Genomic DNA, 115,343 nt, shown 5'->3' with positions numbered 1-115,343 from the left:
CAGCTGGCGGCTTTGTCGGCCAGGTAAGCCACGGGGCTGTGCGGCTCCGTGCGCCGGAAGAAATCCGCGACCACGCGCAGCTGCGCCAGCGCCTGGCGGCGATCCTGCAGCGGCCCGGCGGTTGCGGCGGTGGTCGGGCCGACCGCGACATCGCGGCCGGCGCCCACTACCGGCGCAGAGCTCACCGGCGCCACACACCGGATGACGGCTTGCAGGCTGTCCTTGGCGGCGCTGAAGCCTGGGCCGTCCACACCGAGCCGCTGGTCGACGATGCGTTCCAGGTCGGTCAGCGCGGCGAGGCAGTACTCGGCATCCGGCAGCAGTGTGGCGCCATCCGTCAACGGCACCTCCTTGACCAGCGCCGGCGTGCGGCTCAGGAGCCAGAACAGGTTGCCGATGCGTTGTTCGTATTCGCCCTCCTCGGCGACCGGGTACATGCCGTCCCAAAAGCGCTCGCACAGGCCGGCCAGCAGCGCGTAACCTTCGCCCAGGCCGCGCAGGCCGCGCGTCTTGGCCTGCGCCTCCGCCAGCCACACGGCCAGCCGCATGTCCTTGCTGCGGGTCGCGATCATGCCGGCGCTGCGGCTGGCGACGAGGGGCCAATCGGCCTCCTTCAGCGCGGCGATCCATTCGCCCTGGTCCAGCGTGGGATCGTCGTACACGCGCGCCTGCGCGATCTTGTCCACTTCCGCGCTGAAGGCGACGTCCTCGCCACAAGGTTGGGCTTCGCTGATGGGCTGCAGCAGTTGAGCGATGTCGAACATGGTCGGCCTCCGTGCTATTTGATGATGTACTTGAACTGCCCCTGCTTGCTGGCGCCGACCTTGATCTTGCCGATGGCGGCGCCTTCCGACATCCGCTGCAGCACCGCCTCGGCGATCTCCGGCAGCAGGCTGCCGTTGAGGATATGGTCGACGTTGCGGGCGCCGGAATCGACCTCGGTGCAGCGCGCCAGCACCGCTTCGACCAGCGCCTGGTCGTAGCTGAATTCCGCGTGGTGGTGGTCGCGGATGCGCTGGCCGATGCGGTCCAGTTTGAGCGCGATGATCTGCGCCAGCACCGCGTCCGGTATCGGGTAGTACGGCACCACTTTCAGGCGCCCCAGGAAGGCGGGCTTGAAATGCTTGACCAAGTGGGGCCGCAGCAGTTCTTCAAGCTCCGCCTGGGCCGGCGGCGTTTCCTTGTTCAGGCAGGCCTGCATGATGGCGGCCGAACCGGCGTTGGAGGTGGCGATGATGATGGTGTTGCGGAAGTCGATTTCGCGTCCTTCGGCGTCGTCCATCACGCCCTTGTCGAAGACCTGGAAAAACAGCTCGGTGACGTCGGGGTGGGCTTTCTCGATCTCGTCCAGCAGCACCACGCTGTAGGGATTGCGCCGCACCGCTTCGGTCAGCACGCCGCCCTGCCCGTAGCCGACGTAGCCCGGCGGCGAGCCTTTCAGGCCGGAGACGCTGTGCGCTTCCTGGTACTCGCTCATGTTGATGGTCAGGAGCTTGCGTTCGCCGCCATACAGCAGGTCGGCCAGCGCCAGCGCCGTTTCGGTCTTGCCCACGCCGGACGGGCCGACGAACAGGAACACGCCCTTCGGTTTGTTCGGATCATCCAAGTTGGCGCGGGCGGTGCGCACGCGCTGCGCCACGGCGGCGATGGCGTGGGACTGGCCGAGGATGCGGGTCTGCAGCGCGTCCTGCAGCTTGAGCACTGTGCGGATTTCGTCCTTGACCATTTTGCCCAGCGGGATGCCGGTCCAGCCGGAGACGATTGCGGCGACAGTGGAGGCATCGACGTCCACCGGCACCATCGGCGTCTCGCCTTGCAGCGCCGAGAGCTCCTCGCGCAGCGCGTGGATTTTAGCCGCGCCGTCTTGCGTTGCACGCTCGCGGGCAATCGCGGCGACGATGGATTGCTCGCGCTGCCAATGTTCGCTGTGCCGCGCATGTTCGGCCTGCAGCATGGCGTGCGCTTCCCGCCTCAATCGCAGGCGCTGCGCGTGCGCGGGCAGATCGTCCTCGCGCTGCAGGGCCGCGATTTCGACGTTCAGACGCTCCATCGCCTTGGCGGCGTTCTCCAGCAGCGCCGGCGTTCCGCTCTGCGCCAGCGCGACCCTGGCGCAGGCGGTATCGAGCACGCTGACCGCCTTGTCCGGCAACTGCCGTCCGCTGATGTAGCGATGCGAGAGCCGCACCGCTTCCGTCACCGCTTCGTCGCGGATGCGGATGCCGAAGTGGCGTTCCATCAGCGGCGTCATGGCGCGCAGCATGGCGCTGGCGATCTCCTCGCTCGGCTCATCGACCTTGACGACCTGGAAGCGCCGCGCCAGCGCAGCATCCTTTTCGAAGTACTTTTTGTACTCGCTCCAGGTGGTGGCGGCGATGGTGCGCAGCTCGCCCCGCGCCAGCGCGGGCTTGAGCAGATTGGCAGCGTCGTTCTGGCCGGCCGGGCCGCCCGCACCGATCATCGTGTGCGCCTCATCGATGAACAGGATGATGGCGTGCGGACTTTGCTTGACTTCGTCGATGACGTTCTTCAGCCGGTTCTCGAACTCGCCCTTGACGCTGGCGCCGGCCTGCAACAGGCCCATGTCCAGCGTGCGTATCTCCACTCCCTTCAGCACGTCCGGCACGTCGCCGGCGGCGATGCGCAGCGCGAGCCCCTCCACCACGGCGGTCTTGCCGACGCCCGCCTCCCCGGTCAGGATGGGATTGTTCTGGCGGCGGCGCATCAGGATGTCGATCGCCTGGCGTATCTCAGCCTCGCGGCCGATCACGGGATCGAGCTTGCCGTCGCGCGCCAGCTTTGTCAGGCTGGTGGTGTACTGATCGAGCGCCGGCGTACGCGGGCCGCCCTGCGGCGCCATGTCGGCAAGCGGGGCGACGGTGGCCGCGTCGGCTGCGGCCGTTTCTTCCTGCGAGCCATGGGTATATTTCTCCAGCTTGTGCTTGACCTCATCGATGGGAATCTGCGCGAACATTGGCGAGGCGCGTTGCGCCAGCTGCGACAGGTCCGGCTCCGTCAGCAGCGCAACCAGCAGGTGCGCGCTGCGGATGCGGTCTGGCTGCGGCGTCGCCAGCGAGGCGATCAGCCACGCATGCTCCAACAACAACGGCAACTGGCGCGAGAATACGGGGGTGCGGGTGCTGCCGGTCTTGAACTGGCTGACTTCATGGTGCAGGTCCGCTTCCAGCGCCTCGGTGCTGACGCCACATTGCCGGGCGATCAGCACGACATCGCAGCGCTCCTGTTCCAGCAGGGCCAGGAACAGATGCTCCACTTCCACTTCGTACTGGCCCAGCGCCACGCAAATGCTGGCGGCGCGCGTGGCGGCCAGGCGGGTGGTGTCATTCAGCTTGCCGATCAGGGTTTTCAGATTGAGGTTCATGCTCAGGCTCCGCGGGTGCTGCGGTTGATCGAATAGTGCAGCGATGAGGGTTGAAGGACGGCGTCGAAGTTGACCGCTTCGCGCATCGGCAGTCCGGCCAGCGTCGCGCTAATGGCGAAGCTGACGCGGTTGATCGACCCGACCTCGCGCTCCAGGCGCGCCTGTACATTGCTCAGACGCGGTTCATGGCGCTCGATGGCGGCCTTCAGGCAGGCGCAGATGCGGGCCCGGTCTTCGCTGCTGCTCAGGCACATGCCGGCAAAGTCGAGCAGGCCGTAGTTGACGATGGAACTGGAACACTCGGGATAGGCGCCCAGCAGCTCCTCCGATAAGGCGCAGCGGGTGTTGAGCAAGTCCTCAAGGTCGTGCGCTACGGCGTCCTTCCACTGTTCCAGCGACAGGCCGCTGCCGTTGCGGGCATGACCGCCCTGAGTGTCCAGCAAACGGTCGAACAGGCCGGGAGTAAAGCCATTCATCGCGTGCTCTCAAAAAGATGGCCAGGCCAGGCCGGCCTGGCCAGAAAAGCGCACCGCGACGTTTGGCCGCACTATCCGCAGCGGGCGCGGGGGAAACAAGGTTCAGACGATGCGGTTGCTGGCCAGATCCCAGCCGCCGGAGGTATTGCCGCCGGCGCCGCCGCTGATTTTCTGCTGGGTGTACTTCCACTTAACCTTCGAGAATTTCAGCGCGACGTCCTCGGTCAGGATGTCGCCTTCCTCGACGGCCGGCGAGACCGCGCCGATCAGGACATTCTCGATTTCGATCTCGAAGTACTTCACGCGCTCGCCCTGGGCGTCGGCGCGCATGAATTCGAACCTGGCCTTGGGAATGGTGCGGCCGGCGGAACAGGTCTGCAGCAGGATCGGCGAGGACAAATCGGCCAGCTTGGAGAGCACGATGTCGCGATGCTCGCAGCGTTCCGCCGTGTGGCCGCCGCCGGTGGAGGCGGTGGCCGATTTCGGCTGCTCCACGCCGAAGCTGACCGATTTGCATTCGATCCAGTCCTTGTGCTTGTCGTCGTTGGACTCGCCCTTGATACCATCAATGTACAGATAGACGTCGATTGCCATTGCATGCTCCTGTCTCAGGTTATAGTGGACTTCAGTTGTTGGTCGATTGCGGCAGCTCCGCGACCAGACGGAGGGAAACGGACAATTCGTCCAACTGGAAGTGCGGCCGCAGGAAGGAGACGGCGCGGAACACGCCAGGCCGCCCCGCCACTTCGTGCACCTGCACCGATGCCTCGCGCAGCGGGAACTGGGCCTTCTGCTCCTGGCTCGCGTTATCGTCGAGCAGAACGTATTTCATCAGCCAGCGGTTGAGGAAATCCTCGACATTGGAAGCCGCCGCGAAGCTGCCGATTTTGTCGCGCATCATGGCTTTCATGTAGTGCGCGATGCGCGAGACGGCGAAGATGTACTGCAGCTGCGACGACAACACCGCGTTGGCGTTGGCCGCCTCCGAGTTGTACTTCTTGGCCTTCTGCGCCGATTGGGCGCCGAAGAAGGCGGCGTAGGCGGTGTTCTTGCAATGGACCAGCGAGATGAATCCAAGGTCGCTCAGTTCCTTCTCGCGGCGGTCGGTGATGGCGACTTCGGTGGGACACTTGAGCGCGACCTCCCCCTCGTCGGTCTTGAAGGTGTGCGTGGGCAGGTCGTCCACCAGGCCACCGCCTTCGACGCCGCGTATCGCGGCGCACCAGCCGAAATCGTCGAAGGCCTTGGTCAGCTTGGCGCCGAAGGCGTAGGCTGCGTTACACCACAGGTACTTCTGGTGGTCTGTGCCGTCCACTTCCTCGACGAAGTTGAAGCCTTCGACCGTGGTGCCGTCCACCGGATTGAAAGGCAGGCGGCCCAGGAAGCGCGGCAAGGCCAGGCCGACGTAGCGCGAGTCTTCCGATTCGCGGAATGCCTTCCACTTCGCGTATTCCACGGTGTCGAACACCTTGGACAGGTCGCGCGGTTTGCCGAGGTCGCCGTAGCTCTCCAGGCCAAACAGCTCGGGCGATGCCGACGCGATGAAAGGCGCGTGCGAGGCGGCGGCGACGTGCGACATCTGCTCAATGAAATACATGTCTTCCGGCTGGCGGGAGACTTCAAAGTCGCCCAGCAGCGCGGCGTATGGCGCGCCGCCGAAGGTGCCGAATTCCTCCTCGTAGACTTTCTTGAACATCGAGCTCTGGTCGAACTCCAGGGCCGACTGGAAGTCCTTCACCAGTTCGCGCTTGGTGGCGTTGAGCATGCGGATCTTCAGTCCCTGGCCGGTGGCGGAGTTCTTGACCAGGTAATGCAGCCCGGTCCAGCTTTGCTCCAGCTTCTGGAAGGCCGGCGCGTGCATGATGGCGCTCAGCTGACTGGAGATCAGGCGGTCCAGTTCCGCCACGCGCGCGTCCAGCGTAGCGGACAGATTGTTCGACATCACCACAGTCCCGTCCAACACCTGGCTGACCAGCTCCGAGATGATGTCCTTGGCGCGTTCGTGCTCCACGTTGGACTTGGCGACCTTGCTTTGTTCGACGATCTGGTCCAGCAGGCCGGCGCCTTCCGCAGCCGGCGCGGCTTCCCGCATCAAATTCGCTTGTGCCGACATGTCAGCCTCCCTTGTTGGATTTCAAGCTGGCCAGCTTGTCGGTGTTGCTCAGGACTTCGCTCAGGATGTCCTCCAGTTTGTCGTTACCTGCCAGCTTGTTGCGCAGGTCGGCGAGTTTGCTGCGCGCCTCCAGCAGCTTGCTGAGCGGTTCGACCTGCTGCACCACGGACTCGGGACGAAAATCCGACATCGCCTTGAAGCGCAGCTCCACATTGAAGCTGGTATCGTCGCCGCTGAGCTGATTGGGGACCTGGAAGCGCGCCACCGGTTCCACGCCGCCCAGCACTTCGTCGAAGTTGTCGCTGTCGATACTGACGAATTTTCGGTCCTTCAGGCGCTTCTTCTCGACGTCCTGGTTCCCGCCGAAATCGCCGACCACGCCGACGACAAAAGGCAGCTCCTTGTTTTCCATCGCATCGCCGATCTCCACGTCATACGTCATCTGGACGCGCGGCGGGCGCACTTTGGTCAGGCGCTTTTGTACACTGTCTCCGTTAGCCATACACACTCCATCGAAAGAGAAAACGCGGGCGGCGGACTTACTTCAAGCCGCCGAAAGGATCACTGCTGTTGGACTGGTTGTTAGCTTTGGCATGGGGCGGCGCCGGTGCGGCGGCGGTCTTCTTCGGCGCGGCCGCAGGTGCAGGTCGGTGTCCAGCGGGGTTCGAGGTGGGCACCAGAACGTCCTCGCCCAGGCTGTTGCGCAGCAGCTTGGCCAGGTCTTGGGCTTCCGAGCGCAGCGACCCGTTCAGATTATTTTGCTGGCTCAGGTCCGACAGCGCCTTGGTCGACAAACGCAGGCCGCTGACGGCGACGATGCTGTTTCCGAGTTTGTCGTTGGGATCGCGCTGCAAGGCCTCCAGCGCGTTCATGATCGCTTCACCGTAGCTGGCGCGGTCGAATTTGATCTGCGCCATATGCAGCCAGGGAGTCTTGTCGGCCGGGTAGCTGGTTGCAGCTCCCTTCAGGATGCTCTGCGCCTTGTCGCTCTGGCCCGAGGCAAGGGCGGTGTCGGCATCGGCCAGCGCACGCTCCAGCGTTGATGCCTGCGGCTTGTCGCTGCGGACAGAGTCGCCGTCCGTCGCGCAAGCGGTCAGTAACAGCAAGCTCGCCATGCAGGGCAACCACGTTCTTGAAGTGATCATCAAAATCTCCTTTTGCATATGCGGACAGGAAGGGACCCATTATTCACGAATGCCCAAGCTCGCCATTGCGCTTACTCAAGCGCCGCCTCGTTTCCGCTTTGCTTGCGCCGCCTCAAATTTCCAACGCGCGCCTTTCGCTCTAATGGCGGAATCGCTTGGAGAAAATATGAACGCGCAGAAGACTATCGTGATCGCAGGACTGCTGGCGTTACAGGGCTGCGCCGCAGGCTCCATCGCCAGCGCGGCGATGGAAATGGCAGGCATCCGCAAACCGCCCGAACTGCCGGATGCGCAAAAGCCGCCGCGCAATGTGGCGATCCGTTTGCACGCGAGCCAGAACCTCAATGCGGGCGCGGGTTCCCAGCCTTTGGCGCTTGCGGCGCGCATCTACAAACTGCGCCAGACGGCCGCGTTTCAGCAGATGCCATTCGACGGTTTCCTCAGCGCGCATGGCGAGCGCGAACTGCTCGGCAACGATCTGTTGGAAGTCAAAGAAGTGATGCTGATCCCCGGCCAACGCTACGAGATCGTCGAGAAGGTCACGCGGGAGGCCTACTTCATCGGCGTGGTGGCGCTGTTCCGCTCACCGGCAGAACAGCGCTGGCGACTGGCCTTCGCCGCCGGCGACGCGGAAAAATCTGGTATCACAGTCGGCCTGCACGCCTGCGCGATGAGCGTGGGCGCCGGCGCGGCGGCCTCCAGCGAGGCATCCAAACCGTTGGCCACCGTCCGTTGTCAATAAAATTGGAGGCAGCATGAGTATTCCGTCCAAAATTCTTTGGGGTGAGGGTTTGTTCCTGCGGCCGCAGCACTTTCAGCAGCAGGACCAGTACCATGAAGCACGATTGCAGCAAACCGCTCAGGCGCTGCATCCCTATCTGTGGGGTGTTCGAAAAGTCGAATGGGACATGGATGCGTTGAAGACCGACCGCCTGCGTTTGCTGTCGTTGTCGGCGATATTCCATGACGGCGAAATCGTCGATGCGCCGGCCAGCGATCCGCTGCCTGTGGCCATCGACCTGTCCGCCCTGCCGCCAGCCTTGCAGGAGCTGACCTTCTATGCCGCCCTGCCGACCATGTCGCCCGGCGGCGGCAACGCCGCGACGGCAGACCAGCAAAACGGCGCGCGCTACAGCCAGATCACGCGCGAGACGGCGGACCTGTACACGCAGGCGGTCGGCGCGGATGTCAGCTATCTCAAAAAAACGGCGCGGCTGGTATCGGACCAGGAGCCGTTGGGCGCCTTCGACTGCATCCCGGTGGTCCGGTTGCGGCGTGTGGTCACGGGCGGCTTCGAGCCGGACCCGCAGTTCATCCCGCCGGCGCTGTCGATCGCCAGCGCGCCAGGCCTGAAGGCTTTGCTGGATCGGCTGATGGACGCCTTGCAGGCCAAGGTGCAATCGCTGCAGGGACACATGCGTGAGCCCAGCCGCAACGTGATCGAGTTCCGTTCGGGCGATGTGTCGTCCTTCTGGCTGCTGCACACGGTCAGCACGTCCGCGGCGGCGCTGATGCACTACGTCCGCAATCCCGACCTGCATCCCGAACGGCTGTTCGAAGCGCTGCTTTCCCTGGCCGGCGCCATGATGACCTACTCCAAGCAGTACACCTTGACGCAGCTGCCCGGCTACCGTCACGACGACCTGGCGCAGTGCTTCTCCGGCCTGGACCACATCATCCGCGATTTGCTCGATACCGTCATCTCGACCAAATACTTCTCGATCGCGCTGTCCGAGGACAAACCCAGCTACCACCTGGGCAAACTCGATTCCGGAAAAATCGACCAGCGCACCACGCTGTACCTAGCGGTCAGCGCCGCGCTGCCGGCGCTGGAGCTGGTGGAGATCGTGCCGTTGCGCGTCAAGGTTGGCGCGCCGGACGACGTGGAGAAATGCGTGCTGTCCGCCATGCCCGGCGTGAAGATCACCCACGCGCCGCAAGTGCCGGCGGCGATACCGGTGCAGCCGGACACCTATTACTTCGCGCTGGAAGGCAAAGGCGTGCTGTATGAGCAGATGCTGAAGGCGCAATCGATATCGATCTACGTCCCGGCAGGCATACGTGACCTGCGCCTCGGCCTGATCGCGGTGACAGCATGACGCCCCCCGTCGAACGCCGCGCCATTCCGACGCTGATGGGCGGCCAGCGCCGCCAGCAGCAGCCAGGCTACGGCCATGTGCAAACGCTGGTGGACCTGCTGCAGGAAGGCTTCTACCTGTTGTTCATGCTGAAAAACGGCAGCGAGCCCCCGGGCGAGGTTCCTTTCCTCGACACCGTCACCGCCTACCTCGCGGAATTCGACCGCGAGGCCCGCAAGCTGCGCGCCCAAGGCGAGGATATCGACGCCGCCAAGTATGCATTCTGCGCGGCGCTGGACGAGATCATCCTGTCGTCGTCCTTTCCGATGCGCTTCGCCTGGGAACGCCGTCCGCTGCAACTGGTGATCTTCGGCGACCAGCTGGCCGGCGAACACTTTTTCGACCGGCTCGAGGCCTTGCGCAGCGGAGGCGGCGCGCGTCTGCCGGCGCTGCAGGTGTTTCATATGTGTTTGCTGATCGGCTTTCGCGGCAAGTACGCGCTGGACGCCGGCGACAAGCTGGCCTACCTGACGGCGCGGGTAGGCGACGAGATCGCGCACATCCAGGGCAAGAGCAAAGGCTTCGCGCCGCAGGCCGAGCGGCCGGACCAGATCGTCCATAAACTGCGCAGCAACACGCCGTTGTGGGCCATGTCGGCGGTATTCGCATTGATCGGATTGAGCGCCTACATCGGGCTGTCGTCGTCGCTGTCGCATTCGACACAGAATACGCTGGCCGGCTACAACGACCTGGTGAAACTGGCGCCGCGCCCGGCCTACGTGACCATCACCCTGCCCTGAAACTCACTGGGCGACGCGGAACTCGATGCGCCGGTTGCGCGCACGCCCTTCCGCGTTGCTGTTCTCGGCCACCGGCCGGTCTGGCCCCTGGCCCGATACCATGACCATGTCCGGCGCAATCCCCTTCTCCGCAAGATAGGTGCGCACCGCCTCGGCGCGGGCCTGGCTCAACGCCAGGTTGCTTTCCCGCAGACCGACATTGTCCGTGTGGCCTATCACCTCGACCTTCTTGCCTTTGACTTTCTGCAGCGCGGCCGCCATCTCGTCCAGAATGCCCTTGCCTGACGCGGTCAGCGTCGCCTTGCCGCTCTCGAATTCGATAATGCGCCTGGCCAGCGTCTCGTCCAGCAGGTTTTGCTCCGCCGCGCTGACGCGCAAGCCGTTGTTGACGGTGTAGCTGGGATTGAGGCTGGTGGCGATATCGCTGGCGATCTGCTGGCGTTGCGCCTCGTTGGCCACCTCCCCGCGCAGGGTGACATTGGTGCCGTCGATTTTCAGTTCGCCCTTGCTGATCAGTTTCAGGTTCGGCTGGATCAGTCTTTGCACGTAGCCGTTCCAGTTGGGGGGCAGCGATACCGGAGATATCGCCAGCTGGTCGACCACGCGGTCGGCGCCGTACAGGTCACGCAGGCGCTGAAGCATGGCGGCCTTGCTTGCCTCGTCGGGCACGGCGCCGCTGACCAGTATCTGCCCCGGCTTGGGTGTCGCCGGCTGCGGCGTCTGCGCGGCGCAATAGAATGACGTAGACAGCAAGGCCGGCATCACCGCCGGCCAGAAGGTCCGCTGGCGCATCGCATAGCTCCTTATCAGGCAAAGGTTTCGTGGAACAGCGCGTGCGCGGAGCGCAGCGACAACTGGCCTTGTTCCAGGTATGCAGACAGCTTCTGCACGCTGGAATCCCCAGCGACGAGTTCATCGATCCAGTCTGCGTTTTCAAACGTTATCTGCTGGTCGGTCGCGCAAAGCGGATCAATAAACGCCTGCAGTGTCTCAGGCGCCGCGCCGCTGAAGCCGACCACCAGGACCGGTTGCTCGCGTTGCTCGCCAAAGAACAGGCTCAATTCAAAGTCAGCCTGCTGCAGGAACGGCATGATCAGGTCAAGCCAGAACGACGCCACCAGATAGCGCAGGCGCGGCGCCGAAGGCAGCGGCAACACCAGGCTCCTGTCCAGCCGCGCGGCGCCGCTACGGCGCACCGGCTGCAACAGCAGGCCAACCGCAAGAATCATCCGGCGCACCGACGCGCTGCCGAGTATCGCCTCCAGGCCGGCGATGCTGTGGCGGTCGAGGAAATCGGTGAACAACTGCTGGTGCTCTGCGGCGGAGGGGTCGATGTCGACCGTGGTGGCGGCCAGCGTCTGCAGGCACTCTTCGGGTTCGGCCGCGTTGAGCACATCGCTCGCCAACGGTTCCAGCACGTCCCACAACGGCGCCAGCACCAGCGGGCTAAGCGCGACAAAGCTGCGCGGCTCGTCGATCTCGATGGCGCTCATGCCGAGGAATGGATAGCGCCGCTGCGACAGGTCGTTGCTGGCCCGCAGATGGCCGGCGATAGCCCGCTTGCTGCGGGTGCCGACGAAGGCGAAATCCAGCGGCTGCATGGCGTCGTAATTGAGCTTCCAACGGGGATCGACGCTGAGCAGATTCATGACCTCGGCCAGCCAGCCGTCCAGCAGATTGGCCAAGGGGAGATTGTCGGCAGCCTTGATAAAGTCGCCGCGCGTGGGCAGCTTGCCGAAGTAGCCGATGCGCACACTCTGCGCCGCCCGCTTCATGGCGCGGCTCCGACTATCGTCTCGGGCAGCTTCATGCCGCGGAAGCCCTGGTCCTGAGGCGCCGCGCCGCTGCTCTCCGGGCTGCTGATGATTTTCAGGCCCATCGTCACCGTGATCGCGCCGCTGGTCCAGCGCAGTTCAAAGACGCCGCCCTCGCGCTTCTGCTTGGCCGCCGCATCGATCATGCGTTTCAGCCCGAACTGGCCAGCCTCGTTAAACACTTCCACGCTGCGGCCGTCGAACGCCACCGCCGTGATGCGCGCGCCCGGCGCCCCCTGCGGACTCGGATGAACCATGCTGGCCCACTGCGCCGGCGTGTTCCGGTAACGTAGCTGCTGGCCGTCGATATCGACGGTGTATTCCAGCGTGCCGGGAGCAGGCATTGGCTGGATCTGGAAGATGGTCTGCGCGGCGGCCGTGGACGAGGCGACGCCGCCGGCGCCTATCGGTGCTATCCAGCCGGGGAAGCGCGCCACGGTTTGCGGCGACAGTGTAATGCCCATGTCGGCCCAGGTGCGCGGCGCCAGCACATCCCCGCGCCGCAGCACCAACGGCCCCAGGGCGCCGGTGGCGAATTTGGCGATCAGGCCATCGGGGCCGAAGAACTGCGCGATCTCCGCGTTGCCGGCTTCGATGTTGGCGTTGGGTGCGAACGGATACTTGTTGGCCAGCGATTGCTGGAACGGCTCGTAGACCTGCGCCAGCCAGGTCTTGTTGATCTCCGCCTCGGCCGGGCCGACCAGCACGGCGAAGGTCTGCATCAGGGGCCGCACCAGGATGGGACGGATGGACTGCTTCTGCGAGTCGCTCATCCCGGTCAGCATCTGCTCGTCGACGTAGCGCAGCGCGTCCGCCAGTTCGGAACCGCTGCCTTCGAGCGTCTGCTGCATGAACTGGCGCGCGCCGGGGCCGGGATCGCCCTGGTTCTTCAGCTGATTCAGGCGGCTGCGCAGCTTGGACAGCGTTTCCATGTAGGACCGCATCAGCGATGCATCCTTGTCCTTGGGCGCCACCAGCTTGCCGACGCCGGCGAACTCGCGGCCGATGGGCCCCATCGGCTTTTCGGCCCGCGCCTGGTCCAACTGCAGGTTGACGTTGACCTGCGAAGGCCCGCGCCGCAGCACGCTGTTCTTGACCCAGTTGACGAAACCCGATTGCGCCTCCTTCAGCTCCGCGCTCATGATGGAAGGGTTGTCCCAGGAGGTCTGTTGGTGGATGGTGGTGAGCAGCTTGGCGATGGGCGAGGACTGCGGGTCGCCCAGCCGGTTCATCGCCGTCACCGCCGCATCGAAGCCATTCAGGTTGGCGATGGTGACACCCTGGACGAACTTCTGCCATTCGCGCGCGTAGTCGGCCTTGTACAAATCGGTCAGGCCCTTCTGGATCTGTTCGGGGCTGCCTTCCAGCGTCAGGTCGTCGCGCGCGGCGGTCTTCAGTACCCAGTCGGCGCTTTGCAGTTCGTGCGTGGCGGCTTCGCGGAAGGCGTCCTGCACGAACTTCTCCCATGCTTCGCGGGTGTAGGCGCCGGCGATGGCATAGCTGCCGGTGACCAGCGCCTGATCCTGTTCGCCAACCATGCGCGCCACCGTCATCGCCGGGAAGCGCGTGTTGGCGCGGGCGCGGATGTCGGCGTAGACGCGCTCCCTGGCCGGCATGCCGCGCACCACGCGGCGCAGGTTCTCGCGCGCCTGGTCGACCAGCGCCAGCTTCTGCTCGATGCGCGGCCAGGACGGGTCGGCGATCTGCGCGAGGTAGAAGGTCATCAGCCGCTCGGCGCTGTGTATCATCTGCTCGCGCGGCATGGCGCCGCGATTGTTCTCCAGCCACCCGCGCCAATAACGGGTCAACTGGTCGTTCAGGTGGCTCGCTTCGGCGCGCGAGGTATCGGCCAGCATCAAGTAACTCTTCAAGGCGTTGTAGGCGTCTTCGACGTTGACGGCGGAGGCTTCCTGGAACTGGCGTCCCGACGCGGCAGCAGGCGCCGCAGGCGTGGCGGCCGTGCCAGCCGGTGTGCCGGGCGCCTGCAGCTGGTCGGCGTGGGCGTTCATCTCCGACAGCAGCGTCTCCAGGTTGGCGACGACCGGCTTGAGCATCACTTCGCGCACACCGGCGAAGTATTCCTCGCGCAGCTTGCGCTCCAACAGCTCGCCCTGATACAAGCCCATACGCAGCGACCAGGGACGGTCGTCGCGATATTTATCCAGCTGCTCGATGCGGTCCTGCAGTATCTCCAGCGCCTCCAGGCGCGATTGCAAATCCAGCCGTTTGGCCTGAAGCTTGATCACCTTGTCCAGGTCCTGCTGCACATTGCTGACCAGCTGGCGGTTGCCCAGATACGACCAGCTCCAGCCACCCAGCGACACGCCCAGCAAAACCGCCGCCGCAAAGAACGCCGCGTAGGTCAGCTTGACTTTATGTTTGCTGGCGTACTGCGAGACCAGGTCCTTGTCGGCGAAGATCACGTTGCGGAATAAATTCAGCAGGAAGAATCCCGACTGGCCGCTGGCGGCGGCAAGCGGCGCATCCGGCAGCGACAGGTCGAAGCGCTTGGCCAGCCGCTGCGACTGTTCGCTCACCGCAGCGCCCTCCTGCAGGGCGCTGGTGAAGTAGTAGCCGCGGAATACAGGCTTGAACTGGAAGGGGTTCTCCTCGAACAGCGTGACCAGGAAGCTGCGCAGCGGCGCGCGTATCGTCGCGAACTCCAGTGGGAAGGTGAATACGCCCGGCTCCATGCGGTCGCGCCGCTGCTGGCTCATGTTGGCCACGCTCAGTTCCTTCAGGCCCGCGCACAGTTCATCGAAGCTGTGATCGAAGAAGGCCATCATCTGCTGACTTCCGGCCTTGCGCTTGTAGGGCATGGTCGCGCCCCACACGCGTTCGCGCTCGGTGCGTTCGGCGCGCGCGAAGAACTCGCCGAAGCCCGCGATCAGATCGGCCTTGGTGAATACGACATACACCGGCGCGAACACCTCCAGCCGCTCGATCAGATCCTGCACGCGCTTGCGCAGACTGCGCGCCAGCTTGATGCCGACTTCTGGATCATCGCCGCGCAACTCGGCGATGCTGACGGCGATCAGGATGCCGTTGATGGGCGCGCGGCGGCGGTACTTCTTCAGCAGATCCAGAAAGCCAAACCATTCGGCGCGGTGTTCGTCCTGCACCGAGTAGCGGCCGGCCGTGTCGAGCAGGATGCCGTCGGTGGTGAAGAACCAGTCGCAGTTGCGCGTGCCGCCCACGCCCTGCACGATCTTGCCGTCGGCGAAAGGGAACTGCAAGCCGGAGTTGGTGATGGCCGTGCTTTTGCCGGCGGCGGGATTACCGATGATCATGTACCACGGCAGCTCGTACAAGGCGCGGGTGCCGGATACGATGCCCATCTTCGAGCCCCGGATGGTCTCGATCGCCTTCAGCATGTCGTCGCGGATGGCCTTGACCTCGGCGCCGGATTGGTCGCGATGCTGCGCCTCGGTGGCGCCCTGCGCGCCGATGGCCGCGCCCAGCTGTTCGGATTCGCGCTTGGCGCGCCGGCGCCGCCACAGCCACACCAGGCCAGCCAGCGCCAGCATCAGCGCCGTGGCCGCCAGCGCCCAGATCAGAGCCAGTTCCAGCACTTGCGCGCCGAGGTAGAACAGGGCCGCCATCGCAGCCAAGCCAATAATGGTCAGGTGGCGGGTATCGGTGAGGAAGTACCAGATTCTTCGCATCATAGGACGAGGCCGGCGTGAACGATGGCGCCTGAGCTAAAAGCGGACTGATCAATGGTGCCACCAACAATGCGGGAATTTCTTGAGGCAGCACAACCATCGCCGTGCGGCCATGCTATTTCCGCACGGTGCCCGACACGCGCAATTCGGTGTGACCGAAGTCCATCATGGTCCAGCGTCCGCCCCAATGCAGGCCTACCGATTCGGCCACCTCACCGTAGAGCCGGTAGCCACGCATGGCCCACGGGTCTTTTTCCGAGATCAGCAGTTTTCCGTCGCGCAGAAAGGCGCAATCCGCCGCCAGGCCGAACTGGTGATAACTCTGGAAGGCCTTGGCATTGGTGACGCTGGGACCTGCGGCGGCCAGCGCATTCTGCCGCTCCGGGCTGCGGTAGCCTTCCAGGATCGCCATGTCGTAGCCGTGGCTTTCCCTCATGATCTTGAACACCAGCAGCAGCCGCTGGGCGAAATCAGGATCGAGCAGCTGCCAGTTGCGATTGGCGCCATCAAGCATGGGGCGCACCATCGTCACCTCCGCCGTGGTGAACACCAGCGGCGGCAGCGGCGCCGGCGCCACCAACTGCTCGCCCTTCAGCAGATCCGCGACCTGATCGTTGACGGCGCGGTCATCGTTATCGAAGCCACCTAACATATTGCGTCCACTGAGCACCAGCGCCAGCATCGGCGGCACGGTCAACAGCACCAGGGCCGACAGCACCAGCAGATACCGGCGCCGCAGGAACCCGAGTCCGCGCAGCAAGCCGCCACCGGCGCTGCGACCGGCATGCGCGGCCTGCCGCGTGCCCTGCCGGTAGCCGCCGCGCAGCCCCAGTCCGATGCGCCGGCCAATGGCCGACATCGAGTGGCTTACCACGTCCCGCCCTGCGGGAAACAGCGCCAGCCATGCGCCCAGACATGCAAAGACAAAAAACAGCAGTACTGAAAAGAGAAACATGGTGCGCTCCGTCAAAGCAAGGTCGCTCCGCAGACTGGACACTGAGGGGCGAGAACGCTTCATCGTAGGCGTTTCAGCAAGCGGCGTGAAAGACCAGATCAAATTCGGAGGAAATACCGTGGATACGTCGAAGCAAAAACCCGACCTGATGAGTTCCAACCGCGCCGCGGCGGACAGCGGCAAGCGCATACTGGCGCATCTGGAACATGGCCCGAAGACGGCAGCCAAGCCACCACGCGCCAGCGGCTGGTCCATCGACGGCTGGACCGTCGGCCTGGGACTGCTGCTGGTAACCATGTGCACGGTCGCATGGCTGATACACGACAACACGCTAGGACCCAGCTCGTTTACGCACAACCGCAGGGGCGAGACTGCGCATGTAAAACAGCAGCAAGCAGAGCGACAGGCTACAACGGTTGAGCCGGTTGAGCTGGTTGGACAGGCGGCAGCCATCGTGAACGAATCGACGGCAAAGGAATCGACGGCAAAACCTTCCGCGGTACCGGAGGCTCACCTATCGGCCGGCATTGCGCCGCTGCCAACGCATGCCAGAGCCGCCATTGCCAGGGCCGAAACGCCGCACGCCGCCGGTGCGGCGCATAAGCCCGTGGCTGCCGCACCAAACCTCGCCGCACACTCGCCGGCCACGCGTACCGCCGGCCCCGCCACGCCGGTCGCAGCCGGCGATACCGATGTCGCCCTGCTGACCGCGCTGGTCGCGCACTCGGGCAAACCGGCGCTAGCTATGCCGGAGCGCAGCCGCGACGTGGTCGAGCGCCAGGATGGCGACAACACGGCGCAACTGCTGGCGCGCTGCAAGCAACTGGGGCTGATCGAAGGCATGCTGTGCCGCTCGCGCATCTGCTCGGGCCGCTGGGACGCCGATCGGGCCTGCAACGCCCCGTCGCACTGATTACTGTATGGCCAGTTGCTTGCCGCCGGTGCCGACCTTCTTGGGCAGCGACAGGTGCAGCACGCCGTTTTCGTAGCGTGCCTCGGCCAGGTCGTCATCGACTTCTTGCGGCAGCGTGAAGCTGCGCTGCACTTGTCCGTAATAACGTTCGGTGCGCAGCGAGCCGGTCTTGCCGGCGTTGGCAGGCTGTTCTTCCTTGACTTCGGCGCTCAGCGACACCTGGTTGCCGTTGATGGCGACCTTGATGTCCTCTTTCTGCACGCCGGGGATTTCGGCTTTGACGAGATATTCCTTGTCGGTCTCGCTCACGTCCATCCGCATGCGCGGCGAGACGTCGGCATTGCGCCAGACCGAGGGCGCGAAGTCGCGAAACATTTCGTCCATGTCGCGGAAGGGATCGAAACGGGCGAGATCGCGGAAGGGATCGATACGCATCAAACTGTTAGCCATGGCAGCCTCCTTCAAATGGGTGGACTACCATGATAAGAAGCGCCCCATCCCCTCCTTTGACGCACATCAAGGCGCGGCCTTGCCTCCGCGCGCGACAAGCGAGTTGATCATCGCCTCGCTGTAGACTTCGCCCTTGCTGTCGGCGGCCGCGATCATGTCGCGCCACAAGGGCACGATGTCGACCTTCAGCTGACTGAAGCGCTCGAAGCCGCAGGCGTAAATGCCGCGATAGGTATCGAAGCTGTGTTCCAGCTTCCCGCACTCGGCCAGCGTGGCGTCGGCGAACGCCTTGCCCTGTTCGGCGCTCCAGATGCCGCTGCGCAGCAGGCCATCGAGCGCCATCGCCTCGGCGCCGCCCTCATGTATCCACGGCGGCGAATGCTCGCTGATGCCGCCCTGGCGCACATTGTTCTGCCATAAATGCGCCATTTCGTGTGCCACCAATTCGGCGACGATCGCCCGCTTTTTGGGGCTGTCGGCGGTCAGCAGGGCCGCGCCGCCAAAACGATACACGATCTGCGCGCCGACCACGCCACCTTTGATCGACAGGCCAGGCGTGGACGTGTCGCTGACGGCCGCCATCAACAGCAAGGGCTGCCGCAACTTCTGCCGGTAGGCCATGCTGTAGTAGGCGGACATCCTGGCGGTGGTGTCGAGTAGCGTCTCCCTCGCCCACGCGGACAGCTTGGGATCGAGCAGCACCTGCGCCTCGCCAGCAGCCACCGGCGACTGTGGGCCGAAGTAGGCATACGGAGTGGCATTGTTGGAAGGGGTTGCTTGTGAGGCGGGCAGCAGCACGGTTTCGTTGCCGAGACCTTCCAGCGTGAAGTTCGCCGCAATATCACGCATCCTCTTATCCTGCTTGGCCTCGCCTTGCAGGAAGCCCAGATAGATGAGGCGGCCGCCATCGGACAACCGGTCGGTGGCCACATACTGTTTGCCCAGGTCCTGTTCAAATGCGGAAACTTCCACGCTGACCTGGCGCAGCGGCTTGCCGTCGGCTGCGGCCAGCGTGTCGTAGTCATCGCCGCCGGTCAGCGTCGCGCCCGGCGTCAGGACCTTCCATGCGGACTTACGCAGCTCGCCTGCCGACTTGAAGCGCATCGACGTCACCGGCTGCGAAAACTGATAATCGGCGCGCCAGGTGTCGGGCGCCACATGCGTAAGGCGCACCTGCACTGGTAGCGGTTCATCCGCGTGCGCGGAAATCGCCAAGCTCATTGCCATACCCATCCCCAGCAGCCACTTTCTCGACATCGTCGTCTCCAGGATTGATATAGTGCCAAGAATATAACATGCACTCTTTCTCCCGTTGACTTGATAGGCCACAATTTTCGGCGCCTCCCCTTGGGTAACAATTTCCCTTCTTTCTACACATGGAGCGAGCGCGATGATTGCAAACTTTCTCAAAAAAAGATGGCAGAGACTTTCCATCCAATCGGGATCCAAACGATTATCCCTGTTCACGCTGATCCTGCTATTTGGCCTCGACATCTATATTCTAGGTTTGATCTTCGACGGCATGAAAAACGCCGCGCGCATTATCGAGCCACCATACCTGTCAATCTCCAGAGGCTGCCAGCTCATGTCGGAAAGCTTCCTGCAGTTTGATCCCAAGGATCGGGTGGAAAGCTTTGAGCGCTACATCCCTGTAAACGATGAAAGCCAGGATGATCCAATGTCCGACGACTGGTACGGAGGTAGACGGCCACTCGCCATCTGCACACAGATGCGCCAACAAGTCTACCTGGTCGCGAAGAACAGGGATCTTATCGCCCTGTTCAGGGCGCGCAGCCAACAGCAGCAGCAAATTCAAAAAATCCGCTCCAACATCGACGAATTAAAAGCGACCTACAGCGACGCCCTGCTGGAGAAATTGGCCATACGCTACGTCAGCAGCTGGCCCAGACTCAGGCGGTGTTGGAGCATCACCAGCTCATTCAAGCCTTTACCGCGTTCCTTCAAAAACTCCCCATCGACAGCGAATTCAAGCGCGCCCGAGACCGATATGAAAAACTGACGTTCTGGTATCCGCTGAAAGTGCTCGGTGCGCAAGCAGGCTTCCTGCTGCCGCTGCTCTTGCTGGCGGTATTCTGGAATGCGCGGGCAATCAGAAAGCAGAAGGACATCAGCATACTCATCTCCTCCCATTTCATCCTGGTCTGCGCGATACCGGTCTTCGCGCGCCTGCTGTGCGGCGCACAGCAGTGCGCCAGTTGCGCCAACTGCGGTGAAAATTATCGGCTATTAGCCCTGCACTGCCAACGGTGCGGCAGCATGCCGACCACGCCCGCAGCCTAGAAATAGAAAAGGGCCATGTTTTCACATGGCCCTTCAAAATTCTGGCTCCCCGACCTGGACTCGAACCAGGGACCTGCGGATTAACAGTCCGTCGCTCTACCGACTGAGCTATCAGGGAAAAGAGGCCGCATTATATACGGCCAATTTCTAGCTGTCTAGGCTAGCTGGCAAAATTCCAAAAAATCAGAAGCTGCCCTTGAACTGCACGCCAAACTGACGTGGCTCGTTGACGAAGCCGGTCAGGTTGTTGAAGTCGATCGCGCCGATGATGCGCTCGGTGTTGGTGATGTTACGAGCGAAGGCCGCCACTTCATACTTGCCGCCCTGCCAGTTGTAACCCACGCGCAGGCCGCCTTCAACCATGGACTTGCCGGTGAATTCCTTGGCTTCGTACAGGAAGAAGTTGATCTTGCTGCGGTACGACCAGTCGGTCAGCACGAACAGGTTGCCGTCGGCCAGCGCCCAGTTGTAGCGCGCGGTGGCGTTCAGGATGACCTTGGGCGCTTGCGGCAGCGGGTTGCCGTCGATGACGACGCGGCCAGCCGCGTTCAGCGGATCGGTCACGGTGCACGAACCGCACTTGGCCACGGACAGCGATGGATCTTCGATCTTCGTGAAGTTGTACGAACCGCCGGCGGTGACTTTGAAGTCAGGCGTGACGAAGGCTTCGAAGTCCGCTTCCAGGCCGCGGCCCACGGTCTTGGCTGCGTTGATCAGCTTGGTCACGTTGGAGGTGCCGCCGACCACGGTCAGCTGCTGGTTCTTCACGTCGTAGTTGTAGACGCTGACCGACGCGCGGGCGCGGCGGTTGAACAGGTCGGCCTTGATGCCGGCTTCGTACGACACGATGGTTTCAGCATCGGCCACGGTGATCGGAACCGATTGCGACGCGGCGGCGATACTTGGCGCGCGGAAGCCGGTCGCTACGCGGGCGTAGGCGTTGACGTCCTTGTTGATCTTGTAGGTCGCGCTCATGTCCCAGTTGGCTTTGTTCTTGCTCTCGTCCACCGAGTCAGGACCGGGGGCCTGCTTCACGTTGACGCGCGACGTGGTGGCGAAGTCCTTCTTGTCGTGGGTGTAGCGCAGGCCGCCGCGCAGCACCAGCTGATCCGACACGTCATAGGTCAGCGAACCGAACACTGCCGCAGCGGTGTTGTTCTGGTGGCTCGCCAGGTGCGAAGTCTGCTCCTGGGTGTTGCTGTCGAAGTTGTCGCTGTAGCCGCTGGCGCTTTCCTTGAAGTAGTAGACGCCGCTCTGCCAGTTCAGCGGCCCCGGGTTCTTCGACTCGACGCGGAATTCCTGGGTGTACTGATGCAGGCCGCTCAGGCCCCCACCGGTCTGCACCTGGAAGGGGATGAAGCCAGGACCGGCCGGGCTGCCGCCGTCGATGTCGCCGCGGCTGTAGTAGTTGTCCACGGCTTCGTAGCCGGTGATCGAGAACAGCTTGACCGAACCCAGGTCCCAGGTCAGGCGGGCGTTGGCGCCGTTGGTGCTCAGGCTCTGCATGTTCAGGCCGTTGGTGGCGATCTTGGTGAAGTCGTAACCGTCGGCGAAGTCGTTGGTGCCCTTCTTGATCAGGTTGGCGCGGAACAGACGGGCGCTGCCGTCGGTGGTGCGCGAGTGCACGTTGAACAAGGCGTTGAAGGTGGTGCTTGGCGTGTACAGGAACTGCACGCGCTCGGCGTGTTCGTTGTAGCCTTCCAGCACGTCGTTCTGCTTGGTGAAGGTGTTGTCGACGAAGTTGTCGCGGTGCTGGCGCAGCGTCGAAACGCGCATCGCCCACTCGCTCGACAGCGGCAGGTTGACGGCGCCTTCGGCGTTGATGGTGTTGTGGGTCGCCCACGACAGGTTGTAATAACCCTCGATCTTCTTGGTGTTCGGTTTTTCCGATTCAAACTTGACCACGCCGGCCGGGGTGTTGCGGCCGAACAGGGTGCCTTGCGGGCCGCGCAGCACTTCCACGCCGGCTACGTCGAAGATGGGGTAGCCCTTCAGGATGCCGTTTTCCTGCACCACGTCGTCATACACCAGCGAGACCGGCTGCGAGGCGAAGGTGCTGAAGTCGGTGTTGCCGTAGCCGCGGATGTAGAAGCGCGGGAAGGTACGGCCGTTCGACGATTCCACGTTCAGCGACGGCACTTTGCCGGCCAACATGCGGATGTCCTGGCCGCCGGACAGCAGCACGTCCAGCTTCTCGTCCTTGAGCAGCGTGACCGAAACCGGCACGTCCTTGATGTTCTCGGCGCGGCGCTGGGCCGTGACGGTGACGGTTTCCAGTTGCGGTTCAGCGGCGGTTTGCGCAAGGGCGGAACCGATAGGCATAACGGCGCTCAGCGCCAGCAGGCGCTTGTGCATCTTCGACAGTTTGATCATTCAATTTCCCGATTTGAGGTAATGCAAAGAGTTAAAAACAGTGTCTCCTGTTCTCTCTTTCTGTTGATATCGCCCGGTCATCTGATGTGGCCGTGGCGGCGCAAGCGGAGGTGAGGCCGTTTTTCGATGTCTAGAATGCACCGTCTTGCAGAAAGGCGGTATTTTCATTCATTGATAGCGGGTATTGCAAGCGCAATATATGCAAATGGGAATTTACTGATAGAAATTTGGTGCCGCAGGAGGGCCGACTGAATAATAAAAGGCCAGCCGGCCCCTTGCGGGCAGGTGAATGAGCGAACGCTCAAGCTTGAGATTCAGGCATGGCGGATCGCCAACCGTTGTTGCTTTACAACACTTCTCGCGGCAGGACGGGGCGCGGCGCCGGCAGCGCTGTCTTCGTTACCCAGCACGAAGCGGCCCATCGCGCCCACCAGCGCCTGGGTCTGCTCTTCCAGGCTGGCGGAGGCCGCCGCGGTTTGCTCGACCAGGGCCGCGTTCTGCTGCGTCATGTCGTCCATTTGCGTGACCGCATGGTTGACCTGTTCGATGCCGGCGCCCTGCTCCGCCGAGGCCGTTGCGATGTCCGACATGATGAGCGTGATGCGCTGCACGCTACCGACGATCTCGCCCATCGCGTCGCCGGCCTGGTCCACCAGCCGGTTGCCGAGCTCGACCTTCTCGACGCTGCGGTCGATCAACTCCTTGATTTCCTTGGCGGCGGCGGCCGAGCGCTGCGCCAGATTGCGCACTTCGCTGGCGACCACGGCAAATCCACGTCCCTGCTCGCCCGCGCGCGCAGCCTCCACCGCCGCGTTCAATGCCAGGATATTGGTCTGGAAGGCTATGCCGTCGATCACGCTGATAATGTCCACGATCTTGTGCGAACTCTCGTTGATCTCGCCCATGGTCTGCACCACCTGCGATACCACCGCCCCGCCCCGCGTGGCGACGTCGGCAGCGCTGATTACCAGCTGGTTGGCCTGGCGCGCGTTGTCGGCATTCTGGCGCACGGTGGAAGTCAGCTCTTCCATCGACGACGCAGTCTCTTCCAGGTTGGACGCTTGCGACTCCAACCGCGCCGACACGTCGGCATTGCCGCTGGCGATGTCGCGCGTGGCCGCGCTGATGTGGTCGATGCTGCCGCGCACGTCGCCCACCAGATGGCGCAGGCTGTTGCTCATGTCCTTGAGCGCGCGCAGCACCTGTCCGGCCTCGTTGGGGGCGCCGACATCGAAATCGGTGGCCAGGTTGCCGCTGGCGACGCTCTGCGCCACCGCGATTGCATTGCTCAACGGCCGCGTCACCGAGCGCGAGATCAGCATGGCCAGATAGCCGGCCAGCGCCAGCAATCCCAGCATGGCGCCCAACATCAACCAACGGGTGACATAGAAGGCGTGGACCTTCTCGTCCAGCAAGGCGCCCAGCTGTTTGCTGGCAACCGCGTTGAGGGCGAACTGCAGGTCGATGGCCTGGGTCGACAAGGCCACATAGTTTTCCGCCGAATAGGTGAGCGCCTCCGGCTGCACGATCTCGTGTATGGCCAGGTCGGTGATCCGGCCGGCGGCCTGCGCGGCGTCGCGCATGGCCGGCCCCAGCGTGGTTTCGAATTCAGCGTTGTAGCGGGTGGCCTTGTTGAACGCGGTCAGCGTCTGGTCCAGCCGATCCGTCACGCGCGCAGCGATGGACGACAGCAGCAGGCGGTCGGCCTGGCTGGCCTCCTTCTTCGCCAGCAAGCCGGCGCCCTTGGCGCGGGTCTTGCCCAGCTCCTCGGACAGATAAGGCAGCTGGTAAAACATGGCTTGGATCAGTTGGTAGGTATCGCGGTCGGGATCGAGGCTGAGGCCGTAGTAATCGCCGATCAGGTCGTTCACCTTGAGCAGCTTGGGCACCAGCGCCGTATGCGCGACGTAGCTTTGCGGCACTGTCAGGCTGCGGTTCGAGACCTGGGTACGCAGGGTTTCCCAGTCGCCGCGCGCCTGGGCCCAGGCCGCGTCCAGTACGCTGTCATGCAGTTTTTTCACCAGTGCGTCGACGGTCGCGTAGGCGCTATCGGCTTCCTTTTGTTTGGCCGCCCGCTTGTCGTCCCCGGTCGCGCCACCCAGCATCAGCGCCGCCAACCCGCGATGCTGCTGGGTCAGCTGCACCATGCGCAAGCCGTCGACCACGGCGGGCAGGCCTTCGCGCTCGTCCAGGTAGGCATCGAGCGCCTTGCCCGCTTCGCGCATATACAGCCAGGTTGGTATGCTCGCCAATATTACCGCAATAAAGCTGAGAATCAGGAATTTATGTCCTAACCTCAGGCCACCAAGTGAAGTGCGATTGTCCATATCGAGCCTCCGCGAGTGCCGCTTACCGAACCGCCTACAGTTGCACTACAGATGCGGTCCTTGCAGCCCATCATAGTCCGATACCCGGGGACTTTGGTGGCTTTAATAGCACAAGCCACCAGATAGGCCTTACATTCCCAACGACTTCAGCAGTTCGTCGTTGGCTTCGTCTTCGGCCGAGGGCGATGGCGCGGCGGACGCGCCGCCATGATTGCCGCGCTCCATATCCAGCAAGGCGTCCGGATCGGCCACTTCGCTGGAGTCGAAATCGTGTAAACGGATAAACTCGGTACGGTCGATCGCGAGCTCCAGATAAAAGATATTACTCTTTTCCGTATAAAACGTGACGCGCCGCATTTCAGGGCGATCAAGAGGGGTGTCCACGCTGAGCATGACTTGCTTGGTCAGCACCAGCATCTTCGGCTGGTTCTGCGTGATATTGGTCTGCAATTCGCGCCGCACCTTGCCGGTGAAGTCGCCGACGATCTGGTTCATCAGCTCGCCCATGATGTTGGACACCTCGTCCGAGGTGTGCGAACTGGCCAGCTCGGACTTCGGCATGCCCATGTGCAGCATGTAGCGCTCGTAGATTTCCATGGCCGTGTCGGCGGCGAAATTCAGCACCACCAGGCCGGTGAAGCCGCCGTCAAACAACACGAAACAACCGATATCGGGTTTCAGGCCGGTCTTGGTGATGCGCTGCACCATGCCCGAATAATTGACTTTGCTCTGGGTGGCGACGTTCAAGACCCGGGTCACCGAATTGCACAGACTCATCAGCAAGTCTTCGGTCCCGTATACCACTTCCTTGTTTTCCTCGCTCATGATCTACCTCTATTTATTTTTAAAAGATGAAAGCACAGTTTCCTGGTCCAGCGAGAGACGGAACAAGACCACTTCGCTCAGCAAGCGGACGACCTCATCTTTCCATTCCTGGTCCCTGCCGGCGGCCGGCATGGCGGCCAGGGTGCTGCGCAACAGCGCCACTTCGCGCTCCAGTTCCCGCACCCGTTGCACCTGATCCACCGCCTCGGCTGAGATGACCATCGATTTCCCTTCCGGCCAGAAATAAGATTCAGAATACCGAGGTGCAAGATTCCCGTCTACCGGAATCGCGTGTTTCGGTGAGTTTTGCGCGTCAAAATGCGAAAAGCCCAACGCGGGGAATGGCCGGAAGATCGGAGCCGGACAGACGGCACTGGGTGGCAACCCGGATGAACCAGGACCGCGCTTTCGCGCAACTGCGCACAGGCAAGCGGCTGGGCATCTATTGGAGCATGACGTCGGCCGCGCGCGAGCAAGGGGTGCACACGGCACGCATTCCACTGATGAAAGGTGTGCTGGGCTGCAGGATATTGATCATCCACAAAGATTCGGTCGGCAAGTTCGATCAGGTCATGACCTTGGACGACCTGAAAAAGATCAGCATCGGCCAAGGGGGGCCAACGAGATCGACGACAAAGTGGCGAAACAGCACGATGCCGATCTCATCATTGAAAAAAACTTCGCAATCGCCTACCCGGCGCCGGCATTTTTCTTTGTAACGCCGGGCAAGAAAGCCCTGGCCGAGCGCATCGAAAAAGGCCTGCAGCTGATGATTGCAGACGGCACGCTCAACGCGATGTTCGACCGGCGCTGGAGCAAAAAATTGATCGTCAACAATATGAAGAACCACCTGGTATTTCACCTGCCGAATCCGCTGCTGTCGCCGCAGACGGCGGAAATGATACGTCAACAGCCCGAATTTTTCTTATTCCCGCCTGCGCGGCAGGGGAAATAGCGGACCAAAACAAAGAGGGCCCGCGATCGCTCGCGGGCCCTCAGGCATTCTGGCTCCCCGACCTGGACTCGAACCAGGGACCTGCGGATTAACAGTCCGTCGCTCTACCGACTGAGCTATCAGGGAAATGAGGCCCGAATTATATCCGCTCAAAACGAATTTGGCGACCCCGGCGCAAAAAAATTTATGCCGATCTGCAAAATACCGACCGGGGCACCTAGCGCGGCAGCGGACCAAGCGGCGCGACGCGGGGCACGCGCAGCGTGAAGCGCGCACCGCAGCCCGGCTCGCTCTCCACCTGCACATTGCCGCGCAAGGCCGACGTGACCTGGTTGTAGACCACATGCAAGCCCAAGCCGCTGCCCCCCTGTCCCAGGCGGGTGGTGAAGAACGGGTCAAATACGCGGGTAATATTGGTCTCAGGAATGCCAACCCCGTCGTCTGCGACGGACACTTCGACCCAGTCGTCCGCCAGCCTATGCGCTGTGATGGCGACATGGCCTTGCCCGCCGTCTGGAAAGGCATGCACAAGGGCATTATTGACCAGATTAACCAGCGTCTGCTCCAGCGGGCCGGGATAACTGTCCATGACAACACCCTCTTCCACCTCGCAAACCACCTGATGGCCACTCTTGCGGATCGCCGGCCCCAGCGTAACCAGAATCTCCTTGAATGTCTTTTGCAGGTCGAATTCGCGCCGCCGCATGCTGGACTGGTCCACCGCCACCTGCTTGAAGCTGGCTACCAGCTCGGCCGCCCGCCCCAGGCTGTGCAGCAGGATATCGGCCCCCTGGTCGACACCGCCAATGAAATCGCACATATGCTTGCGCGTCACGCCCACCTCCAGTTCCTTGGCGATGGTGACCGCATTGCTCTTGAGCGTGCTGGCGAGCATCAGGCCATTGCCTATCGGCGTGTTGAGCTCGTGCGCGATGCCGGCCACCAAATTGCCCAGGGCCGACATCTTTTCCGCGCGCAGCAACTCGCTTTGCATCGCGACGATTTTATCCAGCGCCGCCTTCAGGTCGGCATTGCTGTGCATGAGCGCCTGGTTGGCGTTGAGCAGGTCCGTATTGCTGACGATCAACTCCTGCTGCTGCTCGATGACCTTGAAGTCCGCCTCGATCGCCCGCTTGATCTCCCACAGCAAATCGACGTAGCGCTGCTGATACTGGCGCTTCTTGCTGTCGAGCACACAAATCGTCCCGAAGACCTCGTCGTCCGGCCACAACAACGGCACGCCCAGATAGGAAATCATGTTCAGCGCGACATCGGGATTGTTTTTCCAGTGCTCGTCTTCCAGCGCGTGCGGCACCTGCAGCGCGGTGCGCGTGGCCATCACGGTTTCACAGTACAGGCCGGTGTTCAGGTTGGCCTTTTCATACGCCTCGTAGGGATTGCCCGGCGTATGGCTCGATACCAGCACCTCGATCTGCTCGGGCCAGACGCGCATGATCAGCCCGGCCGGCACGTCGAAGATGCCCGCCATCACATCTGTAGTCTGCTGCCACTTCCCCAGGAAATCGTCGGAAACGACACGTTGCTGGAACATAAGGGCGGACTCCTTGATCAGTTCGGTACAAGGGACACAAAAAATGTACTGACCAGCAAATGGTAGGCCTATTTGCGGGAAATCAGTAAAAATATTATACAGGCGCGTTGCTGGATGCAATCGCCGTGGCGCAGGCCCTGCGCCAGGCCGGAGAAACTGGCAGGGGCTTGACTTCCTCCCGTTTTCTCGCAACAATTTATGCTGAAGATCGCGAAAAACGGCTGCTTGTTATTCAAGACACAAGTGGCCGCGCATACGTCTACCCGCACTAGCAAGGTCGGCCAGCGTCTCCCCCGACATATGTCGGATCATCTGCGACAGCACACACGTCCGTGTGCTCGCAGTAAACCGGAGCGCACTTTGAAAAGCCACCTTACACATCAAGCCCCTTCTCAACATCCGCGCATCGCCATCATTGGTGCCGGCCTCGGTGGATTAATCCTCGCGCGTGTTCTTCACGTCAACGGTATTCCAGCGCTGGTCTACGAAGCTGAAGCTTCACCTCATGCACGAGCACAGGGCGGACTGCTGGACATTCACGAATACAACGGCCAACTCGGGATTAGAGCAGCACACCTCTATGACGAGTTCTCTGCACTTGTCCTGCCTGGCGAAGACGCCAAGCGTATCGTCAATCGACACGGAGCGATCCTGTTTGACAAGCCTGGATTGGGCCACGCCGCCAAGCCAGAGGTGGATCGCGGCGCACTGCGTCAGCTTCTGATCAACTCCTTGCCTGCAGGCGCCATTTGCTGGGCCCATAAGCTCGCGCAGGCGAACCGCCTTGCGAACGGTCAACATGAACTTGTCTTTGCCGACGGCGCAACGACGCACGCCGATCTGCTGGTGGGCGCCGACGGAGCATGGTCCAAAGTTCGTCCGCTCCTGTCTGCCGCAAAGCCAGCCTACACCGGCACAACTTTTGTTGAAGTTCAACTCTTTAACGGAGATGTCAAGCATCCTGCCAGCGCAGAGGCTATTGGGACTGGCACCCTGATGGCAGTTGAACCCGGCAAAGGTATCCTGACCCATCGTTATGCGAATGGCACGCTCAACACCTACGTTGCACTGAATAAGCCAGAGACTTGGATGAACACAATAGACTTCAGTTATCCCGCCGCGGCTCTTGACCAACTTGGCAAAGAATTTGACGGGTGGGCTCCGCACCTTCGCGCATTAGCCACCAACAGCGATACAAAGCCAATTGTGAGGCCAATATATGCGTTGCCGGTCGATCATCGCTGGGATTCGGTTTCCGGCGTGACCCTGTTGGGGGATGCCGCTCATTTAATGTCACCGTTTGCTGGCGAGGGGGCCAACCTGGCAATCCATGACGGTGCCGAGCTGGCTCAAGCTCTCTGCGGCCACCCTGGCGACATAGATGGTGCTCTCGCAGCGTATGAAACGGCACTTTTTCCTCGCAGTGCCTCATATGCCAGCAAGTCTGCCCATAATCACTTGAAATTCTTCGGTGATGATGCCCCTCGCAGTGTCGTGGAACTCTTCATTTCGCACTAGGTCTTAACTTGCACAAATTGCAGCGTCCATCCAAAGGCAAGAACGGCCGCACACATGCATGTGTCGATCTCGCCGTGGACTCGGGCGTGATTGAAATCCTGATATCGGACGAAACCAAACGACAAAGCAAAAAGCCCAACCGGTGAAGGCTGGGCTTTTTGACATTGCTGAATTCTGGCTCCCCGACCTGGACTCGAACCAGGGACCTGCGGATTAACAGTCCGTCGCTCTACCGACTGAGCTATCAGGGATTAGAGGCAACATTTTATACTGTTTAGATCATTCCATCAAGATTTCCGACAGAACAAGTATTCCATGTTGCCTTACGAGTTAAGCTTAGTCGCTCAACCCGAAGAAGCAAGATTTTAAAGGACTTTCGCGATCGCGTCAATAACGATGTCGATATTGCGGGAATTGAGCGCGGCGACGCAAATCCGGCCGGTATCGACCGCGTAGATCGACTGCGCGCGCAGCTGGTCCACCTGGGCCTTGGTCAGGCCGGAGTACGAGAACATGCCGACCTGGTCGCGCACGAAGGCGAAATCGTGGGCCGGGGCCTTGGCCTTGAGCTTGGCCACGAAGGCTTCGCGCATTTCCTTGATGCGCACGCGCATGCCGGCCAGCTCGTCTTCCCACATCTGGCGCAGTTCCGGCGTGGTCAGCACGGTGGCCACCACTTTGCCGCCATGGACAGGAGGATTCGAGTAGTTGGTGCGCACCACACGCTTGAGCTGCGACATCAGACGGTTCGCCTCTTCGCCGCTGGCCGCGACCACGCTCAGCGCGCCCACGCGCTCGCCGTACAGCGAGAACGACTTCGAGAACGAATTCGACACCAGCAACGGGCCGCCGGCGGCCGCGAAGCGGCGCACCACCGCGCCGTCTTCGGCGATGCCGGCGCCGAAGCCCTGGTAAGCCATGTCCAGGAACGGCACCAGGCCGCCATTGGTCACGACGGCGATGATCTCGTCCCACTGGGCCGAGCTCAGGTCGGCGCCGGTCGGGTTGTGGCAGCAGGCGTGCAGCAGCACGATGGAGCCGCGCGGCATGGCCTTCAGGTCGGCCAGCATGCCGGCGAAGTTCACACCGTGGGTGGCCGCATCGTAGTAGGCGTAGTTGTTGACGGTGAAACCGGCGCTTTCGAACAGCGCGCGGTGGTTCTCCCAGCTTGGGTCGCTGATGTAGACCTGCGAATCCGGCGCGAAGCGCTTCAGGAAGTCGGCGCCGATCTTCAGGGCGCCGGTGCCGCCGATGGCCTGCACGGTCACGGCGCGCTTTTCCTGGATGACGGCACTGTCGGCGCCGAAGACCAGCTCCTGCACCGCCTTGTCGTAGGCCGCCAGGCCCTCGATCGGCAGGTAGGTGCGCGGGGCCGGCGCGGCGATCAGGAGCTCTTCCGCTTTCTGCACGCACGACAGCAGCGGCACTTTGCCGTTGTCGTCATAATAGACGCCCACGCCCAGATTGATTTTGGCCGGATTCTGGTCGGCGTTAAATGCTTCGGTGATGCCCAGGATAGGGTCGCGTGGTGCCATGTCGATGGCGCTGAACAAGCTAGGATTCGTCATGATAAGATTGGATTCGATTGGAAGCGGTACGCAGCGGTTGAAGGTAGACAGCGCCCCTCGAAAAACTGCTTCAGGCCGCTGGCAGGCCATTATTTTAACAAAGGTCGGACAAGATGGCTGAATTACCCGCACAAGACACCCCAAACGCAACGGTTGTAACCTTCCCGGACTCGCCGTTCAAGCTGCACCAACCCTTCCCGCCGGCCGGCGACCAGCCCACCGCGATCGACCAGCTGTGCGAGGGCATCGACGACGGCCTGTTCTTCCAGACCCTGCTCGGCGTGACCGGTTCCGGCAAAACCTACACGATGGCCAACGTGATCGCCCGCAAGGGCCGCCCCGCCATCGTCTTCGCGCCGAACAAGACGCTGGCCGCGCAGCTGTACTCGGAGTTCCGCGAGTTCTTCCCTGAGAACGCGGTCGAGTACTTCGTCTCCTACTACGACTACTACCAGCCGGAAGCCTACGTGCCGCAGCGCGACCTGTTCATCGAAAAGGATTCGTCCATCAATGAGCACATCGAGCAGATGCGCCTGTCGTGCACCAAGTCGCTGATGGAGCGGCGCGACGTCATCATCGTCGCCACCGTGTCGGCCATCTACGGTATCGGTAACCCGACCGAATACCACCAGATGATTTTGACGCTACGTGCCAAGGACCGCGTCTCGCAGCGCGACATCATCGCGCGCCTGATCCAGATGCAGTACACCCGCAACGAAGTGGACTTCGGCCGCGGCACCTTCCGCGTGCGCGGCGACACGCTCGACATCTTCCCGGCCGAGAATGCGGAACTGGCGGTGCGCCTCGACCTGTTCGACGACGAGCTGGAATCGATCCAGCTGTTCGATCCGCTGACCGGCCGCGTCAAGCAGAAGATCCCGCGCTTCACCGTCTATCCCGGTTCGCACTACGTCACGCCGCGTTCGACCGTGCTGCGCGCGATCGAGACCATCAAGCTGGAGCTGCGCGAGCGGCTGGAGTTCTTCCGCAAGGAGAACAAGCTGATCGAAGAGCAGCGCCTGGAGCAGCGCACCCGCTTCGACCTGGAGATGATGACCGAGATCGGCTTCACCAAGGGCATCGAGAACTACTCGCGCCACCTGAGCGGCGCACAGGCCGGCGAACCGCCGCCAACATTGGTCGACTACCTGCCCAAGGACGCGCTGATGTTCCTCGACGAATCGCACGTGCTGATCGGCCAGTTGAGCGCCATGTACAACGGCGACCGCTCGCGCAAGACCAATCTGGTGGACTACGGCTTCCGCCTGCCGTCCGCGCTGGACAACCGGCCGCTGAAGTTCGAGGAATTCGAGCAGAAGATGCGGCAGACCGTGTTCGTCTCCGCCACGCCGGCCGACTACGAGAAGACCCACGCCGACCAGGTGGTCGAACAGGTGGTGCGGCCCACCGGCCTGGTGGACCCGATGATCATCGTGCGCCCGGCCAGCTCGCAGGTGGACGACCTGATGTCCGAGATCACGCTGCGCGTCGCCAAGAACGAGCGCGTGCTGGTGACCACGCTGACCAAGCGCATGTCCGAGCAGCTGACCGAATACCTGAGCGACCATGGCATCAAGGTGCGCTATCTGCACAGCGATATCGAGACCGTGGAACGGGTCGAGCTGCTGCGCGACCTGCGCATCGGCACCTTCGACGTGCTGGTGGGGATCAACCTGCTGCGCGAGGGCCTGGACTTGCCGGAGGTGTCGCTGGTGGCCATTCTGGACGCCGACAAGGAAGGCTTCCTGCGTTCGGAACGCTCGCTGATCCAGACCATCGGCCGCGCCGCGCGTAACCTGAACGGCGTGGCGCTGCTGTACGCGGATCGCATGACCGATTCGATGGAACGCGCCATCGGCGAGACGGAACGCCGCCGCGCCAAGCAGATCGCCTTCAACACCGCCAACGGCATCGTGCCGCGCGGCGTGCACAAGGTGATCCGCGACATGATCGACGGCGTCTACAGCCCGCAGGACGCGAAGGAAGAACTGCAGGTGGCGCAGGAGACGGCCAAGTACGAATCCATGAGCGAGAAGCAGATCAGCAAGGAGATCAAGCGCCTGGAAAAAACCATGCTCGATCACGCCAAGAACCTGGAGTTCGAAAAAGCCGCGCAGGTGCGCGACCAGCTGCATCACCTCAAGCAGCAGCTGTTCGGCGCGCCCGGCGCGGACAATATCGCCTGAGCGTTTACGGCGCCTTGACGAAGCTGCTCAGGGCGTCGATCAACTGCGGCGACACCGGCAGATCGGGGCTGCTATAGGATTTCATCTGCAAGGCCTGGTCGCTGCCGACCATCTTCAGCACGTGGTTCATGCCTTCGACCACCACCAGCCTGGCGCGCGGTGCGGCAGCGGCCAGCGCCTGCGCCTCCGACGTCTGCACCTGGATGTCCGAGGTGCCCTGCAGGATCAGCACCGGCATCGCCAGCGCCGCAACCGCCGCGCGCGGATCGTGCTTCAGCGACGAGATCAGGTAAGGCTGCACCGACGGGTGGTACAGCATCATCAAGCCCTGCGGCACATCGTCAACCGTCTTGCCCTGCTTGAGGGCAGCCAGTATGCGCTCGTTCTGATCGAACAGGGGCGGCGGCAGCTTGGTCTTCAGCTGGTCGCGCAGTATCTCATCCAGCGGATGGCCGGCGCCGGCGATCAGCACGCAGGCGTCGGTGGCCGCCTGCTTGCAGGCCTCGGCGGCGATCTGCGCCCCTTCGCTATGCCCCGCCATCACCACGCGCGAGAAGCGCGGATCGGCGCGCAGCTTGCGCAGCCACGCGGCGGCGTCGTCGATGTAGTCATCGAGGCGCAAGTCCTGCTCCTTCCACACCGGCAGCGCGCTGGCGCCGATGGCGCGCTTGTCGTAGCGTACCGACGCGATGCCCCGGCTGGCCAGCGCCTCTGCCACCATGCGCAGCGAATCGTTAGGCCCCGGCAGCAGCTTGTTGTTGCCGTCGCGATCAGTCGGCCCGGAGCCGGCGTGCAGCAGCACCACCGGCACCTTGCCGCCGCCTTCCGGCAGCAGCTCCGTTCCATACAGGGTACCGCCGCCCACATCGAGCGAAACCGGCCGCTGGGCCGCGTGGGCGGACACCGACAATATCAGCAAAGACAGCAGAAACTTGAAGCGCATAGTTATTCTCCGATCTGGTGAGGAAGACGTTTATAAAGCAGCAGCGAGTAGAGCACCGCCAGCGGCGCCCATGCCAGCATCAACGCCAGCCAGGCCCATACCGGGACGCCGAGCCAAAGAGCGAACAGGCCCAGTACCCCGCTGGCCACCATCAAGCGCGCCGCCAGGCGGTGCGTGGCGTACCAAACCCGCTCGCTGGCCAGCGTCCACGGCGTGCGGATGCCCATGAAGAAGTTGCGGCGCACCTTGCCCAGCGGGTTGCCGACCAGGATAAGCAGCACGAATATGGCTGCCGGGACGGCGCGCCCCATCGGCACCGGTTCGTGCAGCGAGGCGGCCAGTATCAGCGCGTAGACGTAGCCGAGCAGGCAGACGACCACGCCGCTCACGTAGTAGTACGTCGACTCAAAGCCCGCTATCTCGAAGCGGCGCGGCGACATGCCAGGCATTACCGCGCCCGTGACAGCCACCATCGCCATCAAGCCGGGGCCCAGCAGCCATAGGGCCGCGCGCGGACCATAGCCGTTGACCGCGCCGGACGCATCCCAATGCACCGGCACGCGCTCGGGCAGTTGCGCCCAGAAGTAAGCAGTGGCCGCGCATGCGGCGGCGATCAATACAAAGCAAAACAGCAGATAGCGTGTTCTCATTTTTTCCTCGCTTTGGTTTCGGGGCCGGTCAGGTCCATCATCCACGACAGCACGTCCTGCAGCACCGTGGTGTTCAAGCCGTACCAGATGGTCTGCCCTTCGCGGCGGCGGGTGATCAGGTCGGCGTCCGCCAGCACCGCGAAGTGGTGCGACATGGTGGGTTTGCTCATGTCGAAATGCGCCGCCAGGTCGCCGGCAGTCATCTCGCCGGGACGCAGCAGGCGCAGTATCTCGCGCCGCGCCGGATCGGCGATGGCCTTGAAGGCGTTGTTGGAAGCATTCATATTAAGGCAGACATCTAATTAGACAGTTATCTAACTATAGACCGGTAAAAAACGGCGGTCAAGCGATTTTCGCTGCCGCCGCATCGCCGGGCTAGATGGCCAGGCCGCCGCCGTCGAACATGTGCCAGCGCGCAGGCTCCACCCTCACCGCCGCCAACTGGCCGTTCTGCCAGCGCACTTCCGGGTCGATACGGGCGATGAACTGCGTCGCGCCGCCGTCCGGCGTCAGGTAGACATAGCTGGTATCGCCCAGCAGCTCCGCCGCCAGCACCGTGACGGCGATGCCCTCGCCGCCCGCGGCCTCCAGCGCCATGTGCTCCGCGCGCACGCCAAGTGTGACGCCGTCGCCCACGGCCAGGCCGGCGCGCGGGGCCACCAGCACCACCGCGCCGCCGGCCAGCCGCACGGCCATCGCCTGCGGCGCCAGCTGCTCCACCGTGCCGCCGATGAAGTTCATGGCCGGAGAACCGAGGAAGCCGGCCACGAACAGGTTGGCGGGACGCTGGTACAGATCCAGCGGCGCGCCCACCTGCTCCACCACGCCGCCGCGCAGCACCACGATGCGGTCGGCCAGCGTCATCGCCTCCACCTGGTCGTGCGTCACGTAGATCATCGTGCTGCGCAGCGTGCGGTGCAGGTTCTTCAACTCGATACGCATCTGCACCCGCAGCGCAGCGTCGAGGTTCGACAGCGGCTCGTCGAACAGGAACACCTGCGGCTGGCGCACGATGGCGCGGCCTATCGCCACCCGCTGCCGCTGGCCGCCGGAGAGCTCCCTGGGCTTGCGCAGCAACAGTGGCCCGATGCGCAGGATGGCCGCCGCCTGCTCCACTTTTCTGTGAATCTCCTCCTCCGGCAGGCCTGCCAGCTTCAGCGCGAAGGCCATGTTGTCGTACACCGTCATATGCGGATACAGCGCGTAACTCTGGAACACCATGGCGATGCCGCGCGCCGCCGGCGCCACCTTGGTCATGTCCTTGCCGCCGATAAGCACCGCGCCCTCGTCGCTGTCTTCCAGTCCGCAGATGGTGCGCAACAGCGTCGACTTGCCGCAGCCGGATGGGCCGACGAACACCACGAACTCGCCGTCGGCGATGCTCAGGTCTATGCCGCGCAGGATCTGCTGCTGGCCAAACCCTTTTTTGATGCCTTGTATTTCCAGTCCAGCCATTCCATTCCCCTGTTAGCCCAACACCAGTTCGACGCGATGCGCCGCACCGTCGCGCTGCATCGGTATGCGCGCCACGCCGTCGTACACCGCCAGCGGCACGCCATCCAGCGCGGCGGCCAGCACGGCGCCGGCGCTGCGCTGCGGATTGCGCACAATGATCTCGTAGCTGCCGCCGGCATCCGGCAGCTGGTGGAGGATGCTGAACTCCGGCCATTCGTCCGGAATGCGGGGTGCCATCACGATGGTGTTGCCGCCTTCGATGCGGAAGCCGAGCACCGATTCAAGTCCGACGCGGTACATCCATCCCGAAGAGCCGGTGTACCACGTCCAGCCGCCACGCCCGACGTGCGGTGCTTCGCCGTAGATGTCGGCGGCGATCACATAGGGTTCGACCTGATACACGCCCACCGCCGCAGGGTCCAGCGCGTGGCTGACGGGGCTGAGCATCTCCAGCAGCGTTGCGGCGCGGTCGCGGCGCCCCGCCTCGGCCATCGCCCGCACGGCCCAGCAGGCGGCATGCGTGTACTGCCCGCCGTTCTCGCGCACACCGGCCACGTAGCCCTTGATATAACCGGGATCATTGGGCGTGTTGACGAAGGCTGGCGTCAACAGGCGTATCAGCTTGTCCTGCTCGGACACCAGCCGCTGCTCCATCGCGTCGAGCGCCTGATTGGCGCGCTGCGGCGGCGCCACTTCCGAGATGACGGCCCAGGCCTGTGCCAGCGCGTCGATCTTGCACTCGTCGCTTTCCCTGGAGCCGATCACCGCGCCGTTGTCGTAGAAGGCGCGGCGATACCATTCGCCATCCCAGCCCTCGGCGTTCAGCGCGTGGTCGAGATGGTCGTGATAGGCGCTGTAGTACATCACGCGCGTGCTGTCGCCGCGCTTCTCGCAGATCGGCAGGAAGTCCTTGATGATGCGGGACAGGAAAAAGCCCATCCACACACTCTCGCCACGTCCCTCGCGGCCGACGCGGTTCATGCCGTCGTTCCAGTCGCCGGTGCCCATCAACGGCAGGCCGTGCGCGCCTTGTGTCAGCGAGCGGTCCAGCGCTCGGCAGCAATGCTCGTAGACGTCGCCGCTGGTGCCGGACAGTTCGGGCTTCAAGTAGACTTCGTCCTCGCCTTCCTCCAGCAGGGGCGCCGTCAGGAACGGTTCGACTTCATCAAGCACGCCCCAGTCGCCGGTGGTGCCGATGTAGAAGGCAGTTATGTACGGCAGCCAGAGCAGATCGTCCGAGAAGCGCGTGCGCAGGCCCTGCTCCATCGGCGCCGTGTGCCACCAGTGCAGCACGTCGCCTTCCACAAACTGGTGCGCGGCGTGTATGCGGATCTGCTGGCGCGTCAGGTCGGGTCGGGCGTAGATCATCGCACTGGAATCCTGCAGCTGGTCGCGGTAGCCCAGCGCTCCGCCGGATTGATAGAAAGCCGATCGCCCCCAGATGCGGCAGCTGAGGTTTTGATAGGCCAGCCAGCCGTTCTGCATCAGGTCCACGGCAGGCATCGGTGTCGTCACCTGCACCGCGCCCACGGTACGGCGCCAGAACGCCGTGATCTCGTCGAATGCCTTTTGCACCGCGTCCGGCGACCTGTAGCGCCGCACCAGGTCCAGCGCGGCCTCGCGCTCCACCGTTTCGCCCAGCAGGAACACGCATTCCAGCGTGGCACCGGGCGCCAGTTCATACACTGCCTGGAATGCCGCGCAGGGATCAAGGCCGGCGCCGGTGGTGCCATCAAGCCGCGCCGCCGTCAACGCCGCAGGATTCGCCGGACTGCCGTGGCGGCCGATGAAGGCGGCGCGGTCGGCGCTGTGGTACACGGCCGCGCCGGGACCGGCCAATGCGGCGGCGAAGGTCACGCCGTCGGCGAATTGCCCTGCCAGCGGATTATGGGCGAGCAGCATGCCGCTGGCGTCATGTTCGGTTACGACGAAACGGCTGCTGTCAGCCGGAGAGCCGCCCAACACCAGGCGCTGGTAGGAGTACAGCGACAGTCTCCGCGTTGCGGCGCCGCGATTGGTCACGCGCACACGCACAATCTTCACCGGATCATGGCGCGGCACGAACATGACGGTTTCCTGCTCTAGCCCGTGGCTGACGTGATTGAAGCGGGAATAGCCAAAGCCGTGCGCCACCTCGTAGCCCGCGCCGGCGGGCACAGGACCGGGGAGCGGAGACCAGAAAGCTCCGCTGTCCTCGTCGCGCAGATAGAGCGCTTCGCCGTGCGGATCGCGGATAGGGTCGTTGGACCACGGCGTCAGGCGGTGCACGCGGCTGTTGCGGCTCCACGTGTAGCCTGCGCCGCTCTCGCTGACCAGGAAGCCGAAACCTTCGTTGGAGATGGCGTTGGTCCATGCCAGCGGTGGCCGGTGCAAGCCGCGCTTCGCATCCCAGTCCAGGCGGATCACGTATTCGTCGCCATTCTCGGAGAAGCCGCCGTTACCGTTGAAGAACCGGAGCGGCGAGCGATCCGGCAACGCAGAGGGGCCATCCGCCAGCGCTGTCGGCGCAGGCAGCGGCACGTGCGCGGCGCCGTCGAGATCCCCCAGCGAGGGCAAGCCGCCGCGCACGATCAGCAGGGCATTCAGTTCGATGTTCGCCATGTCGGCCGGCGCGATATCGTCCGGTTTGCACCGATAGACGCCCTCCTGCTCCGGCCAATCGCCGTCGGCAGCCAGCAACAGCACGTTCAGCGGCAAGCCCAAGGCGACCCAATAGCGCCGCGCGCGCAGCACCAGATCGACACTGGCGTCCACCCGGCTCACACTGCGCAACAATATCATCGGGCCGGCCGGCAGCGTGCTGGCCGTCGTGGCGACGCCGGGAGAGGCGCTCAATACCGCACTGGCGATAGCCGCCGTGGAAGCCGGCACGCGCACAGCCGACTGGCCGTATAGCATGGCGCCCGCCAGGCGCTGGCAGTATTCGGCCTGTGTGTCCGTGAGCCCGATCCGCTGCTGCAACACCCTGCTCGCGGCGCGCGCGGCGTCGAACAGCGGCTGGCCGTCGCCATCCATTGCCGATGCCAGCGCCAACGCCTGTTCGCGGCCCGGCGCCGCGCCCAGCATGAAGACCAGCCGCACCTGTTCGCCCGGCTGGAGCACGGCGCTGCGCCGCAGACTGAAGGCCGGATCGAGCACATTGCCGACAGTGGCGGACAATTCACCATCCAGCCCCGCCGGCGCGCGCAGGTCGCGCCCGCGGCCGATAAAGCGGGTGCGATCCGTCTCGCATCCTGCCGCCGCGCCGCCGGCCGCGGCGTGCACCATCCACAAGCCGGCCTCCCCTTCGCCGCGAGGACGGCGCCGCGCCAGCAAGGCGCCGGTGGCGGCATCTAACTCCGTCTGCACAAACAGCTTGGAGAACGCCGGATGCGACGCTTCGTCGGACTGCCGGTTCAGCACCACCTCCAGGTAACTGGTCAATTCAATGGTCCGTTCGCAATCCGACAAATTACTCAGCAAGACGCTGCGCAGTTCCACGTCGCGCTGCGGATCGACGGCGACTTCCATGCGCGCCTCGATGCCATGGGCAATCGCGCTTATCCAGCAGCTACCGGCATCGCCGCCCGCCGAACGCTGCACGCCGGCCGCATCGGCCGCACCGGGCTGCGCGCCCAAGGACCAAAGTTGGCCGCTTACCGCGTCGCGCAAATAGAAAAAATAGCCTTCCGCGTCCTCGATGCGGTCGCCGTTCCAGCGCGACAGCATGACATCGCCGATGCGGCTGAAACCAGTGCCGCTGCCGGTGATCAGGGTGGTAAATCTGCCGTTGGACAGCAGTTGCGCGTGGCGCGACAGTTCTGGAGTGGGCATGGCGTTATACCGGTTGGTTCAGGCAAGCGCCATTGCTGGCGACGATGTCGGCGTACAGCAGCGCGCTGTCCTTCAGGGTGCGCTGCTGGGTTTCAAAGTTGACGTGGATGATGCCGAAGCGCTTGGAAAAGCCCAGCGACCATTCCAGATTGTCCAGCAGCGACCACACCATGTAGCCGCGCAGGTCCACGCCCAGCTCCAGCGCGGCGTGCAACGCGCCCATGTTCTTGCGCAGGCAGCTCATACGCAGGGGATCGTGCACCCGGCCGTCCTCCGCCTGCGGCGGATCGTAGAAGGCGGAGCCGTTCTCCATCACATACAGCGGCGTGTCGCCGTAGCGCTGTTTGAAGTTGACCAGCGTATCGGTCAGCCCTTGCGGGAATACCTCCCAGCCGGTTTCAGTATAGGTGGCCTGCGTCTGGCGAACCGCCGCTGCGCGCAGCGGCCAGTGCGCCGGTTCGTGCCGGACCACGCTGCGGGTGTAGTAGTTGATGCCGACGAAGTCCAGCTTCTGGCCGATCAACTCAAAGTCCGCCGCCGGCCAGGCGGGCCATGCATCACCGAATATCTCCTTCATCTCCGGCGGATAACTGCCGAGGAAGATCGGGTCCAGGTACTGGCGGTTCATATAAGCGTCCGCGCGGCGGGTCGCATCGAGGTCGGCCTGCGACTGGCTGGCCGGATATTTCGGCTCGATGTTAACGACGATGCCGATCTGGTACTTGCCCTCTTCGCGGTAGGCCTTGACGGCGCTGCCGTGGGCGCGCATCAGATTGTGGCTTGCCAGCGCCGCCTCGTGCAGGCTGCGATGGCCGGGAGCCAAGGTGCCGTGCAGGTAGCCGCCGTCCGTCACCACCCATGGCTCGTTCAGCGTAGCCCAGGATTTGACGCGGCCGTCGAAAGCGCGGAACAGCACGCGCGCGTAGTCGGCGAACCAGTCGGCGATATCGGGATTGAGCCAGCCGCCGCGATCATCCAGCGCCGCCGGCAAGTCCCAGTGGTACAACGTCAGCATCGGTTCGATGTCGTTGGCGAGCAGCTCGTCGATCAGGCGGCTGTAGAAATCCAGGCCGGCCTGGTTCACCGCGCCACGACCTTGCGGCAGGATGCGGCTCCACGATACGCTGAAACGATAGGCCTTCAATCCCAGTTTGACCATCAAGGCCACGTCCTCCTTGTAGCGGTTGTAGTGATCGCAGGCTACGTCGCCGTGGTCGCCGTCGCGCACATTGCCGGGGACCGCGCAGAAACGCTGCCAGATGCTGGCTCCCGCGCCGTCGGCCAGCGGCGATCCTTCGATCTGGTAGGCCGACGTGGCGCTGCCCCACAGGAAGTTGGCTGGAAATTGAATTGCTTTGTTCATGTAAAAATCCCTTTGAGGCGGAAGTTAAAACGGTGCTGCATCGATCTGCAAAACCGCTGGAAGACTGGTGATCGTGATCTGCCTGCCCTGCAAGGCCGCCGGTTGGCCGTTCAGGCGCACGGCGCCTGGCGTGCCGGCCCAGGGCCAATTGAAAATCAGGCCGCCGGGCGGCATGCGCGGCATGACATCTATGCGCAGTGTGAGACGGCCACCCCGCGCCGCCAGCGTGTAGCTGAGCGGGCCGTATGGCGTGCGCAAGCCGCGCAGGCCGATGCCGTCGCCTTGCAGCCAGACGCCGGGGATGCCCTCGCCCAGCAGCAGCGCGTGGTCGGATTCGCGTTCGTAGGCGAAGGAATCGAGTGCGGCGCGGATGTAGTCGGATGAGATCCATCCGTGCGGCATATCGCCGAGGAAGCGCGGCTGGCGCGCATCGCGGCCGACCACTTCGGCCCACTGGTTCCACGCGGTCGGGCGCTGGTCGGCGTAGAAGTAGTCCAGCAGCTCGGCGGCGCGCTCGCGCCAGCCCAGGCGGATGAAGGCGCTGACATTGCGCAGTTCGTAGGGCGTGTAGTCTTCCCACGTCTTGCTGCCGTCGCGGCGGGCGCGGAAGAAGTCCCAGTATTTTTCGTAGGTCGCCTGCAGCAACGCCGGCGGCAACTGCTTCTGTTCGCCGCCGGGCGTCAGCGCAATGGTGGACGACGTGGGATCGAAGTCGCCCAACTCCGCCGCACCGGGCAGATAGTTCACATTGTGCGCGGAGGTGCTGGCGGCCAGCGACGCGTAAAGGTCGCGGCGGAATTCGTCGCGCTGGGCCGAGAGCCGCTGTGCGGCGGCGCCGTCGCCCAGTATCGCCGCCATGTCGGCCGCGTCCTTGTAACCGCGCAGGGCCCAGAAATCGTCCCAGTAGGAGTGCATCGGCTTTTCGGAATAGCCTTCATGGCTGATCGATGCCGGCATCAGGCCAAAGAATGTACGGCGTTCCGGTGTCTGGTTGGCGGCCGTGCGTTCGGATTGGCGCAGCGTCTCCATGTAGCGCGCAGCGGCCTCCATGTGCGGCCAGGCAGCGGTCAGTGCGGCCTTGTCCTGCGTGTAGCGATACAGTTCGGCGGCGAGGAAGATCAGCTGGCCGTGGCTGTCGTTCTCCGGCACCGGATCGGCGCCGCGACGGTCTACGCAACATGGCACTTTGCCGTTGTCGAACTGGTATGGCGCGTACCAGCGCAGATAGTCGGCGGCGATGGCGGGCTGACCGAGTCGCAGCAACGCTTCGGACATCATGGCGCCGTCGCGTATCCAGGAGCGGCGGTAGGAGCGCGTGCCTGGCTGCAGCGCCGCGCCCTCGCGGGTCATCAGGATGTGGGCCAGCGATGAACGCAGCGTGTCGGCCATGTGCTGGCCGGCTGGCGGCATGTGGAGCGTGACCTGATTGAGCCTGGCGCGCCATTCGTTCGATACTTTTTCCTGCTCCCGCGTCAGCCAGGCGGCGTGCTCCCCCGCCGGTGCGGGAGCTTCGGCGCCGCCGGCCATGGGCAGGACAGCTCCCAGCACCACACTGCCGTACGGCGGCAATGTGATCTCATAGGTCAATGCGGCGGAGGCCATGCCGGTGTCGTCGTGCGCCATTCGCGCGACGGCGGAGGATGCACGGGACGCCGCCACGCCTGCGCCGCCCGGCAACAGGCCGGCATCGAACGACGCCAGCGCCACGTTGGCCGGACGCTCCAGCGGATAGACCTTGGCATCACCGTTGATCGTCAGTGCCTTGCCGTCCCACGCCAGGTCATTGATCGCACTGAAGCCGCCCGGCGTGTTGAGGAACTGGCGCGGCGCGTTCACCTGGAATGGCCGCACGGCCAGCACCAGCTTCAGTTTCCTGCTTGCGCCGGTGAGGTTTTTCAGTGCGTAGCGGGCCAGCAGCTGCGATAACGCGGGTGTGCCCGCCGCCGCCGCAGTCACGTCCAGCGTCCATGAGGGATGCCGCCACTGCACCGTGGGCACGGGCAGATAGCCGTCGCGCAGGCTCTGGCTGACTTTGACGTCGGCCCAGCTGACCAGCTTTCCGCCATCCTCGACAAACGGCTCGACCGAGAAACCGCCCTGACGCGACTCGATGGCGCCGTCCTCGGAAATCAGCGCGCTATGGTCGCCGCCGCCATCCACGCCCACCAGCGTCCAATAAGGCTGCTGGCCGGAGAAGCCGCGTGGATACAGGCCGCGTTGCGCGCCTTGCGCCACTGCGGAGATGAAGTCGTTGGGCGTGGCGCCGTAGGCCAGGTCTTTCAGCTCCACTTCAGCCAACGCGTAGCTTTCCGCCGGACCTTCGTGCAAGGTGAGGCGGATGTAACGTGCTTCGGACTCCGCCAACCGCAGCGGATCGTCGCCGCCATTGCCGTCAACGACGCGGCGCACCGTGCGCCAGTTGCTGCCATCGGCGGACAAATCGATATCGTAGCGGCGCGCATAGCGGCGCCCCTGCCAGTGCAGCACCAGCCCTCCGAATTCGCGCTCGGCGCCGAGATCGATCACGAGCTGCTGCCGTTTCCCCGCGGCGCTGATCCACGCAGTCGCCGCATCGCCATCCAATGCCAGCGCCGCCCCGCCCCGCACGGCGGCCGACGATGCTTGCGCCGTGGCCCGTGGCCATGCCTTGGGCGTGGGCGGCAGCTCGCGGATCGCCAACTGGCGGATGTACACCGAGCCACTGCCGCCGCCACTGCCCGCACTGACCACGAACTCGATACGGTCGGCGTGAGTCAACGCATGGTCCTTGACCGGCCCCCATGCGAACAGGATCTGGCGCTTCTTGACGCGCACAAGCTGCCATTGTTTCGGGAAAACGTAGTTCTGCTGCTGGAACCACCAGACGTTGTCGCCGCCGGCGTCGGTCAGCTTGAACTCAAAATGATTGACCGGCGCATCGGCGCGGATGTAGAACGATATCTCGTAGTTCTCCGGCAGATCGAGCGGCAGGCTGCGGCGCACGAAGGCATAGCCGCCACGGCCCGCGAAGTCGAAATCCAGCCGCAGGCCGCCGTCGGCGGCACTGGCCCTGGACTGCACGCCATCGGAAGCCTGCGCCTGCCACTGGGCGATATTCGAAAAATCGTCGAGCACCCCTGCATGCGCCGTCAGCGTCGTCCACAGCGCGGCCAATAGTGTGAAGAGGCGCATCATCCTTTGACGCTCCCCACCAGCAAGCCCTGAATGTAGTAGCGCTGCAGGCCGAGGAACAACAGCAGCACCGGCAGGATGGTCAGCACCGAGCCGGCCATCATCAGCTCATTGTCCTGCACGTGCTCGCGCGACAGGGACGCCAGCGCCACCGGCAGCGTGTACAAGTCCTTGTCGGTCAAGACGATCAACGGCCACATGAAATCGTTCCACGTGCCGAGGAAAGTGAAGATCCCCAGCGTGACCAGGATGGGCGTCAGCAGCGGCAGCACGATGATGCGGAAGATCTGGAACTCGCTGGCGCCGTCCATGCGCGCCGCCTCCAGCAGGGCGTCCGGTATCGTCAACGCATACTGCCGCACCAGGAAGATGCCGAAGATGCCCGCCATGGCCGGCACCAGCACGGCGCCGTAGCTGTTCACCAGCCCCATATACTTCAGCAGAAGGAACAGCGGCAGCATCGCCACCTGGCTCGGTATCACCAACGCGCCCAGCATGACCTTGAAGATTCGGTCCCGCCCCTGGAAGCGCAGCTTGGCGAACGCATAGCCGGCGCTCACGTTGAACAGCAACGACAGCAGCGTCGCTGCGCATGACAGCAGCACGCTGTTGAGCAGGTACTGGCCGATGCCCGCGTGGCTGAACAACTCGCGGTAGTTGTGCAGCGTGGCGGAGCGCGGCAGCAGCGGCAGCGGGAAGCTGCTCGATTCGCCCGGCGCCATCAGCGATGTCGACACCATCCACAACAGAGGGAACAGCGTCAGCGCGCCGGCGCCCAGCATCAGGGCATTGAGCAGCAGCGCGCGCGGTTTGTTATGCAGGGCGCTCATGCGTCCACTCCTTTGGCGACGCGCAGTTGCAGCAGCGTGACGCAGAACATGATCGCGAACAGGATGAAGGCCACGGCCGACGCCGCGCCCAGGTTCCACCACTTGAAGCCCTGCTCATACATGAAGTACAACACGCTGACCGTGCTTTGCACCGGCCCGCCCTGCGTCATCACATACGGTTCGGCGAACAGCTGGAAGTAGCCGGACATGCTCAGGATGCTGACCATCAGCAGCGTCGGTCCCAGCATCGGCCAGGTGATGTAGCGGAACTGCTGCCACACGCCCGCGCCGTCCAGGCCCGCCGCCTCGTACAAATCTTCGGGGATGCTTTGCAGCCCGGCCAGGAAGATGATCATGTTGTAGCCGAAGTTCTTCCACAGCGCGAACAGGATAATCGCCGGCATCGCCCAGTGCGGATCGTTGAGCCAATCCACCGGCGAGATACCCAGCATTTCCAGGCCTTGGTTGATCATGCCGTAGCGCGTGTGCAGCAGGTAGCGCCAGATCACCGCCACCGCCACCAGCGACGTCACCACCGGCGCGAAGAAGGCGGTGCGGAACAGGCCCTTGAAGCGCGTCAGCCGCGAATGCAGCAGCAGCGCGGCGCCAAGCGAGGCGGCGATCGACAACGGCACGCCCACCACGACGAAGTACAGCGTATTGCCCAGCGCCTGCCAGAACAGCGGCGTTTGCAGCAGCTCGGCGTAATTGCGCAGGCCGACGAAACGCAGGTTGCGCAGGTCGGCCAGCGCGTAGATGTCGAAGTCGGTCAGGCTCATGGCCAGCGCCGCCAGCACCGGCAGGAAGAAGAACACGCCGATGACCAGCAGTGCAGGTCCGGCGAAGCACCATGCGGCGCGTTGCGAGTTCATTTGCCCTCCCTCCGCGCCAGCATCCAGCGGCGCTTTTCGAGGATATGGTCGGCCTTCGCATCCAGATCGGCTGCGGCCTGTTCGACGGTCAGCTCGCCGTGCGTTACGCGCTCGGTCACCAGGCGCATCTCGGTCGCGATCTGCTCCCACTCCGGCACCTTGGGCGCGGGCTTGACGCGCTCCAGCTGCTCGCCGAAGGCCCTGGCGTACTTGTCGTTCGCCAGGCGCGGATGCGACCAGTTGCTGCGGCGCGGCGGCAGGTCGCCGGTCAGCTCATGAAAGCGCGCCATGGTGTCGGTGCGCGACAGGTACTCGATCAACTGCCAGGCCTCGCGCTGGTGTTTGGACGACGCGGCCAGCACCAGGCTGGAGCCGCCCGCCACCGATGCCGCAGGGCCGCTCGGACCTGGCAGGATGGCCGTCATCCAGCTGTCCTGCTGGTCCGCTGGCAGGCGGCGTTTGAACTCGCCCATATTCCACGGGCCGGAAATGTAGAAGGACACGTAACCCATGCCGAATTCGTGATATACATTCGTGATGCGGTTGAGCGGCACTAGCTTCTGCGAATACATGTCCGCATACAGCTGCAGGCTGCGTTGGAATCCCGGCGTGCGGAAATTGCCGTACCGGCCGCCGTCGCGCAGCAGCGGTTCGTCCTGCTGCAGGGCCAGCGCCAGCAGCGGCTCGAATTCGTCGCTGGGCAGCAGGATGGCGTAGTTGTCCGGGCCGACGATGCGTTTGATCGCGCTCATCGCCTTCATCCAGTCCGCCCAGTTCTGCGGCGGCTTCGCGTAGCCAGCGCGGGCCAGCATGTCGCGGCGGTAGAACATCACACGCGTGTCGACATACCAGGGAACGCCCCACAGCTTGCCATCGACAATGTTGGTGTCCCATATGCCGGGGAAGTAATCGGCGGGAGCCACCAGCTGCGACGCCGCCACCTCGCCATCCAATGCGCGCAAGGCGCCGATGGCCTTGAACTCGGGGACCCACGTATTCCCGAGCTGGAAAATATCCGGCATCACGTCGCCGGCGAACGCGGTCAGCAGCTTTTCATGCGCCGCTGTCCACGGCAGCTGCTGCACTTCGACGCGCACACCGGGATGGCTGCGTTCGAACTCCGGCAACAGGGCGGTGACCACCTCGCCCTCGCGCCCCATGGCCCAGAACTTCAACACCACGCCCTCCTCCCGGCGCGGAGCGCAGGAGGACAGCAGCGCGGCGAAGGCCAGCACCAGCAGGGCCGGAGTAAAGCGCATGCTCATTTCGACAGCCAGCCACCGGTGAAGCCGGCGCGTTCAAGCCCGCGACGGATGGCCGGATTGCCGCGCATGACGCGCCACACCAGGTCACTGCGGTAGTTCTCGGTCATGGCGATGATTGGGCCCTGATCGATGCCGAGGTAGTCGGTGTCCACCCAGCCTTGGCCGGCCACCATGCGGCCCTGCTGCAACGGCACCTTGTATTCAAAGCTCGGATTGAACGCATCCAGGAAGCCGTAGCGGTCGTAGATGAAGTCTCCATAGCGCTGCTTCATTTCCAGCACGGCGGGGATGACGATCTCCGGCGCGAACGGCAGCGACGCGGCGACGGCGGTCGGCGCCAGCGTGCAATCGTCGTAGGTTTTCACGCCGCCGATGCCGCGCGCGGCGTAGGTATGGAACGGCAGCTTCTGGCCTTCATATTCCAATGTCTTGTCGACCGGGCCGTCGCTGGCGGTGATGCCCCAGACGTTGGCGCCGTAACCTTTGCAGCGCAGAGGATTGCTGATAGCGTAGTCGCGCTGCGCGTAGGTGGCGCGGCGGCTGTTTTCGAAATAGTCGTAGCCGCGTTCGCGCATGTAGTCGTCGCGGATGTTGCGGAAGTCGATCCACACATGGCTGTACTGGTGGATGAACATGGACGGGAAACCCAGGTGTTCCTTATCGCCCTTGCCCTCCAGGCTCCTGGCGTAGTTGCTGGTCCAGGCCTTCCAGGCCTCCGGCTGCACCGGATGCGATGAAGAACCCAACGCCAACACGTAGATCAGCATCGCCTCGTTGTAGCCCTTCCAGTCGTAGCCGATGAAGCCCGACTCGGGATGCCAGCCCAGCGCGATGGATGGCTTGCGCGCCTGCGCCCAGGTCCAGTCCACACGCTCGTAGATTTCCGTCGCCAGCTTGCGGATTTCCTTCTCGGCGGCGTCGTCGCCGTCGAAGTAGGATAGGCTGAACAAGGCGCCGGCCAGGAACAGCGCCGTGTCCACGGTGGACAGTTCAACCTTGTCGTTGTAGCGCAGCCCCGTCTTCATGTCGAGGAAATGATAGAAGAATCCCTTGTAGCCGCTGGTGCTGGTGCCTTTGGCCGCGCCCTGCGGCGCGTTGCGGAAGAAGCGCAAAGTGGCCAGCGTGCGGTCGCGCGCCTGCTGGCGCGTGATGTAGCCGCGTTCGACGCCGACCGGATACGCGGTCAATCCGAAGCCCACCGCCGCCACACTGGAGAACGACGGCGTCGGATAGCGATCCGGCACCAGGCCGTTGGCGGGGTTGGCGGTGTTCCAGAAAAAGTCGAAGGTTCGTTGTTCCAGCTGGTCGAACAGTGGCGGCAGCTGGTTGTCGCGGGCGGCTGCGGCGCCGGAGAACAACGCGGAAACAGCAAGGGCGAGGCCGGCCAGCACATGGGGCGTACGGCGCAGGGTGAGGGGCATGGCAAATGACATGGATCGTTTTCTTCCAATGGCGAGCGCACGAGGCGCGTCAGGAAACCGCCGCTTCCCTTCGACAGGAAGCGGCACTACACAACGGTGCTACGGCCGATATCAGAAGGCGTAGCGGGCGCTGAACTTCACGGTGCGCATCGGGCCACCGACCGAGTTTGGCGTGCCGAGGTTTTTGTTGTCGCCACCCAGGCGGTTCTGCGGATTGCCGGGACCACCGCCCCAGCCATCGTAGCCGCCGTAATTGACGCTGTTGAACAGATTGAGCACATCGGCGCGCAGCGACACTTTGCCGTAGCGGAAACCGACGTCCTTCGACACGCCGACATCGATCTGGTGGAAGGCGCTGCCGTTGCCCTTGGCCGATACGCAGTGATCGAAGCCGGTCGAGCAATCCGTGATGCGGTAAGGCAGACCGGAACCCAGCGTCAGCTTCCCGGACAACATCAGCCCGAACGGCAGCAGGCCGTCGCTCACGCCGGCCACCACCAGGCGATGGCGTTCGACATCGGTCGACGGGTTCCAGCCGGAGGTATTGCGGCCGTAGGTCCAGTTGAAGATATCGTTGGTCCATTCCTTGTTGGTGGTCTCGCCGCGGCTGTAGGTATAGGTCGCGCCCAGGCTCCAGGTGGAGGCCTTGGTGTACGGCTTGTCCATCTTCAGGTAGGCCGAATCGGTTTTCGCTTCGCTGATGAAGTCACCCAGGATCAAGGTGCCGAATCCCGGCACGGAACCCCACAGGGGATCGATCGGGCTTTGCGTGCCCCAGCCGCCCTGCGGATCGCGGTTGCCGCCGAACCAGTTGAACTGATTGTGGCTGCGCGAATTGGTGTAGCCCGCCTCACCGTTCCAGATGCCCAGCGCCTGGCGCAGGCCGAAGCTGAACTGGTCGGTGTAGGCCATCTTGTGATCGCTCTTGATCATCCAGACCTCGCCGCCGCTCTGCGCGTTCTTCTGCGATTCGTCCAGCGCGTGGTTGGCGATGGTGCGGTCGTACGCCCTGCCCCAGCCGGCGAACAGCACCGAGGCGCGGTCGCCCTTGATGTCGTAGGACAGGCCAAGCCGCGGCGCCCACGCGCCCTTGAACGGCTTGCGGTTGCTGCCGGTGCTGATGTAGTCCTTGATGTTGATGCCGCCCTTGGCCAGCGACTGCGCGTAGGTCTGGCCGGCCGGCGCGCCGTCGCGCGGGTCCTGCTTGTCGAAGATGGCGACGCGGTCGGCCGGCGTGACATAGCTGTTGTTGAGCATATTGTCTTCGTAGTCGTAGCGCAGGCCAAGATTGAGCAGCAGCTTGTCGCTGGCCTGCCAGTCGTCCTGGAAGTACAGGCCGTACTGGTTGTTGGCGAAGTCCACGCCGCTGGCGGGGATGGCCTTGTCGGTGCGGATGATGCTGGCCAGGCCGGACACGGTGTCGATGCGCTCATAGATCTGGTCCACCGCGCGCGCCGTGCCGGACAGGTCGTAGGTGATGTGCTTGACCTTGACGCCGCCCTTCATCGTGTGGCCGGCCATGCCGGTGTAGGTCAGGTCGTCCTGCAGCAGCGTGCCGCTTTGTTCGCGGAACTGGTTGTTGGGCGAACCGCCGACGATGATCACGTCGACCACGTTGTTGTCGGTATTGCTGGGCGAGACCTGGTAGCGGATGTACGGCTTGTTGGCGTTCGAATGCGGATTCCAGCTGTATTTTTCGTAGCCCAGGCGCGCTTCGTTGAGCCAGCGGTCGTTGCTCCACTCATGCTTGAAATCGAAGCGGTCCTCGTTGTTGCTGCGGTTGAGGACATTCTCGGCCACGCTCAACTTGGCGTCTTCCGGTATCAGGTCGGTCTCGCGGCGCACGCGGGCGGTGGCCTCCACGCGCTGGTCGCGGTCGATCTGCGCGTCCACCTTCAACAGGAACAGGTTCTCCTTGAACGACGATACCGACGGCCCCTGTTGCGCCAGCAGTCCCGGCACCACGCCGGCATTCGGCAGCAGGTCGGTGCGCTGTGCGACCACCTGGCGCGGACTGTCGATCTTCTTGCCTTCATACGCGAAGAAGAAGTGCGCCACGTCCTGCTTGATCGGGCCACCCAGCGTCACGCCGTATTGGTCCTGCGACGACGCCGGGCGCGATATGCCCTGGCGCTCGGCGGACTTCTGGAACGGATCGAGCGCGGTCAGGTTGGTGCCGGTGTGGTCCCAGAACACGTCGCCGTGCAGCTCATTGCCGCCGGACTTGGTGACGGCGGTGATGGCCGCGCTGGACACCTGGTCATACTCCGCCTTGTAGTTCTGCGAGATGACCTTGTACTCGGCCACCGCCGATTGCGGGAACGGGTTGCCCCGGCTGGAATCGAGGCCGGACACGCCGCCGCGCAGGATGTTGTTCTTCTGGCTGACGCCATCGATGAAGACGTTGACGTTGTCCTGGTTCTGCGCGCCGCTCTGCACCTTGACGTTGCCGCTGTTGTCGACGTTGAAGCGCACGCCCGGCGCCAGGTCGGCGAAGGACAGGAAATTGCGCGTCACCTGCGGCAGCTTCTCGATCTGCTCGCGCGAGACCGAGGTGCCGATCTCGGAACCGGCGACGTCGCGCCGCGTGGCCGATCCGGTGATGACCACCTGCTGCACGCCGCCCTGCATGGCCAGGTTGACCTGGCTGGTCTGGCCGACGCTGACGGTGACCAGCTCCGCCTTCTGGTCGCCGACCTTGATCTGGTAGGTGCCGGGGGCGACGCCGCTCAGCACATAGCTGCCGTCCGCGCGCGTAACGGTGCGGTAGACGTAGCCATTGAGCTGGTTGGTGGCGCTGACGGAGGCGCCGGCGGAAGGCGACGCGTTGGCGGCCGTGACCTGGCCCTGGATGGTGGCGCTGCTCAGTTGCGCGCCGGCGTGCGGCGCGGCCAGCAAGGCGGCCGCCAGCGAGGCGGCCATGATGGAAAGGCGTAAAGCAGGCAAGTGCCGTGGGTTTGATTTCATGTTTGTCTCCTGATTTTTGTTGTGTAGATCTAGGGCATGAAGCGGAACTGCGGTTTATGTGGGTGTGCTCTCCCCCGTTGAAGCGCGTGCCACCAGCTCTGCACCCAGCGTCTGCGCGCCGGCCGACACGCTGCCCGGCTGGCCGATCTTGGCGACCAGGCCTTCCAGCGCCCGCACACCCAGATCGGCAATCGGAACTCGAACGGTTGTCAGCGCCGGGCTGACATACCGCGCAATCGGAATATCGTCGAAGCCCGCCAGGGCCATGTCGCGCGGCAGCTGCAGGCCGCCCTGCTTGAGCGCCAGCAGCGCGCCGATGGCCATCATGTCGTTGGCGGCGAACAGGGCGTCGGGACGCAGCGCGGCATCCATCTCCAGCAGCACCTGGCCGACCGCCTGGCCGGACTGCTCGGAGAAGTCGCCTTCGTAGACATGTTCGGCTGCGCCGGGCGCCAGTTCGGCCAGCGCGGCGCGGTAGCCGCGCAAGCGCTCCTGGGCCTCGAAGTTGCCGGACGGCCCGGCCAGGAAGGCGATGCGGCGATAACCGCGCGCCACCAGATGCGCCACCATGGCATGCGCGCCGCTGTAGTTGTCGACCGAGATCGATGGATACTGGGTGCCGCCGGCGGCGGTGTTCATCAGCACGATGGGCAGGTCTTCCGGCAGGTTATCGGACAGGAAGGCGGCATCGACGTGCGGCGACATCACCAGCAGGCCGTCGACGCGGCCGCGCATGGCGCGGATGGCCAGCGCCGCCTCGTCGGCGTCGCCGTGCAGGCTGGAGACCATCAGGTGCAGGCCGCGCCGGCGCGCGGCGCCGTCTATGCCGCGTATCATCTCCGAGAAGAATTCGCCGTACAGGTCCGGCAGCAGCACGCCGATGGTGTTGGTGAAGCTGGTGGTCAGGCTGCGCGCACCCACGTGCGGCATGTAGCGCATGCGCTTGACCACGGCCAGGATGTGCTTGCGCGTGTCGTCGGTGATGCTGGCGTGGCCGTTCAGCGCGCGCGAAACGGAGGCGACGGAAACGCCCGCTTCCTGTGCCACGTCCTTGATAGTGATAGCCATCGAGTGCCTTTGAATGAATGTAACCGGTTACATTTTGTTCAAAAAGAAAACCGGCTACCTTGTGCGAGGAATGTAACCGGTTACATTTGATATCGGAAAGTCTACCTGTCTTTTGTCGAGTCTGTAAAGCGATTTTCACAATATTGCACTACCCTGTTAAGATTGGTATTTTTACAACCACCGCATGCGATGAAGACTTTTTTAGCCGCCACCCTGCTGTTGACCTCCGCCGCCGCCGGCGCCTTCGAACGCCAGGACTGGCTGGACGACTATGCCGCGCTGAAGACGGCGCTGGAGCAGCGCTACGCCAACCTGGCGTGGTTTGCCTCGCCACAGGGCGGTGTCGACCTGCCGGCGCTCGACAAGCGCACCCGCCGCCTGCTGGAGACTTCCGAGGACGAATCCATGGCCAGGGCCGCGCTGTCGGCCTTCGTCAGCGGCTTCCATGACGGCCACTTCTCCTCGGCCGGCGCGGTGCTGCAAGCGAAGATCGCACAGCCGCTGACGCTGCCCAAGGTCGACTACTCGCGCCTGAACGCCACGCAAGCCTGCGCCGCGCTGGGCTACGGGCCGGTGCGCGGCGCAGCGTTCTCGCTGCCGTTCGAGAGCCTGCCAGGCGCGGTGCTGGAAGCCGACGGACTGACGCGCGCCTTCCGCTCCGGCGTGGTCGCGGCACCGGACGGCACGCGCCTCGGCGTGCTGCGCATCCCCCGCTTCCGCCCGCAGGACGCCTCCCCCGCCGCCTGCGAGCAGGCCTGGTCGGAACGCCAGGCCAAGGGCGCGATGAGCGAGGCCGACGTGAAGCCGGTCAAGGAGGCTGCCAACGCGGCCTGGCTGCGCACGCTGGCGGCGCAGCTGCGGCGCTTCCAGGAACAGAAGGTGGCGGCGGTGATCGTCGACGTCGGCGGCAACCCCGGCGGCAACGACACCGGCGACTGGGCGGTGCGCCTGCTCACCGGACGCGACGTGCATTCGGCGCGCATGATGATGAGCGCAGCGCCGCTGGCGGCCATGTATTTCGATGAACAGCTGGGCGGCCTGCGCAAGGCGCAACAAGAGCAGGACGCCACGCCTGAGGCGCAGGCCATGCTGGAGCAGTCGATCGCCGCGTTCGAGGCGCGCAAGGCCGGCATCGCGGCGCGCGGCTGCGACCTGTCGTGGGTGTGGAGCGAGCAGCGGCCATGGCAGCCCAACGGCTGCAGCCGCCTGATCGAAGCGGGCTACGCCAGCGGCCAGGCCGCGTATCTGCCGCCCAAGGCCTTCGGCAACCTGAAGATCGCCTCCAGCATCTACTGGGCGGCCGAGGTGGACGATCTGCGCGGCGCCTGGACCGGCCCGGTGTATGTGCTGACCGACGGCGGCACGGGATCGTCGGCGGAGATGTTTTCCGCGCTGATGCAGGATGCGGCCGGCGCGCACATCGTCGGCCGCGCCAGCGCCGGCGACGGCTGCGGCTTCATGGCCGACGCGCCGCCGGTGGTGCTGCCGCATTCGCGCCTGCGCTACCGCCTGCCCAACTGCGTGCGCCTGCGGGCCGACGGCAGCGACGAGGTGGCCGGCGTCAAGCCCGACCTGCCCGTCCTGCCGGCCGAAGGCGAAAGCGACCGCGAACGCGCCTGGCGCCTGCTGGACACGGTGGCCGCCGACCTGCGCGCCCGCGGCGCCAAGCCTTAGAGGGTCTTGACGAACTCGCGTATGCCGCCCAGCAGCATCTCGATCGACATCGCGGTCAGGATCAGGCCCATCAGGCGTTCGAAGGCGGTCATCACCTGAGGGCCCAGCACTTTCTGCAGGCGCTCGGCGCTGAGGAACACGGCCAGCCAGACCACGCCCACGGCCGCCAGCGCGGCCACGTGGACCAGCACCTCGCCGGTGCTCTCGCGCGAGAACAGCAGCACCGTGGCCAGCGCCGACGGCCCGGCCAGCGCGGGGATCGCCAACGGCACGATGAACGGCTCACCGCCCTCCGTGCGGCCCAGCACGCCGTCCGGGTGCGGGAAGATCATGCGGATCGAGATCAGCAGCAGGATCACGCTGCCGCCGATGCGCAGCGACACTTCCGACAATTGCAGCGCGGTGAGGAAGTGACGGCCGAAGAACATGAACACCAGCAGCAGCACGAAGGCGATCGCGCATTCGCGGATGACGATGCGCGAGCGGCGCGCCACCGGGACGGGGTTGAGCACGCTGGCAAACAGCGGCACGTTGCCGAACGGGTCGGTCACCAGCAGCAGCAGGATGAAGGTCTGGAAGAAGTTCTGGGTCATGGCATCTCGGGATCAAAAACAAAAAACGGGAGCCGAAGCTCCCGTTTGCAGTGTACCACCAGATTCAGCTTATGCCGATTTGCGGCGGCGTGCTACCACACCCATCAGGCCCAGGCCAGCCAGCAGCATGGCGTAGGTTTCCGGTTCTGGTACTGGCTGCGCATACGTGTAGGTCACGTTGGCGTAGCCGTTGAAGGCCGTCACGCTGAGCGATTTGGTGTTGCCCGAAGTGCCGTTGAAGGCCGAGGTGGCGGTGCCAGCCAGATTGGCGTGCACGGTGCCCGCGCCGGAGAACAGCGCCAGCGTGCCGGCGTCCGAGAACACTGCCGAGTTGCTGAACAGCGTGGCGCCAGGGGCGTAGGTGGCACCCGACGCGCCGCCGTAGTTGGCGACGCCGTCAAACGCCGCTTCGACGAAACTGTTGGCAACGGTACCTTGCAGTACAACCAGCGTGCCGGTCGCAGCGCTCAACACCAGCTTTTCGCTGGCGCTGGCAACGATCGTCGAGCCAGAGCTGGTGCTCATGTTTTCCACTTTCAGCGTCGGCGTGAAGGAGCTGAACAGCTCAACTTTCACCGATTGCAGGGTGCCCAGCGTGGTGTCGAACTTGGTCAGGTCCAGAACGCCGTTGCCCACTTTGGCGTTGGCGATGACGTTGGAATTGACGGTGACGGTGTGGCTGGCAGCTTGGGCAGCAGCGGCACCGCTGAGGGCCGCGATGGCGACGAGAGTTTGAGTCAGTTTTTTCATGTTCTATCCGTAGTATGATCCGGTGTATCGGCAGGCGTATCGTGATGAGGGGGCTCAGGCCTTGCGCGATTTGCGCTTGGCGGCCACGCCTACCAGGGCCAGGCCAGCCAGCAGCATGCCGTAGGTTTCTGGTTCTGGTACAGGAGCGGCGGTGTAGGTGTAAGTCACCTTGCCGTAGCCGCCAACCTTGGTCATGAAGTCCGCTTCGACGCCATCGCCGTTGGCCTGGGTGAAGGCCTTGGCTGCGAACAGCGTAGCGACGCTGCTGTTACCGGTGAACAGCGACAGATCGCTGGCGCCGCTGAAGCTGGCGCTGTTCGACATCGTGTAGGAATTGTTCAGGGTCAGGGTGCCGTTGCCGTCGATAGTCGCGTCCTGGTTCAGCAGCGGAGCCGAAAACAGTACCAGGGTGCTGCTGTCCGGACGGTTCAGCCAGACGTCCACGCTCAAGCTGACAGGAACGGTGATTGCATCGGCATTGTAATTAGCCAGGTCAACCTTGCCGGTCACGTCGGCGAACAGATCGAACTTAACGGAGGTCAGCGTACCCAGCGAAGCGTTGAACTGTGCGAAATTCAGCACGGCGGTCAGGTCGGTCTGGGTGCTGGCGATGACATTGCTGGTGAAGGTTTGGGTTGCGGCCGATGCCGCGGCGGAGACGAAGCAGCCTGCTACGAAGAGAGCTTGTGCGATTTTATTCAAATTCATAAGTATTCCAATTCAGATTATTTTTTTCACAGGGATTTTTTTTTGCCCAGCTAAATTACGTGGCGTGGCTAAAAAAAATCGCTTCCGCCAAACCTTAGGCCAATCTTAACACAAAATGTCCTATTTGCATTTCTTTTTGCACATGTAAGAGAACGAATTTGCAACTATAGTTGCCTTAAAGTATTTATTCGATGTCTACGACGGACAAATAAAAAAAGCGGCCGGCGGCCGCTTTTCTGTGAGGCAATAAAACGGCTTAGTTACCGCTCTCGCCCTTCTTGATCCAGGCCGCCAGCTGGTGCGGACGGATGCCGTCGTAGTCTTCGAACGGCTGGTGGATCCATGGGTTGTGCGGCAGTTCTTCCATCTGGTAGTCCGGCTTGAACACCGAGCTGCCCTTGGTCCAGATCACCGCCGAACGCACTTCGGTCACGCCTTCGAAGTTGTCCTTCAGGTGCTTCATCACCTTGACCAGGGTCACGCCCGAATCGGCCAGGTCGTCGACCAGCAGGATGCGGCCGCTCAGCGGGCCCTTGGTCATCGTCATGTATTTGGCGATGTCCAGGTCGCCGCGCACGGTGCCGGCTTCCTCGCGGTACGAGCTGGTCGACAGGATCGCCAGCGGCACGTCGAAGATGCGCGAGAACACGTCGCCCGGACGCACGCCGCCGCGCGCCAGGCACAGCACCTGGTCGAACTTCCAGCCCGACTCGTGCACCTTGAGCGCCAGGCGCTCGATCAGGCGGTGGTACTCATCCCAGGAGACCCAGAGGTGTTTTTCGTTGGTTTGTGGGGTCGTCATTTTTATGCAATCCTTTTGTTACTCGAATGGATGACGCAGCACGATCGTTTCTTCGCGATCCGGGCCGGTCGATACCATGTCAACCGGCACGCCGACCAACTCTTCGATACGTTTGATGTAAGCGCGGGCGGTGGCCGGCAGCGCCGCCAGCGACTTGGCGCCCACGGTGCTTTCGGTCCAACCCGGCATTTCTTCGTACACCGGCACGCAACGGGCGGCTTCTTCAGCGCCGGACGGGAAGATGTCCACGGCCACGCCGTCGATGGTGTAACCGGTGCACAGCTTCAGCGACTCCAGGCCGTCCAGGACGTCCAGCTTGGTCAGGCACATGCCCGTCACGCCGTTGATCTGCACCGAACGGCGCAGCAGCGCCGCGTCGAACCAGCCGCAGCGGCGGGCGCGGCCCGTCACGGTGCCGAATTCGTGGCCCACTTGCGCCAGGTGATGGCCCACGCCGGCATCGGTAGGCAGTTCCGAAGGGAACGGGCCGGAGCCGACGCGGGTAGTGTAGGCCTTGGTGATGCCCATGATGTAGTGCAGCATGTTCGGGCCGACGCCGGCGCCGGCGGCGGCATTGCCGGCCACGCAGTTCGACGAGGTGACGAACGGATAGGTGCCGTGGTCGACGTCCAGCAGCGAACCCTGCGCGCCTTCGAACAGCAGGTTGGCGCCGGCCTTGTGCGCGGCGTACAGCGCGCTCGACACGTCGGTGACCATGGGACGCAGGCGCGGCACGTAGGCCAGCGCGTCTTCCAGCGTCTTCTGATAGTCGACCCTAGGGGCCTTCAGGTAGTGCTCCAGCACGAAGTTGTGGTAGTCCAGGTTCTCGGCCAGTTTTTCGGCGAAGCGCTTTTCGTTGAGCAGGTCGGCGACGCGGATCGCGCGGCGCGCGACCTTGTCTTCGTAGGCCGGGCCGATACCCTTGCCGGTGGTGCCGATCTTGGCTTCGCCGCGCTTGGCTTCACGGGCCAGGTCCAGCGCCGAGTGGTACGGCAGGATCACGGGCGCGGCGTCCGACACCTTCAGGCGCGACGCGACTTCGACGCCGACCTTTTCCAGCTTGTCGATCTCGCGCAGCACGTCCGGCACCGACACCACCACACCGTTGCCGATGTAGCAGGCCACGCCCGGGCGCATGATGCCCGACGGGATCAGCTGCAGCGCGGTCTTGACGCCGCCGATGACCAGCGTGTGGCCGGCGTTGTGGCCGCCCTGGAAGCGGACCACACCCTGTGCATGATCGGTCAACCAGTCGACGATCTTGCCCTTACCTTCATCGCCCCATTGGGTACCGATGACGACGACGTTTTTTGCGTTTTTCTTTGACATCACACTAACCTAAGTTTTTAAGAATCCAGTTGCTACCATTATCGTCGAGAACCAGAGCGCGGTCGCACTCGAACTCGTCCAGCTCGTTGCTGTGACCCGGCAAACTTTGGATCACGACTTCGCCGGACTTGCGCAGTTCGGCGATTTTTTCCTTCAACTCCGGCGCGTTGCCCCACGGTGCGCGGATCGAATGCTTGCGCTCCGCGGTCGGCAGCAGGCGCGCCAGTTCGCGCAGGTCGAGCGAGAAGCCGGTGGCGGGACGCGCCCGGCCGAAGGCCTCGCCTACGTGATCGTAACGGCCGCCGCGGGCCACCGCGTTCGGCAGGCCCGGCACGTACAGCGCGAACATCGCGCCGCTTTCGTACTGGTAGCCGCGCAGGTCGGCCAGGTCGATCGCGACTTCGGCGCGGTCGATGGCGGATGCGGCCAGCGCGGCCAGCTCGGCCAGCGCCTTGGCGATGCCAGGCAGGTCCGGCAGCACTTCGCGCGCGCGCTTCAATACTTCGATGTCGCCGTACAGATTCGGCAGCGCCAGCAGCGCGTCGCGCACGGCCGGCGAATAATTTTGCGTCAGCGCCTGCAGGCCCGGAACGTCTTTGGCGCGCAGCAGCAGGTACAGCTGGGCTTCATCCTTCTGCGCGACGGCGTCGCATTCGAGGATGGCGCGCAGCACGCCGACGTGCGTCAGGTCCAGCCGCACTTCGGTGAAGCCGGCCAGGGCCAGCGAGGCCAGCGCCAGTTCCTGGATCTCGGCGTCCGCCTCCAGGCCGGCATGGCCGTAGATCTCGGCGCCGATCTGCAGCGGCTCGCGGGTGGCGTGCAGGCCCGACGGACGGGTGTGCAGCACGCTGCCGGCGTAGCACAGGCGGGTGACCGAGGCGCGGTTGAGCAGGTGGGCGTCGATGCGCGCCACCTGGATGGTCATGTCGGCGCGCAGGCCGAGCATGCGGCCCGACAGCTGGTCCACCAGTTTGAAGGTGCGCAGATCGGTATCCTTGCCGGCGCCGGTCAGCAGCGACTCCAGGTACTCCAGCAGCGGCGGCATCACCAGTTCATATCCGTACAGACGGAAATTATCCAGCATCAGACGACGCAACTCTTCGATCTTGCGTGCTTCCGACGGCAAAACGTCGGCGATATTCTCGGGCAAAAGCCAATTCGGCATGGGGAGGCAGTTTAAAAATGAACAATGTGGCGCACGCGCCGAGGCCCGTGAAGCGGAAGGCCGAACCTGATATTTTACGCGAAAATGCGTTGCGGGAGGGGAAAAAGATACGCCGGGGAGCCTTTCGGCGCCCCAGCGCGGGCCGGACTTTGCTTTCCTGCTTTACTTCTTGCCGGCGGCAGGGGCGGCCGGGCCGGCTGCGCCGGAGCTCTTGAAGTACTTGAAGAAGTCCGAGCTCGAATCCATCACCATCACGTCGCCGTGGTTCTTGAAGGTTTCGCGGTAAGCCTGCAGGCTGCGGTAGAACTTGTAGAACTCGGGGTTCTTGCCGAACGCTTCGGCATAGATCGCCGATGCCTTGGCGTCGCCCTCGCCGCGGATCTGCTCGGCGTCGCGGTAGGCTTCGGCCAGGATCACGGCGCGCTGGCGGTCGGCATCGGCGCGGATCTTCTCCGATTCGGCGTTGCCGGTCGAGCGCAGCTCGTTGGCCACGCGGGTGCGCTCCGCCTTCATGCGCTCGTACACCGAGTTGTTGATCTGCTCGACATACTCCACGCGCTTGAGGCGCACGTCGATGATCTCGACGCCGATCTGGGCCGATTCCGCCACCACCTTGGCGCGGATCGCCTCCATCACCTTGCCGCGCTGGCCGGAGATCACGTCGCCCACGGTGCGCTTGGTGATTTCCTCGTTCAGCGCCGCCTTGACGATCTGCGACATGCGGTCGCGCGCACGGTTCTCGTCGCCGCCGAAGGTCACGTAGTACAGCTTGGGCTGGTTCTCGGCGCGGCCGATGCGCCACTTGACGAAGCTGTCGACCAGGATGTTCATCTTCTCGGCCGTGATGAAGCGCTCGGCGTCCGGGGTCTCGATGGTCATGATGCGGTTATCGAGGTAGACCACGTTCTGGAACGGCGGCGGCAGCTTGAAATGCAGGCCCGGCTCGCGTATCACTTCCTTGATCTGGCCCAGCGCGAACACGATGGCGTACTTGCGCTGGTCGACCACGAACATGGTGGACGACAGCAGCAGGAACGCGACGAAGGCCGCAATGAGGGTACTGGCTATGCGGTTCATTAACGACCCTCCCGTTCACGTAAGGCGTCGCGGGCGCGTGAATCGCGCTGGCGACTGACTTCCACCTGCGGCATCACTTCGGCCGGCAGCGCGGACGACGGCGTCGCGGCGGCGGCCTGGGCGGCGGCGCGGGCCGCGGCGGCGGCGCTGTCGGTGGCCGCGGCCTGGGCGATCAGCTTGTCGAGCGGCAGGTACAGCAGGTTGCTGCCCGACTTGGCGTCGACCATCACCTTGCTGGCGCTGGAGAATATCTGCTGCATGGTTTCCAGGTACATGCGGTCGCGCGTGACGCCCGGCGCCTTCTGGTACTCGGCCAGCACCTGCTTGAAGCGCGAGGCGTTGCCGGTGGCGTTCTCGGTGATCATGGAGCGGTAGCCCTCGGCTTCCTGCAGCAGGCGCGAGGCGCTGCCGCGCGCGCGCGGGATCACGTCGTTGGCGTAGGCCTGGCCTTCGTTCTTCTGGCGCTCGCGGTCCTGCCCTGCCCTGACGGCGTCGTCGAAGGCCACCTGCACCTGCTCCGGCGGCTGCACCGCCTGCAGCGTCACGTTCGACACCAGCACGCCGGAGGCGTAGCGGTCGAGGATCTGCTGCATCAGCTGCTGGGTTTCAAGGGCGACCTTGTCGCGGCCCTCGTACAGCACGAAGTCCATCTTGTTCTTGCCGACGATTTCGCGGATCGAGGTCTCGGCCACCTGGCGCACGGTTTCCTCGTCGTCGCGGTTGTTCATCAGCCAGGCCACGGGGTCCTTGAGCTTGAACTGCACGGCGAACTGGATGTCGATGATGTTTTCGTCATCGGTGAGCATCAGCGATTCGCGCGCCTGCTTGTTCTTGATGTTGTTGCGGTAGCCGATCTCCACCATGCGCATCTGCGAGACCTTGACGGTTTCGTCGCTCTGGAACGGATACGGCCAGCGCCAGTTGAAGCCGGAGCCGGTGACGTGGCTGACCTTGCCGAAGGTGTAGACCACGCCGGTCTGGCCTTCCTGCACGATGAACGAGCCGCTGGCAAGCCAGATCAGCGCGATCACCGCGCCGACCGCGCCGGCGGTGGCGCGCATGCCGGCCAGGTCGGGACGACCGCCGCCATTGCCACCGCCGCCGCCGTTGCCGTCGGGGCGGTTCTTCTGGCCGAAGAAGCTGTTCAGGCGCTGGTTGAAATCGCGCCACAGCTGCTCCATGTCGGGCGGCCCTTCGCCGGGCTTCTTGCCTTCATTGGCTTGCGGCTTGCGGTCCTGCTTGTCCGAGCCCCAGCGGGGATCGTTCAGCGACAGCTTCAAGCCGAGACGTTTCATAAGTGACGAGACACGCATTAGTGTGATCCGACATGAGTGAGGGTGGGACTGCTATCCGGTTCCGCTGCTTCTACGCCTGCTTCTTCGCCGAGTTCTTCGTCCGCTTCCCCGCCGGTGTCGTAGGCCTGATTGAGCCGGGCACCCGGCGCGCTCTTGGCCCATTCGACGATGGCACCGCGCAAAAGGTCCAGTCCTTGACCGGTGCGCGCGCTGAGGAAAACGCGGGAAATCTTATCATATTCATCCCGCTCGACCGAAGGCTCCAGCCCGGCGGCGTCGATCTTGTTCCACACCAGGATCTGCGGAATGTGGTCGGCGCCGATTTCCTTGAGCACCAGGTTGACCTGCTCGATCTGCTCCATGCGCACCGGCGACGAGGCGTCGACGACGTGCAGCAGCAGGTCGGCGTGGATGGTCTCCTCCAGCGTGGCGCGGAAGGCCGCCACCAGCTGGTGCGGCAGCTCGCGCACGAAACCGACCGTGTCCGAGATCACCACGTTGCCCACTTCCTGGCCCATGTAGACGCGGCGCGAGGTCGTGTCCAGCGTGGCGAACAATTGATCGGCGACATAAACCCCGGCCTTGGTGACGGCGTTGAACAGCGTCGACTTGCCGGCATTGGTATAGCCGACCAGCGACACCGAGAACGTCTGGCTGCGGCCGCGCGAACGGCGCTGGGTTTCATGCTGCTTGCGCAGCTTGTCCAGGCGCGCGCGCAGGGCCTTGACCCGCTCGCCGATCAATCGGCGGTCGGTCTCGAGCTGGGTTTCGCCGGGGCCGCGCAAACCGATGCCGCCCTTTTGACGCTCAAGGTGGGTCCAGCCGCGGATCAGGCGCGTGGCCAGATGCTGCAGCTGGGCCAACTCCACCTGCAGCTTGCCCTCGTGGGAGGCGGCGCGCTGGGCGAAGATGTCGAGAATCAGGCTGGTGCGGTCGAGCACCCGGATGTTCAGGCGCTTTTCCAGGTTGCGCTGCTGGGCCGGCGAGAGCGCGTGGTTGAAGATGACGATTTCGATGCCGTGATCCTGCACGGCAAGGCCGATCTCGTCGGCCTTGCCGCTGCCGACGAAATAGGCGGCGTCCGGTGAGGAACGCTTGGCCGTGATCGTCGTCACCGGTTCCGCACCTGCTGAACGGGCCAGCAGGTTCAGTTCCTCGACGCTGGCGGCAAAGTCGCCTTGACCGAAATCGATACCGACTAGGGCTGCGCGCATACGACGGTCAAGGCTGGACGAGTTGAAAAGAAGCAGTGTTGCAAGCGCTTATTCCGCGTCGGATTCAATGTTGAGGTTGACGGCGCGTGCCGGTACCACGGTGGAGATGGCGTGCTTATAGACCATCTGGGTCACGGTGTTACGCAGCAGTACGACGTACTGGTCGAACGATTCGATATGGCCCTGCAGCTTGATGCCGTTGACCAGGTAGATCGAGACAGGAACATGCTCTTTGCGCAAGGCATTGAGGAATGGGTCTTGTAACAGTTGCCCTTTGTTGCTCATAACAGCTCCATTTTATGTTGTTGTGTTGGAATTGGAGGCGAAACGCTTAATTTCAAGTACGTGGCCCAGCGAAAGTCAAACAATTTTCGCTGAAACACCGTTCGCCAAGCCGGGAATGGTGCTTCTAAGCCACTGTAACCTGTTTTTGCCTTTTTTGCAGGGCACACCTGCAAAAAAAACCGCTTATTTCGACTGAGTTTTTGCGAACGGATTCTTACCGGTGCGCAGTTCGATGCGCAGCGGCGTGCCCACCAGCTGGAAGGTGTCGCGGAAATGCTTTTCCAGATAGCGTTTGTACGGCTCGCCGACCGCGTCCAGGGCGTTGCCGTGGATGACGATCACCGGCGGATTCATGCCGCCCTGGTGCGCATAGCGCAGCTTCGGACGGATCGAACCCTTGCGGCGCGGCTCCTGCTTCTCCACGGCCTCGATCAGGGCGCGGGTCAGCTTCGGCGTCGACAGGTTGCACATGGCGGCGGCGTAGGCCGCGTCCACCGACTTCATCAGCGGGCCGATGCCCTGCGACTTCAGCGCCGAGATGAAGTGCATCTTGGCGAAGGACAGGAAGTCGAGCTTGCGGTCGATGTCGATCTTGATTTCATCGCGCTCATCGCTGCGCAGGCCGTCCCACTTGTTGACGGCGATCACCAGCGCGCGGCCGGTCTCCAGCACGAAGCCAGCGATGTGGGCGTCCTGCTCGGAGATGTCCTGCTGGGCGTCGAGCATCAGCACGACCACGTTCGCTTCCGAGATCGACTGCAACGTCTTGACGACCGAGAATTTCTCGATCGCCTCGAACACCTTGCCGCGGCGGCGGATGCCGGCCGTGTCGATCAGCGTGTACTGCTTGCCTTCGCGCTCGAACGGAATCTCGATCGAGTCGCGGGTGGTGCCCGGCATGTCGAAGGCGATCACGCGCTCCTCGCCCACCAGGGTGTTGATCAGCGTGGACTTGCCGACGTTCGGGCGGCCGACCAGCGCGATCTTGATGCCGTGGTCGGTTTTTTCCAGTTCCTCGGGATCTTCCGGACGCTGGGCGAAGGCCAGGTCCAGCGCCTCCTCCACCAGGTCGGCGACGCCGTCGCCGTGGGCCGAGGAGATCGAGTATGGCTCGCCCAGTCCCAGCTCGTAGAAGTCGGCGACCACGGCGGTGTAGCGCATGCCTTCCGACTTGTTCACGACCAGCATGACCGGACGGCCGCTCTTGCGCAGGAAGTCGGTAATGGTTTTGTCATGCGGCGTCAGGCCCTGGCGGCCGTCGACCAGGAACACGACGATGTCGGCCTCGGCCACGGCCTGCTTGGTCTGCAGCGCCATCTGGTGCATGATGCCTTCCTTGGCGACCGGCTCGAAGCCGCCCGTGTCGATGACGAGGAAGGGACGTTCGCCGACACGGCCCTCGCCATAGTGACGATCTCGCGTCAACCCAGGCAAGTCCGCCACCAGCGCATCGCGCGAGCGGGTCAGACGATTGAACAAGGTCGATTTCCCTACATTGGGTCGACCCACTAGTGCGATTACCGGCTTCATTTTTTACTCGACCGCGAGAGCGGTCACTGTCCCTGATTGGGTTTGGAAAATCAAATTCGTGCCGGCGATGACAGGGTCCGATTGGATCGGGCTGCCATCGGTCGCGGCGCGACCTATAAGTGCGCCATCTTCCCGCGACAGGAGATGGACGTAACCCTGGTAGTCGCCGACGGCCACTGCGCGGCCGTAGGAGACTGGCGTCGACAGGCGGCGGTAGGCCAGCTTGTCGTTCTTCCAGGCGTTGCTGCCGTTTTCACGGCTGTAGGCTGCAACTTCGCCTTTGTCGTCGGAGACGAATACAAAACGCTGGTCCACCGCCACGCCCACGTCGGACGAGGTTGGCTTGCTCCAGTGCGGCGCGCCGGTCTGGGCGTCGAAGCAGGCCACGCGGCCTTGGTAGGACACGGCGCAGACGTCTTTTTCCAGGATCACCGGCGTGCCGGCGATGTCGGTGACGCGTTCGAGCTCGGTGGCGCCGCGCGGTTCGCCGACCACCACCTCAAAGCGCGCCAGGCCGGTGGCCAGCGTCAGCGACAGCAGCTTGCCGCCCGGCTGGGCCACGTACACGTTAGGGCCGTTGATGAGCATGCCCGGCGCGTTGCGCAGGGTCAGGGCCGGCGTCACGCGCGGCACGGTCCAGCGTTTGACGCCGGTCTTGGCTTCGTACGCCGTGATCTGGTTGTCGACGCTGCGCACCACCACCACGCCGCCGCCCACCACCGGCGAGGACAGCACCTCGCTGGTCGCCTGGGCCTTCCACAGCGGCTTGCCGTTGGCGTCGAACGCGAGGATAACACCCTTGGCGCCGCCCACCACGGTCACTTCACCGTCGCTGCCGACGCCGGCCGTGAGGTCGGAGCCGGTCTTGACGCGCCATTGCTCCTTGCCGGTGGCTACGTTCAGGCGCGCCAGCGCGCCGTCGGCGTCGGCCACATACAGGCTCTCGCCCACCAGCGCCGGGGTGAAGACGGCGGTGCCGGCCTTGCCCATCGAGTATTTCCAGACCGTCTTGGGCGTGGTGCCGCCCTTCAGTTCCACCAGCGGCGCCGGCAGGTTCTTGGTTTCTTTGGACGAGAACAAGGAACAACCGGCCAACATCGCAAACACGCTTGCAGCAATAACTTTTTCGGTAATACGCATTTTTTAACCTTGATCTGGAGGCGCCGCCGATGCCTGGCATGGCCGGCGCCGATGAATTACGCTGCGTCCTTGGCGGCCGGCACGGAGCCGCCGATGGCTTCCAGCTTCAGCTGGATCAGCTGGCGGCCAGGGTTCTTCTTGTCGGTCGCTTCCAGCGCGGCCTGGTAGGCGGCGCGGGCTTCGGTCAGCTTGTTCTGCGCGGCCAGGATGTCGCCCTTGCGGTCGGCCACCGAACCGGCGAACTGCGGCGCGACTTCGCCGGCCAGCACTTTCAGCGCTTCGTCATAGGCTTTCTCGTCCAGCAGCAGGCCGGCCAGGCGCACCTTGGCCACCGCCTTGAACTCGTCGGCGCCATGCTCCACCGCCCATTGCAGCTGGGCCTTGGCCGATTTCAGGTCGCTCGCTTCGAAGCTGCTCTTGGCCGCCACCAGCGCGCTCATCGAGGCGTACGAGGTGCTGCCGAATTTGCTCTCCATGTCGCCGGCGGCGCGCAGCACCTTGACGTTGTCCTTCGCTTCCACCGCCGCTTGCAGCTCGTCGTACAGCGCCGACGCCTGCGCGGCCTGGTTGCGCTGGTAGTAGTTCCAGCCGGTGAAGCCCGAGTACGCGGCCAGGCCGGCGATCAGCACCCACGAGGTCAGGTTGCCGTATTTGTCCCACCACGCCTTGAGGGTCGCAATTTGTTCTTGTTCTTCGAGATCGTATGCCATGTCAGTTCGTCTACTCGTTATAGGTTATAAAAAAACGGCTTAGTGATTGCAATGCTCGTCGTGCACGTGGTGGTGATGGTCGCCGCTGTCGGTGATCTGGTCGACCACGAAATCGACGACGTCGTCGAACGGCACCGTGGACTGCTGCTGGCCGCCCTCTTCCGCGCGCATCGCCTTGACGCTGGCGGTGTGGTTGGCCACTTCGTCCTCGCCGATGATGACGGCGAAGGTCGCGCCGCTGCCGTCGGCTTTTTTCATCTGCGTCTTGAAGCTGCCAGGGCCGTTGGCGGTCGAGGCGTGCATGACCACGTCCAGGCCGGCGTCGCGCAGGCGCTCGCCCAGCACGAAGGCCTGCAGCTGCGCGGCCTCGCCCTGGTGCACCAGGTAGACGTCGCACTGGTCGGGCGCGTCCGGCTCGCCGGCTTCCTTCATCAGCTCCAGCAGGCGCTCGATGCCCATCGCGAAACCGACGGCGGGCGTCGGCTTACCGCCGAAGGAGGCGATCAGCGGATCGTAGCGGCCGCCGGCGCACACGGTGCCCTGCGAGCCCAGTGCGTCCGTCACCCATTCGAACACGGTGCGGTTGTAGTAATCGAGGCCGCGCACCAGGCGCGGGTTGATCACGTACGGGATGTTGTTGTGGTCGAGGATCTTGCGCACGCCGTTGAAGTGGGCCAGCGATTCCTCGCCCAGGTACTCCAGCAGCTTCGGTGCGGCGTTGACCATCTCCTGCATCGCCGGGTTCTTGGTGTCGAGGATGCGCAGCGGGTTGCTGTGCAGGCGGCGCTTGGCTTCGGCGTCGAGGATGTCCTCGTGCTTCTCCAGGTAGGCGATCAGGTCGACGCGGTGGCGCGCGCGCTCTTCGGCGTCGCCGATCGAGTTCAGTTCGAGGCGGATGTTTTCCAGGCCCAGGTCATCCCACAGGCGGCGGCACATCATGATCATTTCGGCGTCGACGTCCGGGCCGTTGAAGCCGACCGCTTCGCAGCCGAACTGGTAGAACTGGCGATAGCGGCCGCGCTGCGGACGCTCGTGGCGGAACATCGGGCCGGTGTACCACAGGCGCTTGGGACCTTCGTAGACCAGGTTATGCTCGATCACCGCGCGCACCACGCCGGCCGTGCCTTCAGGGCGCAGGGTCAGCTTGTCGCCGTTCATCGAGTCCTCGAACGAGTACATTTCCTTTTCCACGATGTCGGTCACGGCGCCAATGGCGCGCGAGAACAGCGCGGTGTTTTCCACGATGGGCGTGCGGACCTGCTGGAAGCCATAGCTCTGCACCACCGATTGCGCGGTGTTCTCGAACAGCTGCCACAGATGCGAATCGGTCGGCAGGATGTCGTTCATGCCTTTGACGGCGGTGATTTTTTCAATTTTGGACATATTCTTGGCTGTAGTTCTTTTTCACGTAATTCAGTACGATTTCCTGGAACTCTTCGACGATGCGCTCACCGCGCAGCGTGGCGAACTTGGCGCCGTCGACGAACACCGGCGCGGCCGGCGATTCGCCGGTGCCCGGCAGGCTGATGCCGATGTTGGCGTGCTTCGATTCGCCGGGGCCGTTGACGATGCAGCCCATCACGGCCACGTTCATCGCCTCCACGCCCGGGTAGGTCTTTTTCCATTCCGGCATCTGGTCGCGCAGATAGGTCTGGATGTTGTCGGCCAGTTCCTGGAAGGTGGTCGAGGTGGTGCGGCCGCAACCCGGGCACGCGATCACCATCGGCGTGAATTTGCGCAGGCCCATGGTCTGCAGGATCTCCTGGCCGACCACCACTTCCTTGGTGCGGTCGCCGCCCGGTTCCGGCGTCAGCGAGATGCGGATGGTGTCGCCGATGCCCTCCTGCAGCAGCACCGACAGCGCGGCCGTCGAGGCGACGATGCCCTTGCTGCCCATGCCGGCCTCGGTCAGGCCCAGATGCAGCGGATAGTCGCAGCGCTTGGCCAGCTCGCGGTACACGGCGATCAGGTCCTGTACGCCCGAGACTTTGCACGACAGGATGATCTTGTCGCGGCCCAGGCCCAGTTCCTCGGCGCGCACGGCGTTCTCGATGGCGGAGGTGATCAGCGCCTCGTACATCACCGCCTGCGCGGACCACGGCTCGGCGCGGCCGGCGTTTTCGTCCATGATGCGGGCCAGCAGCGCCTGATCCAGGCTGCCCCAGTTGACGCCGATGCGTACCGGCTTGTCGTAGCGCGCGGCCACCTCGATCATCTGCGCGAATTGCGTGTCGCGCTTGGCGCCCTTGCCGACGTTGCCCGGATTGATGCGGTACTTCGACAACGCCCTGGCGCAGTCGGGATACTCGTTGAGCAGCGTGTGGCCGTTGTAGTGGAAGTCGCCGACCAGCGGCACGTCGATCTCCATCTTGTCCAGCTGCTCGCGGATGTAGGGCACCGCCGCCGCCGCCTCGGGACGGTCCACCGTCAGGCGCACCAGCTCCGAACCGGCGCGCGCCAGTTCCTTGATCTGGATGGCGGTCTCGATCACGTTGGCGGTGTCGGTATTGGTCATCGACTGCACCACCACGGGGGCGTCGCCGCCCACCCAGATCTTGCGCTGGCCGTGCGAAACCAGCACGCTGCGGCTGGCGCGGCGATTCGATGGTCCCGAAGGAATAGCTGTTTGCGTTGAAGACATGATCGTTCTATTCGTACTCGTTTATTTGATGTTCACGCGCGAGATCGTGCCGCCGGCGACCGGTGGCAGCGGCAGCGGCGCGCCGCCCAGCGTGGCTTCCACGCCGGCCGGTTTGCCGACGATCAGCAGCGCCGGGTCCTTGATGTCGAAGGTCTCGGTGCTGCCGGCCTTCACCAAGCGCGAAATCAGCGGCGTGGTGCCGGGGCGGCGGATCTCGACCCACGAATCCTGCGTCACCTTCAGCACCAGCTGGTTGCCGCTGGCCGCCACCGGCGCGGCGGCTGGCGGCGACACCTGCGCCACTGGCGCGGCCGGAGCCGGCGCTGCTGGCGCCGGGGCTGGCGCGGCGACCGGTGGCGTCGTTTGCGCGGCGGCTGGTGCAGCGGCCGGTGCGGCATCGTTGCTGGTCCCGCCAGGCGGCGGCACGGAAATCAGCGGCACGCTTGGCGACTGCAACGGCGCGCTCTCCTGGCCGGGCTTGACCAGCGTGGTCTCGATCGGCGCGACGGCGACATCGGCCGGCTTGGATGCCTCGGCGGCCGCGCTGGCCGGCGCTTCCTTGTCCGCGCGCTGGAACAGCGTGGCCGGAATCAGGCCGGCCTGGTAGGCGTACGCGCCGGCGGCGGCAACCACCACCACGGCCGCAGCGCCCACCAGCCATGCGGTGGGAGTTGACGAACGGCCCGTCATCGACGGGAAGCGCGACTCGGTGAAGGTGGCGGCGATTTCCTTGCGCGGCGGCGCCGCTTCATGGCTGGTCGGCGAGATCACTTCGATCATCGCCACCAGCGGCGTGGCGTCCAGCTTCACGACCTTGGCGTAGGCGCGCACGAAGCCGCGCACCACGGCCATGTTGGGCAGCGCGGCGTAATCGCCCGCTTCCAGCGCCTTGACCTGGCGCGGCGCCAGTTTCAGCTGGTCGGCTATCTGTTCGACCGTCAGTCCCATCGCTTCGCGCTGGGCCGCCAGTTGTGCTCCGGGCGTGGCCAGGCTGCTGCCCTGGTCCTTTGGCGGTTCTGCCCACTCTGAATTCATTGGTATCCCTGTCTCACTCATCAAACGCCCCACGTTGATAAGCAGCATACTCGGCCGAACCGGGGTGGTGGCGGCGCAATTGCGTCGCCCAGCCAGCTTCCGCACCGGTGTCGCCCAGCTTATGCTGCACCTTAATCCCGAGCCACAGCACATCGGCCGTCAGGCTCTCCATCTTTGCCACCTTGTTCAGACGGGTAATGAAGAAATTGGCGCGCATATAATCGCGCTTTTCAAAATATACCCGCGCCAGATTGGCGTTGGTGGCCGGCAGGTCGGGCGTCAACTGCAAGGCTTGCAGCAGATAACGCTCCGCGCTGGCGTAGTCCTTGATCTTCAATGCGCAGGAACCGGCATTGTTCGCGGCGTTGGCCGGCGAACGGTAGGCGTGGTTGGCCAGGGCCGCGTCGAACAACGGCAGCGCCTCGGCCACCCGGCCAGCCTGGCACAGGAAAGATCCGTAATTGTTGGCCAAATCCGGGTTGGCCGGCGCCAGCTTGCGGGCGCGCACGAAGTTGTCCTCGGCCAGGCCCTGCTCGCCCATGGCCTGGTAAATCAGGCCGCGCATGCCGTAGCCGTCGGCGTAGGACGGGTCGGCGACCAGCGCCAGCTTGACTTCGTCCAGCGCGAACGTGTACTGGCCCTGCTCGTAGTAGCCGACCGCCAGCTGCATGCGGATCTCCACCTTGCGCTGGGCCGCGGTCTGGTCCGACACCGTGGTCAGCTCGGCCTGGCCGCTCTTGCCGCGTTCCGCTCCCGGCGACGCGCAGCCGGCCAGCGCCCCGGCCGCGCACAAGGCGGCGAGACTGAGCCGGCTCCGCTGCGCCAGGAAGGTCATCAGGAACGGATCTCCACGATCTTGCCGAAGTTGGCGCCGAATTTCTGCTGGTACTCGGCCATCTTCTCCATGCGCTGGGCCACCTTGGTGCGGTCCTGGACTTCGCCGGCCAGCTGGCCGCAGGCGGCGTCGATGTCGTCGCCGCGCGTCTTGCGGATGGTGGTGACGATGCCGCCGTCGACCAGGATCTGGGCGAAGGCCTTGATGCGCGGGTTCTTGGAGCGCAGCAGGCCCGACTCCGGGAACGGGTTGAACGGAATCAGGTTGAATTTGCAGTTGACGCCGAACTCGCGGTCCTGCACCAGGGCCAGCAGTTCACGGGCGTTCTCGTCGGAGTCGTTGACGCCGTCGAGCATGCAGTACTCGAAGGTGATGAAGTCGCGCGGCGCAAATTCCAGGTAGCGCTTGCAGGCGGCCATCAGCTCCTTGAGCGGATATTTTTTGTTCAGCGGGATCAGGCTGTCGCGCAGCGGGTCGTTGGACGCGTGCAGCGAGACGGCCAGCGCCACCGGCACTTCCTGCGACAGCTTGTCCATCATCGGCACCACGCCGGAGGTCGACAGCGTGACGCGGCGGCGCGACAGGCCGTAGGCGTTATCGTCCAACATCAGCTTGAGCGCGGTGGCGGTCGGCTCGAAGTTGAGCAGCGGCTCGCCCATGCCCATCATGACCACGTTGGTGATCTGGCGTTCGCCCTTCGGGCCCGGCTCGATGCCCTTGGTGCGGCGCAGTTCGAACTCCGCCATCCACAGCTGGCCGATGATCTCGCCCACGGTGAGGTTGCGCGAGAAGCCCTGCTTGCCGGTCGAGCAGAAGCGGCAGTTGACGGCGCAGCCGGCCTGGGTGGAGATGCACAGCGTGCCGCGGTTCTCTTCCGGGATGTACACGGTTTCGACCGCGTTGCCGTTGCCGACGTCGACCAGCCATTTGCGGGTGCCGTCGGTGGACGTGTGGTCGCTGATGATGGCCGGCGCCGTGACGTGGGCGCGGGTTTTCAGTTTGTCGCGCAGCGACTTGGCCAGATCGGTCATGCTGTCGAAATCCGACGCGCCGAATTGGTGGATCCAGCGCTGCAGCTGCTTGGCGCGGAACGGCTTCTCTCCCAACTCGGCGCAATAGGCGATGAGCTGCGCGGGATCGAAGTCCAGCAAGTTGGTCAGAGGTGCGTTCATATTCAGGTTCAAAACAGTACTAATCATTTATTCCGTTTCCGCACCGCGGCGCGGAAACGGATCTACTAAAAATTACTTACCGAAGAAGTAAGCGATTTCAACTGCTGCGGCTTCGACAGCGTCGGAACCGTGAACAGCGTTGGCATCGATCGAGTCGGCGAAATCGGCGCGGATGGTGCCTTTTTCAGCCTTCTTAGGATCGGTGGCGCCCATCAGTTCGCGGTTCTTCAGAACTGCGTTTTCGCCTTCCAGAGCCTGGATCATGACAGGACCGGAGACCATGAAGTCAACCAGATCCTTGAAGAAACCGCGCTCTTTGTGGGCGGCGTAGAAGCCTTCGGCCTCTTCACGCGACAGCTGCTTCATCTGAGCGGCAACGATCTTCAGGCCAGCGCCTTCGAAACGGCTGTAGATTTGGCCGATTACGTTTTTTGCAACTGCGTCTGGTTTGATGATCGACAGGGTGCGTTCGATTGCCATTTAAAAAACTCCAATAAAAAGAAAGGTTTAAAACAAAATTGATAACTCAATCAACCTTTGATTTTACCATAGAACACCCCATATACCGAGAATCAGGCATAGATAAGCTTGCAAGACCGGCCATATTTACCGCCTGGACGGGCAAATATTGGGAGGAAGGCCAGATTAAGCCCGCTTTAAGCGGGTATTCCAGGCAATTTTGCGCATTTTTACCCCGGCGTGCTATGCTTTTGGCAAGCGGTATTCGAATCACTCTGAAGGAGGTTCTTTATGAACAACATGCAAAACACCTACGACCTGGCGGGAAGCCGCTCGGTCCAGCACGCTGTGCTGCGCAACACCTACTGGCTGCTGGCGCTGTCCATGGTGCCGACCATCTTCGGCGCGGCGCTGGGCGTCTCGCTACACCTGCCGCTGGGCGGCGGGCTGATGGCGCTGCTGTTCCTGGCGGTCGCCTTCGGCTTTATCTGGGCGATTGAAAAGAACAAGGATTCCGGCCTGGGCGTGGCCCTGCTGCTGGGCTTCACCTTCTTCATGGGGCTGATGCTCACGCCGCTGCTGTCGCGCATCCTGGGTTACTCCAACGGCGGCTTCCTGATCATGACCGCGTTCGGCGGCACGGCCTCGGTGTTCGCGGTGCTGGCGACCATCGCCACGGTGTCCAAGCGCGACTTCTCGGGCATGGCCAACTGGCTGTTCGCGGGCGTGGTGGTGATCCTGCTGGCATCGATCGCCAACATCTTCCTGGGCATCCCGGCGCTGGCGATCGTGATCTCGGTGGTGGCGATCGCGATCTTCTCGGCCTACATCCTGTACGACGTGCAGCAGATCATCAACGGCGGCGAGACCAACTACATCCGCGCCACGCTGAACATCTACCTGGACGTGTACAACATCTTCGTCAACCTGTTGTCGCTGCTGGGCATCTTCGGCGGCAACCGCGACTAAGCGTCGCAGTCACCTCATCGAAAGCCGGCCCAGCGCCGGCTTTTTTTATTTTTATGGTGGGGTCAAGTTGAACACGCCCATCGATTCGACGTGCGAGGTGTGCGGGAACATGTTGACCACGCCCGCCTTGTCGAGCACGTAGCCGGCGTTGACCAGGATGCCGGCGTCGCGCGCCAGCGTGGACGGGCTGCACGAGACGTAGACGATGCGCTTGGGCAGCAGGTCGGCGCGGGTCTGGCTCAACGCCACCAGCGCTTCGCTCAGCGCCATAGCGCCGTCGCGCGGCGGATCGATCAGCATGCGGTCGAACTTACCCAGCGCGATCAGGTCGTCGGCCGTCACCTCAAACAGGTTGCGGGTGTAGAAGGTGGTCTTGTCCGACAGGCCGTTGGCCTTGGCGTTGTCCAGCGCGCGCTCGGTCAGCGAGGTCGCGCCTTCGATGCCAACCACTTCACGTGCCTGCGTCGCCAGCGGCAGCGTGAAGTTGCCCAGGCCGCAGAACAGGTCGGCCACGCGGTCTTCCGGCTGCACTTCCAGCAGGCGCAGCGCCTTGACCACCAGCACGCGGTTGATGTAGTGGTTCACCTGCGTGAAGTCGACCGGCTTGAACGGCATCTTGATGCCGAACTCGGGCAGCAGGTAGTACAGCTCCGGACCCAGCGGGTAGTACGGCGCCGCCGTTTCCGGGCCCTTGGTCTGCAGCCAGAACTGCACCTGGTGCTGGTCGGCGAAGGCCTTCAGTTTGGCGTCGTCGCCGTCGCCCAGCGGCGACATGATGCGCAGCACCAGCGCGGTCACACCCTCGCCGATCGCCACCTCGATCTGCGGCACCTGGTCGAACAGGGTCAGCGAGCCGATCAGCGCGCGCAGCGGCAGCAGCAGGTCCGACACATGCTTGGGCAGGATCTGGCAGCTCTGGATGTCCGCCACGAAGATCGAACGCTTTTCCTTGAAGCCGACCAGCACCGTGTTCTTCTTGGCCACATAGCGCACCGACAGGCGCGCGCGGTAGCGGTAGCCCCAGGTCGGGCCGTACATCGGGCGCATCACCGTCAGCGGACGCACCTTGCCGATGTGCTGCAGGTTATCTTCCAGCACGCGCTGCTTGATCGCCACCTGCGCGGTCGGCTCCAGGTGCTGCATGGAGCAGCCGCCGCACATGTCGAAGTGCGGGCACTTGGGCGCGACGCGCATCGGCGATTCGCGCAGCAGCTCGTCCATGCGCGCCATTTCCCAGTTTTTCTTCTTCTTGAACGTGGTGAAGCGGACTGTCTCCCCCGGCAAGGCGCCTTCGACAAACACCACTTTGCCTTGGGAGCCGTCTTCATTTTCCAGATGGCCGACGCCGCGGGCGTCCATGTCGAGCGACTTGATGAAGATAGTATTTTCTTGCATAACGTTCAATTCAAAAAGGGAATGGCTAGCGCCGGCGCACGATGGCCGGGGCCGACATGATAGCAGAATGGGAAGAGACTACAGCAGGGAATCGCGCACCACGCCGCGCGCGGCCATGGCCCGTTTCAGCTTGACCAGCGCTTCCTGCTGGATCTGGCGCACGCGCTCGCGGGTGACACCCATCTCCTCGGCCAGCGTTTCCAGCGTGGCCGGATCGTCGTTGTCCAGGCCGAAGCGGCGCATGATGACGATGCGCTGCTTGTCCGGCAGCTTGGTCAGCCAGTCGCGCACCAGCAGCGTCATTTCGTGGTGCTCGGCGCGCGCGTCCGGGCTGTCCTCGGCGTCGCCGGGCAGCATGTCCATCAGCGACGATTGCGGATCGTTGTCCAGCGGCGCATCCAGCGAGGTGGCGTGCTCGGACAGCGCCAGGATGTCCTGCACCTCCTCCACCGGGCGGCCGACCAGCTCGGCGATGTCCTCGGCGGTGGCGTCCTTGCCGTTGTGGTGCTGGGCTTCGAGGTGGTATTTGCCGCGCAGGATCTGGTTCAGCTCGCGCACCATGTGCACCGGCAGGCGCACCGTGCGCGCCTGGTTCATGATGGCGCGCTCGATGCTCTGGCGTATCCACCAGGTGGCGTAGGTGGAGAAGCGGAAGCCGCGCTCCGGCTCGAACTTGTCGATGGCGCGCATCAGGCCGATGTTGCCCTCCTCGATCATGTCGAGCAGGACCACGCCGCGGTTGATGTAGTGCTTGGCGATGGAGACCACCAGCCGAAGGTTGTGCTCGATCATGGTCTGGCGGGCCGAGAAGTCGCCGGCCTTGGCCAGCGTGGCGTAGTGCACTTCCTGCGGCGCCGTCAGCAGCGGCCGGGTGCCGATCTGGTTCAGGTAGTGCTGGGTGGTGTCGGTCGACAGCTCGGCCGCCAGCACTTTTTTCAGTTCGTCGACGCTTTCCAGCACCGCGCCCGGTTCGACGGTTTCGGCCTCGCCATCCGCGGATTCGATGGCGACATCATCATTGCTCTCGTCCGGGAATTCATCCTGGGCCGAGTCGTCATCCATCGGATCGTGCGGCGTCTGTGTCATGGTTCAGCTAGCGGTTAGGCAGGAATCTGGACGGGTCCACCGGTTTGCCCTGCTGCCTGATTTCAAAGTGCAGCTTGACGGAATCGGCATCGGAATCGCCCATTTCGGCAATCATTTGTCCCTTGGTCACGCTCTGGCCTTCCTTGACCACAATGGTGCGATTGTGGGCATAGGCCGACAACAAGCTATTACTGTGCTTCACAATAACGAGATTACCATAACCACGGATGCCGCTGCCGGCATACATCACTTTTCCGGCGCCGGCAGCCACGACTTGCTGGCCGGCCTTGCCGGCGATGTCCACGCCCTTGTTCTTGCCTTCGTCGAAAGTGGCGATGACGCGGCCGTCGGACGGCCACATCCAGCTCAGTTTTTCATCCTCGGCGCTGGCGCTGGCGGCGGCCGCAGCAGGCGGCGCGGCGACCACGGCAGGCGACGGCGCCGGCGCGGGCTTGACGCTGGCTTCGGCCTTGCCGTTGCCGTCGGCGCGCTGCAACTCGGCCAGCGCGCTCTCCGAATACGGCTTTTTCTCGCCCTTCGGCTCGGTTTTCTTGACCACCGGCGGCGGTGGCGGCGTTTTTTCCACCGGCGGCATGACGATGGCGCCGGTCTGCACGCCGTTCGACGCGCTGTCGGGCGGCAACACGCGCAGCACCTGGTCGACCTTGATGTCGTTCGGATTGGACAGGTTGTTCCAGGTCACCAGGTCGCGGTAGTTCTGGCCGTATTCCAGCGCGATGCGGATCAGGGTGTCGCCCTTCTTGACCGTGTACAGGCCGCGCTCGTCGCGGGCGATCTGCGCCGTTTCGCTGGGCGTGGCGGGCTTGACTGGCGGCGGCAAGGTGCGGTCGACAACCGGCGCCTGGTTCGGAGTGGTGCTGCAAGCGCTCAGGAAAGCGAGCGCAAAGCTCAGTGCGAGCAAGTTACTTTTATTTGTCATTCTCATCTTAGTCTAATGGTACGGGCGCGTCATATCGTGCCCGGACGCAGCGGGACGAAGTGGCAATCTTCCAGCGTGACGCTGGCCCACTCCGCCTTGCCGGTGCGTGTAATTAATTCCAGGTGCTGCGCGCGGGCGCCCACCGGCGCCACCAGACGGCCGCCTATGGTCAGCTGCTCCAGCAGTGCTTGTGGCACTTCCAGGCCGGCCGCGGCCAGGATGATACCGTCGAACGGGGCCGCTTGCGGCAGGCCAAGCATACCATCTCCGTAGTGCAAACGCAGGTTCGGCACGCGCAGCGGGCGCAGATTGGCCTTGGCCAGCTCGTGCAGCGGCTTGATGCGCTCGATCGAATACACCTCCTGCGCCACGCAGGACAGCACCGCCGCCTGGTAGCCGCAGCCGGTGCCGATCTCCAGCACGCGCTGCAGCGGGCCGCCGTTGCGCATCACCTCGATCATGCGCGCGACGATGTAGGGCTGGGAGATGGTCTGGTGGTGGCCGATCGGCAACGAGGCGTCGATGTACGCCTGCGAGGCCAGCGCCTCGTCCATGAACAGGTGGCGCGGCACGCTCTCCATGGCGCCCAGCACCACCGCATCCTTGACGCCCTGCTTGGCGATGCGCTGCACCATGGCGCGGCGCACCGCGTCCGACACCAGCGGATTGCCGCGCGGCGCCGGGGCCGGGACCGGCTGCGCCCGCTCCATCGCGTAGCTGTGCGACTTGGACGGCGCCGCCACCGGCCGCGCGTTCGAATAACCGTGCTGTGGCGGCACATGGCGGGCCGCGTTCTGCGTGGCCGTCTGCGGCGTGGCCACCGGCGCGAACACCGTCGCCTTCTTGGCCCCCTTGTCGACTACCGAGGATAGCGGGAGGGGAAAGCTACGGTTCTTGTCGGTCATGCCAGCGCCTTTGCCAATGCATCGAGTTGAGTTTTGTGGGTCAGGTCGATCTGCAGCGGCGTGATCGAGGTCCCCCCCTGGGCGCAGGCATGGAAATCCGTGCCCTCCCCCGCGTCCTTGGTCGCGCCCGGCGGGCCGATCCAGAAGATTTCCTTGCCGCGCGGATCCCTGGCCCGTATCACCGGCTCGGCCTGGTGGCGCCGGCCCAGCCGGGTGGCGACCGGCGCGCTCAGCAGCTCGTAGGGCCGGTTCGGGATGTTGACGTTCAGCAGATACGGCGCCGGCAACGTTCGATAATAGCGCTCGATGATGTCGCGCGCATGACGGGCCGCGTCGTCGATGTGCTCCCAGCCGTAGGCGCCCTGCGAGAAGGCAATCGACGGGATGCCGAACAGATAGCCCTCGGTGGCGGCGGCGACGGTGCCGGAATACAGCGTGTCGTCGCCCATGTTGGGGCCGTTGTTGATACCGGACACCACCAGATCGGGCTTGTAGTCCAGCATGCCGGTCAGCGCGACGTGCACGCAGTCGGTCGGCGTGCCATTGACAAAATAGAAACCATTGGCCGCCTGCTGCACCGACAGCGGCCGGTCCAGCGACAGGGAATTGGAGGCGCCGGAACGGTTGCTGTCCGGCGCCACGACCACGATGTCGGCGATGGGGGCAAGGGCCTGCGCCAGCGCGTTGATGCCCGGCGCCAGGTAGCCGTCGTCATTACTGATCAGGATTCTCATACGGAGATTTTACCTGAAGCAATGACCTGACTGCGCGTGCCGGCGGCCTCCGGACCAGATAAATTTGCGCTAGCGCGACGGCGGCCGCGAGCCGGACAAATGACCGTCCAGCGCCAGCAACTCCTCGGCCGCGCGGGTCCACAGATCGCTCGGGCTGCGGCTGCCGCGCGGATGCAGCGGCCGGGACAGGGCGTCGCCGTAGTCGGCGATCGCCACATCCTGATGCAGCTCGGGCACCAGCACCGGTTCGCCGATCCGGCCGGCCACCGGGCCGCCCAGCTGCACCTGCACGTCCGCCAGCTGGGCGCGCGCCTTGCGGGTGTCCGCGTGATCCGGCCCCAGTCGGCGCAGCTGGGCCTGATAGACGGCGTCGAGCAGGCTGCTGGCGGCGTCCAGCTCCTGCATCCGCAGCAAGGTGCCGGCCAGCGCGGCCTTGCTGCGCAGGGTGTCGGCGTGCTCGGCGCCCAGCAGCCGCTTGCGCGCGGCCAGCACCTGCTCCTGCGCCAGGCGGGCGTGTTCGGTGTCGCCGCGCTGGAACAGCATGTCGGCCCGGTTGGCCTTGCAGGAGAGCGTCAGCAGGTGTTCCGAGCCCAGCAGACGCAGGTAGGCGTCCAGCACCGCATCCATCATGGCCAGCGCTTCGGCCGGACGGCCCTGCTGGGCCAGCGTGGCGGCCAGGTTGGCGCGCGCGGCCAGCGTATCGAGGTGCTCCGGCCCCAGCAGCCGCTCGCGCGCCTCGACGATGCATTCTTCGAGGAACTGCGCCTCGTCCAGCTGCCCCTGCAGGCGCAGCACGACGGCCAGATTGCTCTTGCTGGCCAGGGTGTCGGGGTGGTCTTCGCTCAGGCCGCGCTGGCGCAGGGTCATGCTTTCCTCGAAACAGCTCAGTGCCTGGCGCAAGCGGCCCTCGCGGCGATACAGTTCGCCCAGCAGGTTGAGATCGCGCGCCAGCGGCTGCGACAGCGCGCGCACGCCGCCCTCCTCCAGCGCCCGGCGGGCGTCGCCGATCGAAGCCAGCAAGTGGATCTCGCGGCTCGATTGCCAAGGGAAATAGCCAGGGGCCAGCCAGTCGAGCAAGGCTTCGAAGGTGCGCGTCAGCGAGAACCGGTCGCCGCCCTGGTCGATGCGCACCGCCAGTTGCTCGCCATAGGCGAAGGTGCGCGTCTGTTGCAGCTGGACTTCGTCGAAATAGCTGTCCAGCGACATCTGCGGCATGCCGTAGCACGCGCTGAGCAACTGCTCGAAGATGGGCTGGTAGCCCAGGATGCGCTGTTGCTGGTCACCGCGCCGCCACTGGGCGCGCTGCACGCTGTCGCCCATTTCGATGCGCGATGGCAGAGGATAGACCAATAATGGCCGCTGTTCGTCCTCGTGGCTGCGGCGGTAGGCGGTCGCCCGCGTGACCAGCGCCTGCACGCCCTCCAGGCTCTGGCGGTTGGGCGTGAACACCACCACCAGCTTGCGTGGCAGCAAGGTCGTGCAGATGCCGGCGCTGTCGGTGCGGCCGGTGCGCGAGTCGACCAGCACGTGGCGGAAGTGGCGCGCCAGATTATCGGCAAAGCAACGGAACAATGCCGGGCAACTGTTGAACAGCTCGTCCCAGTGCATGGCGGCCAGCCGCTCGCCATAGCTGTCGTCGAAGCGGCCGGCGCGCATCAGGTACAGCTGGCTGCTCTGGTCGACCCGGCTCACGTATTGCTCCCAGCCGACGGCCGCCAGCACTTCGCGCGCCAGCTCGTCCTCGTCCAGCAGCGCCGCGCCCTTGCGGCGGCGTATCAGTTGCTCGCGGCACGCTTCGAACAGTTCCAGCACGCCCGGCTTGTCGTCGTGGTGGTCAAAGTAATGGTGCAGGCCCGGCGCTTCCAGGTCCCAATCGATCATCAACACCGGCGTGGTGGCGTTTTGCTGGCGCGCCAGCAGCACCGCGATATTGGACAAGGCCATGGTGCGCCCGGTCCCGCCTTTGTAGGAGTAGAAGGTGATAACTTCGCCGGTTCCAGTCAACGGCGGCAGCGACAAGGCAGTGATGTCCATGGCAAACCTTTAGCGTGGGAAGTGTGGAGGAGGAATGGCACGCCATTCCGGCGGGATGTCCGGCATGACAAAACGGCCACAGTCGTGGCCCGGCGGCGTGCATCGTTTTAGGTAGTGGTAATGCTCGGCAATGCGCAAGACGATTTTTTCTATGTCGGGAAGAAACTCCGGGTTGGTTTTCAGGTCGCCACTGGCCAGCGTGTAGCGGGAAAAGTCCACATACATGCCCGGCCCGGCGATTTGCGGTGGCAGGCCGTCCGGATGCCGGGTCATGATGACGGGGATGATCAGGTGGCTGGGCAGCGAGTACCACTGCTTGCGCTCGTTCTCGATAAGTTGCATTGCTGCAAACTCACGACGGGTGTAGGCGTGCGCCTCATACTTAGGTGTATAAATGACAATCATGCAGGCGCTCTCACACATGGCGCGGGCGATCTTCTGGTCCAGGTCGTCCCCGCCACCGAGTTGCTCGCTATCAACAAAGAGCTCGTTCTCGTTGTCGAAGTGCGGCTCCAGATAGCACTTGAGCGCTTCGATCAAATCGTTCTTGAACTTGCTCATGTACGCGTGCTGGCCGTGTGCATAACTGAAAAAGCAGCCGTGACGGATAGTCATGACATCCTCCGTTGCCGCCCTACAGAGGTGCAGCGTTTAACCAACTCTAACAATCCACCCAGCAGACACTTTGCGCGAACGCAAACGTGCGGCAGGCCGAACTTTGCGCAAACGGGTGGCGCTTTCAGGTATCATAAAAATCTAACGATCGTTCTATTTTTAACCAAGGAGACCACAATGAAAGCTGTCGTATGCCAGGCATGGGGATTGCCGGACACCCTCGCCGTCCAGGAATTGCCCGATCCGCAAGCAGGTCCGGGCCAGGTCGTGATCGATGTCAAGGCGGCCGGCGTCAACTTTCCAGACGTGCTCATCATTCAAGGCAAGTATCAATTCAAGCCGGAACTACCCTTCGTTCCAGGCAGCGAAGTGGCCGGTGTGGTGCGCTCGGTTGCTGACGATGTGACAACTTTCAAGCCGGGCGACAAGGTCATCGCCTTCACTTCGACCGGTGGTTTTGGGCAACAATTAGTGGCGCCCGTGCAAGCGCTGGCGCCCATGCCGCCGGGCATGGATTTCGAGACGGCGGCGGCCATCACCCTCACCTACGGCACCTCGCACCATGCGGTGGTGGACCGTGCTGCGCTAAAAGCTGGCGAGACCATGCTAGTACTTGGCGCGGCCGGGGGTGTGGGGCTGGCCGCGATCGAGATCGGCAAAGCCCTTGGAGCCCGCATCATTGCTTGCGCTTCGACCGATGAGAAGCTGGAAGTGTGCAAAGCACATGGCGCGGACGTGCTGATCAACTACGGCAAGGAGGATTTGCGCGAGGCGGTCAAGGCGGCGACCGGCGGCAAGGGTCCGGATGTGATTTACGACCCGGTCGGCGGTGAATATGCGGAGCCGGCGTTCCGCTCGATCGCCTGGCGCGGACGGTATCTGGTGGTGGGATTCGCCAACGGCGAGATTCCGAAATTGCCGCTCAATCTGACCTTGCTGAAAGGCGCGTCACTGGTCGGCGTTTTCTGGGGCGAGTTCGTCAAGCGGGAGCCGAAGGCCAACCTGGCCGGCATGCGCCAGTTGATGGAGTGGTTGCAGGAAGGAAAGATCAAGCCGCACATTTCGGGCCGGTACAAACTGGAGGAGACGGCGCGGGCGCTCAACGATATGGCGGCGCGTAAGGTCACGGGGAAGGTGGTGATTGTGCCGTAACCGTTGTCATTTCCCCCACTGGGGGAAATGACTTCCCGCGCAGGCGGGAATCCATACTTAGCATGGGTCCCCGCTTGCGCGGGGACGACAGGCGGCTGGCTTTGATACTAAAAGTTACGAATCGGAATTCTTGTTTTTGAAGAATTCGATGACTTCGGCCTGTTCGCGGGTGCGCTTGAAGGACGGCAAACTCTGCCATATCCGCTTGCCGTACGGCTTGGAAATCACGCGCGGATCGCACAACATCAGTACGCCGCGGTCGCCCTCGTCGCGGATCAGGCGGCCGGCACCTTGCTTCAGGTTAATAATCGCCTCGGGCAAAGTGTGGTGCATGAAGCCGTTCTTGCCCTGCTTTTCCATCACCTCGATGCGCGCGGCCAGCACCGGATCGTCCGGTGGCGCGAACGGAAGCTTGTCGATAATCACCAAAGACAGCGCATCGCCGCGCACGTCGACACCTTCCCAGAAGCTTTGCGAGCCGATCAGCACGCCATTTCCCGCCTTGCGGAACTGGTCCAGCAGCTCGGTGCGGCCCTTGTCGCCCTGGACAAACAGCGGATACGGCAGACCGCGCTTCTCGAATTCGTCGCGCAGCCGCTCGGCGGCGCGCTTGACGGCGCGCAAAGTCGTGCACAAAAGGAAAGTTTTTCCGCCCGCCGCCTCGATGATCGGCAGCGCGTGGTCCAGCACCGCGTCGGTGTAGCCCATGGAATTGGGGTCCGGCAAGCCCTGCGGGACGTACAAAATCCCCTGCTGCTCGTAGTTGAACGGGCTCGGCCAGGTCTTCGACGGCTCGCCGTCCAGCCCCATCTGCTCGGAAAAATGGCTGAAATCGTTCTTCACCGCCAGCGTCGCGGAGGTGAAAATCCAGCTGCGCGGCACGCCCTCGCGCTGGCCGTTGAAGATGGGCGCGATCGACAAAGGCGTCTTGTGCAGCTGCAGCGACGACGCATAGGCCTCGACCCAGAACACCGCCTCGGCGCCCTTTTCCACCCGCGCCTTCGGATCGAACTTCCAATCCGCCAACTTTTGCGCCAGTTCCAGGCCGCGCTGGCGGCATTGTTCCAGCGTTTCCGCGCGCGCGGCCTGGGTTTCCAGCACCGCCAGCATGCCGTCCAGCTCGTCCTTGAGCGTCTGCAGGGCCGGGAAAAAGTCGCTCGACGGCGCGATCTGCGGCAGCGACAGGCGGACGATATCCTGCGGGAAGGTCAGCCGCAAATCGCGCGCGGCCTTCTCCACCACCGTGACGACCTTACCCCAGTCGGCGCCGTCGCGGGCGTTGGACAAGCCTTCGGCCAGCACGTCGCGGCACAATTCAAGCACTTGCGAGGTGGAAAACGTGTCGCCGAAGAACAAGGTGGCGGTGTCGGGCAGCTGATGCGCCTCGTCGAAGATCACGGTGTTGGCGGACGGCAGCAGCTCGGCGATGCCGGAATCCTTCAGCGCCACGTCGGCGAAGAACAGGTGGTGGTTGACCACCACCACATCGGCCTGCTGCGCCTCCTTGCGCGCCTTCATCACGAAGCAATCCTGGTAATACTGGCACTCGGCGCCCATGCAATTGTCGCGGGTCGAGGTCACCAGGTTCCAGATCAGCGCGTTTTCCGGCACGCGGGCCAGCTCGGCCTTGTCGCCCGAGCTGGTCATTTTCAAAAACCGCGAGATTTCGCGCAGGTGGCCGACGTCGTCGCGCGAGGTCATGCGGCCGTTCTGCAGCGTGCGTTCCAGGTGGTAGTGGCAGACGTAGTTCGAACGCCCCTTCAGCAGCGCCACCGACACCGGCGCCTGCAAGGCGGCGCGCACGGTCGGGATGTCGCGCAGGAACAACTGGTCCTGCAGGTTCTTGGTGCCCGTGGAGACGATGGTCTTGCCGCCCCACAGCAGCGCCGGCACCAGGTAGGCGAAAGTCTTGCCCGTGCCAGTGCCGGCCTCGGCGATCAGCGTGGTCTGGTTGGCGATGGCGTCCGCCACCGCCTTGGCCATCTCGGTCTGCGAGCGGCGCGGGCGGTACTCGCCCACAGCCGGACCCAACGGCCCGCCGGCGCCAAACAGGCGCTCGACCTCGGCATCGTGTTTTCCGGGGGGCTGATCGGGCGTGGCGCCGACTACGGCGGGGATGGTGTCGGCGGGCGTGGGAAGGTGTTCGGTCAAAATAAACTTAGTTGTAGCACTGAGCCGGACTCAGGCCGGAACGTCGGGCACTAATTGCATTTTCAGCAGAGTGATATGGTCTTTTAACTGCAGCTTGCGCTTTTTGAGGCGGCGCAATTGTAGTTGATCGTGATGGCCATCCAGCGTGAGCATGTCGATGACCGCGTCCAGATCGCGGTGTTCGACGTCGAGTTCAATCAGACGACGCTGGATATCTTGTACATCAGTCATAATTCTCGGTCTTTACTCACACAAATAGTTTCACTGGAACAACAAATGTATTGCAAACAAACTGTGACACGGTGCATAGTTTAATCTACGGCGGCCCTGCCGCCAACATAATGATCGCTCACCCGCCGTCTAGGATACAGTGTTGCTTATGAGCGCATACAAAATAGAAGCCGGCACCGCCCAGCACATCGGAAACCGATCCCAGCAAAACGACCGGGTGGCCCTGTACACGGCCGCCCAGGCGCCCGGCTACGTGATGGCCGTGCTGGCCGACGGCAACCACAGCCCCATCGGGTCGGACCAGGCGCTGCTGACCAGCAAGCATTTGTTCGACGAGTTGCGCGTCGGCGACACGCCCAGCATTCCGCGCCTGCAGGACTTGATGCGCGCCATCGTCGAAGAGGCGCACCAGGTCATCAAGATGAATCCGATCGCCAAGACCGTCGAGCCGCAGAGCGCGCTGGCGATGATGGTGCTGACGCCGGCCGGCCAGGTGGTGTGGGCCCACGTCGGCGACGCGCGGGTGTACCGCTTCGCCGGCGAGACCTGCGCCATGCGCAGCAACGACGGCGCCTACATCGAGCATCTGGTCAAGGAAGACAAGCTGCCGCTGGACGCGGCAAGAAAGCACCGCAGCTCCAAGCTACTCAACAACGCGCTGGGCAACAGCTTCAAGTCGCCCTTCGTCACAGTCGGCTACCACGAAGGCTTGCAGGCCGGCGATGCACTCCTGCTGTGCTCGGACGGCCTGTGGCAATTGTTCAAGGATACGGAACTGGCGGCTGCGGTCGCGCGCAACACGCCGCGCCAGGCGGCCGAACGCCTGATCAGCAAGGCCGGCGAGCGCGCCCAGGGCAAGGGCGACAACTGCTCGATGGCCATCATCAAGCTGGTCGAGCAGCCCAGGGAAATACCGAACTACACCGTGCAGAAAATGCGCCGCGCGGTCTGACGCGCGGCGCCGCTTACTGCTTCTTGGCGGCGGCCGCTGCGGCGGCTGCCTCGGCGGCGGCGGCTTTCTTCTTCTCCGACTCTTCGTGGGCGGCGCGCTTGGCGTCGCTGTCGGCCTTCTTCTTGGCCACTTGCGCCTTGCGCTTCTCCGACTCGGCCTGCTTCTTCTCGAATGCCGTGACATTCGCGGCGCGCTTGCCGGCGTCGGCCGCATCCTGCGCCGCCTGGCGCTGGACCTTGGCCGCGTGCTCGGCCTCGCGGTCCACGGCCGGCTTGCCCGCGTTTGGCGCCGGGCGCGGCGTGTCGTCCACAACCTTGGGCTCCTTTGGCGGCAAGGCGGCGCGCTGCGCCTCCTCTTCCGCGTCCTTGCGGGCGCGCACGGCCAGGTCGGCATCGCGCTTCTCGACCGAATCGGCGCGCTTGAAATGCTCGGCCTCCACCTCGGTGGCGCGCAGCTTCGCCAGCGCGGCGCGGCGCTTTTCCTTGGCCTTGTCCAGGCAGTGGTTGACGAAGAACTTGTCGTAGCACACGCGCTCGCTGGCGGCGAATTCGTCGTGGACCGCCGCGCGGTCCTTGGCCACCTGCGCCAGCGTGGCGTTGGCCTGCTCGACCGAATGGGTCAGCTGGTCGCGCGGTGCGGGGGCCGGCTCAGCGGTCTGGGCCTGCACCGGCGCGGCCAGCGCAGCCAGGGCCGCCAGCGCGGCGGCCGCGATCATCTCGCCCAGCGGTTTCAAACTTGGTCTCATATTTTTATCCTGTTGCAGCTCACTTAGGCCAGCGCGCCGGCCGCGGCGCGCTGCTCTTTGTCCATGTACTCGCGCGATTGCATCTCGACGATGCGCGAAACCGTGCGGTGAAATTCGTTGGCCAGCGTGCCGTTGGTGTACAGCTCTTCCGGCTCCACCTCGGCCGACATCAGCAGCTTGACGCCCTGGTCGTAGAACACGTCGATCAGCCAGGTGAAGCGCCGCGCCTCCGACGACATCGCGGCCGACATCATCGGAATCCCGGACAATATCACGGTATGGAAGCGGCTGGCGATTTCCAGGTAGTCGTTCTGCGAGCGGGGGCCGCCGCACAGGGTGTTGAAGTCGAACCAGATGATGGTGCCGGCGCGGCGCAGGGCGCGGATCTCGCGCGCCTCGATGCGCACCACCGGATCCTCGTCGGCGGTCTCGGCGATGCTGGCGTAGGCCTCGCGCAGCAGGTGGTCGGTGTGGGCATTGAGCGGAGTCAGGTAGGAATCGACCTGCTCCAGCGCGCGGCCGCGGTAGTCGACGCCGGCGTCGATGTTCATCACGTCCAGCTTGTCGTACAGCAGCTGGATGGTGGGCAGGATGCGGTCGCGGTGCAGGCCGTCCGGGTACAGCAGTTTCGGGTCGTAGTTCGAGGTCATGATGAAGGACACGCCGTTGTCGAACAGCGCCTTCAACAGGTTGTACATGATCATGGCGTCGGCCACGTCCGAGATGTGGAACTCGTCGAAGCAGATCAGCCGGTACTTCTTGGCGATGCGCTTGGCCACCTCGTCGAGCGGATTGGCCACGCCGGTCAGCTCGTCGAGCTGGCGGTGCACGCCGCGCATGAACTCGTGGAAGTGCAGGCGCGTCTTGCGCACCAGCGGCACCACGGAATAGAAGGAATCCATCAGGAAGGACTTGCCGCGCCCCACCCCGCCCCACATGTAGACGCCCTTCGGCACGTCGGGACGGTTGATCAGCCGCTTGAGGGTGCTGGAGCGCTGCCCCTTATAGGCCACCCACTCGTCGTAGCACAGTTGCAGGCGGTCGACCGCGCGGCGCTGGGCTGCATCGGCCTTGAAATTGCGCTCTTGCAGCGCGTGCTGATAAAACTCTTCGACGTTCATGGGCTTCGATTCTGTACTGCGCAAATAAAAAGGGCGGACCGCAGTCCGCCCGCAGTCCGCTTACTGGTGCTGCTTAGAAGTTCAGCGTGCGCTTGTCGATCGCCAGCGCGGCTTCCTTGGTCGCTTCCGACAGCGACGGGTGTGCGTGGCAGATGCGCGCGATGTCTTCAGCCGAAGCCTTGAACTCCATCGCCACCACGGCTTCGGAGATCAGCTCGGAAGCCATAGGTCCGATGATGTGCACGCCCAGGATTTCGTCGGTGCTTGCGTCGGCCAGGAACTTGACCATGCCCGAGGTATCGCCCAGCGCGCGAGCGCGGCCGTTGGCCAGGAACGGGAAGGTGCCGGCCTTGTAGGCGACGCCGTCGGCCTTCAGTTGCTGCTCGGTGCGGCCGACCCACGCGATTTCCGGCGAGGTGTAGATGACCCAAGGGATGGTGTTGAAGTTGGTGTGACCATGCTGGCCGGCCATGCGCTCGGCGACGGCAACGCCTTCTTCTTCCGCCTTGTGCGCCAGCATCGGGCCGCGCACCACGTCGCCCACCGCCCAAACGCCCGGCAGGTTGGTCTTGCAGTCGTCGTCGACGGCCACGAAACCACGCTCATCCAGCTTCAGGCCGACCTTGTCGGCGGCCAGGCCGTCGGTGTTCGGGGTGCGGCCAATCGAGACGATCAGCTTGTCGAACACGGCGGTCTGCGCTTCGCCCTTGGCGTTTTCGTAGGCCACGGTGACGTTGTTGGCGCCCTTGGTGATGCTGCCGATCTTGCAGCCCAGGTTGATGCTCAGGCCCTGCTTGGCGAACAGCTTGCCGGCTTCCTTGGCGATCTGCTCATCGACCGCGCCCAGGAACACAGGCAGGCCTTCCAGCACGGTCACTTCGGAACCCAGGCGGCGCCATACGGAACCCATTTCCAGGCCGATCACGCCGGCGCCGATCACGCCCAGCTTCTTCGGCACTTCGCCGATGGTCAGCGCGCCGGTGTTCGACAGGATCAGTTTTTCATCGAACTCGGCGCCTGGCAGTGCGCGTGCGTTGGAGCCGGTGGCGATGATGACTTGCTTGGCGTTGATGGTCTCGTTGGCTGGCGCGGAGATGGTCAGCGGGTAGCCGTCTGCGGTGGCGGCGCCGGCGAACGAGGCGCGGCCGTGGAAGAAGGTGACCTTGTTTTTCTTGAACAGGAACAGGATGCCGTCGTTGTTCTGCTTCACGACGGTGTCTTTACGCTTGATCATTTGCGGCAGGTTCAGCGACAGGCCGGCGACATCGATGCCGTGGTCCTTGAAGGCGTGGCCGGCGTGCTCGAAGTGCTCGGACGATTGCAGCAGCGCTTTCGACGGGATGCAGCCGACGTTGGTGCAGGTGCCGCCAGGTGCGGGACCGCCCTTTTCATTGACCCATGCGTCGACGCAGGCGACCGAGAAACCCAGTTGTGCCGCGCGGATGGCCGCGATGTAACCGCCAGGACCGGCGCCGATGACTACTACGTCAAATTGTTTACTCATTTTTTATTTTCCAATCAGTTCTCTTCTGGTACGAAAATCCATAGCAGAATGTAGATGGCGAGTCCGAAGCCAAAGGTGATCACGAACAATACGAACAGCAAGCGCCAGATCCAGGATTCGACCCCGGTAAGTTGGCCCAGCCCGCCACACACGCCACCCAGCCAGCGGTCGGTGTTCGAGCGGCGCAATCGGGTGATGTCGTTGGAGATGCCGGGAGATGCTTCCTTGTCCAGCAACTTGGCTTTGGCGGAGGCGAACTCCTCGTCCGACAGCGCGCCAGCCTGGTGCAGTTCGTGCAACCGTTTGATTTCTTCAGATACGCTCATTGATGACCCTCTGAAAATTCCCCAAGCCCGGACGGGCCTGGGGATGTGGCGGTATTACAGGTCCAGCAGCAGGCGGGCTGGATCTTCCAGCGCTTCCTTCATTGCGACCAGGCCCAGCACGGCTTCGCGGCCGTCGATGATGCGGTGGTCGTAGGACATCGCCAGGTAGTTCATCGGACGGATCACGATCTGGCCGTTTTCTACAACAGCACGGTCCTTGGTCGCGTGCACGCCCAGGATGGCCGATTGTGGCGGGTTGATGATCGGGGTCGACAGCATGGAGCCGAAGGTGCCGCCGTTCGAGATCGAGAAGGTGCCGCCGGTCAGGTCGTCCAGGGTCAGCTTGCCTTCCTTGGCTTTGGCGCCGAATTCGCCGATTTTCTTCTCGATGTCGGCGATCGACATCTGGTCGGCGTTGCGCAGGATAGGCACGACCAGGCCGCGTGGCGAACCGACCGCGATACCGATGTCGAAGTAGCCGTGGTAGACGATGTCGTTGCCGTCGACCGAGGCGTTGATGATCGGGTATTTCTTCAGCGCGGCAACGGCGGCCTTGACGAAGAAGGACATGAAGCCCAGCTTGACGCCGTGCTCTTTCTCGAACTTGTCCTTGTACTTGTTGCGCAGTTCCATTACCGGCGCCATGTTCACTTCATTGAACGTGGTCAGGATGGCGTTGGTCGATTGCGATTGCAGCAGGCGCTCGGCGATACGTGCGCGCAGGCGGCTCATCGGCACGCGCTCTTCCGGACGCTCGCCCAGGCTGGCGATCGCAGGCGCGGCAACTTGCTGCAGCGCTGGCTTGGCAGCGGCCGGCGCCAGTGGCGCTACGGCTGGAGCCTTGGCGCCGGCGGCCAGGGCGTCGCCCTTGGTCACGCGGCCGTCTTTGCCCGAACCGGCGACATCGCCAGCGCTCAGGCCTTTTTCCGACAGGATCTTGGCGGCGGCTGGCATGGCCACGTCGCCTTTCGAACCGCCGGTGGTGGCGGCTGCTGCTGGAGCTGCGGCAGGTGCTGCGGCTGCTGGAGCTGCGGCTGCGACTGGAGCGGCGGCTGCGGCTGCTGCGTCGGTGTCGATGATAGCGATCAGTTCGTCGGCAACCACGGTGCTGCCGTCGCCCTTGATGATCTTGACCAGAACGCCGGCCGCTGGTGCAGGCAGTTCCAGAACAACTTTATCGGTTTCGATGTCAATCAGGTTCTCGTCGCGAGCGACTGCGTCGCCGACTTTTTTATGCCAGGTCAGCATGGTTGCTTCTGCTACCGATTCCGACAGCTGGGGGACTTTGACTTCGATTTGTGCCATGTAAAACTCCGTATATTTTATTGTTGCGGCGCCCCGCCGCGTAGCAGCAGGGCGCTCCGTCAAGTAAGTGCGATTATTTGGTCAGGATGAAACCTTTGAGCTTCGAGAACGCCGTCTCCAGCAGGTCTTTTTGCTGGGCGTAGTGCTTGTCGTAGTAGCCGACAGCCGGCGATGCCGACGCTGGGCGGCCGGCGTATGCCAGGCGCTGACCTGCGTCCATGCTCTCGAAGATGTTGTGCTGAATCTGGAACCATGGGCCCTGATTCTGTGGCTCGTCCTGCGCCCACACCACTTCCGCCAGGTTCGGGAACTTCTTCAGTTCGGCGGCGAACGATTTGTGCGGGAACGGATACAGCTGTTCGACACGGATGATGGCGGTGTCGGTCTGGCCGCGGGTCTTGCGTGCGTTGACCAGGTCGTAGTAGACCTTGCCCGAGCAGGCGACCACGCGCTTGACTTTCTTGGCGTCGATTTTCTCGTCGACTTCGCCGATCACGGTCTGGAACGCGCCCTTGGCCAGCTCGTTCAGCGAGGAACCCGCGTCCTTGTTACGCAGCAGCGATTTAGGCGTCAGGATCACCAGCGGTTTGCGGAACTGGCGCACCATCTGACGGCGCAGCACGTGGAAGATCTGCGACGCGGTGGTCGGCTGGACCACTTGCATGTTGTTGTCGGCGCACAGTTGCAGGAAGCGCTCAGGACGTGCCGACGAGTGCTCAGGACCCTGGCCTTCGTAACCGTGCGGCAGCATCATGACCAAGCCGGAAGCGCGGCCCCACTTCACTTCGCCGGAGCTGATGAACTGGTCGATGACCACTTGCGCGCCGTTGACGAAGTCGCCGAACTGGGCTTCCCAGATCGTCAGCGTGTTTGGTTCGGCGGTCGAGTAGCCGTATTCGAAGCCCAGTACAGCCTCTTCGGACAGCACGGAGTCGATCACGGTGAACGGTGCCTGGCCTTCGGCGATGTTCTGCAGCGGCACGTAGGTGCCGGCGTCCCAACGCTCGCGGTTCTGGTCGTGCAGCACGGCGTGGCGGTGCACGAAGGTGCCGCGGCCGGCGTCCTGGCCGGTCAGGCGCACTGCGTAGCCCGAAGCGACCAGCGATGCGTAGGCCAGGTGTTCGCCCATGCCCCAGTCCAGGTTCAGTTCGCCCTTGCCCATGTTGGCGCGGTCGCCCAGGACCTTCTCGACCAGCGAGTGCACTTTGAAGCCTTCAGGCACGGTGGTGATGCGGCCGGCCAGGCGTTTCAGTTCGGTCATCGGCACGGCGGTGTCGGCCGAGTCGGTCCACTTGCGGTTCAGGAACGGCAGCCAGTCGACCGCGTACTTGTTCTTGAAGTTGGAGATCACCGGATCGATGGTGTGCTTGCCGGCGTCCATCGCGTCGCGATAGGCAGCTTGCATCTGCTCGCCGCCGTCGGCCGCGATCACGGTCTGCGCCACCAGCTTGTCCGCGTACAGCTTGCGGGTGCCTGGGTGCTGGCCGATTTTCTTGTACATCAGCGGCTGGGTCAGCGCCGGGGTGTCCTGCTCGTTGTGGCCCAGTTTGCGGTAGCAGATGATGTCGACAACGATATCCTTCTGGAACTGCAGACGGTAGTCCATGGCGATCTGCGAAGCCAGTACCACGGCTTCAGGATCGTCGGCGTTCACGTGCAGCACCGGTGCTTCGATCATCTTGACGACGTCCGAGCAGTAGATGGTGGAACGCGCGTCGCGCGGATCCGACGTGGTGAAGCCGATCTGGTTGTTGATGACGATGTGCACCGTGCCGCCCGTGCCGTAGCCGCGGGTCTGCGCCAGGTTCAGGGTTTCCATCACAACGCCCTGGCCTGCGAACGCGGCGTCGCCGTGCACCAGGATAGGCAGCACTTGCTTGCCCAGGGTGTCGCCGCGGCGGTCCATGCGCGCCTTGACCGAACCTTCAACCACAGGGTTGACGATCTCCAGGTGCGACGGGTTGAACGCCAGCGACAGGTGGACAGGACCGCCGGCGGTCGAGATGTCCGACGAGAAGCCCTGGTGGTATTTGACGTCGCCGGCCGGCAGGTCGTCGCCGTGCTTGCCTTCGAATTCTTCGAACAGTTCCTTGGGCGCCTTGCCCAGGGTGTTGACCAGCACGTTCAGGCGGCCGCGGTGGGCCATGCCGATAACGATCTCCTGCACGCCTTTTTCGCCGGCGCGCTGGATGATTTCGTCGATCGACGCGATGAAGGTTTCGCCGCCTTCCAGCGAGAAACGCTTCTGGCCGACGTATTTGGTGTGGAGGTAGCGTTCCAGGCCTTCGGCCGCGGTCAGGCGCTCCAGGATGTGCTTTTTCTTTTCCGGCGTGAAGTTCGGGGTCGAGCGGATCGATTCCAGGCGTTCCTGCAGCCAGCGCTTTTCGGCCGGGTCGGAGATGTACATGTACTCCGCGCCGATCGAGCGGGTGTAGGTGTCGCGCAGGAAGTTCAGCAGGTCGCGCAGGGTCGCGGTCTCAGGGCCGAAGTAGGTGTTGCTGATGTTGAACACGGTGTCCATGTCCGCATCGGAGAAGCCGTAGAAGGCCGGGTCCAGCTCAGGGATGGACGGACGTTCCTGGCGCTGCAGCGGATCCAGGTTGGCCCAACGGGAACCCAGGTAGCGGTAAGCGGCGATCAGCTGGGTAGCGGCGACGCGCTTGCGGCCCATTTCAGCGTCGGCGGAAGCCACCACGGTGCGGATCGGGCCGGCTTTCGCGCGTTCGGCGAAGGAGGCGATGACCGAAGCGTGGGCGACGTCTGGTTTATTGGAACCGTCGACGGCCGGCACGTGTTGCATGGCGTCGAAGTAGGCGCGCCAGTTGTCTGGCACGGAACCTGGGTTGTTGAGGTACGCCTCGTACAGTTCTTCGACGTACGGTGCGTTCCCACCAAACAGGTAGGAATTGGACGTAGATTGTTGCATCATCTTGCTCACCTTTCTTCGCGCTTCGCGAGGAATTAGCGGGTTAATCTAACCTTCCGCGACACGGCCTGACCGGTTAGCGGATTGCACATCAAGTTGTGGGGAAGGGCTATAGTTCTTCAGGTACTACAAAATCGGGTCATTCAGGATAGCACCGGTATTGTATCCCAACAACCATTTATTCGACAGAAACCGTAACAAATCTTACGATATTAATCTTCGCTTAAGCCGCATGACTGCTCGGCTTGCCGGTAATGTTTTCATATTTTTAACGGCTTTTTGGGGCGACCGCCGAGGTTGTAGAATAGCGCTTTACCATCCCGCCTCGCCTTCATGCACACCCTAGAGCAGCTACGCGCCGGATCGCTGGCCGGCATCCGCCGCCTGCAATTGTCCTGCGGCCTGACCGAGTTCCCCGACGAGATTTTCACGCTGGCCGATACGCTGGAAATCCTCGATCTGTCCAACAACGCCCTGTCCTCGCTGCCGGACGATTTGCCGCGCCTGCACAAGCTGCGGGTGATCTTCTGCTCGGCCAACCGGTTCACGACGCTGCCGGCAGTGCTGGGCAGCTGCCCGGCGTTGACGATGGTAGGCTTCAAAAGCAACCAGATACGCGAGGTTCCGGCCGCCGCGCTGCCTGCGGAATTGCGCTGGCTGATCCTGACCGACAACCGGGTCGAGGCCCTGCCCGCCGCCATCGGCCATTGCCGGCAGCTGCAAAAGCTGATGCTGGCGGGGAACCGGCTGTGCGCGCTGCCGCCGGAACTGGCTGCCTGCACGCGGCTGGAACTGCTGCGCATCGCGGCCAATCGGTTGAGCGAGCTGCCGGCCTGGCTGCTCGATATGCCGCGCCTGTCGTGGCTGGCCTTTGCTGGCAATCCCTTCTGCGAGGCGGACGAACAGGCGGCCTCCGGCGCCGCAGGCATCGCCGGCATCGGATGGGATCGGTTGCGGCTCCAGCACAAGCTGGGCGAAGGCGCTTCCGGCGTGATCCACCAGGCCGCGCTGCGCCAGGCCGGCGGCGAGCGCGCCGTGGCGGTCAAGATGTTCAAGGGCGCCGTCACCAGCGACGGCCTGCCGCGCTGCGAGATGGCGGCCTGCGTCAGCTCGGGCGAGCACCCCAACCTGATCCCGGTGCTGGGCGAGGTGCTGGACCACCCGGACGGCGCCAGCGGCTGCGTGATGCCGCTGATCGATCCCGGCTTCGGCAACCTGGCAGGCCCGCCCAGCCTGGACAGCTGCACCCGCGACACCTACCCGGACGGCAAGCGCTTCAGCCCGGTGGAATTATTCGGCATCGCGGGCGGCGTCGCCTCGGCGGCGCACCACTTGCACGCGCGCGGCATCATGCACGGCGACCTGTACGGCCACAACATCCTGCATTGCGGCCAGGGCCGCAGCCTGCTGGGCGACTTCGGCGCGGCCTCGCTATTCGCGTCAGACGCGCCTCATGCGGCCGGGCTGCAGCGGCTGGAAGTGCGCGCCTTCGGCCTGCTGCTGGACGAGCTGATGGAGCGTTGCCAGCTGCCGGCCGCGCAGCATGCGGCGCTGGCGGCGCTGCACGCAGACTGTGTCGTGGAAGATCCCGCCGCCCGGCCTTCGCTGGCGGACGTGGAGCGCCGCATCGCCGCGTTACACACCTGACGGCGTTTCGCTCGGCGCCGTATGCGCCAGCCAAGCCGGGTCGCCGGCGAACCAGTCCAGCAGGAAGTCCAGCATCGCCCGCAGCGCCGGCGACATGTGCTGGCGCGAGGTGTAGATGCCGTAGATGCCCATCTGCTGCGGCGCGTAGTCCGGCAGCAGCGCCACCAGGCGGCCGTCGGCGATCAGCGGCGCCGCGCTGTACAGGGGCTGCAGCGCGATGCCGGCGCCCTCCTCCGCAGCCTTCAGCAAAATCAAATCCTCGTTGGCCGACAGGTTGCCGCTGACCGGCACCGAGACCGCCTCGCCGTCCCGATCCGTGAACTGCCACAGGCTCTTGCCGAAATACGTATAGGTCAGGCAGTTGTGCGCGGCCAGGTCTTCGGCCCGCAGCGGTGTGCCGCGCTCGGCCAGGTAGGACGGCGCGGCGCACACCACCGAATCGCATTGCGCCAGCTGGCGCGCGATCAGGTTGGGCTCCAGCGCGTTGGTGATGCGCAGCGCCAGGTCGATGCGCTGCTCGACCAGGTTGACGGCGCGGTTGTTCATCTGCAGGTCGACCGCCGTGCGCGGATAACGCTTCAGGAAGGCGGTGACGGCGATCGCCAGCGCCGCCTGCGCCAGCGATTGCGAACAGGTGATGCGCAGCAGGCCTTGCGGCGTGTCGGCGTCGGCGCCGCTGGCCACTTCCATCGCCTCGGCTAGCTCCAGCATGCGGCGGCAGCGCGCCAGCGTGAGGTCGCCGGCGTCGGTCAGGCTCAGCCGGCGCGTGCTCCGGTGCAGCAGGCGGGCGCCGGCCCATTCCTCCATCTCGGCCAGATAGCGCGTCACCATGGCGCGCGACATGTCCAGCGCCTCGGCCGCCGCGATCATGCTGCCGCGCTCGGCGATGCTGACGAAAACCTGTGCCGCCGTGATTCTGTCCATCGATTCGTCCGATTCATGCAATTAACAGGTGCAGATTACCCTATTTTTCTATCGGATAAAGAAATTTAAGATGGCGTCATTCCAACTCCACATGAAAGACCATCATGATCAAGCAAAGCCTGTTGTCCGCCGCCCTCGCCGCCACCGTTGCCGGCGCCACCGCCGCCCCGTTGAAACTGGAAGTGTTCAATCCCGGTGAGGCCGCCATCTTCCCGGTCGCTTCGGTGATCGTTAGCGGCGCCAGGGATGCCGTGCTGATCGACGCCCAGTTCTCGCGTGGCGAAGCGCTCAAGCTGGTCGAGCAGATCCGCGCCGGCGGCAAGCACTTGACCACCGTCTACGTCAGCCACAGCGACCCGGACTTCTACTTCGGCCTGGACGTGATCCACGCCGCCTTCCCGGACGCGAAAATCGTCGCCACGCCGCAAACCATCGCCGGCATCGAGAAGAAGAAGGATGCCAAGGTGGCGTTCTGGGGCCCGATCCTGAAGGCCAACGCGCCGCAAAGCATCATCGTGCCGCAGCCGCTGAACGGCGACACCATCAAGCTGGAAGGCCAGACGCTGAAAATCGAAGGCCTGAAGGGCGCGACGCCGGAGCGCAGCTATGTGTGGATTCCGTCGATCAAGGCAGTGGTGGGCGGCGTGGTGCTGTTCAACGACCTGCACGTGTGGACCGCCGATACGCAGACTGCCGAATCGCGCAAGCAATGGCTGGCGACGCTGGACGGCGTGGCCGCGCTGCGGCCGGCCACCATCGTGCCGGGCCACTTCAAGCTCGGCGCCGCGCTGACGCCGGACAGCATCGCCTACACCCGCGACTACCTGGTGCGCTTCGAAGCCGAGACCGCCAAGGCCGCCAACTCGGCCACGCTGATCGCGCGCATGAAGGAGCTGTATCCTAGCGCCGGCTTGAACGGCGCGCTGGACACCAGCGCCAAGGTGGCCAAGGGCGAAATGAAGTGGTAAGACGTTAGAACTAGACAAATGCATCTAGATATTTTATTCTAGATGCATTGTCCCGAAGTCCATCGTCATCATGAGCACAATCCCACCGAAGCCCACCCCGTCCGAACTGGAAATGCTGCGCTTGCTGTGGCTAAGCGGGCCGGCAACCGCCAAGCAAGTGCATCAGGCGGCGGTGGAAACCCGTCCCGACATGAACTACGCGACAGTGCTGCGGCTGCTGCAGGTGATGCACACCAAAGGCCTGCTGACCCGCGACGAGAGCCAGCGCGCCCACATCTACGCGCCGGCGCAGGAGCAGGATTCGCTGCAAACCAATCTGCTCAAGGAGCTGATCCAGAAAGCGTTCTCCGGCTCCGGCAAGGCGCTGGTGCTGGCGGCCCTGCGCGGCGGCCACGTCAGCAAAAAGGAACGCGCAGAGATCCAGGCGCTGCTGGATCAGGAAAAATAGCGTTCGGCGGTGAGCTAAGCTGCCGTCCTGGAAAGCAAGCCCTTTGAAAAGGCGCGCGACAATCTCATCGACGGCCTATCCACCAGCAGCATAAACACATAAGCCGCGAGCGTTGAACAGGAAAGATACGCCACCAAGACCAGCAACAGCTTAATCGTGCCTGGGCCGACCAAGGTATAGACGAAGGTGGCGATCGAGCACAGCACGATGAAATGCAGCAGGAACAAGGAGTACGAGATGTTCCCGAAAAACTGGACCGGCCGGCTGGCAAGTACCCTGTCCGCCCTCCCGCTCAACACGGCGCAGACCAGAAGCAAAGCGCCTACCGCGCTGTAAAACGGCTTTTTCTGGAACAGCACATAGTCTCCATAGCTAAGGTTCGGCAGCGCATCGTAGATCCGGTAGCTTGGATTAAATCCACCGAAAAATACCGCCAGCAGCAACAGCAAATAGAAGTATTTCCGGTCAAATTTAAAACGGCCCAGTATCGATCCGGCATATATCGCCAGGTAAAAAATGGATTCCGTCTTGAAGAAAATCACAAGAAAAACACAGGCCAGGGCACCCAACAGCGCGGAGCGTCCTTGGGGCATAAATGCATACCACAGCAGCACCAGCATCGATCCGACAAAATTGATTTTCAGTATCCATAACGGCGGCAGGAAAGTGCCGTCGCCACTGAATATGGAAGCATAGAGAGCCGAATGCACCGCGTCGAAGAAGGTCTTTCCGGGCGCGAAGAAGACCTTCAGCCATAAGGATCCCGAAACGGCACTGGCCTCGGCATTGGAATACAGGCCGAGCTGATAAACCGCGTAGGACAGCATTACCGCGGCCACAATAGGGAAATTGAGCCGGATGTAGCGGCCCAAGGCTCTAGCCTTTAATACGGCGGCATCGCCGCTATAAAATGGCAAGGCCAACACATATCCCGATAAAATCAGCGCGACCAGCACCGAAAAGTGGGCGTTGTAGCAGAAGGTGAACAATGGAAACGACAGCGCCTTGTAAAAAGGCGTGTCGACAGGCGTTGCGGTAAACAAGCCGGGAGCCTCGCCATACCGCAAGTATGGCAGGAAAGCCGAAACGAAATGGGCCATCAGGACGTGCAGGCACGCCAAGCCGCGCACGCCGTCCAGCGAACGGTTATGCTGCGCTGCCATATACTCCGCCAGGTGGCCCAAAAATCGTCAACAGTGCTTCCTTGATGGACCGGGTTTTCGCCAGATCCTTGCCCAACAAATAAAATTCCCCCAGGTAGTTATCGAGAAAGCTCTGGTCGTTCATCTCCCGCAAAATGCCGTATTCCGGTTTCTCCCCGCCGGCAATAGACTGGTAGGTCCCGAAAAGCTTGTCCCAAACCGTGAACAAGTTGCAATAATTTTTGTCGATATACAGATCGTTACGGGCGTGATGGACACGATGATCGGACGGCCCGATAAACCAATAACTGATCCAGTTGTCCTTTTTCCGGTTAGGGAGCACTTCCTCGCTAACGTGGATGTAGGCACCCCATACGCCGATGGTCAGGATCGCCAGTATCAGAACATCGAGCTGAACTCCGAGCAGTGCCGCGATCGCCACCCTGATCGCCGTTGCGTACGCTCCATGCAGGAAGAAGGCGGTCCAGATGACCGATAAATTCATGTCCACCGGCGCGTGATGGGGCGAATGCAGGCACCAAAGCAGGCGCACTTTGTGGCAACTATAGTGGAACACATAGTTCCCCAGCTCCCACGCCAACAAAGCGTAGATAAATCCCAGGAAACTCATGCCGACATGGAATGGCGCGTACTTGGTGAGCGTTTCGAACAGGTATGCGCCGATGTCGAATGTTATAAATGCCGCGAGATAGATGTTCAACGCATAACTTATTAGCGGAATCTTATACAGGCTGTATTGACGCTTGAGATTCAGCTTATTGGAGAAAAACAAAAATAAAAACTCAAGGAAGAACAGCGCTGGAAAAATGGCGGGCAGTATGATCCGCATCGCATCCAGCGTAAGAAAATCGCTCAGTGCCACATGATAGTGGTGCACTTCCAGATAATTTAGCAAAGGGCCTACCGCGAAGAAGCCTTTAATTTGTTCCGCAATATTCATTTAGATAAGGATATTATTTTGTTCAGGCCGAATTTCAGCCGCGCACAACCGGCGATCATCATACCTTAAGCGGCCCGACTTAACACCTCGAGGGCATGACGCTTTAGCATGCCTGCCGGGTCGCCACCTTGTGCGAAATGTCCAATCAACTACAATGGCTCCCCGTATTCTTCAGAGCCCTATTCATGATCAGCCGCTTCAACCACTGGCCCGAACGCCCTCATCCCGTCGTCGCCGTCATGCTCGCGCTGGCGATTTGCGCCGCGCCCGTGCTGTTGCCGCATTTCCGCCTGCAGGATCTGATGGCCAATCTGTTCGCCTATTTCGCTTGCTGCATCGTGGTCTACCCGGTCGCGGCGCTGCTGCGCAGCCGCGTCACCAGCCTGCCGTCGATCTGGGCGATCGCCATGGTCCTGTTACTGGGCGTGTGCCTGTATCACACCAACATCAGCGCGGAAACCGCCAACCTGCCCTGGCCGCAGCGCCAGCCGCTCGTCATCGACAAGTTCCTGTTCAACCTGCCGCAGGCGACGCTGGGCGTGATCGTCTGGTGGCTGCTGGTGGTGCGCCCCGACCGGCGCAGCCCTCCGGCCGAAATGGACTGACTTCATCACGACTGACCTCGCCCCCGCGCGCTATGGCATCCGCATGCGTTCGGCGATTTGCGCCGCCAGCACGCCGGCGCCGATCTTGCTCATGTGGTCGTCGTCGTGGTACATCAGCTGGTCCGCGGCGTTAAACGGCGAGCACACCTGGCCGCGGCATACCTGCTCCAGCGGATCGTAGGCGATCACGGCTGGATAACGGGCCAGCACCGGCGCGGCGGCGGCCTTGTATGGCTTCAGCCTGGCTTCGACCACGCTGCGAGCCAGCTGGCAGCCGTGCCGCGCGAGGGCCTTCCGGGCCGCCGTCACGCACGCACGCGGGTCGAATCCCAGCTCCGGCATCTGGTGCACGAACATCACTTTTTTGCCGGCCAGGCTGAGCTGGTCCAACGTGTCGTTCAGGCCTCGCTCGAACGCTACGCTGTTGCTGGCATTGTCGTTGCCGTAGCGGTAGGTCCACGGCTTGGCGGCCTCCTCCTGCTCGGCTTCGCCGAACAGGGTGCCGTCGTAACGCGCCGCATGCCTGCCGGCCAGCACCACCCATGAGACATCGTCGCGCCGCATGGCCTCGCTCAGCGCGGCGTTGATGATGTCCCGGCAGCCGTTCGAGGCGCCGTCGCCGTTGAAGCTCTCGACGTTCAGAAACGGACTGCAGCCGCCGCGCCCCACCGCCACAATGTTGTAGCGGAACAGGCCGGCATCGGCGAGCTGCTTGAAGCCGTAGAGCAGCGCTTCCATATGGCTGTCGCCGATCAGGAATACGGTTTGCGCATGCCGCCGCCCGGAGTCGTAGCAGGACGACAGCGCGTATGGATGGACAACACGGCAGCCGGGCGACTTGGGGAATTTGTAGCTGAGCTGCTGCATGTTCTGCACCAGCGCTGGCATCCTGGACGGCAAGCCGTCCAAGGCGGCTGTGCCAAGGCCGAGCGCGGCCGCCAGCACCATCAGGCCGGCCAGCACCGCGACCTTGAGACGCCCGGCCGGGCCGAAGCGCACCGGACGCTCAAGCAGCCGGTAGGTCAACCAGGCCAACAGCACCGCCAGCGCCACCGCGCCCGCGCGGACGGCGTAATGCGGCACGCCACCGGCGACGATGCGGGCGAAGGACAACAAGGGCCAATGCCACAAATACAGCGGAAAACTGATCAGGCCGAACCACACGGCCAGCCGGTGCGACAGGATCACGCGGTTGACCCAGGCCTGCGGGCCGGCCAGGATCACCAGCACCGCGCCCAGCACCGGCAACAGCGCCCAGGCCCCGGGAAAGCGCAGCGCCTTGCTTATCCATACAAAGCCGGACACCAGCAGCACCAGCCCCAGGCAGGACAGCAGATTGTCCAAGGCCCGTCCCTCCCTGCCGTCCGGCGCCGCGTACATGATGCGGGCCAGCCAGGCCAGCCAACGCTGCGGCGGCGGACGCAGCGGATACAGCGTGATCCACGCCAGCAGGCTGCCGCACAGCAGCTCCCAAAAGCGCGTCAGCGGCGAGTAAAACATCGCCACCGCATCGGTGGCCGTATAGTTCAGGTAAAACGACAGCAACGCCAACGCCGCCGTCGCCGTGAGCAGGTTGAACTTGCGCTTCCACGCCAGCCACAGCAGCAACGGCCAGGCCAGATAAAACTGCTCTTCTATTCCCAGGCTCCACAAATGCAGCAGCGGCTTGACGTCGGCGGAATTGTCGAAATAGCCGGCCTCGCTCCACAGCGCCAGGTTGGAGACGAATCCGGCCCCGGCCGCGATATGCCGGCCCAGCTGCTCGAACTCGTCGGCCAACAGGGCGCACCAGCCGGCCGCATAACTGGCGGCCAGCACCAGCAGCAGGGCCGGGAAGATGCGGCGGACACGGCGGGCATAGAAGCCGGCGAAGCTGAAACCGCCCCGCTCCAGGCCCTGGAAGATGATGGTCGAGATCAGGAATCCCGAGATGACGAAGAAAATGTCGACGCCGACGAAGCCGCCGCTCAGGCGGGCCGGGAAGGCGTGAAAAACCACAACGGCGAGAACGGCAAGCGCGCGCAAGCCGTCGATGTCGGGGCGGTAGGCCGGATGGATGGACGTATCGGAAGACAAATTCTGGCCCTGAAATGCGGAACTGGGCATGCCAGCGATAGCCATGCCCAGTTCTGTCTGGATTGTTGCGACGGCCGGCCGCCAGACGGCGGCCGGGTACGCAGTGCTTAGCGCTGATCCAGCGGCTTGACTTCGCGGGTGGTCGAACCGACGAACAGCTGGCGTGGACGGCCGATCTTCTGTTCCGGATCGGCGATCATTTCGTTCCACTGGGCGATCCAGCCGATGGTGCGGGCCATGGCGAAGATACCGGTGAACAGCGACACTGGAATGCCCAGCGCCGATTGCACGATGCCCGAGTAGAAGTCGACGTTCGGGTACAGCTTGCGCGACACGAAGTATTCGTCGTTCAGCGCGATCTTTTCCAGTTCCATCGCCAGCTTGAACAGCGGGTCGTCCTGCAGGCCCAGTTCGTTCAGCACTTCGTAGCAGGTCTCGCGCATCAGTTTTGCACGTGGGTCGAAGTTCTTGTACACGCGGTGACCGAAGCCCATCAGCTTGACGCCGGAGTTCTTGTCTTTCACCTGGGCGATGAAGGCAGGAATGTTCTCGACGGTGCCGATTTCCTTGAGCATGTTCAGTGCCGCCTCGTTGGCGCCGCCGTGGGCAGGACCCCACAGGCAGGCGATACCGGCAGCGATACAGGCGAACGGGTTGGCGCCCGACGAACCGGCCAGACGGACGGTCGAGGTCGACGCGTTCTGCTCGTGGTCCGCGTGCAGGATCAGGATGCGGTCCAGCGCGCGCACCAGCACGTCGTTGACCTTGTATTCTTCGCACGGATTGCCGAACATCATGCGCATGAAGTTGGCGCTGTACGACAGGTCGTTGCGTGGGTACACGAACGGCTGGCCGATCGAGTATTTGTAGGCCATCGCCACCAGGGTAGGCATCTTGGCGATCAGGCGGATGGCCGAAACTTCACGGTGCTTGGCATCGTTGATGTCGAGCGAATCGTGGTAGAACGAGGCCAGCGCGCCGACCGTGCCGACCAGCACCGACATCGGGTGCGCGTCGCGGCGGAAGCCGCGGAAGAAGAATTGCATCTGCTCGTGGACCATGGTGTGCTTGGTCACGGTCTCGACGAACTTCTCTTTTTCGACCTTGTTCGGCAGTTCGCCGTTCAGCAGCAGGTAGCACGATTCCATGAAATCGGCGTTCACGGCCAGCTGCTCGATCGGGTAGCCGCGGTACAGCAGCTCGCCCTTGTCGCCGTCGATGTAGGTGATCGACGAGTTGCATGCCGCGGTCGACATGAAGCCTGGATCGTAGGTGAACTTGCCGGTGCCGGCGTACAGTTTGCGGATGTCGATGACGTCAGGACCGACGGTCCCTTTGTAGATCGGGAATTCTACCGATGGGCTGCCATCGGAAAACGACAGGGTGGCTTTGTTATCAGAGGTGTTCATGGACTCTTCCTTCTTGGAGAGATGAGACAAAGTAAAAAAAACGAAACTTTTCTGGGTGTGTCTTTATGCGTGGCGCAGTCGTTGCAGCAGTGCGCGCACATGCGGCAGGTCGACTTCGCCCTCCGGCTCCTTGCGGGCCAGTACCAGATCCATCAGGGCATTGTCCGACAAATCGAGGAGCCGCGTGAACGCGTCCACTTCCTCGTCGGTCAATTCGGTTTCATGCGCATCGAGAAAACGGGTCAGGATGATGTCGTTTTCCAGCAGGCCCCGGCGGGAACGCCACCGCAGGCGCGCTCGGTTGGCGGGGTCGGCCTGGTGCGCTGAGCTGTTCGGTTCGGTCATATGGATGTGCTACTTTATACGAAAACGGGCGACGAGGCCGCCGCCCGTGGAGTGCGCCAAGGCGGGCCTTAGATCGCGCGGCGTACCATCAATTCCTTGATCTTGCCGATCGCCTTGTTCGGGTTCAGACCCTTGGGGCAAACGTCGACGCAGTTCATGATCGAGTGGCAGCGGAACAGGCGGTACGGGTCTTCCAGGTTGTCCAGGCGCGCGCCGGTCGCTTCGTCGCGCGAGTCGGCGATGAAGCGGTAGGCTTGCAGCAGGCCGGCCGGGCCGACGAACTTGTCCGGGTTCCACCAGAACGACGGGCACGACGTCGAGCAGCAGGCGCACAGGATGCACTCGTACAGGCCGTCGAGCTCTTCGCGCTCGGTCGGGGTTTGCAGGCGTTCTTTTTCAGGACGGATCGAATCGTTGATCAGGTAAGGCTTGATCGAATCGTACTGCTTGAAGAACTGGGTCATGTCGACGATCAGGTCGCGGATCACCGGCAGGCCTGGCAGCGGACGCAGCACGATAGGCTCGGTCAGCTCGTTCAGGTTGGTGGTGCAGGCCAGGCCGTTCTTGCCGTTGATGTTCATCGCATCCGAGCCGCACACGCCTTCGCGGCACGAGCGGCGCAGGGCCAGCGAGTCGTCGACGTCGGACTTGATGCGCTGCAGCGCGTCGAGCAGCATCTTGTCGGTGTCTTTCAGCTCGACCGTCACGTCCTGCATGTATGGCTTGGCGTCCTGGTCGGGATCGTAACGGTAAATTTTCAGTTTGAGAGTGCGTGCCATGTTCTAGCCCTTAGAAAGTACGTGGTTTCGGTTTGAAGGTATCAACCGTCAATGGCTTGGTAACGACCGCTTTGTATTCCAGTCGGTTGCCTTCCGAATACCACAGGGTGTGCTTCATCCAGTTGTCGTCGTCGCGGTGCGGGAAATCGCTGTGGGCGTGGGCGCCGCGCGATTCCTTGCGGGCCACGGCCGACGTGATCGTCGCTTTCGCGGTTTCGATCAGGTTGTCCAGCTCCAGCGCTTCGACGCGCGCGGTGTTGAACACCTTGGACTTGTCCTTGAACGACACGTGCTTGCGGCGCTCGTCGAGCACCATGATTTCCTTGGCGCCCTGGGTCAGCAGCTCGTCGGTGCGGAACACGCCGCAGTACTTCTGCATCGTGGCGCGGATGTCGTTGGCGACGCCCTGCACTTTTTCCGAGCCGGTCGAGGTTTCCAGCTTGTTCAGGCGGTTCATGGCGAAATCGGCGGCGTCCTTCGGCAGCGGCTTGTTCTCCTTCTGCTTGAGGTTCTGCGCCACCACGTGGTTGCCGGCCGCGCGGCCGAACACCACCAGGTCCAGCAGCGAGTTGGTGCCCAGGCGGTTGGCGCCGTGCACCGAGACGCAGGCGCATTCGCCGATCGCGTACAGGCCGTTGACGACCTTCTGCGTGCCGTCGCCGTTAGGGGTGACGACCTGGCCGTGGATGTTGGTCGGAATGCCGCCCATCTGGTAGTGGATGGTCGGCACGACAGGGATAGGTTCCTTGGTGGCGTCGACGTTGGCGAACTTGTGGCCGATTTCCAGGATCGACGGCAGGCGCTTCTGGATGGTGTCGGCGCCGATGTGGCGCAGATCCAGCATCACGTGGTCCTTGTTCGGGCCGCAGCCGCGGCCTTCCTTGATCTCCTGGTCCATCGAGCGCGACACGAAGTCGCGCGGCGCCAGATCCTTCAGCGTCGGCGCGTAGCGCTCCATGAAGCGCTCGCCTTCGGAGTTGATCAGGATGCCGCCCTCGCCGCGCACACCCTCGGTGATCAGCACGCCGGCGCCGGCCACGCCGGTCGGGTGGAACTGCCAGAATTCCATGTCCTGCAGCGGCAGGCCGGCGCGTGCCGCCATGCCCATGCCGTCGCCGGTGTTGATGAAGGCGTTGGTGGAGGCGGCGAAGATGCGGCCTGCGCCGCCGGTGGCGAAGATGGTGGTCTTCGCTTCCAGGATCATCGTTTCGCCGGTTTCCATTTCCAGGGCCACCACGCCGACCACGTCGCCTTCGGCGTCGCGGATGATGTCGAGGGCCATCCACTCGACGAAGAAGTGGGTGCGGGCGCGCACGTTGCGCTGGTACAGGGTGTGCAGCAGGGCGTGGCCGGTGCGGTCGGCCGCGGCGCAGGCGCGCTGCACGGCTTTCTCGCCGAAGTTGGCGGTGTGGCCGCCGAACGGACGCTGGTAGATGGTGCCGTCAGGGTTGCGGTCGAACGGCATGCCGAAGTGTTCCAGCTCGTAGACGACCTTCGGTGCTTCGCGGCACATGAATTCGATGGCGTCCTGGTCGCCCAGGTAGTCGCCGCCCTTGACGGTGTCGAACATGTGCCAGAACCAGTTGTCCTCGGCCATGTTGCCCAGCGAGGCGCCGATGCCGCCCTGCGCCGCCACGGTGTGCGAGCGGGTCGGGAAGACTTTCGACAGCACCGCCACGTTCAGGCCGGCCTCGGCCAGCTGCAGGGATGCGCGCATGCCGGAGCCGCCGGCGCCGACGATTACCGCGTCAAAGCGGCGGGTAGGGATTGCAGATTTGATAGCTGCCACGATTACACACTCCAGAGTATCTGTACCGACCAGGCGGCACAAGCGACCAACCACAGGATGGTGGCGATTTGCAGGGTCAGGCGAAGGCCGACGGCTTTGACATAGTCCATCCAGATGTCACGCACGCCAACCCAGGCGTGGAAGAACAGGCCGAACAGGGTGACGGCGCTGATCAGCTTGAACCATTGTTGCGCGAACAGGCCGGCCCAGCCTTCATACGTGAAGTTCTGGCCGGTCAGGAAAGAAATCAGCAGGATGGCGGTGTACAGCACCATCATGATGGCGGTCACGCGTTGTGCCAGCCAGTCGCGCATGCCGTAGCCGGCGCCGACGACCAGGCGTTTAGGTCCGATGTTATTGTTTGCCATCTCAGAAAACTCCAAACAGTTTGAGGGCGACCACCGCGGTCAGCACCAGGCTGATGGTCAGCACGGCGGCCGACGATTTGCGGGCCGAATCCTTGTCCAGGCCGATGTGGGCATCCATCACCAGGTGGCGTACGCCAGCGCAGAAGTGATGCATATAACCCCAGACCAGAGCCAGGATGATCAGTTTGACCAGCGGATAGGACACTATCCCCTGGTAGTAGGCGAAGGAGATCTCGGAGCGCAAGCTCTGCTCCAGCAGATAAAGCACGAAAGGCAGCAACGCAAACATCATGAAGCCGCTGATGCGGTGCAGGATGGATACAATGCTCGCCAAAGGCATGCGGTAGTTGGACAATTCGGTAACATGAATGTTACGGAACTCCGGCCGTTCTTTTTTTGGGGCTTCCCTTACGGCTTCTGACATAACAAGACCTCCTAAGCTTAAACAAAAATATCGAGACTGCGATTTTCGCCGATTTTCGCACTCATAACCAATATCTATTGTTACATATAACCAAAATAGTGTTTGGCAACACTATGCGACGGCTACTTTCCGTAGCTCAACGTATTATCAGCGCAACAATGCTACCGGGGTGTGACGGCGCCCTGTTTTCGCTGCCTGAAGCGGTTTTTTTGTGCTTCAGGGTCTCCCTAATTCAACTCATTGTGATAGTGATGGCGCTCCGTGGAGTACAGGCCGCGGCGCAGCTCCACCGCCTTGTCGCCATACGTGAACGACACGCGCTCGGACGCCAGCAGGGGCGTATCGGCGGGAATATGCAGCAATTGGGCGTCCTCGGCGCCGGCGCAGACGGCGCGGATCTTTTCCGTCGCGCGTATCATGCGGGTGCCGAATTCGGACTCGAACAGGCCGTACATCGGCCCCTTGTACTCGACCAGGCGCTCGGCGGTCAGGCCCTTGAAGGTCACGCCGGGCAGCCACAGCTCCTCGACGATGGTCGGCACGCTGTCGAACGATTGTACGCGCTTGATGAAGATGACGGCGTCGCCGGACTTCAGGTCCAGCAGGCGCGCCACGTCGGCCGGCGCGCGCATGCGCTTGACCTCGATGAATTTGCTTTCGGGGTAGTGCGGCACGCCCTCGTCGGGCATCAGGCGCAGGAAACGGAAATGGGCGCGCGCCTCGTGGTGGGTGGACACGAAAGTGCCCTTGCCCTGCTTGCGCATCACCAGGTTTTCCGCCGCCAGCTCGTCGATCGCCTTGCGCACGGTGCCCTGGCTGACCTTGAAGCGGTTGGCCAGCTCCACCTCGCTGGGGATCAACTCGCCCGGCTTCCACTCGCCCGATTGCAGGCTTTGCGTGATGAGCGCCTTGATTTGCTGGTACAGTGGGGAGAACGTCGGCGACGGCGCGGCAGCGGCGCCCGCGGACGGCCCGGCAACCCCGCCGGTGCTGGCGGCAGTGGAATTGCTGTTCGGATTGGGCGGGACGGAATTCATAGACCAAGATTTCACCACAAATGCCCGGTGCCGTCCAGCAAAAACAAGCAATAACTTATCTGTCTTATATAAGACATAAGATAGGATTGACAGATACCTGCCACACGCCTACACTCCCCGGCGAGACGCTTTAGCTGACGAATATAAGCACTCAATTTGCAGTATGATTACGATTTTCCCGGACCGGCACCGGTCCAGCTTAGAGAACGTTTTAATTCCCACTTTGGAGATTCATCATGGCTAAAACCCCAATGCGTGTTGCTGTCACCGGCGCCGCCGGTCAAATCGGTTACGCTCTGCTGTTCCGCATCGCCAATGGCGACATGCTGGGCAAGGACCAACCAGTCATTCTGCAACTGCTGGAAATCGCCGACGAAAAAGCCCAGAAAGCGCTGAAAGGCGTCATGATGGAAATCGACGACTGCGCGTTCCCGCTGCTGGCCGAGATGACCGCCCACTCCGACCCGATGACCGCCTTCAAGGATGTCGACGTCGCCGTGCTGGTTGGCGCCCGTCCACGCGGCCCAGGCATGGAACGCAAGGACCTGCTGGAAGCGAACGCCCAGATCTTCACCGTGCAAGGCAAGGCGCTGGATGCCGTCGCGTCGCGCAACGTCAAAGTACTGGTGGTCGGCAACCCAGCCAACACCAACGCCTACATCGCCATGAAATCGGCCCCTTCGCTGCCGGCCAAGAACTTCACCGCCATGCTGCGCCTGGACCACAACCGCGCGCTGTCGCAAGTGGCCGCCAAGACCGGCACCGCCGTCAAGGACATCGAGAAGCTGTGCGTATGGGGCAACCACTCGCCGACCATGTACGCCGACTACCGTTTCGCCACCGTCAACGGCAAGGCTGTCAAGGACCTGATCAACGACCAGGAATGGAACGCCAACGTGTTCCTGCCTACCGTCGGCAAGCGCGGCGCGGCGATCATCGAAGCGCGCGGCCTGTCGTCGGCAGCTTCGGCAGCCAACGCGGCGATCGACCACGTGCATGACTGGGTGCTGGGCACCGCCGGCAAGTGGACCACCATGGGCGTTCCTTCGGACGGCTCCTACGGCATCCCTGAAGGCACCATGTTCGGCTTCCCTGTCACCACCGAAAACGGCGAATACAAAATCGTCCAGGGCCTGGAAATCGACGCCTTCTCGCAAGAGCGCATCAACATCACCCTGAAGGAACTGACCGAAGAGCGCGAAGGCGTCAAGCACCTGCTGCCGGCCTAAGTTCCCATAGCACCCGCACGTGGAACCGGTTAAACCACCGATCCGCCGCACCCGCCGCGCTGCCGAGAGCAGCGCGGCGTCCGTTCCTACTGACCTATCCCGCATGCACCCATCCGAGGTTTTATTCCAGGGCAATCGCCAGCCGCTGCTGCTGCCGGCCTGCGACCATTACGCCGGCTCCGAAAAGCTGATGCGCAAATCGATCGCCCTGCAACAAGAGCTTGGCCCCCTGTTCGACATCACCCTCGATTGCGAAGACGGCGCCAGCGCCGGCAACGAGGAAGCCCACGCCCGCCTGGTGGCCGAGCTGCTGCTGTCGGACGAGAACAAGTTCAACCGCATCGGCGCCCGCGTGCACGATGTCGCCAGCCCGCACTTCGCGCAGGACGTGGCCATCATCTGCGCCGCCGCGCCGCGCCTGGCCTACCTGGTGCTGCCCAAGGTGCACGGCGCCAAGGAGGTGGCGGCCGCGATCAAGTTGATCAACACCCACGCCGCCAAGGCCGGCCGCAAGGACCTGCCGGTGCACGTGCTGATCGAGACCCACGGCGCGCTGCGCGAGGCCTACGACATCGCCGCCCTGCCCCAGGTGCAGTGCCTGTCGTTCGGCATCATGGATTTCGTCTCGTCGCACTACGGCGCGATCCCGGCCAGCGCGATGCGCACGCCGGGCCAGTTCACGCACCCGCTGGTGGTGCGCGCCAAGCTGGAGATCGCCGCCGCCTGCCACGCGCACGGCAAGGTGCCGTCGCATAACGTGACCACCGAGATCAAGGACACGGCGGTCGCCGCCAACGATGCCCAGCGCGCCGCCGCCGAATTCGGCTACACGCGCATGTGGAGCATCCACCCGGACCAGATCAAACCTATTATCAAGACCTTCACGCCGCGCCTGTCCGAGGTCAGCGAGGCGGCCGCCATCCTGCTCGAAGCGGAGGCGGTTCAATGGGGGCCAATTTCCCAAAACGGGCGCTTGCATGACCGTGCAAGCTACAGATACTATTGGACCGTTTTACAGCGCGCCAAGCTGGCCGGGCTGAGCTTGCCCGAGTCCGCCGCCGCGCTGATCAACGGCAGCCCCACCGACCCCACACTGGAAACACCATGATGTCCATCTCCAAACTCCTTATGGCATGCAGCTTCGCGCTGGCCTCCCTGACCCTGGCCGCCGGCGCGCAAGCGCAGAACGCCGCGCCGGCCAAGAAAACCGTCAAGAAGGCCCACAAGGCCAAGACCGCCGCCAAGCCGGTCGAAACCAAGGCGCCGGACGAAGACGCCGACGAACCGTCCATCACCGACGACGCCGTGACCGAGTTCGATTGCGAACTGGGCAACAAGGTCACCATCTACGCCAACGCCAACGACGACGCGCACATCGCGCTGCGCTGGAAGAAGCGCCTGCACCGCCTGACCCGCGTCGGCACCTCCACCGGCGCCCAGCGTTTCGAGAACCATTTGTACGGCCTGGTCTGGATCGGCATTCCCGCCAAGGCCATGCTGCTGGACTCCAAGCAGAACCGCCAACTGGCCAATGAGTGCCGCAACGCCGAACAACTGAAGCCGGTCGTCACCAGCTCGACGGAGCCGACCAGCACCAAGACCACGATCCAGTAATACGCATCAAAAGGGGCGCGCCGGCACGGGCGCCAGCACCACGGTTTTAACTTCAATAATAGACGATACCCACGAAGGAGAGGTCATGTCCCGCAACACTCTGAACACGCTTAAGGATTTCAACATTTCCGGCAAAAAGGGCAAGTTCTACTCGCTGCCAGCCCTGGAAAAGAGCCTGGGCGCCAAAATCTCCCGCCTGCCGGTATCGATCCGTGTTGTGCTGGAATCCGTGCTGCGTAACTGCGACGGCAAGAAAGTCACCGAAGAACACGTCAAGCAGCTGGCCAACTGGGGCGCGACCGCCGACCGTACCGACGAGATCCCCTTCGTGGTCGCCCGCGTGGTGCTGCAGGACTTCACCGGCGTGCCGCTGCTGGCCGACCTGGCCGCGATGCGCAACGTCGCCTACAAGATGGGCATCAACGCCAAGAAGATCGAACCGCTGGTCCCTGTGGACCTGGTGGTCGACCACTCGGTCACCATCGACCACTTCCGCGAAAAGGGCGCGCTGGACCTGAACATGAAGCTGGAATTCTCGCGCAACAACGAGCGCTACCAGTTCATGAAGTGGGGCATGCAAGCCTTCGACACCTTCGGCGTCGTGCCTCCTGGCTTCGGCATCGTCCACCAGGTCAACCTGGAATACCTGGCGCGCGGCGTGCACAAGACCGCCGACGGCGTGTACTACCCTGACACCCTGGTGGGCACCGACTCGCACACCACCATGATCAACGGCATCGGCGTGGTCGGCTGGGGCGTGGGCGGCATCGAGGCGGAAGCCGGCATGCTGGGCCAGCCAGTGTACTTCCTGACCCCGGACGTGATCGGCGTGAACCTGACCGGCGTGCTGCGCGAAGGCTGCACCGCGACCGACCTGGTGCTGACCATCACCGAACTGCTGCGCAAAGAGAAGGTCGTCGGCAAGTTCGTCGAGTTCTTCGGCGAAGGCACCGAGACGCTGTCGCTGACCGACCGCGCCACCATCGCCAACATGGCGCCTGAATACGGCGCGACCATGGGCTTCTTCCCGGTCGACGACGCCACCGTCGAATACTTCGAAGGCACCGGCCGCACCAAGGATGAAATCGCTGCGTTCGCCGCCTACTTCAAGGCCCAGGGCCTGTACGGCGTGCCTAAGGCCGGCGACATCGATTACACCCGCGTGGTGGAACTGAACCTGACCTCGGTCACCCCTTCGCTGGCCGGTCCTAAGCGTCCACAGGACCGCATCGAAATCGGCAACGTGAAGAACAACTTCACCGAACTGTTCTCGAAGCCGACCACCGACAACGGCTTCAACAAAAAAGCCGAAGACCTGAACAAGACCTACACCACCACCAACGGCGTGAACGTGAAGAACGGCGACGTGCTGATCGCCGCGATCACCTCGTGCACCAACACCTCGAACCCGAGCGTGCTGCTGGCCGCCGGCCTGCTGGCCAAGAAGGCTGTCGAAGCCGGTCTGACCGTGGCGCCGCACATCAAGACCTCGCTGGCGCCTGGCTCGCGCGTTGTGACCGAGTACCTGACCGCCGCCGGCCTGCTGCCATACCTGGAGCAACTGGGCTTCGGCGTGACCGCCTACGGCTGCACCACCTGCATCGGTAACGCCGGCGACCTGACCCCGGAACTGAACGCCGCCATCAGCAGCAACGACATCGTCGCTTCGGCCGTGCTGTCCGGTAACCGCAACTTCGAAGCGCGCATCCACCCGAACATCCGCTCGAACTTCCTGGCATCGCCACCGCTGGTCGTGGCCTACGCCATCGCCGGCAACATGACCGTCGACCTGATGACCCAGCCGGTCGGCAAGGGCAAGAACGGCAAGGACGTGTTCCTGGGCGACATCTGGCCGACCTCGAAAGAGATCGCCAAGCTGATGAAGTTCGCGATGAACTCGAAAGTGTTCAAGTCGAACTACGCCGACGTCAAGGGCAACCCAGGCAAGCTGTGGGAACACGTGTCTTCGACCGAAGGCAATGTGTACAACTGGCCAGCGTCGACCTACATCGCCGAGCCACCGTTCTTCGACGGCTTCGAGATGACCCCGAAAGCTGCCGCCACCGGCATCACCGGCGCGCGCGCACTGGGCGTGTTCGGCGATTCGATCACCACCGACCACATCTCCCCTGCCGGCTCCATCAAGGAAGACGGCCCAGCGGGCAAATGGCTGCTGGCCAACGGCGTGATGAAGGCGGACTTCAACTCCTACGGCTCGCGCCGCGGCAACCACGAGATCATGATGCGCGGCACCTTCGCCAACGTGCGCATCAAGAACAAGATGATCCCTGCCAAGGCGGACGGTTCGGCGGTTGAAGGCGGCATCACGATTCACCAGCCATCGGGCGAACAGCTGTCGATCTACGACGCGGCAATGAAGTATGTGGCCGCAGGCACGCCGACCATGGTGTTCGGCGGCGAAGAGTACGGCACCGGCTCGTCGCGCGACTGGGCGGCCAAGGGCACCCAGCTGCTGGGCGTGAAGGCTGTGATCGTGCGTTCGTTCGAGCGCATCCACCGCTCCAACCTGGTCGGCATGGGCGTGCTGCCGCTGCAATTCATCGGCAACGACAGCGTTGAATCGCTGGGCATCACCGGCAAGGAAGTCTACGACCTGAAGGGTCTGGAAGGCGAGATCAAGCCACAGCAACTGGCTACCCTGGTCATCCACCGCGAAGGCAAGCCGGCACAGGAAGTGAAAGTGCTGCTGCGTATCGACACCCCGATCGAAGTCGACTACTACAAGCATGGCGGCATCCTGCCGTTCGTGCTGCGCCAGCTGCTGGCCGCGTAATCCGGTAGTTGCCTCATAAAAAACGCCCTGTGTGCTGCGGCGGCCAAGGCCGCCGCACGGCCACAGGG

The 115,343-nt window shown here is 63.5% G+C and carries 98 protein-coding genes and 3 tRNA genes (1 of these 101 only partly in view); 21 read left to right on the top strand and 80 right to left on the bottom strand.

All coding sequences use genetic code 11. The annotated features are described in order from the left end of the window. The 7 genes from tssA to AC07WS_RS22925 form a co-directional block, all read right to left on the bottom strand. Positions 1–764: the 5' portion of a type VI secretion system protein TssA gene (tssA, locus tag AC07WS_RS22955; protein WP_494731309.1), read on the bottom strand. Its footprint begins 103 nt before the window's first position; only the first 764 of its 867 coding nucleotides appear in the window; its start codon is at positions 762–764; its stop codon lies beyond the left edge, outside the window. Between the two features lie 14 nt (positions 765–778). Further along, positions 779–3,379, bottom strand: coding sequence for a type VI secretion system ATPase TssH (gene tssH / locus AC07WS_RS22950; RefSeq protein WP_494731308.1), 2,601 nt, complete (start codon positions 3,377–3,379; stop codon positions 779–781). Positions 3,380–3,381: 2 nt separating this feature from the next. Beyond that, the gene (gene tssE, locus AC07WS_RS22945) at positions 3,382–3,855 is read right to left on the bottom strand and encodes a type VI secretion system baseplate subunit TssE (protein ID WP_494731307.1); all 474 of its coding nucleotides are present in this window, start codon (positions 3,853–3,855) and stop codon (positions 3,382–3,384) included. A gap of 102 nt (positions 3,856–3,957) precedes the next feature. Continuing rightward, positions 3,958–4,449, bottom strand: coding sequence for an Hcp family type VI secretion system effector (locus AC07WS_RS22940; protein ID WP_494731306.1), 492 nt, complete (start codon positions 4,447–4,449; stop codon positions 3,958–3,960). Positions 4,450–4,480: 31 nt separating this feature from the next. Next, positions 4,481–5,968: a type VI secretion system contractile sheath large subunit gene (gene tssC / locus AC07WS_RS22935; protein WP_494731305.1), complete on the bottom strand. Its 1,488-nt coding sequence runs from the start codon at positions 5,966–5,968 to the stop codon at positions 4,481–4,483. 1 nt (position 5,969) lies between these two features. Then, positions 5,970–6,470, bottom strand: coding sequence for a type VI secretion system contractile sheath small subunit (gene tssB, locus AC07WS_RS22930; protein ID WP_494731304.1), 501 nt, complete (start codon positions 6,468–6,470; stop codon positions 5,970–5,972). A gap of 37 nt (positions 6,471–6,507) precedes the next feature. Next, positions 6,508–7,083 (bottom strand): hypothetical protein, encoded by a 576-nt coding sequence (locus tag AC07WS_RS22925; RefSeq protein ID WP_494731303.1) that lies wholly within the window; start codon positions 7,081–7,083, stop codon positions 6,508–6,510. 196 nt (positions 7,084–7,279) lie between these two features. Here AC07WS_RS22925 and tssJ point away from each other — a divergent pair, with 196 nt between their 5' ends. The 3 genes from tssJ to AC07WS_RS22910 are packed head-to-tail and all read left to right on the top strand — an operon-like array spanning position 7,280 to position 9,991. After that, positions 7,280–7,855 (top strand): type VI secretion system lipoprotein TssJ, encoded by a 576-nt coding sequence (gene tssJ, locus AC07WS_RS22920; protein WP_494731384.1) that lies wholly within the window; start codon positions 7,280–7,282, stop codon positions 7,853–7,855. A gap of 13 nt (positions 7,856–7,868) precedes the next feature. Then, the gene (gene tssK / locus AC07WS_RS22915; RefSeq protein ID WP_494731302.1) at positions 7,869–9,212 is read left to right on the top strand and encodes a type VI secretion system baseplate subunit TssK; all 1,344 of its coding nucleotides are present in this window, start codon (positions 7,869–7,871) and stop codon (positions 9,210–9,212) included. Continuing rightward, complete coding sequence (locus AC07WS_RS22910) at positions 9,209–9,991, top strand: DotU family type IV/VI secretion system protein (protein ID WP_494731301.1); 783 nt, start codon at positions 9,209–9,211, stop codon at positions 9,989–9,991. Before tssK ends, AC07WS_RS22910 begins: the two co-directional genes overlap by 4 nt. Before the next feature lie 3 nt (positions 9,992–9,994). Here the strand turns inward: AC07WS_RS22910 and AC07WS_RS22905 are convergent, their stop codons facing one another. The 4 genes from AC07WS_RS22905 to AC07WS_RS22890 all read right to left on the bottom strand — a co-directional run bounded on the left by AC07WS_RS22905 (position 9,995) and on the right by AC07WS_RS22890 (position 16,425). Then, positions 9,995–10,783, bottom strand: coding sequence for an OmpA family protein (locus AC07WS_RS22905; protein ID WP_494731300.1), 789 nt, complete (start codon positions 10,781–10,783; stop codon positions 9,995–9,997). A 14-nt stretch (positions 10,784–10,797) separates the two neighbouring features. Continuing rightward, entirely contained in the window at positions 10,798–11,766 is a 969-nt protein-coding gene (gene tagF / locus AC07WS_RS22900) for a type VI secretion system-associated protein TagF (RefSeq protein ID WP_494731299.1), read from the bottom strand. Further along, positions 11,763–15,470 (bottom strand): type VI secretion system membrane subunit TssM, encoded by a 3,708-nt coding sequence (gene tssM / locus AC07WS_RS22895; RefSeq protein WP_494731383.1) that lies wholly within the window; start codon positions 15,468–15,470, stop codon positions 11,763–11,765. Before tssM ends, tagF begins: the two co-directional genes overlap by 4 nt. A 115-nt stretch (positions 15,471–15,585) precedes the next feature. Then, complete coding sequence (locus AC07WS_RS22890; protein WP_494731298.1) at positions 15,586–16,425, bottom strand: M15 family metallopeptidase; 840 nt, start codon at positions 16,423–16,425, stop codon at positions 15,586–15,588. An 85-nt stretch (positions 16,426–16,510) separates the two neighbouring features. On the opposite strand from AC07WS_RS22890, the gene AC07WS_RS22885 reads away from it, so the two are divergent. Next, complete coding sequence (locus AC07WS_RS22885; RefSeq protein ID WP_494731297.1) at positions 16,511–17,338, top strand: hypothetical protein; 828 nt, start codon at positions 16,511–16,513, stop codon at positions 17,336–17,338. On the opposite strand, the gene AC07WS_RS22880 is transcribed toward AC07WS_RS22885, so the two are convergent. Both AC07WS_RS22880 and AC07WS_RS22875 read right to left on the bottom strand, forming a co-directional pair. Further along, complete coding sequence (locus AC07WS_RS22880; protein ID WP_494731296.1) at positions 17,339–17,788, bottom strand: Hsp20/alpha crystallin family protein; 450 nt, start codon at positions 17,786–17,788, stop codon at positions 17,339–17,341. It abuts the gene before it with no gap. Between the two features lie 66 nt (positions 17,789–17,854). Further along, a complete protein-coding gene (locus AC07WS_RS22875; RefSeq protein WP_494731295.1) occupies positions 17,855–19,045 on the bottom strand; it encodes a hypothetical protein in 1,191 nt (396 codons plus the stop codon). A gap of 133 nt (positions 19,046–19,178) precedes the next feature. On the opposite strand from AC07WS_RS22875, the gene AC07WS_RS22870 reads away from it, so the two are divergent. Both AC07WS_RS22870 and AC07WS_RS22865 read left to right on the top strand, forming a co-directional pair. After that, complete coding sequence (locus AC07WS_RS22870; protein ID WP_494731294.1) at positions 19,179–19,808, top strand: hypothetical protein; 630 nt, start codon at positions 19,179–19,181, stop codon at positions 19,806–19,808. Further along, entirely contained in the window at positions 19,709–20,089 is a 381-nt protein-coding gene (locus AC07WS_RS22865) for a hypothetical protein (protein ID WP_494731293.1), read from the top strand. Before AC07WS_RS22870 ends, AC07WS_RS22865 begins: the two co-directional genes overlap by 100 nt. Before the next feature lie 42 nt (positions 20,090–20,131). Here AC07WS_RS22865 and AC07WS_RS22860 read toward each other — a convergent pair. The 5 genes from AC07WS_RS22860 to AC07WS_RS22840 all read right to left on the bottom strand — a co-directional run bounded on the left by AC07WS_RS22860 (position 20,132) and on the right by AC07WS_RS22840 (position 25,836). After that, a tRNA-Asn gene (locus AC07WS_RS22860) sits at positions 20,132–20,207 on the bottom strand. Positions 20,208–20,272: 65 nt separating this feature from the next. Then, complete coding sequence (locus tag AC07WS_RS22855) at positions 20,273–22,462, bottom strand: TonB-dependent receptor (RefSeq protein WP_494731292.1); 2,190 nt, start codon at positions 22,460–22,462, stop codon at positions 20,273–20,275. 314 nt (positions 22,463–22,776) lie between these two features. Then, positions 22,777–24,714, bottom strand: coding sequence for a methyl-accepting chemotaxis protein (locus AC07WS_RS22850; RefSeq protein ID WP_494731291.1), 1,938 nt, complete (start codon positions 24,712–24,714; stop codon positions 22,777–22,779). 204 nt (positions 24,715–24,918) lie between these two features. Beyond that, positions 24,919–25,614 (bottom strand): DUF3334 family protein, encoded by a 696-nt coding sequence (locus AC07WS_RS22845; RefSeq protein WP_494731290.1) that lies wholly within the window; start codon positions 25,612–25,614, stop codon positions 24,919–24,921. 9 nt (positions 25,615–25,623) lie between these two features. Further along, positions 25,624–25,836 (bottom strand): hypothetical protein, encoded by a 213-nt coding sequence (locus AC07WS_RS22840; protein WP_494731289.1) that lies wholly within the window; start codon positions 25,834–25,836, stop codon positions 25,624–25,626. Positions 25,837–26,059: 223 nt separating this feature from the next. Here AC07WS_RS22840 and AC07WS_RS22835 point away from each other — a divergent pair, with 223 nt between their 5' ends. After that, positions 26,060–26,569, top strand: coding sequence for a hypothetical protein (locus AC07WS_RS22835; protein ID WP_494731288.1), 510 nt, complete (start codon positions 26,060–26,062; stop codon positions 26,567–26,569). Between the two features lie 50 nt (positions 26,570–26,619). Here AC07WS_RS22835 and AC07WS_RS22830 read toward each other — a convergent pair. Both AC07WS_RS22830 and AC07WS_RS22825 read right to left on the bottom strand, forming a co-directional pair. After that, positions 26,620–26,695: transfer RNA gene (locus AC07WS_RS22830), tRNA-Asn, on the bottom strand. Positions 26,696–26,786: 91 nt separating this feature from the next. After that, positions 26,787–28,121: an ATP-binding protein gene (locus AC07WS_RS22825; RefSeq protein WP_494731287.1), complete on the bottom strand. Its 1,335-nt coding sequence runs from the start codon at positions 28,119–28,121 to the stop codon at positions 26,787–26,789. A gap of 198 nt (positions 28,122–28,319) precedes the next feature. On the opposite strand from AC07WS_RS22825, the gene AC07WS_RS22820 reads away from it, so the two are divergent. Continuing rightward, positions 28,320–29,639 (top strand): FAD-dependent oxidoreductase, encoded by a 1,320-nt coding sequence (locus AC07WS_RS22820; RefSeq protein ID WP_494731286.1) that lies wholly within the window; start codon positions 28,320–28,322, stop codon positions 29,637–29,639. Between the two features lie 175 nt (positions 29,640–29,814). Here the strand turns inward: AC07WS_RS22820 and AC07WS_RS22815 are convergent. Together AC07WS_RS22815 and AC07WS_RS22810 are read right to left on the bottom strand one after the other, a co-directional pair. After that, positions 29,815–29,890, bottom strand: a tRNA-Asn gene (locus AC07WS_RS22815). A 114-nt stretch (positions 29,891–30,004) separates the two neighbouring features. Then, complete coding sequence (locus tag AC07WS_RS22810; protein WP_494731285.1) at positions 30,005–31,207, bottom strand: amino acid aminotransferase; 1,203 nt, start codon at positions 31,205–31,207, stop codon at positions 30,005–30,007. A gap of 113 nt (positions 31,208–31,320) precedes the next feature. On the opposite strand from AC07WS_RS22810, the gene uvrB reads away from it, so the two are divergent. After that, positions 31,321–33,393 carry an excinuclease ABC subunit UvrB gene (gene uvrB, locus AC07WS_RS22805; RefSeq protein ID WP_494731284.1) on the top strand — a complete coding sequence of 691 codons (2,073 nt, stop codon included), beginning with the start codon at positions 31,321–31,323 and terminating at the stop codon, positions 33,391–33,393. Positions 33,394–33,397: 4 nt separating this feature from the next. Here the strand turns inward: uvrB and AC07WS_RS22800 are convergent, their stop codons facing one another. The 13 genes from AC07WS_RS22800 to AC07WS_RS22740 form a co-directional block, all read right to left on the bottom strand. Continuing rightward, complete coding sequence (locus tag AC07WS_RS22800) at positions 33,398–34,336, bottom strand: alpha/beta hydrolase (RefSeq protein WP_494731283.1); 939 nt, start codon at positions 34,334–34,336, stop codon at positions 33,398–33,400. 2 nt (positions 34,337–34,338) lie between these two features. Then, a complete protein-coding gene (locus AC07WS_RS22795) occupies positions 34,339–34,986 on the bottom strand; it encodes an SdpI family protein (protein WP_494731282.1) in 648 nt (215 codons plus the stop codon). After that, positions 34,983–35,270 (bottom strand): autorepressor SdpR family transcription factor, encoded by a 288-nt coding sequence (locus AC07WS_RS22790; RefSeq protein WP_494731281.1) that lies wholly within the window; start codon positions 35,268–35,270, stop codon positions 34,983–34,985. Before AC07WS_RS22790 ends, AC07WS_RS22795 begins: the two co-directional genes overlap by 4 nt. A 91-nt stretch (positions 35,271–35,361) precedes the next feature. Next, on the bottom strand, positions 35,362–36,441 hold the full coding sequence (locus AC07WS_RS22785; protein ID WP_494731280.1) for an ABC transporter ATP-binding protein: 1,080 nt from the start codon (positions 36,439–36,441) through the stop codon (positions 35,362–35,364). Between the two features lie 12 nt (positions 36,442–36,453). Beyond that, positions 36,454–40,254 (bottom strand): GH36-type glycosyl hydrolase domain-containing protein, encoded by a 3,801-nt coding sequence (locus AC07WS_RS22780; RefSeq protein ID WP_494731279.1) that lies wholly within the window; start codon positions 40,252–40,254, stop codon positions 36,454–36,456. A gap of 4 nt (positions 40,255–40,258) precedes the next feature. Continuing rightward, complete coding sequence (locus AC07WS_RS22775; RefSeq protein WP_494731278.1) at positions 40,259–41,617, bottom strand: GH1 family beta-glucosidase; 1,359 nt, start codon at positions 41,615–41,617, stop codon at positions 40,259–40,261. A 24-nt stretch (positions 41,618–41,641) separates the two neighbouring features. Next, positions 41,642–44,791, bottom strand: coding sequence for a discoidin domain-containing protein (locus tag AC07WS_RS22770; RefSeq protein WP_494731277.1), 3,150 nt, complete (start codon positions 44,789–44,791; stop codon positions 41,642–41,644). Then, positions 44,788–45,618, bottom strand: a complete 831-nt coding sequence (locus AC07WS_RS22765) for a carbohydrate ABC transporter permease (protein ID WP_494731276.1) — start codon at positions 45,616–45,618, stop codon at positions 44,788–44,790. Before AC07WS_RS22765 ends, AC07WS_RS22770 begins: the two co-directional genes overlap by 4 nt. Beyond that, a complete protein-coding gene (locus AC07WS_RS22760) occupies positions 45,615–46,490 on the bottom strand; it encodes a carbohydrate ABC transporter permease (RefSeq protein WP_494731275.1) in 876 nt (291 codons plus the stop codon). The genes AC07WS_RS22765 and AC07WS_RS22760 overlap by 4 nt, the downstream gene beginning before the upstream one ends. Then, positions 46,487–47,749, bottom strand: a complete 1,263-nt coding sequence (locus AC07WS_RS22755) for a sugar ABC transporter substrate-binding protein (RefSeq protein WP_494731274.1) — start codon at positions 47,747–47,749, stop codon at positions 46,487–46,489. Before AC07WS_RS22755 ends, AC07WS_RS22760 begins: the two co-directional genes overlap by 4 nt. Before the next feature lie 2 nt (positions 47,750–47,751). Continuing rightward, positions 47,752–49,188, bottom strand: a complete 1,437-nt coding sequence (locus AC07WS_RS22750) for a glucoamylase family protein (RefSeq protein ID WP_494731273.1) — start codon at positions 49,186–49,188, stop codon at positions 47,752–47,754. Between the two features lie 99 nt (positions 49,189–49,287). Continuing rightward, on the bottom strand, positions 49,288–52,143 hold the full coding sequence (locus tag AC07WS_RS22745) for a TonB-dependent receptor (protein WP_494731272.1): 2,856 nt from the start codon (positions 52,141–52,143) through the stop codon (positions 49,288–49,290). A 54-nt stretch (positions 52,144–52,197) separates the two neighbouring features. Further along, positions 52,198–53,211 carry a LacI family DNA-binding transcriptional regulator gene (locus AC07WS_RS22740; RefSeq protein WP_494731271.1) on the bottom strand — a complete coding sequence of 338 codons (1,014 nt, stop codon included), beginning with the start codon at positions 53,209–53,211 and terminating at the stop codon, positions 52,198–52,200. 189 nt (positions 53,212–53,400) lie between these two features. Here AC07WS_RS22740 and AC07WS_RS22735 point away from each other — a divergent pair, with 189 nt between their 5' ends. Then, the gene (locus tag AC07WS_RS22735; protein WP_494731270.1) at positions 53,401–54,885 is read left to right on the top strand and encodes a S41 family peptidase; all 1,485 of its coding nucleotides are present in this window, start codon (positions 53,401–53,403) and stop codon (positions 54,883–54,885) included. Here the strand turns inward: AC07WS_RS22735 and AC07WS_RS22730 are convergent. The 19 genes from AC07WS_RS22730 to ndk form a co-directional block, all read right to left on the bottom strand. Then, positions 54,882–55,478: a MarC family protein gene (locus tag AC07WS_RS22730; protein ID WP_117013366.1), complete on the bottom strand. Its 597-nt coding sequence runs from the start codon at positions 55,476–55,478 to the stop codon at positions 54,882–54,884. The two genes, AC07WS_RS22735 and AC07WS_RS22730, sit on opposite strands and share 4 nt — an antisense overlap. Before the next feature lie 69 nt (positions 55,479–55,547). After that, complete coding sequence (locus tag AC07WS_RS22725; protein ID WP_494731269.1) at positions 55,548–56,228, bottom strand: choice-of-anchor E domain-containing protein; 681 nt, start codon at positions 56,226–56,228, stop codon at positions 55,548–55,550. Positions 56,229–56,282: 54 nt separating this feature from the next. Beyond that, on the bottom strand, positions 56,283–56,936 hold the full coding sequence (locus tag AC07WS_RS22720; protein ID WP_494731268.1) for a choice-of-anchor E domain-containing protein: 654 nt from the start codon (positions 56,934–56,936) through the stop codon (positions 56,283–56,285). A 256-nt stretch (positions 56,937–57,192) separates the two neighbouring features. After that, positions 57,193–57,738, bottom strand: coding sequence for a phosphoribosyltransferase (locus AC07WS_RS22715; protein ID WP_494731267.1), 546 nt, complete (start codon positions 57,736–57,738; stop codon positions 57,193–57,195). A gap of 18 nt (positions 57,739–57,756) precedes the next feature. Further along, positions 57,757–59,067 carry an adenylosuccinate synthase gene (locus AC07WS_RS22710; protein ID WP_117013362.1) on the bottom strand — a complete coding sequence of 437 codons (1,311 nt, stop codon included), beginning with the start codon at positions 59,065–59,067 and terminating at the stop codon, positions 57,757–57,759. 4 nt (positions 59,068–59,071) lie between these two features. Continuing rightward, complete coding sequence (locus AC07WS_RS22705) at positions 59,072–60,232, bottom strand: ATP phosphoribosyltransferase regulatory subunit (protein WP_494731266.1); 1,161 nt, start codon at positions 60,230–60,232, stop codon at positions 59,072–59,074. 162 nt (positions 60,233–60,394) lie between these two features. Continuing rightward, positions 60,395–61,309 (bottom strand): protease modulator HflC, encoded by a 915-nt coding sequence (gene hflC / locus AC07WS_RS22700; protein ID WP_494731265.1) that lies wholly within the window; start codon positions 61,307–61,309, stop codon positions 60,395–60,397. Then, complete coding sequence (gene hflK / locus AC07WS_RS22695) at positions 61,309–62,604, bottom strand: FtsH protease activity modulator HflK (RefSeq protein ID WP_494731264.1); 1,296 nt, start codon at positions 62,602–62,604, stop codon at positions 61,309–61,311. The genes hflC and hflK overlap by 1 nt, the downstream gene beginning before the upstream one ends. Before the next feature lie 17 nt (positions 62,605–62,621). Beyond that, positions 62,622–63,818 (bottom strand): GTPase HflX, encoded by a 1,197-nt coding sequence (gene hflX, locus AC07WS_RS22690; RefSeq protein ID WP_494731263.1) that lies wholly within the window; start codon positions 63,816–63,818, stop codon positions 62,622–62,624. Positions 63,819–63,866: 48 nt separating this feature from the next. Further along, a complete protein-coding gene (gene hfq, locus AC07WS_RS22685; protein ID WP_117013357.1) occupies positions 63,867–64,103 on the bottom strand; it encodes an RNA chaperone Hfq in 237 nt (78 codons plus the stop codon). Between the two features lie 183 nt (positions 64,104–64,286). Further along, positions 64,287–65,633 (bottom strand): ribosome biogenesis GTPase Der, encoded by a 1,347-nt coding sequence (der, locus tag AC07WS_RS22680; protein WP_117013356.1) that lies wholly within the window; start codon positions 65,631–65,633, stop codon positions 64,287–64,289. 3 nt (positions 65,634–65,636) lie between these two features. Then, a complete protein-coding gene (gene bamB / locus AC07WS_RS22675; RefSeq protein WP_494731262.1) occupies positions 65,637–66,773 on the bottom strand; it encodes an outer membrane protein assembly factor BamB in 1,137 nt (378 codons plus the stop codon). A gap of 56 nt (positions 66,774–66,829) precedes the next feature. Continuing rightward, entirely contained in the window at positions 66,830–67,483 is a 654-nt protein-coding gene (locus AC07WS_RS22670) for a YfgM family protein (protein ID WP_494731261.1), read from the bottom strand. A 39-nt stretch (positions 67,484–67,522) separates the two neighbouring features. Further along, a complete protein-coding gene (gene hisS / locus AC07WS_RS22665; protein WP_494731260.1) occupies positions 67,523–68,866 on the bottom strand; it encodes a histidine--tRNA ligase in 1,344 nt (447 codons plus the stop codon). Beyond that, positions 68,853–70,124 (bottom strand): flavodoxin-dependent (E)-4-hydroxy-3-methylbut-2-enyl-diphosphate synthase, encoded by a 1,272-nt coding sequence (ispG, locus tag AC07WS_RS22660; RefSeq protein ID WP_494731259.1) that lies wholly within the window; start codon positions 70,122–70,124, stop codon positions 68,853–68,855. Before ispG ends, hisS begins: the two co-directional genes overlap by 14 nt. A 21-nt stretch (positions 70,125–70,145) precedes the next feature. Continuing rightward, positions 70,146–71,159 carry a helix-turn-helix domain-containing protein gene (locus AC07WS_RS22655; RefSeq protein ID WP_494731258.1) on the bottom strand — a complete coding sequence of 338 codons (1,014 nt, stop codon included), beginning with the start codon at positions 71,157–71,159 and terminating at the stop codon, positions 70,146–70,148. A 13-nt stretch (positions 71,160–71,172) separates the two neighbouring features. Beyond that, positions 71,173–71,994: a type IV pilus biogenesis/stability protein PilW gene (pilW, locus tag AC07WS_RS22650; RefSeq protein ID WP_494731257.1), complete on the bottom strand. Its 822-nt coding sequence runs from the start codon at positions 71,992–71,994 to the stop codon at positions 71,173–71,175. Then, positions 71,994–73,166, bottom strand: coding sequence for a dual-specificity RNA methyltransferase RlmN (gene rlmN, locus AC07WS_RS22645; protein ID WP_117013802.1), 1,173 nt, complete (start codon positions 73,164–73,166; stop codon positions 71,994–71,996). The genes pilW and rlmN overlap by 1 nt, the downstream gene beginning before the upstream one ends. A gap of 72 nt (positions 73,167–73,238) precedes the next feature. Further along, complete coding sequence (gene ndk / locus AC07WS_RS22640) at positions 73,239–73,646, bottom strand: nucleoside-diphosphate kinase (protein WP_090314593.1); 408 nt, start codon at positions 73,644–73,646, stop codon at positions 73,239–73,241. Positions 73,647–73,916: 270 nt separating this feature from the next. Here ndk and AC07WS_RS22635 point away from each other — a divergent pair, with 270 nt between their 5' ends. Beyond that, entirely contained in the window at positions 73,917–74,594 is a 678-nt protein-coding gene (locus AC07WS_RS22635; RefSeq protein WP_494731256.1) for a Bax inhibitor-1/YccA family protein, read from the top strand. A gap of 51 nt (positions 74,595–74,645) precedes the next feature. Here AC07WS_RS22635 and rlmD read toward each other — a convergent pair whose 3' ends face one another. The 7 genes from rlmD to AC07WS_RS22600 all read right to left on the bottom strand — a co-directional run bounded on the left by rlmD (position 74,646) and on the right by AC07WS_RS22600 (position 82,303). Next, on the bottom strand, positions 74,646–75,989 hold the full coding sequence (rlmD, locus tag AC07WS_RS22630; RefSeq protein WP_494731255.1) for a 23S rRNA (uracil(1939)-C(5))-methyltransferase RlmD: 1,344 nt from the start codon (positions 75,987–75,989) through the stop codon (positions 74,646–74,648). 78 nt (positions 75,990–76,067) lie between these two features. Beyond that, positions 76,068–77,075 (bottom strand): RNA polymerase sigma factor RpoS, encoded by a 1,008-nt coding sequence (gene rpoS, locus AC07WS_RS22625; protein ID WP_494731254.1) that lies wholly within the window; start codon positions 77,073–77,075, stop codon positions 76,068–76,070. Positions 77,076–77,082: 7 nt separating this feature from the next. Then, positions 77,083–78,015: a peptidoglycan DD-metalloendopeptidase family protein gene (locus AC07WS_RS22620; RefSeq protein WP_494731253.1), complete on the bottom strand. Its 933-nt coding sequence runs from the start codon at positions 78,013–78,015 to the stop codon at positions 77,083–77,085. Positions 78,016–78,044: 29 nt separating this feature from the next. Then, entirely contained in the window at positions 78,045–78,920 is an 876-nt protein-coding gene (locus AC07WS_RS22615) for a protein-L-isoaspartate(D-aspartate) O-methyltransferase (protein WP_494731252.1), read from the bottom strand. Further along, positions 78,917–79,654 carry a 5'/3'-nucleotidase SurE gene (surE, locus tag AC07WS_RS22610; protein WP_494731251.1) on the bottom strand — a complete coding sequence of 246 codons (738 nt, stop codon included), beginning with the start codon at positions 79,652–79,654 and terminating at the stop codon, positions 78,917–78,919. Before surE ends, AC07WS_RS22615 begins: the two co-directional genes overlap by 4 nt. Positions 79,655–79,723: 69 nt before the next feature. Next, complete coding sequence (locus AC07WS_RS22605; protein ID WP_494731250.1) at positions 79,724–81,688, bottom strand: KGGVGR-motif variant AAA ATPase; 1,965 nt, start codon at positions 81,686–81,688, stop codon at positions 79,724–79,726. Between the two features lie 9 nt (positions 81,689–81,697). After that, entirely contained in the window at positions 81,698–82,303 is a 606-nt protein-coding gene (locus tag AC07WS_RS22600) for a toll/interleukin-1 receptor domain-containing protein (RefSeq protein ID WP_494731249.1), read from the bottom strand. A gap of 177 nt (positions 82,304–82,480) precedes the next feature. On the opposite strand from AC07WS_RS22600, the gene AC07WS_RS22595 reads away from it, so the two are divergent. Then, complete coding sequence (locus tag AC07WS_RS22595; RefSeq protein ID WP_494731248.1) at positions 82,481–83,455, top strand: NADPH:quinone oxidoreductase family protein; 975 nt, start codon at positions 82,481–82,483, stop codon at positions 83,453–83,455. A gap of 114 nt (positions 83,456–83,569) precedes the next feature. Here the strand turns inward: AC07WS_RS22595 and yoaA are convergent, their stop codons facing one another. Together yoaA and AC07WS_RS22585 are read right to left on the bottom strand one after the other, a co-directional pair. Then, on the bottom strand, positions 83,570–85,606 hold the full coding sequence (yoaA, locus tag AC07WS_RS22590) for a DNA repair helicase YoaA (protein ID WP_494731247.1): 2,037 nt from the start codon (positions 85,604–85,606) through the stop codon (positions 83,570–83,572). A 30-nt stretch (positions 85,607–85,636) separates the two neighbouring features. Further along, positions 85,637–85,837, bottom strand: coding sequence for a YdcH family protein (locus AC07WS_RS22585; RefSeq protein WP_008450659.1), 201 nt, complete (start codon positions 85,835–85,837; stop codon positions 85,637–85,639). 148 nt (positions 85,838–85,985) lie between these two features. Between AC07WS_RS22585 and AC07WS_RS22580 the strand changes: the two genes are divergently transcribed. Beyond that, the gene (locus AC07WS_RS22580) at positions 85,986–86,789 is read left to right on the top strand and encodes a PP2C family protein-serine/threonine phosphatase (protein WP_494731246.1); all 804 of its coding nucleotides are present in this window, start codon (positions 85,986–85,988) and stop codon (positions 86,787–86,789) included. Positions 86,790–86,802: 13 nt separating this feature from the next. Here the strand turns inward: AC07WS_RS22580 and AC07WS_RS22575 are convergent, their stop codons facing one another. From AC07WS_RS22575 to AC07WS_RS22550, 6 genes are all read right to left on the bottom strand, one after another. Next, on the bottom strand, positions 86,803–87,534 hold the full coding sequence (locus AC07WS_RS22575; RefSeq protein ID WP_494731245.1) for a hypothetical protein: 732 nt from the start codon (positions 87,532–87,534) through the stop codon (positions 86,803–86,805). Between the two features lie 23 nt (positions 87,535–87,557). After that, on the bottom strand, positions 87,558–88,655 hold the full coding sequence (gene zapE, locus AC07WS_RS22570) for a cell division protein ZapE (protein ID WP_494731244.1): 1,098 nt from the start codon (positions 88,653–88,655) through the stop codon (positions 87,558–87,560). Between the two features lie 73 nt (positions 88,656–88,728). After that, on the bottom strand, positions 88,729–90,159 hold the full coding sequence (gene lpdA / locus AC07WS_RS22565) for a dihydrolipoyl dehydrogenase (protein ID WP_494731243.1): 1,431 nt from the start codon (positions 90,157–90,159) through the stop codon (positions 88,729–88,731). A gap of 14 nt (positions 90,160–90,173) precedes the next feature. Next, entirely contained in the window at positions 90,174–90,485 is a 312-nt protein-coding gene (locus tag AC07WS_RS22560; RefSeq protein ID WP_494731242.1) for a PspC domain-containing protein, read from the bottom strand. A 54-nt stretch (positions 90,486–90,539) separates the two neighbouring features. Beyond that, positions 90,540–91,790, bottom strand: coding sequence for a 2-oxoglutarate dehydrogenase complex dihydrolipoyllysine-residue succinyltransferase (odhB, locus tag AC07WS_RS22555; protein WP_494731241.1), 1,251 nt, complete (start codon positions 91,788–91,790; stop codon positions 90,540–90,542). Positions 91,791–91,863: 73 nt separating this feature from the next. Then, positions 91,864–94,719 carry a 2-oxoglutarate dehydrogenase E1 component gene (locus tag AC07WS_RS22550; RefSeq protein WP_494731240.1) on the bottom strand — a complete coding sequence of 952 codons (2,856 nt, stop codon included), beginning with the start codon at positions 94,717–94,719 and terminating at the stop codon, positions 91,864–91,866. Between the two features lie 330 nt (positions 94,720–95,049). On the opposite strand from AC07WS_RS22550, the gene AC07WS_RS22545 reads away from it, so the two are divergent. Next, positions 95,050–96,363: a leucine-rich repeat-containing protein kinase family protein gene (locus tag AC07WS_RS22545; RefSeq protein WP_494731239.1), complete on the top strand. Its 1,314-nt coding sequence runs from the start codon at positions 95,050–95,052 to the stop codon at positions 96,361–96,363. On the opposite strand, the gene AC07WS_RS22540 is transcribed toward AC07WS_RS22545, so the two are convergent. Next, the gene (locus AC07WS_RS22540; protein ID WP_494731238.1) at positions 96,352–97,287 is read right to left on the bottom strand and encodes a LysR family transcriptional regulator; all 936 of its coding nucleotides are present in this window, start codon (positions 97,285–97,287) and stop codon (positions 96,352–96,354) included. The genes AC07WS_RS22545 and AC07WS_RS22540 overlap by 12 nt on opposite strands. Before the next feature lie 104 nt (positions 97,288–97,391). On the opposite strand from AC07WS_RS22540, the gene AC07WS_RS22535 reads away from it, so the two are divergent. Further along, positions 97,392–98,255: an MBL fold metallo-hydrolase gene (locus AC07WS_RS22535; RefSeq protein WP_494731237.1), complete on the top strand. Its 864-nt coding sequence runs from the start codon at positions 97,392–97,394 to the stop codon at positions 98,253–98,255. A 70-nt stretch (positions 98,256–98,325) separates the two neighbouring features. Next, a complete protein-coding gene (locus tag AC07WS_RS22530) occupies positions 98,326–98,703 on the top strand; it encodes a BlaI/MecI/CopY family transcriptional regulator (RefSeq protein WP_494731236.1) in 378 nt (125 codons plus the stop codon). 14 nt (positions 98,704–98,717) lie between these two features. Here AC07WS_RS22530 and AC07WS_RS22525 read toward each other — a convergent pair whose 3' ends face one another. Continuing rightward, positions 98,718–99,866: an acyltransferase family protein gene (locus AC07WS_RS22525; RefSeq protein ID WP_494731235.1), complete on the bottom strand. Its 1,149-nt coding sequence runs from the start codon at positions 99,864–99,866 to the stop codon at positions 98,718–98,720. Further along, the gene (locus tag AC07WS_RS22520; protein ID WP_494731234.1) at positions 99,850–100,806 is read right to left on the bottom strand and encodes a sterol desaturase family protein; all 957 of its coding nucleotides are present in this window, start codon (positions 100,804–100,806) and stop codon (positions 99,850–99,852) included. The genes AC07WS_RS22525 and AC07WS_RS22520 overlap by 17 nt, the downstream gene beginning before the upstream one ends. Positions 100,807–100,991: 185 nt before the next feature. Between AC07WS_RS22520 and AC07WS_RS22515 the strand changes: the two genes are divergently transcribed. Further along, on the top strand, positions 100,992–101,411 hold the full coding sequence (locus tag AC07WS_RS22515) for a hypothetical protein (RefSeq protein ID WP_494731233.1): 420 nt from the start codon (positions 100,992–100,994) through the stop codon (positions 101,409–101,411). Between the two features lie 30 nt (positions 101,412–101,441). Here the strand turns inward: AC07WS_RS22515 and AC07WS_RS22510 are convergent, their stop codons facing one another. From AC07WS_RS22510 to AC07WS_RS22475, 8 genes are all read right to left on the bottom strand, one after another. Then, positions 101,442–103,532, bottom strand: coding sequence for an acyltransferase family protein (locus AC07WS_RS22510; RefSeq protein WP_494731232.1), 2,091 nt, complete (start codon positions 103,530–103,532; stop codon positions 101,442–101,444). A gap of 62 nt (positions 103,533–103,594) precedes the next feature. Then, positions 103,595–104,896, bottom strand: coding sequence for a citrate synthase (gene gltA, locus AC07WS_RS22505; protein WP_070268581.1), 1,302 nt, complete (start codon positions 104,894–104,896; stop codon positions 103,595–103,597). 63 nt (positions 104,897–104,959) lie between these two features. Next, complete coding sequence (locus AC07WS_RS22500; protein WP_117015780.1) at positions 104,960–105,241, bottom strand: FAD assembly factor SdhE; 282 nt, start codon at positions 105,239–105,241, stop codon at positions 104,960–104,962. Between the two features lie 68 nt (positions 105,242–105,309). Further along, entirely contained in the window at positions 105,310–106,020 is a 711-nt protein-coding gene (locus AC07WS_RS22495) for a succinate dehydrogenase iron-sulfur subunit (RefSeq protein ID WP_008450684.1), read from the bottom strand. A 10-nt stretch (positions 106,021–106,030) separates the two neighbouring features. Then, positions 106,031–107,809 (bottom strand): succinate dehydrogenase flavoprotein subunit, encoded by a 1,779-nt coding sequence (gene sdhA, locus AC07WS_RS22490; protein WP_494731231.1) that lies wholly within the window; start codon positions 107,807–107,809, stop codon positions 106,031–106,033. A gap of 2 nt (positions 107,810–107,811) precedes the next feature. After that, on the bottom strand, positions 107,812–108,177 hold the full coding sequence (sdhD, locus tag AC07WS_RS22485; protein ID WP_161083430.1) for a succinate dehydrogenase, hydrophobic membrane anchor protein: 366 nt from the start codon (positions 108,175–108,177) through the stop codon (positions 107,812–107,814). Between the two features lies 1 nt (position 108,178). Next, a complete protein-coding gene (gene sdhC / locus AC07WS_RS22480; RefSeq protein ID WP_494731230.1) occupies positions 108,179–108,601 on the bottom strand; it encodes a succinate dehydrogenase, cytochrome b556 subunit in 423 nt (140 codons plus the stop codon). A gap of 227 nt (positions 108,602–108,828) precedes the next feature. Further along, positions 108,829–109,638, bottom strand: coding sequence for a GntR family transcriptional regulator (locus AC07WS_RS22475; protein ID WP_494731229.1), 810 nt, complete (start codon positions 109,636–109,638; stop codon positions 108,829–108,831). Positions 109,639–109,874: 236 nt separating this feature from the next. Here AC07WS_RS22475 and AC07WS_RS22470 point away from each other — a divergent pair, with 236 nt between their 5' ends. The 4 genes from AC07WS_RS22470 to acnA all read left to right on the top strand — a co-directional run bounded on the left by AC07WS_RS22470 (position 109,875) and on the right by acnA (position 115,275). Continuing rightward, a complete protein-coding gene (locus AC07WS_RS22470; RefSeq protein ID WP_494731228.1) occupies positions 109,875–110,867 on the top strand; it encodes a malate dehydrogenase in 993 nt (330 codons plus the stop codon). A gap of 103 nt (positions 110,868–110,970) precedes the next feature. Beyond that, positions 110,971–111,975: an HpcH/HpaI aldolase/citrate lyase family protein gene (locus AC07WS_RS22465; protein WP_494731227.1), complete on the top strand. Its 1,005-nt coding sequence runs from the start codon at positions 110,971–110,973 to the stop codon at positions 111,973–111,975. After that, on the top strand, positions 111,975–112,481 hold the full coding sequence (locus tag AC07WS_RS22460) for a hypothetical protein (protein WP_494731382.1): 507 nt from the start codon (positions 111,975–111,977) through the stop codon (positions 112,479–112,481). Before AC07WS_RS22465 ends, AC07WS_RS22460 begins: the two co-directional genes overlap by 1 nt. An 85-nt stretch (positions 112,482–112,566) precedes the next feature. Further along, positions 112,567–115,275, top strand: coding sequence for an aconitate hydratase AcnA (acnA, locus tag AC07WS_RS22455; protein ID WP_494731226.1), 2,709 nt, complete (start codon positions 112,567–112,569; stop codon positions 115,273–115,275). Positions 115,276–115,343: the final 68 nt, after the last annotated feature.

Source organism: Duganella sp. GW821-FHT01E12, from assembly GCF_059422325.1.
This window is presented reverse-complemented; position numbering and strand designations above follow the sequence as displayed.

Bases quoted from the DNA above. Each gene is read 5' to 3' on its own strand.
- tssH (WP_494731308.1), bottom strand. From the start codon at position 3,379: ATGAACCTCAATCTGAAAACCCTGATCGGCAAGCTGAATGACACCACC.
- tssE (WP_494731307.1), bottom strand. From the start codon at position 3,855: ATGAATGGCTTTACTCCCGGCCTGTTCGACCGTTTGCTGGACACTCAG.
- AC07WS_RS22940 (WP_494731306.1), bottom strand. From the start codon at position 4,449: ATGGCAATCGACGTCTATCTGTACATTGATGGTATCAAGGGCGAGTCC.
- tssC (WP_494731305.1), bottom strand. From the start codon at position 5,968: ATGTCGGCACAAGCGAATTTGATGCGGGAAGCCGCGCCGGCTGCGGAA.
- tssB (WP_494731304.1), bottom strand. From the start codon at position 6,470: ATGGCTAACGGAGACAGTGTACAAAAGCGCCTGACCAAAGTGCGCCCG.
- AC07WS_RS22925 (WP_494731303.1), bottom strand. From the start codon at position 7,083: ATGGCGAGCTTGCTGTTACTGACCGCTTGCGCGACGGACGGCGACTCT.
- tssJ (WP_494731384.1), top strand. From the start codon at position 7,280: ATGAACGCGCAGAAGACTATCGTGATCGCAGGACTGCTGGCGTTACAG.
- tssK (WP_494731302.1), top strand. From the start codon at position 7,869: ATGAGTATTCCGTCCAAAATTCTTTGGGGTGAGGGTTTGTTCCTGCGG.
- AC07WS_RS22910 (WP_494731301.1), top strand. From the start codon at position 9,209: ATGACGCCCCCCGTCGAACGCCGCGCCATTCCGACGCTGATGGGCGGC.
- AC07WS_RS22905 (WP_494731300.1), bottom strand. From the start codon at position 10,783: ATGCGCCAGCGGACCTTCTGGCCGGCGGTGATGCCGGCCTTGCTGTCT.
- tagF (WP_494731299.1), bottom strand. From the start codon at position 11,766: ATGAAGCGGGCGGCGCAGAGTGTGCGCATCGGCTACTTCGGCAAGCTG.
- tssM (WP_494731383.1), bottom strand. From the start codon at position 15,470: ATGCGAAGAATCTGGTACTTCCTCACCGATACCCGCCACCTGACCATT.
- AC07WS_RS22890 (WP_494731298.1), bottom strand. From the start codon at position 16,425: ATGTTTCTCTTTTCAGTACTGCTGTTTTTTGTCTTTGCATGTCTGGGC.
- AC07WS_RS22880 (WP_494731296.1), bottom strand. From the start codon at position 17,788: ATGGCTAACAGTTTGATGCGTATCGATCCCTTCCGCGATCTCGCCCGT.
- AC07WS_RS22875 (WP_494731295.1), bottom strand. From the start codon at position 19,045: ATGTCGAGAAAGTGGCTGCTGGGGATGGGTATGGCAATGAGCTTGGCG.
- AC07WS_RS22870 (WP_494731294.1), top strand. From the start codon at position 19,179: ATGATTGCAAACTTTCTCAAAAAAAGATGGCAGAGACTTTCCATCCAA.
- AC07WS_RS22855 (WP_494731292.1), bottom strand. From the start codon at position 22,462: ATGATCAAACTGTCGAAGATGCACAAGCGCCTGCTGGCGCTGAGCGCC.
- AC07WS_RS22845 (WP_494731290.1), bottom strand. From the start codon at position 25,614: ATGAGCGAGGAAAACAAGGAAGTGGTATACGGGACCGAAGACTTGCTG.
- AC07WS_RS22840 (WP_494731289.1), bottom strand. From the start codon at position 25,836: ATGGTCATCTCAGCCGAGGCGGTGGATCAGGTGCAACGGGTGCGGGAA.
- AC07WS_RS22825 (WP_494731287.1), bottom strand. From the start codon at position 28,121: ATGTTCCAGCAACGTGTCGTTTCCGACGATTTCCTGGGGAAGTGGCAG.
- AC07WS_RS22820 (WP_494731286.1), top strand. From the start codon at position 28,320: ATGCTGAAGATCGCGAAAAACGGCTGCTTGTTATTCAAGACACAAGTG.
- AC07WS_RS22810 (WP_494731285.1), bottom strand. From the start codon at position 31,207: ATGACGAATCCTAGCTTGTTCAGCGCCATCGACATGGCACCACGCGAC.
- uvrB (WP_494731284.1), top strand. From the start codon at position 31,321: ATGGCTGAATTACCCGCACAAGACACCCCAAACGCAACGGTTGTAACC.
- AC07WS_RS22800 (WP_494731283.1), bottom strand. From the start codon at position 34,336: ATGCGCTTCAAGTTTCTGCTGTCTTTGCTGATATTGTCGGTGTCCGCC.
- AC07WS_RS22795 (WP_494731282.1), bottom strand. From the start codon at position 34,986: ATGAGAACACGCTATCTGCTGTTTTGCTTTGTATTGATCGCCGCCGCA.
- AC07WS_RS22790 (WP_494731281.1), bottom strand. From the start codon at position 35,270: ATGAATGCTTCCAACAACGCCTTCAAGGCCATCGCCGATCCGGCGCGG.
- AC07WS_RS22785 (WP_494731280.1), bottom strand. From the start codon at position 36,441: ATGGCTGGACTGGAAATACAAGGCATCAAAAAAGGGTTTGGCCAGCAG.
- AC07WS_RS22780 (WP_494731279.1), bottom strand. From the start codon at position 40,254: ATGCCCACTCCAGAACTGTCGCGCCACGCGCAACTGCTGTCCAACGGC.
- AC07WS_RS22775 (WP_494731278.1), bottom strand. From the start codon at position 41,617: ATGAACAAAGCAATTCAATTTCCAGCCAACTTCCTGTGGGGCAGCGCC.
- AC07WS_RS22770 (WP_494731277.1), bottom strand. From the start codon at position 44,791: ATGATGCGCCTCTTCACACTATTGGCCGCGCTGTGGACGACGCTGACG.
- AC07WS_RS22765 (WP_494731276.1), bottom strand. From the start codon at position 45,618: ATGAGCGCCCTGCATAACAAACCGCGCGCGCTGCTGCTCAATGCCCTG.
- AC07WS_RS22760 (WP_494731275.1), bottom strand. From the start codon at position 46,490: ATGAACTCGCAACGCGCCGCATGGTGCTTCGCCGGACCTGCACTGCTG.
- AC07WS_RS22755 (WP_494731274.1), bottom strand. From the start codon at position 47,749: ATGCGCTTTACTCCGGCCCTGCTGGTGCTGGCCTTCGCCGCGCTGCTG.
- AC07WS_RS22750 (WP_494731273.1), bottom strand. From the start codon at position 49,188: ATGTCATTTGCCATGCCCCTCACCCTGCGCCGTACGCCCCATGTGCTG.
- AC07WS_RS22745 (WP_494731272.1), bottom strand. From the start codon at position 52,143: ATGAAATCAAACCCACGGCACTTGCCTGCTTTACGCCTTTCCATCATG.
- AC07WS_RS22740 (WP_494731271.1), bottom strand. From the start codon at position 53,211: ATGGCTATCACTATCAAGGACGTGGCACAGGAAGCGGGCGTTTCCGTC.
- AC07WS_RS22735 (WP_494731270.1), top strand. From the start codon at position 53,401: ATGAAGACTTTTTTAGCCGCCACCCTGCTGTTGACCTCCGCCGCCGCC.
- AC07WS_RS22730 (WP_117013366.1), bottom strand. From the start codon at position 55,478: ATGACCCAGAACTTCTTCCAGACCTTCATCCTGCTGCTGCTGGTGACC.
- AC07WS_RS22725 (WP_494731269.1), bottom strand. From the start codon at position 56,228: ATGAAAAAACTGACTCAAACTCTCGTCGCCATCGCGGCCCTCAGCGGT.
- AC07WS_RS22720 (WP_494731268.1), bottom strand. From the start codon at position 56,936: ATGAATTTGAATAAAATCGCACAAGCTCTCTTCGTAGCAGGCTGCTTC.
- AC07WS_RS22715 (WP_494731267.1), bottom strand. From the start codon at position 57,738: ATGACGACCCCACAAACCAACGAAAAACACCTCTGGGTCTCCTGGGAT.
- AC07WS_RS22710 (WP_117013362.1), bottom strand. From the start codon at position 59,067: ATGTCAAAGAAAAACGCAAAAAACGTCGTCGTCATCGGTACCCAATGG.
- AC07WS_RS22705 (WP_494731266.1), bottom strand. From the start codon at position 60,232: ATGCCGAATTGGCTTTTGCCCGAGAATATCGCCGACGTTTTGCCGTCG.
- hflC (WP_494731265.1), bottom strand. From the start codon at position 61,309: ATGAACCGCATAGCCAGTACCCTCATTGCGGCCTTCGTCGCGTTCCTG.
- hflK (WP_494731264.1), bottom strand. From the start codon at position 62,604: ATGAAACGTCTCGGCTTGAAGCTGTCGCTGAACGATCCCCGCTGGGGC.
- hflX (WP_494731263.1), bottom strand. From the start codon at position 63,818: ATGCGCGCAGCCCTAGTCGGTATCGATTTCGGTCAAGGCGACTTTGCC.
- hfq (WP_117013357.1), bottom strand. From the start codon at position 64,103: ATGAGCAACAAAGGGCAACTGTTACAAGACCCATTCCTCAATGCCTTG.
- der (WP_117013356.1), bottom strand. From the start codon at position 65,633: ATGAAGCCGGTAATCGCACTAGTGGGTCGACCCAATGTAGGGAAATCG.
- bamB (WP_494731262.1), bottom strand. From the start codon at position 66,773: ATGCGTATTACCGAAAAAGTTATTGCTGCAAGCGTGTTTGCGATGTTG.
- AC07WS_RS22670 (WP_494731261.1), bottom strand. From the start codon at position 67,483: ATGGCATACGATCTCGAAGAACAAGAACAAATTGCGACCCTCAAGGCG.
- hisS (WP_494731260.1), bottom strand. From the start codon at position 68,866: ATGTCCAAAATTGAAAAAATCACCGCCGTCAAAGGCATGAACGACATC.
- ispG (WP_494731259.1), bottom strand. From the start codon at position 70,124: ATGTCTTCAACGCAAACAGCTATTCCTTCGGGACCATCGAATCGCCGC.
- AC07WS_RS22655 (WP_494731258.1), bottom strand. From the start codon at position 71,159: ATGAATTCAGAGTGGGCAGAACCGCCAAAGGACCAGGGCAGCAGCCTG.
- pilW (WP_494731257.1), bottom strand. From the start codon at position 71,994: ATGACCTTCCTGGCGCAGCGGAGCCGGCTCAGTCTCGCCGCCTTGTGC.
- rlmN (WP_117013802.1), bottom strand. From the start codon at position 73,166: ATGAACGCACCTCTGACCAACTTGCTGGACTTCGATCCCGCGCAGCTC.
- ndk (WP_090314593.1), bottom strand. From the start codon at position 73,646: ATGGCAATCGAACGCACCCTGTCGATCATCAAACCAGACGCAGTTGCA.
- AC07WS_RS22635 (WP_494731256.1), top strand. From the start codon at position 73,917: ATGAACAACATGCAAAACACCTACGACCTGGCGGGAAGCCGCTCGGTC.
- rlmD (WP_494731255.1), bottom strand. From the start codon at position 75,989: ATGCAAGAAAATACTATCTTCATCAAGTCGCTCGACATGGACGCCCGC.
- rpoS (WP_494731254.1), bottom strand. From the start codon at position 77,075: ATGACACAGACGCCGCACGATCCGATGGATGACGACTCGGCCCAGGAT.
- AC07WS_RS22620 (WP_494731253.1), bottom strand. From the start codon at position 78,015: ATGACAAATAAAAGTAACTTGCTCGCACTGAGCTTTGCGCTCGCTTTC.
- AC07WS_RS22615 (WP_494731252.1), bottom strand. From the start codon at position 78,920: ATGACCGACAAGAACCGTAGCTTTCCCCTCCCGCTATCCTCGGTAGTC.
- surE (WP_494731251.1), bottom strand. From the start codon at position 79,654: ATGAGAATCCTGATCAGTAATGACGACGGCTACCTGGCGCCGGGCATC.
- AC07WS_RS22605 (WP_494731250.1), bottom strand. From the start codon at position 81,688: ATGGACATCACTGCCTTGTCGCTGCCGCCGTTGACTGGAACCGGCGAA.
- AC07WS_RS22600 (WP_494731249.1), bottom strand. From the start codon at position 82,303: ATGACTATCCGTCACGGCTGCTTTTTCAGTTATGCACACGGCCAGCAC.
- AC07WS_RS22595 (WP_494731248.1), top strand. From the start codon at position 82,481: ATGAAAGCTGTCGTATGCCAGGCATGGGGATTGCCGGACACCCTCGCC.
- AC07WS_RS22585 (WP_008450659.1), bottom strand. From the start codon at position 85,837: ATGACTGATGTACAAGATATCCAGCGTCGTCTGATTGAACTCGACGTC.
- AC07WS_RS22580 (WP_494731246.1), top strand. From the start codon at position 85,986: ATGAGCGCATACAAAATAGAAGCCGGCACCGCCCAGCACATCGGAAAC.
- AC07WS_RS22575 (WP_494731245.1), bottom strand. From the start codon at position 87,534: ATGAGACCAAGTTTGAAACCGCTGGGCGAGATGATCGCGGCCGCCGCG.
- zapE (WP_494731244.1), bottom strand. From the start codon at position 88,655: ATGAACGTCGAAGAGTTTTATCAGCACGCGCTGCAAGAGCGCAATTTC.
- lpdA (WP_494731243.1), bottom strand. From the start codon at position 90,159: ATGAGTAAACAATTTGACGTAGTAGTCATCGGCGCCGGTCCTGGCGGT.
- AC07WS_RS22560 (WP_494731242.1), bottom strand. From the start codon at position 90,485: ATGAGCGTATCTGAAGAAATCAAACGGTTGCACGAACTGCACCAGGCT.
- odhB (WP_494731241.1), bottom strand. From the start codon at position 91,790: ATGGCACAAATCGAAGTCAAAGTCCCCCAGCTGTCGGAATCGGTAGCA.
- AC07WS_RS22550 (WP_494731240.1), bottom strand. From the start codon at position 94,719: ATGATGCAACAATCTACGTCCAATTCCTACCTGTTTGGTGGGAACGCA.
- AC07WS_RS22545 (WP_494731239.1), top strand. From the start codon at position 95,050: ATGCACACCCTAGAGCAGCTACGCGCCGGATCGCTGGCCGGCATCCGC.
- AC07WS_RS22540 (WP_494731238.1), bottom strand. From the start codon at position 97,287: ATGGACAGAATCACGGCGGCACAGGTTTTCGTCAGCATCGCCGAGCGC.
- AC07WS_RS22535 (WP_494731237.1), top strand. From the start codon at position 97,392: ATGATCAAGCAAAGCCTGTTGTCCGCCGCCCTCGCCGCCACCGTTGCC.
- AC07WS_RS22530 (WP_494731236.1), top strand. From the start codon at position 98,326: ATGAGCACAATCCCACCGAAGCCCACCCCGTCCGAACTGGAAATGCTG.
- AC07WS_RS22525 (WP_494731235.1), bottom strand. From the start codon at position 99,866: ATGGCAGCGCAGCATAACCGTTCGCTGGACGGCGTGCGCGGCTTGGCG.
- AC07WS_RS22520 (WP_494731234.1), bottom strand. From the start codon at position 100,806: ATGAATATTGCGGAACAAATTAAAGGCTTCTTCGCGGTAGGCCCTTTG.
- AC07WS_RS22515 (WP_494731233.1), top strand. From the start codon at position 100,992: ATGATCAGCCGCTTCAACCACTGGCCCGAACGCCCTCATCCCGTCGTC.
- AC07WS_RS22510 (WP_494731232.1), bottom strand. From the start codon at position 103,532: ATGGCTATCGCTGGCATGCCCAGTTCCGCATTTCAGGGCCAGAATTTG.
- gltA (WP_070268581.1), bottom strand. From the start codon at position 104,896: ATGAACACCTCTGATAACAAAGCCACCCTGTCGTTTTCCGATGGCAGC.
- AC07WS_RS22500 (WP_117015780.1), bottom strand. From the start codon at position 105,241: ATGACCGAACCGAACAGCTCAGCGCACCAGGCCGACCCCGCCAACCGA.
- AC07WS_RS22495 (WP_008450684.1), bottom strand. From the start codon at position 106,020: ATGGCACGCACTCTCAAACTGAAAATTTACCGTTACGATCCCGACCAG.
- sdhD (WP_161083430.1), bottom strand. From the start codon at position 108,177: ATGGCAAACAATAACATCGGACCTAAACGCCTGGTCGTCGGCGCCGGC.
- sdhC (WP_494731230.1), bottom strand. From the start codon at position 108,601: ATGTCAGAAGCCGTAAGGGAAGCCCCAAAAAAAGAACGGCCGGAGTTC.
- AC07WS_RS22475 (WP_494731229.1), bottom strand. From the start codon at position 109,638: ATGAATTCCGTCCCGCCCAATCCGAACAGCAATTCCACTGCCGCCAGC.
- AC07WS_RS22470 (WP_494731228.1), top strand. From the start codon at position 109,875: ATGGCTAAAACCCCAATGCGTGTTGCTGTCACCGGCGCCGCCGGTCAA.
- AC07WS_RS22465 (WP_494731227.1), top strand. From the start codon at position 110,971: ATGCACCCATCCGAGGTTTTATTCCAGGGCAATCGCCAGCCGCTGCTG.
- AC07WS_RS22460 (WP_494731382.1), top strand. From the start codon at position 111,975: ATGTCCATCTCCAAACTCCTTATGGCATGCAGCTTCGCGCTGGCCTCC.
- acnA (WP_494731226.1), top strand. From the start codon at position 112,567: ATGTCCCGCAACACTCTGAACACGCTTAAGGATTTCAACATTTCCGGC.